Here is a 115,343-nt window from a genome sequence, read left to right as displayed (position 1 = left end):
GCAGGCCATGTCCTGACCGAAGACCTTTCCCGTCACCGCATAGCCCAATTGACGTCCTTTGAACTTCAGCTCCCCGGCGGGCAAGTGAACCGTGTAGTCCTCATCCCACAGCACATAGTGGGCGGTGCCGGTGGACTTGAACTTCACCTTGAAGTCGCTGTTGCCATATTTATAGCCAATCAGCCCGTCCAGTTCCACGCGGGGATTCTTGTCAAAACGGTAGCGCTTGATCGCCGCTGCGGTCTGTTCGTTGAAACAACTGGTCAGGGCCACGGGATCCAGGTCAGCGAGCACCCCGGTCAGTTGCACCGTCTTCGCCACATCGTCACAGCGCACTTCCCGGGCGGTGGCGCGGCCCTCTTTGCGCTCGATCTCCACGTTCGTGTAGTTGTGCCTGGGCCCGCTGAATTGGACGTCGGCACTCAGGCGCTCGAATTCCTGGCCGCGGTAGGCAAAGTTGTGCAGCTCCGCCCGGCCCACGTTGACGCACTTGGGAATCTCGGGGGAAGGCCCGGACCCCTCCACTTCGGCGAAGATGCTGGACTCATGCCGGAACTTGAAGCGCTTGATGATCTCCTGCGTCTGCGGAAGCTTCGCAAAGGGCAGGAAGACATGAGGATCCATCTGGAGCAGTGCCCGATACTTGAAGCCATCCCCCTGTCTCCACATGGCCTGCAGACCGAGGCTCCCTGTGGAGTGCCTCAAGCGCACATCGCGCACATACCACCCCTCAGGAGAGAGGCCAAAGCTGCCTGAAAGCCCCTCCAGCATCTCGCCACGGGTCGCAAACCGTCCTGCATCCACGCTCCCCACGCAGTTCACAGGCAGTCCGCCGCCTTCCGCCGTCGGCTGGTTGAGGTGATAGATGCCTTCTGCGCGCACACTCACGGGTTCATAGAAGACCACCTCGCGGAAGGCCTCCTTCTCAAAGACCGCTGCACACAGGCCGGGGAGATCCGCCGTGGAGCGGAAGTGAAAGTCCACGTCCTTGCCCCCCAACGTCCAGGCCGCCGCCAGTTCCAGCTGCCCCAGGCGATCCCGCACCCGCAGGTGCGACAGGTCCACGGTCTCGCCAGAGTAGCTGGCCAGCACATCTAGATCCTCACACACATAAGTGCCATGCCGGAGGTTGCTCGCCCGGAGGTGCATGGTCGCATTCATCTCCTCGGGCTTGGCAAGGTCCCCGGTGATCTCCACATCCAGATTGGGGGCCACCGCCGTCTCGAAGTGCTTGAGCACACGGGCCGTGTCCAGAATCAACCCCCGCCGGGCTTTGAGCAAGGCCATGCGCCGGCGTTTGCGCTCTTCCGCCGCTTCCGGATCCTCCCGCTGCCCGGTGAACTTGGGCTTCAGCACTGAGCCTCGAAGATGCAGGGCCAGGCCGAAGAGCTTGGCCTCCGCTTTTCTCACCTCAATGCGGTCCCCGATCATGTAGAGCCGGGCACTGATGTCCTCCAGCTTGATCACCTCAGAGTCCGTCTCGTCCGGATCCACCGCGAAGGACAAATTCGCCTCCCGCAAATCCACCCCTTCCAGGAAGAGCTCATTGCGCAGCATCTTTCCGTAGTCCAGATCCAGGTGCAGACGGTCCACCTCTGCGACCACGCTCTTGCGCTCTGCATCTTGAAACACGGTGATGCCCCGTGCCACCACGCCTTCAAACGGATCCAGCGTCAGCCGGTCGAGGGTCAAGTACACCCCGCGGTGCTTGAACTGCTCGATCACAAACTCACGCCATTTGCGGGAGAACCCGTCGCTCCGCACGTACCCTGCCGCAGAGATGCCGGAGCCCAGCAGCACCAGCAAGATCAGTCGGCGGATCCACACATACATTCCCGCCATGATAGCCTGCCCTTCCCACGGGTGCAAAGAATCTGCTCCAGACCTGAGAGAACTGACGAAAGTGCCGCGCTCGGTCGAAGCTCTTCCTCGAAGAGGATGTGACTACAAGCCCAACGTTGGCGAGCTTCCAGCGAGTCTACGTTGGGTCGGTGCGAGTATTGAATTTACTCCGAAGGAGTTTGGGCGGTCTGATTCGTGGCCGCCCTTGGGGTTCCTTGGCGGGCATTTCTGCTTTTCACCACGGCCATCTCCCGCTAAGCTCGGCCATGCTTTCCCTCACGGTGCTCGGCAGCGGCAGTTCAGGCAATTGTGCGGTGATTCGCACAGAGCGCACCTGCCTGCTCGTGGATGCCGGACTGAGCGCACGGCGCATCACGCAGCGGCTGGAGCAGGTGGGATTGAGCGTCGGCCAGCTCGACGGCATCCTGCTGACTCACGAACATGGCGACCACACCGCCGGTCTTGAGGTCCTCTGCCGGAAGCACGAGGTGCCTCTTTTCTGCACTCCGCTGACCCAGGAAACCCTCATGAGCGGCTTTGAGAAAGCCAAGCCCCGCTGGCGGCTCATGCAAACCGGCGCGGCCTTTCAGTTTCAAGATCTCCGCATTGAGTGCTTCCCGGTTCCTCATGATGCCGTGGATCCGGTGGGCTTCCTCATTCAGGATGAAGATTCCCGCCTGGGAGTGCTTAGCGACGTGGGCTTCATCACCAATCTCATCCGCGACCGGCTGAAGGGCGTGCACACCCTCTTCATGGAGGCCAACTACGATGGCCCGCTCCTGGAGGCCGATACCAAGCGCCCCTGGGCCACGAAACAACGCATCAGCGGCCGGCATGGCCACCTCTCCAACGAGCAGGCCGCCGAGCTCGTGCAACACCTCGCGCACGAGCATCTCCAGCACGTCATCCTGGGTCACCTCAGCGAAGACTGCAACTGCCCCAACGTGGCGAAACAAAAGATCACGGCCGCACTCCACTCCGCCGGGGTCACCTCTGCCCAGGTGCATTGCGCGAACCGCCATGAACCCCTTCCCTGGCTGGAAGTCGCCCGCCGGGCCAATGCGGCCCTGGCCGCAACCGTTGTCGTTCCGTCCCCAGAAGTCGCTCCGGCGGTGGAGGCACTGGAGCAAGCGCTGAGCCCAGCCCCCGCTCCGACACCCGTCCCCATCCCTTCACCACCCGTGCAAGTGCGTGAGGAAGAAGACTCGGGCTATCAGGTTATGGAACAGCTCGGCCTCTGGTCCTCCATGCGAGCGGCGGGTTGAACCGCCCGCTTGATCTCCGCGAGACCTTCGCACAGTATTCGATCATGTCGGCGTCTAAACGGATGGCAGAGATGGCCACGATTGAGCAACTCGGCGGATCACCGGATCAAGAAGCGTCCAACCGCGTTTCACCAGCTTGGCACGAAGAGGTCTTAGCTGTGCGAGCGAAGATTGCCGATTCGGAATCAGCGCAATGGTTGACCATTGATGAACTAGAGGAACGTCTCTCCTAAAACCCATGTACGGCATCCACGACTTTGGCCTCTATGTGGGCACCTGCATTCTGCTCAATCTGACCCCGGGGCAGGACACGTTCTACATCCTGGGTCGCAGCATGGCACAGGGCCGATCTGCGGGCATGGCATCGGTGCTGGGCATTTCCAGTGGAGCTCTGGTTCATAGTCTGGCGGCAGCTCTTGGGCTGTCTGCCGTAGTGGCGGCTTCAGCCACGGCCTTCACGGTCATCAAGTTCGCGGGCGCGGCTTATCTCATCTGGCTGGGCATCCGCATGCTGCTTTCTCCCAAGCAGGACAACGCTCTTGTTTCGAACGCACAGGCGCCGGCCTCGTTTGGGAAGGTTTACCGACAGGGGCTGCTCACCAACGTGCTCAACCCCAAGGTGGCGCTCTTCTTCCTCGCCTTTGTCCCCCAGTTTATCGCAAAGGACAGCGGCAACCCCTTCGCTGCCTTCATCCTGCTGGGTCTCACCTTCGTGACCACGGGTACGATCTGGTGTTTTTTCCTCGCCCTTTTCGCCGCCTCCCTCGGACGGCATTTGCGCGAGCGCCCCGGCTTCGGCACCTGGCTGAATCGCACGGCGGGCGCCTTGTTCGTGTTGCTCGGTTTGAGGCTGGCGACCAGCAAGTAAGCGGGGCGGACGAGCAACCGGTCCTGGCCCGGTCAGAACTCAATCGAAGTTCTTCTCGAAGAGGACGAGCCTACAGATCCCACGTTGGCGGAATTGCGCCAGCCAATCCCATCAGCATGCCTCAAGCAACATCAAGAACTCGCCCATAACACTGCTGGCATCTTTGATTCCCAGTGAATCACAAGCCCCCAACAAACAAACAACCCGCTTCAACCACCTGACGATGGCGAAGCGGGCTGCGTGAATCAAACTCAGGCCGATGTTATTTCATCGGATGCTGCTTCAGCAGCTCCTCAACCGTGTAGAACATCAAGCGTCCCGGATTGGCATCGCGGATGGCCTTCACGTCCTTCGTGGTCACCGGCTCGGCCTTGTTGCCGAAATGGTTGCGCACGAACGTGACGACTGCCGCCACTTCCTCGTCCTTCAGCATGCCGCCGAAGGGGGTCATGGGCACCTGGCCGTTGTACTGCTTGCCATCCACTTCAATCGGTCCGATCAGCCCGTAGAGCACCAGCTTGATCAGGCGGTCCTGATCGCCTGTGACCCAGGGGCTCTTCTGAAGCGAGGGGAAGGCAGGATCCAGACCACCGCCGTGGGGCTGGTGGCAGGTGGTGCAGTGGCCTTCACGGAAATAAACTTCCTGGCCCAGCATGAACTGCTTCTTCGCTTCGGGCGAGAGGTAGGCCGGAGCCGCGATCACCGGATGGTCCGGAGCGGCCACTTCCGCCACCCCGGCAAGCCGGTCGGCCGCCGTTTTTGCGGCGTTCTTGCTCCACTCATCCAGCGGCTGCTTGGAGCCGATTTCCACGATCTTCTTGGCCGCGGCCGCATTAGGCAGCCAGGAGGCCGCGACGATGGCTTCCAGCCGTACGCGACCATGTACATCAGCCGCCGCCTTTTCCAGCAGAGCCACATGATCCGCCACGCGATGAGTGTTATACCTCAGAACCCGCACCGCGCCTGCGCGGGCGTGGAAGTCCTTGGCATTGAGCATCTGGCGCAGCAGGGTTTCATCCGCGTCGTTCATGCCCCAGGTCACCCAGAGGGCTTCCAGCACGTTGTGCTCATACTGCGCGTCGTTCTTGTCCAGCGCTGCCACCCAGGTCTTCACCGCTGGCAGCACTTCACTGTTCGGATAGTTGCGCAGGGCGCGACGGGAACGATAGCGCGTGCGCAGCTCGGGCTCCTTGAGGTTGTTCAGCAGGGTCTCCACCGAGGCTCCGGCCACTTGCGCCGGCTTGACCAGCGGACGGGAGGGGTAGGTGATGCGGTAGATGCGGCCGTGCACGTGGTCGCGGAGCGGGTCACGCGCATTGTGCTGCATGTGGCCGATGAGGACGTTGTGCCAGTCCAGCACATACAGAGAACCGTCCGGAGCGAACTCCAGGTCCGCCGGGCGGAAGTTGCCGTCCGTGCTCTTCAGCAGGTCATGACGGAAGTCCGTCTTCCAGCCGGTGCCCTGGTCCTGGATCTGGTGCTGCTTGATGCCGAGGAAGCCGATGGCGTTGCAGAGGATGAGATCGCCCTGCACTTCATCCGGGAAGTGGCGTGAGGAAACAATCTCCAGACCGGTGGTGGGACGCACCGCCTGACCTTTGGGGATCAGGTCGGGAGTCGAGGGCGTCTTGCTGCCGAAGGTCGGCTTCACCGAGACGGGCAACATCCAGTTCATGCTCGGACCCGAGGTGTGCAGGAAGAAATCCTGACCCCACTTGTCGAACACCACGCCCCAGGGGTTGGGGATGGAAAGCTGCGCCGTGCGCTCCAGATGACCGCGCTGCGGGCTGTAGCGGAGGAAGCCGCCGTCCACACATCGCACCGGACCATAGGGCGTCTCAATGTTGGAATGCAGGAACACCCCTTCACAGAGGATGAAGGCCCCGCTGGGATCCGCCGTGTAGGCGCTGATCGCGTGGTGGGTGTCATGAGAATCAAACCCGCCCAGAATGATCTCGGAGCTGTCGGCCTTGTCGTCGCCGTTGGTGTCGCGCAGCAGGACGAGGTTGGGCTCCTGGGAAACATAGACGCCTTCTGGTGCGAACTCGAACCCAATGGGCAGGTGAAGGTGGTCGGCGAAGACCGTTTCCTTGTCCGCCTTGCCGTCGCCGTTGGTGTCCTCATAGATGAGGAGCTTGTCGTTCGGCAGCGCATCACCCGGACGATAGTGCGGATAGGTCGGCATCACGGCCACCCAGAGACGTCCCTTGTCGTCAAAGGAGAGCTGCATGGGGTTGGCGAGATTGGGGAACTCCTTCTCACTGGCGAAGAGCTCCACCTTGTAGCCTTCCGGCACGGACAGCGTCTTGAGAGCTTCATCGCCGTAGAGGTACTTCTCACTGCCGTTCTTGACACTCGGCTGGTAATTGGTGGGAACCGGAGGCAGCACGTGGGTCTTGGAGTCATCCACCGCGAGCTCGGTCTTCCGACCGCTGGCCAGATCGTGGATGAGCTGGTCGCGCAGCGCGGTCATCTCCCGGGACTTCTTCACCTCGTCCGGATAGTTCTGCGGCCCATAGGGGTTGTAGCGCTGGCCATGCGTATGCACGCCGTTGAGGATGTTGTAGTCCGTGTTCCAGAACCACTCCTTCTGCAGCACTGCCGCGTGAACCTTCTCAGGATCCGCCTTGGACACGCGGGACTGGTGCCCGTACAAGCCGGTGGCCAGCAACTCGGCGATGGTCTTGTAACCTTCGCTGGTGGGGATGAATCCGCCGGTGGTGAAGGCCGTGCCGCCCTTGGCGTAGATTTCCTTGGTGGGGGTGAAAAGGTCGATGTAAGTCAGCCCGTGCTTCTTGGCCACCTTCTCAATCGCGGAGGCGTAGAGGAGGAGGTTGGCGTTCTCTGAATGCCCGTCTGGCAGATCGCGCTTGGCACTCTGGTCTTCATAAGCGATCGGGGAAACCAGCACCACACGTGGCGCTTCCTTGCCGTTGTAGGCTTTGCTCAGAGTGTGCACCACCCAGGCATCGAGTTCTGCTTCAAAGTTGCCCACCTTGCTCGCGCCGTCGAAGGACTCGTTGTAGCCGAAGAACCCGACGATGGTGTCGGCCTTCAGATGCGTCAGCCACTGGTCAGGCGTGGGGAAGAACCCCTTGCCATTGTGCACCTTTTTGTCGGGATGGAACTTGTCCGCGCCGGGGAAAGCCCACTGGGAAACACGGGCAGGATGAGGACGGAATCCGGGGGTGTCACCCACATGGCCCATGTTGCGGTAAAACAATTCTTTGTCCGGGTAGCGGAGGCTCAACTCCGTTTCGATGCGACCATAGTACACGTCGCGCTCGGCCAGACCGTTGCCCACGAGCACAATGCGCTCGTCTTTCGCGGGGGCTGCGACCGCCTGACTGCGCTTGGCCGTGGCCGTGGCAGGTTCGGCATTGAACGCATGCGGAGGAACTTCATCCTTCTTTTCAGGAGCAGGATTGGTTGCGGGTTTCGCTGCCGGTTTGGCCGCGCCTTTGCCAGTCGCCGGACTCTTACCCAGAGCGTAGTCACCCGGCTTCCGGTTCAGCGTCTTGTAGTATTCGCTGCTGTTGTTGCCGTAGAAGGTCGGCTCAAAGCCATCCACATAGGCGACATCCGCCTTGTCCGGCACCTTAAGACCCAGCAAGGCATAAGATACGTTGACCGCGAGGCGGCGGAGATCTTCGTCCACGAAGTCCGAGGAGGCTCCCAAGGTCGTGCAGAAGGCGCGCCCTTTGGCCGTGCCGTTGGGGGCGGTGTACTCCCGCAACCAGGCCAGCGGCATCAGGGGATTGTTCTTGGGGCCTTCGATCGCTTTCGAGGCGGGATCGAGCGACTCCGTCACCGCTCCACGCAGGAGGATGGTGGCTACTTTCTGGTCCAGATTGGCAATGCCGTACACGTCCGTAGGCGCAAAGATTTCCCCCACGCCTCGCAGCGCCTCGTTGGAGGCATTGGCCTGCTCCACCACCGACTTGGTGCCCTGCTTGCCATGGGCCCCGTGGTGATTCACCCATTTTTCACCCAGAACCTTGAGACCGAACTCCGCCCACTTGAAGTCCCCGGTGGTGGCTCCACCCGTGAAGGCGTGCGTGGCGGTGCGGAAGCCAATCACCGGCTTGCCCGCATTCAGATACGCAGCAAAGGGTGCAAGTTGGTTGTCCGGCAATTGGCGGAACCGGGTGCCGATGATCAGCAGATCCGCCTTGTCCAGAGCCGCCGTGCCCGGGATGTTTTTCTGGAAGTTGGGGTCAATGTACCCGCCCTCAGGGTTGATCGCGAAAAGTACCGTGCAATCAAAGCCGTGCTTCTGACTGAGGATCTTCGCCAGCATGGGGAAGCTCTCCTCCGTGCGGTATTCTTCGTCTCCCGAGACAAGGACGACACGTTTGCCATTGCCCGCTCCCGCGCCGGATTTGGCGGGGAAGTGCAATGTCTCCTGGGCGACCGCAGTCGCCGCCAGAGCGACGAAAACGGTGAAGGGGATGAGTTTTCGGATCATGGAAGAATTAAGTTAGGGCGGCTTGGGTGGAGCAATGGCGGATGCTGACTGGGTTGAGACATCAAAAACAAGGATTTTTTCCTGCTCCTCCCCGGCCGCGGGGCGGGTTTGGGTCAAAAATCTCTCCCAGCGGCCGTTTGGTCCCTTCTCGCTTATGCCACGCCCTCTCTCGTCTCTGCTCACCTCTGTCCTAACCCTGGTTACCCTTTCTACGACGTCGCTTTCAGGCGTGGAGCCTGGGAAGGAATCCCCCACCGAGCTTGCCCCGCAAGCTGACAAGGCCTGGAACATCGCATGGCAGCGGTTTTTCAACACGAAGACCGAACTTTTCTACGACTACCTGAGCAGCTATGAACCCGGCAAGGAGCTCGCACACCTCCCGACTGAAGATGAAGTGAAGCGCCAGTACCCCAACCCCTGCGGCTACAGCACGGGCATGGAGGACTGCATGATCCTGGCGGGGGCCATGCTCAGCGTGCTGAGCGACCGCTATGAGGTCACCCGGGAAGATCCATTGAAGTCCGATGCGCGGCGCGTTTTCAACGGGCTAAAGGCCTGCCTCACCGTGCATGGCAAAGAAGGCTTCGTCGCCCGCGGCATCAGTCCGAACTACCTCGGCGGCGTGTACATCAACTCCTCCCGCGACCAGGTCACCCACTGTGCCCATGGCCTCTGGCGCTACTACCACAGCCCGCTCTGTGACGAGCCGACCAAGGTGGAGATCCGCAGCCTCATGACCGCCATCGCCAACCGGATGATCAAGAACATCACTCCGGAAAATGGCTACGACTTCCTGCGCGCCGACGATCAACCCTGCGGGCTGGGCATCTGCAAGATGTGGGAGGTGCAGGCGCATGAGGCCGCCCGGCTGCCCATGATCTATGCCGTGGCCTGGGATGTTACCGGCAACAAAGCGTACCTCGAACAGTACCGTCGCTACGTGGCACCCGCCGTGGAGCAGTCCGCCCACCCCGACGAGAAGAAACCCGCGTACGCCATGCTCCAGATGCAGTGCTCCCTGGAGGTGCTCTATCACCTGGAGACCGATGCCGCCCTCAAAGCCCGAATCCGCGAGACCATGGCGCATGTGGGTGATATCGCTATGAAGCGGACCGCCGAAACGGGTGCACGCCTCGCCCAGATGAGCCCGGAGATGCTAACCATGGTCGGCCCCGACTGGCGTCACGTCCCCGAATGGAAGAACCAGAAGGGTTACATGAACCCCCAGTGGGGCGAGTACCGCAAGGTCTGGCACAACATCCGCGAGGCAGGCGAGTCCGCACTGGTACCGATGATGGTGAACGATCCCAAAATCCCCGCCACCCAGCAGGAGTGGATGCGGAAGTTCCTGGTTCAGTCTGACTACGCCCACATGTCCAGCTGCGGGATCGTCTATCACATCGCCATGTATTGGAAGGCCCGCCGGGAAGGACTTCTCTGATCCGCACCTTCGTTTCAGTCCCGAGGATTTTTGTACTGTTCGGCCATGGTTTTCTGTATGGTCGGCGATTCTGGGACCTCACGCCCGATCACTGTCATCTCGTCACCATGCTCTCACCCTCCCTCTCTCAACGCGGATCCCTGGCGCTGCTGGCGCTGGCGGGCCTCCTGCCCACCCTCGCCCCGGCCGCCGTCAAGCTGCCGCATATCTTCACTGATCACATGGTGCTCCAGCGGGACGTGAAGATCCCGGTCTGGGGCTGGGCGGACCCGGGCGAAAAGATCTCGGTCAAACTGGGTCAAAACGCTCCTGTGGAAACCACAGCGGGCAAGGACGGCAAGTGGCGCGTGGAACTTCCCGCCCAGGCTGCCGGCGGCGCCCCCTTGGAACTGACCGTGACCGCGTCCAACACCGTCGCCGTGCGCGACATCCTGGTGGGTGAGGTGTGGCTCTGCTCCGGCCAGTCCAACATGGAGTGGGTGGTGCAGAACAGCCTGAACAGCGCGCAGGAAATCGCCTCGGCCAATGATCCCACCATCCGCCACATCAAAGTGCCGCTGGTGCCCAAGCCGGTGCCGCAAGATGATTTCAACGGCTCCTGGCAGACCGCCAGCCCCTCCACAGTGGGTGGGTTCACCGCCGCCGGTTATTTCATGGCCCGCGAGTTGCAGAAGCACCTGAAGGTGCCGGTGGGATTGATCAACGCCTCCTGGGGAGGCACCCGGATTGAACCCTGGGTTCCGGCCGCCGGCTTCGAAGGTCTGGAGCGGCTCCGCGACATCGCCACCCTGGTGAAACTCAAACAACCCGGGAATCCCCAGTACCGGGAACGCGTCTTGAAGCACGTGGCAGACATTGAAGCCTGGAGCAAGACCGTCCCCGCCGCCTTGGATTCGGGCAACGGCGTCTCCCCCAGCCCGGCCTTCCCTGGCGAGCTGACTCCCTTCGCCACCCATGGCGATCCCACCACACTCTACAATGCGATGGTGCACCCGTATGTGGGGTTCCCCATTCGGGGAGCCATCTGGTACCAGGGTGAATCCAACCACGGCGAAGGTACGCTCTACACCGAGAAAATGAAGGCCCTCGTCGGCGGCTGGCGCAAGGCCTGGGGCCAAGGGGACTTTCCCTTCTACTATGTGCAGATTGCCCCGTTTCAGTATGGCCAGGAACCGCCAGAGGTCCTGGCTTCCTTCTGGGAGGCCCAGTACGCGGCCCTCTCCATCCCCAACACCGGCATCGTGCCCACCACAGACATAGCCGAGCTGAACGACATCCATCCCAAGAACAAACAGGAGGTGGGACGCCGTCTGGCCCAACAGGCGCTCAAGCACACGTATGGCAAGAAGGACGTGGTTGCCTCCGGCCCCATCGTTAAATCTGTGCAGCCTGAAGAAGGCCGCCTGCGGGTGACCTTTGACCACGCCGATGGCGGACTCAAGTCCCGCAATGGCCAGCCGCTCGACTGGTTCGAGGTCATTGGCGAGGACACGGGCTACGTGAAGGCCCAGGCGACCGTTGAAGGCAATGCCGTGGTGCTCACTGCCCCCGGCGTGCCCAAGCCGACCGCAGTCCGCTTTGGCTGGAACAAGCTCGCTGAACCCAACCTCGTGAACGGGGCCGGCTGGCCTGCCTACCCCTTCCAGGGCGGCAAGGTATCCGTGTTTGATCTGCTGACGAAGAAGCTCCCCGAAACCGCCGGCTACCAGGTGCTCTATGACCTGGACCTGTCCAAGCTCAGCAACACCCCCGCCTACGAGGTCAACAACGCCGACACCCTGAAGGGCACCGTGGAGAAGGTGGCATGGCTCCTCGAACTCAAGGAGCCCTCCAGCCCTGCCAAGTATTGCTTTGTCTCCGTGGACGGCTTCACCAATGAACTGAAGAAGCTGGGCGTGCCCACCTCCGCCTCCGGTGCCAAGTTCCAGATCCCGGTGAAAAACGCCGTCATCCTGAGCAACGTTCCCGGCATCCCCAACGGCCCGGCAGGTGATGCCTTGAACCTCGAGTTCTGGCCCGACAACTACGGCCCCGCCAACACCGCCGCTGTGCCCGGTGCATCCGACACCGAATATGACACCGGCGACCAGATCAGCGAACTGGCCGACGGCTACGGTTCCATGCAGGTAAACCACCACGACGCCAAGACCACGCTGATCGCCATCAACCACTGGGTCACCGGCCCCCAGGCCGACATCGGCATCGGCCCCAGCCCCGGCCAGACCAAGGACTGGACCTTCACCCAGAACGCCTCGAGCTATCTCTACAAACGCCTGCGCGTGCTGGTGAAGATGAAATAACCTGACCCGACTAGGAGGCGCGCGACCACAAGAAAGGAGCAGGGGATTCCATCCCCGTTCAGTCGCGCGTCTCCTGACGAGGCAGAAAGAAATCACCAAAAGGAGGCAGGGACTTTCCAGACCCGGACCGGTGGCACGTCCCAGCGCACGGCCCTGTGAAGCAGGTGCTCCGAACCGCCAGGCCAAGAGCGGCATCATGGGACGCTTGCCTCGAACCGGGACAGGAATGCCCCTCACTCCCTTTACTGACCGCTTCGTTGGACGTCTTCGAAGATTCGCGCAGGCTGAAGCCTGGACTCCATACAGCTTCGGCCCCAACACCTTGACGCACTGCCCACTGACGCCCTGACGCACTGGCTCTGGTGCGCCAGCTCAGGTCTGATGTCTGGCGTCTGGCAGTCTGGAGTCTTCTCGAACCACCTCCAGCCACCGTCTTGCCGCCGGCGAAAGGTCCCCGCCCCGTCTCCAGATCAGGCCCAGACGCCAGCGCAAATCCTCATCACGCAGCGGCACCACGGCGCAGACGCGTTGTTCCCTAGAATCCACGATCAATCTCGGGAGCAGTGCCACGCCCAGTCCCGCCGCCACCAGGGCGATAATGAAGTCCACGTGCCCGCTCCGGGCCGCTTCCACGGGAGCAAAGCCCCGCTGACGGCAGGCATCGAGGATCACCGCATTCAGGGAAAAGCCGGGCTCGAAAAGGACAAACGGCGTGTCCTTCAGATCCGCCAGTTCCAAGCTGGGCTCGCACTCCAGCGGATGCCCGGCCGGCAAGAGCGCCACCAGGGGCTCATCACTCACCGGTTGCCAGTCGAACTCCTCTGGCACCGGCCCCAAGGACACCCCCACCTCAATCTCCCCGGCACGCACGCGCTCCTGGAGATGCAGGCTGCCCTGCTCGTGGAGCTCAATCTCGATCCCCGGATGCTGCCGTCGGAAGCTGGCCACATGAGGTGCAAACAACAAGCTGCTGCCCAAAGAGGGCAGCCCCAACCGAAGGTGCCCCCGCTCCAGTCCATGAATCCCCGCCAGCTCGTCCCGCAAGCGTTCGTGTTCCTTGAGGATGACTTGGGCGCGCTGGTACACCACTTCGCCCGCGGCGGTCAGGCTGAACTTCTTCCCCTGGCGGTCGAAGAGGAGACACCCGCAATCGTGCTCCAGTTGCTGCACCGCCTTGCTGATGGTGGGCTGGGTCAGCCCCAAGACCTTGCCCGCTGCAGAGAAACTCTTCTTCCGCACCACTTCTGCAAAGACGGCCAAAGCTCGTGATTCCATCGCCTCATATTCTAAACTGGAATCCAAAGTATTCCATGGATTCATTTCATCTATTCACGGAGTTGAAGGATGATCCGCGATGCGCCAATCCCTCGTCTTCCTGCAATGTCTGGTCCTCGTGGCCTTCTGGCTGGCTGGCGAGATGGTCGCCAAGGCACTGCACCTTCCGGTGCCAGGCAGCGTCCTGGGTTTCTTTGCCCTCCTGATCTGCCTGCTCTTCCGCTGGATTCCCGTTTCCTGGGTGCAACACGGCTCCACGGGCATGCTGAAGCACCTCTCACTGTTCTTCGTCCCTGCCATGCTCGCCGTGGTGAAGTACAAGGAACTGGTGAGCTTCGACGGCCTGAAACTGGTATTCGCGACCATCGCGGGCACGCTGACGGTAATGATCGGAACCGCCCTTGTGGTGGAGGCCAGCTTGAGATGGAGGTTGCGTCATGCCGATGGAAATTGACCTCTCTCCGGGCCTCTGGGCCGGGGTGACGCTGGGGCTCTACGCGGGTGGGCGTCAGCTCTACCAGCGTCTTCCCCGCTGGTGGACCTCCCCCATGGTGATCGCCTGGGTGGGCTGCGGAGCCATCTTGCTGCTCACTGGGATCCCTTATGGCGAGTACCTGCGCAGCACCTGGTGGCTGGGCAGCCTGCTCGGCCCCGCGACCGTGGCCTTTGCCGTGGTGGTGCATGAGCACCGGCAGTTGATCCGCAAGCACTGGGGCACCCTGGCAGTTGGGGTGGTTTTCGGTAGCCTGTTGGCACTCGGTAGCGCCTGGCTCCTGGCCAAGGTTCTCAACTTCTCTCCGGAATGGCAGGCCAGCCTCCTCCCCCACTCGGTGACCACCCCCTTTGCCCAGGCGGTTTCCCGCGAGATCGGCGGCATGCCAGAGCTCACCGCGTGCCTGGTGGCCGTAACCGGGCTGTTCGGCGCGGCGATGGGTGAGGCGCTCATCTCCTGGCTGCCCCTGCGCACGGCCTTTGCCCGCGGGGCCATGCTCGGCATGGGTGCCCATGGCGCGGGCACGGCCAAGGCCTACGAACTGGGCCGCGAAGAAGGGGCGGTGGCCGGGGTGATCATGATCATGGCGGGGCTGCTCAATGTGGTGGGAGTCACCGTGCTCCTGGCAATCTTCCCCCGTATCGCTTGATCGCAATCGTATTGGTTTCACTGCACCTTCTTTAGCCTGATGACTCCCCTCAAGATCTTCACCGACATAAATGCCCCAGCGGACGTGCTGGCCTGGTTCCAAGAGCAACTCAAACCGCACCAGCTTCTCCTCCCAACCCAGCCTGGTGCCTCAGTCCTGGCAGAGGCCCCGGTCGATCCCCTCATGGCTGAGGCTGACATCATCCTGGGACAACCACGCACGGAAGGCGTTCTGGCCTCTCCCAAGGCGTCCTGGCTCCAGGTCAGCTCGGCAGGATTCACCCGCTATGACACCCCTGAATTCCGCGCGGCGGCACAGGCCCGGGGCCTGGCAGTGACGAACAGCTCCAGCGTCTACGATCAGGCCTGTGCGGAGCATGTGTTCGCGTTCATGCTGGCCCAGGCCCGTCTCCTTCCGCAATCTCTGGGCTCCCACTTCCCCAATGGCCGGGCTGAGTGGATGGAGCTGCGCCACGGCTGCCGCAGCCTCCAGGGGCAATCTGTGCTCATTGCGGGGTACGGAGCCATCGCCGCCAAGCTCGTAAAGATGCTGGTCCCTTTCGACATGACCATCACCGCCATGCGGCGTAGTGCCCGAGGTGACGAAGGCATTCGCGTCATCCCTCCCGAGGCTCTGCTGTCGGAGCTGCCCGCGGCCGATCACGTCATCAACATCCTGCCGGAAAACGCCGAGTCCCGCGAACTCTTCGGCACCGCCCACTTCGCGGCGATGAAGGCGGGGGCCATCTTCTACAACATCGGGCGTGGCACGACCGTGAACCAGGACGCCCTCGCCAAGGCCCTGCAATCCGGCAAACCCGCCGCGGCCTGGCTGGATGTGACCGACCCCGAACCGCTTCCCGAGGGTCACCCACTCCGGGAGTCGCCCAACTGCTTCATCACCCCGCACATCGCCGGAGGGCATCAGGATGAGCTGCATACGGTGTTCCGGCACTTCCTGGACAACCTGGAGCGCTACCTTGCTGACAAACCCTTGAACAACAGGGTGATGTAGCCCTTTGAGATGACGCATTCCCTCCCTGGCCTGCGATTGGTTTTGCCATGCAGGCAGGGATCGTGTTGAAATGGGGTACCCCAAACCCCAATAAAAAAACCTATGCGTCTGATTATTCGTCTCGCCGTCGTTGTTGCTGTCCTCGTCCTGGGCTGGCTGGCTTGGCCCTATCTGCAATCCGCTGAAAAGCAGGCCAAGGCCCGCCATCTGGAACTCTTCAAGGTCGCCTCCAAACGCGACTGGAAGACCGCGGGCACCTTCCTCTCCCAAAACTATGAGGATCAATGGGGGAACCGCCCCGCTGAAGCTCTGGATCTCGCCCGTGATCTCATGGCAGGCTTTCTTATCCTGGAGATCAAGTGGGAGGATACGGACGTTTCCGCCAATGACACCATCGTCAAGGTCCGCGGTCATGCGCGGATGGAAGGAAATGGCATGGGTGCCAGCCAGATGGTCATGACGAAGGTCAACCAGATCCAGGAGCCCTGGGTCTTCACCTGGAAAAAGGAGGGATGGAAGCCTTCCGACTGGAAGTTGATGTCCGTGACCAACAAGGAGCTCGAAGGAGTGGGACTCCCGTCGGATCTGTAATTTCCACGAAATCCGGAAAAATCCGTCATAAAAGGGCCCTTTTTTGCCCGAAATTGCATGGTTTCGTGGCGAAAATTGGACAATTTTTGTCCACCGCTGGCTAGAAAATTGTTAATCATGCCACCATCGGCATATAAATTTCTTCCTAGAAATATAAGGGCTGGAGCGTCAAGCGAATTTATTTCATGCAGTTGGAACATCTGTAAGCAGCACGGATAAATTGCTTTTTTTATAATTTCTAAATAATTTATGGCGTGCTGCAAATAATCTAACGCCATGAAAATCCATCAACTCCACAATACCCGTCGTTTCAATCGCGCTGCTGGCTTCACTCTGATTGAAGTTAGCTTGGTTATCGCCCTTCTGCTGGGCCTCATCGCCGTGGTTTTCCTCGGTCTCGGTGCCTACCGCAAAGGAGCTGATCAGGCCAAGTGCAGAATGCAGCTCGCCACGATCCAGAAGGCAGTGCGTTCCTACGCCAACTACAACAACCTGGCCGTGGGTGACGCGGTGCCGGCCGCTGCTCCAGGAAGCTACATGGAGGCCCTTCCTCCTTGCCCCAGCGACGGCTCCCTTCCGACGGTGACCGGTACCGTTCCCGCAATCGGTTCGGCCTTCGCGACCTGCGCCGTGGTGGGCCCTCCCACCCACGCCTTGGTCGCTGGCACTATCGCCGACTGGTAAAAAGCCGCCTCTTGGAAGTCTCTCCCAGAGCTCTCCACCCCATTTGTCGTGGCTGCCACTACCATCTCGGACCCCTATGATCTCAAGCCTGCCGATGTCTATCGCCAGGCTCGGATGGTGGCGTCCAAGACGAGCCGGGCATCCGACAGCAACTGGTACAAAGAGCCTGGGGAGATTGCCTTTCAGTGGCATCTCTGGTTCGACGGGGGGAGGGAGGTGTGTTCCGCCACCTTCTCCCGTTCTGAAGGACGCTGGCGCCAGGGACCATCCCTGCCGCTGGCCAGCCTGACCACCGCCGAGAACATGCCCGAAATGCTCGGGAACCTGCTCTCGGCTGAGTACTTTGGGACACGCCCCAAGGCACTGGGGGTGATCCTCCATGTGGCCGATGACTTCTCCCTTGCAGAAGTGGCCCCCTTCACGGATTCCGCGGGGGACTCTGCCGACGAATTCGGACTGATCCGGTACAACCTGGTGGACTCTCCCAGGGAAACGCTCGCGGACCGGGAAGTTTCAGTGGATACCACTACCTGGAGACTCCTCCCCTTTTGGGGTGCGGCTGTAGGCCAGCAGCGATCCGCAGCCATGGCCCTGCCCCGGCAGCGTGAATCCTTTCTCAACCGGCTGGTAGAAAGCGGTGAGCAACTGCGCCTCCCGGTGCGCGTCTCTGTCACCAGCGCCCCAGCCGAAGCGTTTGCCGCCATGGCCGTGGCTCTGCCTGAGCTTTCCGGTGGCTGCCTGATCGTGCTGCCTTACTTGAAGTTCACCGCCGTTTTCGCGCTCAGCCCATCAGGTGAGCTGCGATCCGCCCGAAGCCTTTCCCATCGCGGCAACAACACGGTGCCCGCCAGCTTCGGCGACCTCCTTTGGAACATCGCCGTGGGCGCCGAGCTGGTCGCCTCCGGTGAGTCCGGCCCCGTTCCTCCCAAGATCATCATTGCTTCATCGAACCCCACCTCGCTTGAGGAAGGAATGCGGGATCTGGAAATCTACTCCCTTTCACGGCAGAAGCTCGACTGCCGGAAGGTGGAGCTGGGCAGCTTGCCCGCCACGGAGTCACTCCCCGGCCATCGGCCGGAATTTCTGCTTTACGACCCCAAGATGGTGCAAGCCGTGACCAGCGGTCAATCGCCGCTGTCCAAGACCGAGACGTTCAAGAACCTCTGGGACGGCTGGGCTTCGCAGAATTTCTTTCACACCGCAAAGCTGGACGCCCTCTACCCTTCCCTCGCGGACCTCCGCCTGCTGAAGCTTTCCACCTGGTTTGTTTACATCCTCGGGTTTCTTCTCATCGGCCTCGGAGGGTACACCACCTTCTCGCTGTTCGCCGCGATGAACCACCCCTCCTGGCACCTGACGCCGGAGCAGGTGAAGCTCACCGAGGCCAATCACGCCAAGCTGATCACCGAGGAGAGGCAGATCAATGTGACGGAGCGCCTGCTCCTGCCCCGCTCCAAGGGTTGGACGAATGTGGAGCTCCTCCTGCAGCTCTTCCCGGAGGAATCCGGGGTGAGGCTGGAGTCCTTCAGTTACTCATTAAACAGCGCCACGCCATCGGGCCCGCAGCAAGGCGGCGCGGCCGCCACGAAGGATGCGGTCGGCCTGGAGCGGGAATGGACCTTCAAGGGGTTGGCCAAGGCCAAGGGGCTGGACTTGCTCAACAACCTGAACAGCCAGCGCGGACTCACCGCCTTCTTCGCCAGCCTCGCCGAGGTCACGCAAGACACCAGCTTCGCCCCCAGCGCCGAGCGTCAGTTCCGGATCACCCTCACGCAGAACCGGAATGCCCGTTACACCGCCGCCGCCAGCGCTGCTGATGTGGCCCGCGATCCTTCGCTCTCCTTCTCCTACACCTTCGAGGCCACCATCGTCCAGACCCTCTCGGAAAAGGACCCCCTCGCTGTGCCGGTCGCCAAACCGTTCTAGACCATGAGCGCCTACACCAAGCCCATCATCCGCTTCGGTCTGGTCACCCCGGCCATCTTCAATTGCGTCCTGCTGGCTGGTGTCGCGGCCGGCACGGCCAAGCTCACCTCCGTCCGGGCGGAAAAGGAGATGCGCTACGATGAAGAGACCAAGCGCATCGCCGGCATGAAGGTGCTGGAAGCACGGATCGCCCCGCGCCGCAAAGCATTTGAAGACCAGAAGAAGATGCTCGGAGCGGATCCCGGCCAGCTCTACACCAAGATCCTCGACACCGCTCTGCCGCGGTACAAGGACATTGAGCTGGAACGGAGCAGCCTCATCTTCCCGCAGGACCGCGGCAAGGTCGCGAAAAGCGTGAAGTGCGACGTCATCCGGGTGAAGGCCAGCTATCAGGGTGGCATCGGCCCCATGCAGGAATCCCTCCTTCAGGTCGAAAGCTTGATGCCCCAAGCCATGCTCGAGGAACTCAAGATCACGCGGAAGTCCGACCTGCTCATGAAGCGGCCCGACTACCTTGTGATCGATACCACCCACGCGTGCTGGAAGGCAGGGGAGGCCCGCCCGTGAAGTTCTTTCGCTCCATCACCGCAGCGGCCCTTACCACGGCGGTCACCACCCTGGGTGCCCCCGCCCCGAAGGCTCCTGCCTCGAAGCCCGCAGAGAAAGCCAAGCCCCTCTTCTTCGGCATCGACACCGCCCTCTGGCTGCCCAAGGCCCCCAGCCTGCCCAAGGCTGGCGACGTGGAGGTCCTTGCCCAGCGCCTTGGCTCCCGCGTGAGGAACGTGGACCCCTTTGGCGTGCCGACCTTTCCCCGGGAAGACACCCTGCCCCTCATCGTGGAGGAGGACCCCGCCCGGCCAACCCCCAAACTTACCTTGAACCAGGCATTGCAGACGTTGAAGCTCAACGCCGTCAATCTGGACACCAAGGAGTTCATCATCGGCGCGCGCAGCGTGTTCGAAGGTGATGTCATCGAACTCTCCTTCCGCGGGGAAATCTTCCGCGCCCTGGTGGTGGAAGTGGGGGCCACCGCCGTGGTCTTCCGGGACATCGACAGGGCCGAAACCGGCCTGATGCCCCACTCCATGGTCCGCAACCTCCGGCTGGAACCGATGCAGGCGACCACCTCCCGCCTGGAACCCCATCTAGCCCCTCTCGAACCCCCGAGCCCCTCGAATCCATGACCGTCTGGAAGGCCATCATCACCCTTGCATCCCTGGCAGGTCCGGTCCTGCTTCTGGGTGATCCGTTGCATCTCAAGCCCGCCGCAGCCCCGGCCGCCCCGCAGATCCCCGCGCCCGCTCCTGCCCCTGCGGCCGCAACTGCCCCTGCTCCAGCGGTCACTCCCGCTGCGGCAGCCGTTCCTCCAGCGGTGCCGGCCCCAGCGGCATCACCCGCCCCCGTGCTGGACATTCCCGCGGCCGTGCTCGCGGCTCCGACGGCGAACCCCGCACCAGAAGTCGCGGTGGATCCAGCCCCCGCGGTTCTTGACGCCCAGCCCCTTCCGCATCCGGAAATCGCCACTCCGCTCCCCCAGGTGTCCAGCCCCTCCGCGGCAGGTATTTCCTCGCTTCCGTCCATGGACGCCACCGGGTACTGGGTGGACAATGCCCCCCTCAATGAGGTCTTCCAGTACCTCGCCCGCAAGGCCAGGCTGCAATACTTCTACAACACGGAGATCAACGGGCCACAGTTCATCCTCACCGGTCATCTGGAGCTGGACAACCCGCTCCGGCAGATGGAGGAGATCGCCGTGGCCTACGGGCTGAGCCTCTACCAGCAGGGCTCCACGGCCTATATGATGAACGAGATGCAGCTCGCCAGGCTGCCTGTGGAAATCATGAGCTACCAGCTCAAGTACCTGCGCGGCTCCCCACTGAGCCGCAGCGGTGCCAGTGCCGGCGGCGACGCCTCTGGATCAGGCGGAACCGACCAGCAGGACTTTGAAAAGCTCAAGTCCATCATGCGCCCCCTGCTCACGAAGAATGTGGGGCAGATCGAGTTCGAGGAAAAGACCAACACCCTCCTCATCACAGACAACACCGTGAAGCTCCGGCGCGTGCGGGAGCTCCTGGAAAAGCTCGACCGGCCCAAGCAGCAGATCGCCGTGAATGTGCGCGTGCTGCGCGTGACCAACACGCGGGGCAAAAAGCTGGGGGTGGACTGGAGAACCTCCCTGGGAGACGGCATCACCATCTCCGCCGAGCAGAGCCTGAACGCCATGTTCAACCTGCCGGACACCAGCACCCTGGCCAAAGCCAGCAGCGTGGCCCGGGAGGTGACCAACTCCTTTGAAAACATCACCACCGCAGCGGGGGTGGTCGGAGTTCCCGGGGCATCGAACTTTGACAACACGAGCACGTCCCAGGGATTCAAAACGACCTCCAGCAGCTCGGAACACAACAGCACCTATCAGGACGGCCCCGGCCTGGTCTTCGACGCGATGCAGGTGCAGGCCATTGTGCATGCCCTGGAGCAGAACGGCATCGTCTCCCAGGAGTCCTGCCCCACCATCATCACGGAGGACAATGAGCAGGGCATCATCTCCATCGTGGACCGCTTCCCCATCGTTACCACCAACGTCTCCCAGACCGACGCCGGACAGACGATTACGGACGAGGTTCGCTACAAGGTGGACAAGGACGACCCGGATGCCATGGAGGAGCCGGACAAGAGCCGCGAGATCGGCGTCACCCTCACGGTGACTCCCACCATGCTCCCGGATGGGACCGTCCGCATGAAACTGCGCCCTCGTGTGGCGAAGATCGTGGAACTGGTTCAGGGCAACAACGGCAACGTCTACCCCCGCGTCAGTGAATCCACGGCCGATGCCATCAGCCGCATTCCCGCGGGGCAGTCGCTCATTCTCGGCGGATTCTACGACTACAGCAATAGCAACAACAAGAACAAGGTGCCGGTGCTGGGCAACGTGCCCGTCCTCAAACACCTTTTCCGGTACAAGGAAAAAACCATGGAGAAGGTCAGCCTGGTGTTCATCATCACGCCGAATGCGTATGATGCCGGCAACGTGCAAAGCATCCAGCGCGTGAACGAGGAAGTCCGGGCATACTCCGGCATGGAGCGGCACCAGCTGGAACAGATGAGCCAGCGGCTGGAGCCCGCCTGGCTCGTGCCCATGGGCGGCGGACCGTCCGGGAAGTCCCCAGCCGGCCCCTCCTCCTCCCTTCCCAGCGAGGGAGGTGACATCTCCCCGCAACCCCAGGGAGCCCCGCAGTCCCAGCCCTGGCTGAAACGCATTTTCTCCCGCGAAGAACGGCGCCCCATCACAAGTTCCTCCCACCGGCCATGAACCCTGCAAGGATCACTGCCAACATCAGTGGCCTGGCCTTCCTCCCCCAAGAGGCCTCCAGGCAGCTGAGCGCGGGCATGGGTGCTCTGGAAAAGATCGCCTCCTGCACCGCCAGCCACCTCCAACAGGGCGGCTATATGACGGACGACGAGGCCCGGGAACTCCTGGCCAGCTATCGGGCTCATCTCAGTTCCGGCAGCGCTCAAGACTCCCCGACCATCACCGATTTCCTGGCCTTCGCCGCGCGCACCCAGTCAAAGATTCACGAGCTGACCGCCGAGGGCGAAGTGGCCCGCATGCAGAAGGTGCTGCGCCACCGCCTGCACGAACACGTGCACTACTGGAGCGTGGGTCCGCTGCCGGGGCGCCCCAAGTCCCTCTATGAGCACAGCCCCGCCCTCCGGATCGCCTGCTCCCTGCTCGGCTGCCCCTCCGTCCTCGCGGGTGAGACCAGCATCGTGCACATTGCTTCCTTGAACCCCATGTCCGCCGTGGTCGCTGCGGACTGGATCCGCCATGAGATGACCGCCGGCGGACAGGCCGACGCGCCCTTCATCTTTTCCTTCATCGTCGATCTTCCCCTCTGGGAAGGCCTGGTCCAACGCCACTTCGCCTCATGAACCTCAACCTCGGAGTCGAATTCAACGACACCATCCGGTCGCTGATCGTGGAACAGCTCCGGGAGAACAACTCGCAAGACGAGTTTCTCTCGGACGAGGCCATCGTGCGCAAGAGCTCGAAGGTACGAATTCTGGGCGCGGTGGGCAAGGCCTCCGGCCTGCCAGCCTTCCCTCAGGTGCGCGACCTCGCTGACTCTGAACTGGTAGGCTACTGTGATCCCTCCGCCCTTTCGCGCGGCCTTTTTGTTCCGCTGCGCCGCAGCAACGAGCAGATCCTTCTCGCCGTCGCCAATCCCTGGGACTACCGCGCGGATGACTACTGCGCCACCCGCTTTCCGGACGAGGAAATTCTGAAGGTCGTAACCCTCGCCTCCGAGGTGTCCACGGTGATTGAGGGCACTGCCGCGAGCTCCGGCCCGAGCCGCGCTGACCTGGAAGCTCTCGAGGTGGACGAGTTCAGCCTGGAGATCCCCGACTTTGACGTGACCCGGCAGTATGACGAGCCGATCGCCCAACTCGTGGCCAGCATGGTGTCGGATGCAATCAAGCTGCACGCCTCGGACATTCACATCAAAACGGAAAAGACCTCCATCGCCTACAGCTACCGTATCGATGGTGACCTCGGCTCCAAAGTGGAGATGCCGGTCAAACTTCGTGACCGTATCGATGCCTTCCTGCTGAACCTCATGCGTCTGCCGCCGGAGGAGCGCAACAAACGCCCGGGCATTTCCGGCCGGTTCACCGCCACGTACTATGGCCGCGCCGTCGGGGTGCGCTATGAGCGCCACCGCACCTACCGCGGCTACCACGTGACGATGCGGCTGCTGGACAAGACCCATCTGGAAGCCCGGCTGGGCATGGGCACGCTGGCCTTTGACGAAGAGACCCTCTTCGAGCTGGAGAAAGCGATGGCCGTGCCCACCGGCATCATCGTGATGTCGGGGCCGACGGGTTCCGGGAAATCAACCACGCTCAACGCCATGCTGCGGGAGCTCAACCGGCCTGAGGACAACATCCTCACTCTGGAAAACCCGGTGGAAGACGAGATCCCCGGCGTGACCCATTGCGATCTGCGCGACTCCTCGGAGTTCAAGCCCATGATCACCAGCTTCATGCGCTCGGACCCGGACATCATCCTCATGGGGGAAGTCCGGGATCGTGAGTCCGCCGAGCTGGCCATCGAGGCCGCCATCACCGGTCACAAAGTGCTGACCACCATCCACACTCCACGTGCTTCCCAGATCATCGAGCGATTTGAGCAGCTCGGCATGGAGCGGTGGAAGATTGCCCAGACGCTGAAGGCCGCCTGTGCCCAGCGCCTGGTGAAGCTGCTCTGCCCGGCCTGCCGCGAAAAACAGACGGGCCTGAGCGAGCGCGAAGTGCGGCTCTTCCAGCTGGATCCCGCCTGGCTCCAGCGCACGGTTTACACTCACCGCAAAGAAGGCTGCCCGGAATGCAAGGGGCGTGGCTACGCCGGACGCACCGCCATTCTGGAGATCCTGCCCATCAGTCCACGCATCGGCGATGCCCTCGCGAAGGGCCAGATCACGCCATTTGAGCTGGAGCAGGCCATCCGGAAAGAGAGCAACCTTCCTTCCCTGCGGGACAACGGCCTCAAGCTGCTGGAAGCCGGGCGCACGGACATGGATGCCCTCCGCAAAGTGCTGGACCTCACCTATGAATCCTAGCCAGCTATGAACGGTTTCCAAGTCACGCTCCGGAACATCAAGAAGCCTGAGGTCTCCAAGGTGATCGCTGTGGAGGCGCTCAACCGCGACCAGGCCTCGCTGCTCGCTGCTCGTGAAGGATTCCGGGTGGCGCTGGTGAAGCCCCTGCCCAGCTCGCATCAACGCACGCAGACGAACCGTCCTGTCTCCACGAAGGATGCGATCAAGCTCTTCCGCGGCCTGGCCTCCATGTTGAGGGCCAACATCAGCACCGCAGACGCGCTCCTTTACTACGCCCAGGGCCTGCCGGATCCCGCACTGCAGGGCTCGCTCATCAGCATCCGCAACCGGCTCGAAGCGGGTCTGCCCGTTCACATCGCCTTTGCCAAGGAACGGAAGTTTGATGCGACCATCATCACCATGATCGAGGCCGGTGCCGATGCCGGCCAGTTGCACGAGGCTTTCAGCTCCATGGCGCGCAAGCTGAAGGTGGAGATGATGTTCGCCAGCAAGCTGCGCAACGCGCTGATGGTGCCGTGCCTGGTCATCCTTTTCCAGATCGTCCTCTTCATCTGGTCCCAGGTGAGCGTCGTCAGCCAGGTGGAGGGCACCCTCAAAAGCATCCGCCAGGAGCCAGATCCGCTTTCCAAGGTGATCTTTTCCTTCAGCCATGTCGTCCAGATGACCTGGCCGTTCTTCATCATCGCTCTGACAGCCTTCATCGTCGGCCTGTTCCGCTCCAAGGAACTCCGGGCCCGGCTCCTGCACTTCTTCATGGGCCGGTGGCGGCTCCTCACCAAGCTGGTCATGGGCCTGCGGCAGACCGCATACGTGGGCACCCTCCAGATGCTTTACGCCAACGGCATCAACCTGGCGCGCGCCGCGACCCTGGCCGCCAAGGTGGTTCAGGAAACACCCATCTACACCCCGCTGCTCACCTCCGCCCAGATCTACGAGTCCTCCGGCCTCCCGTTCGCGGAGGCGCTCAAGAAGAACGCCGTACTGGACCCCCAGGTCATCCACATGATCGGCATCGGGGAAAAATCCGCCTCCCTCCCCGAGCAGCTCGAGATGCTCCGGGACATCTACGAGGAGGACACCGCCCAGACCATGTCGGACTTCACGCAGATCATCAACTTCATCACGCTGGCCATGGCCATGTGCCTCATCGCCCTCGTCTTCGCCGGTGCCATGCTGCCCATCTTCCTCATGGGCCCGCGCATGATGGCCTCTGGTGCCATGTAAGCACGCCCTCCACCATGAACCTCCGCCTTCCACTCCTCCAGATTCTCCTGCGCATGCTGACGCTGGCGGCGCTCGCAACCTCCGCGGGGATGGCCGCCGATCCGCCCCAGCCGGTGATCCTCGTCGAAAAACCGCGGCTCGCCCCCCGCCCCCTTCCAGGAACAGGCACGGCGGAGGACAAGGACAAGGGCAAGGCCGGGGAGACACCTGTTATTCCCTTTATCCCCATGCCGGAACTGGCTCCGTCCGCCGACGTCGCAGCGGTGGCACCGAGGCCCCTCGACATGGAGCGGGCCCGCATCCTGGTCGTTCGTCGTCGCGGCACATTCAAGGTACCACCCGCTGCCTCTCCGGAGGTGGCCGAACCGGCACCTGGGGACATGACTGGAGCTTCGGCCCCAATCGCCATCCAGGAACCGCTGGCCGAAGGCAAGTTCCGGGTCATTCCGCGAGCCTTGGTACCGCCCACCAGCCCGGCCCCGCCCACCAAACCCTGATCGCTATGAAAACCGTCCATGTCACTCCCCACCGCCAGGACCACCGCGCCGTGGCTGGCTTTACCCTGCTGGAGATCAGCCTCGTGATCTCTCTGATCCTCGGTCTCGGCATGCTCACAGGCTTCAGCATCAATGCCGTGCAAGACTGGAACAAAGCGAAGAGTGCCGCCATCTCTCTTCAGGCCGTGCATGCCGCCCAGAGAAGCTATCTCGCCGATCATCCCACCACCGACATCCAAAGCGTGACTGCCGCCGATCTGCTGCCCTACCTGCCTGAGGGCTGGGCGACCATCCCCACCGCCACCGGCCTCAAAGGGGAAAGCCTGACCGTCATCCACTCTGTCATGCCGCCCTATTTCACCGTCGGCACCACCCGCTACGACCCCTCCAAAACCCAGACAGACGGGCTCTGGGATGCGGGGCAGTAACTCCTTGAACCGAGACGTTTTGCCATGAACGCCCCCTCTTCCCCCAGCCTCAAGATCGCTCCCGGCACGCGCTTTGGCTACCAGTCCGGCCCGTTCTGGCGCCGCCAGGACCGCACGCTAGTCCAGAGTGAGGGTGCTGTCTCCGTCGGCCCCGGCCTCCATCTCTTCGTGGCCCCCAACGGGGTCGGCAAGACCACCCTGCTGCGCTCACTGGCCGGCTTGAGTCCCACCTTGGGTGGCAGCCTCCAGGTGGAGGGCCGGGTGCTCTATCTCTCTGATGAACTGAAGATGGATGAGGAGCTCAAGCCCGGTGCACTCTTCCGATCCCTCTTCAAAGGACGTGCCCTCCAGGAGGCGCAACGCCTGGCAGAGATCCTGAATCTCAACCTCTCCTGCCCCATCGGCAAGCTCTCTCGCGGCAACCGCCAGAAGGTCCTGCTCATCATCGCCGAAACGCGGCTGATCGAGACCGGCCACAGCGTGCTGCTCATGGATGAACCCCTCTCCGGCCTGGATGCAGAGACCCGTGAGGTGGTGACCGAGCTCTGGGCGGACGCGAGCACCACCGCCCTGCGCCTGGTCATTCTCCATGAGCTGGAGAGTGTGCGCCGCGCCGACTCTCTCTTCACCATCTGCTCCGGCCGTCTGCAACACACCGCCACCCGTCAGGGGCAATCCTGGTTCGACACCTATCACGCCCTTCACCAATGAGATCCGAACGCACCTGGCCGTTGTTTCATGTCTGCACCACCAGCTTCACCGTGCGGGGAAGCTGCTGGCTCCTGCTAGGCGGTGCCCTCCTGTTTGCCTGGCTGGCCCCACTCGTCACACCCTGGGAGGAGAAGCCGGTGATTCTGCAGCCCGCCCGGGCCCAGGCCGCCTGGCTCTATGTCTGGCTGGCCCTCTTCACCTGGCTGCCCTTTCAAGCTGCCGCCGTGGGCCACCGCCTGCGACGTGAGGGCATCCTGGAGCACCTGCACGCCGGCGGCTTGAAGCCCGGCCAGCTCTTCATGCAGATCAGTGCCTCACTGCTCATCTGGGCCGTGGCCCTGGCCGTCATCGCGGCAGGTGTATGCGTGCTGTTCTGCAGCCCGTCGAACCCCGCCGAAGCCGCGCGCTGGCTGGGACTGGTGGCCCAGTATGCCGTGCTCTATTGCGTGGTGGCCGTGCCGCTGCTCATGCTCGGCGTGGCCTTGGGTACCCGTACCTCGGAGGTGATCGCCTTCCTGGCCCCGGTGGCCCTGCTCTTCCTGGGACTCTTCGGCAGTGGTTGGCTCGAACCCATGTTCACCTCCAGTGACAATCCCGTGCTCAAGGCCCTCTGGATGATCATCCCCCACTATCATCTCGCGGATCTCACTCCAAGGCTGGTCTTCAAGATGGGTCCGCTGCCCATGGCCTCTTTCTTCCAAACCGTCGTCTGCCTGGGTCTTGAAGGCGTGGCGTTTTTCCTCCTCGGACTATGCGCATTTCGTACCCGCTCCTGATCGGTGCCGCAGTGGCTGTGTGGGTCGCAGGCCGGTTCGCCGCTCCGACGCCTTCATCCGGTCCACCCGCGCCGCCCGCCTTCGGCATTGCCGGCAGTGCCTACGGCAGCCTGGTCGCCCGGCTCATGCGCGACTCCCTCTATGCCTACTGGCATGGCGGGGAACAGACGCGCAATCACCAACCTGCTGCCCTCGCACCGGGCGCACCCAATCAAACGCCGCCACCGCCGCCCATGCCGGGCCGGCTGGCACGCCGTGGGCAGCCGCCCATGCCCCCGCCTTCCGTGACTCCTGCTCCGGCCGTCGAGACTCCAGAGGAAGCAGGTGGCTCCCTGCTGGATCGAGGAGTCAAACTCATCGCCCGCCTCGATACCGCCCGCACCCGCCGGGATGGCCCGCTGGCTCTTTCCGCAGCTCACAGCCGCTACATCAACGCCTCCGCCGACTGGCGCCTGCGTCTTGCCTGCCAGCTGGATCCCGGGGACGCCGTTCTCTATGAAATCCTTCACTTCCAGATTCAATCCAGAGCGGGGTCTCCCGATGCGGCCCAGAAGGCCTCTGAAGCACTGGCCCAGCGGGCCTTGAGACACGCGCTCTCAGAAGACAGCGGGCTGGCCGACTGCCTGACAGGGGCAGGAGCCGCGATCAATCTACTGAACGCCAGCCTCCAGCCCGGTCAGACCGATCTCGCCGCCGCCTCCCGGACCTGGCAGGATCTTGACACCTGTCTGGACCGCTACCGTCAGTTGCGCTCCCATGCCCAGAATGAAGGCTGGTGGGCCGCCATTCCAGAAGTGCGCCGGGCGGAGCTGGAAAACCACGTCCGGTTCCTGGAAACTTTGGCGGGGCGGATTCGTACGCAGCTCTCCCGAACCGGCGTTCTCAGCCAGGCCAAGGCAAGCCCACATTGAAGATAACTGACCCACCCTGTGTGATTCAACACGGCCCATGGGGCGGGCAGATTTCCCCCACGCGTTCCAAGCATGCCCCCCATGGAGCGGCGGTTTGTGCTTGCACAACCGCCGGGGGAAAACGGAGTGACTGATCACCAGATAGCAACCACCGCCTTGTGTGGTCTTGCCACTGTGTTGTTACTTGGGAGCTTGCTTGCTCTGGCAACCATCGGCGGTTGTGCAAGCACAAACCGCCGCTCCTTGGACCTGCTGGCGTCACAACCTTGAACCGGCGACAACACCCAGCATGCCCGTCCTCAGCCGAGCAGGTTCGCGTTGAAGATGTTCTCCGAGATAGCCCCGCCGCGATAGAGCTGCAGGAGGCTCTGGTCCCAGCGCAAATTGCCCTTGTAACGGAGGGCGTCTGCCAGGGAGGTGGCATTGCCATCATACGCCCGGATGCCGGCGGCCACTGACTCACTGGTGTTCTGAAGATACTCCGTCACGAGCACGCGGCCGTTGAAGCCCGTGAGCAAACCTTGGGAGAGCACGAAGGTGAGCGTCTCTCCCAGACGATGCAGAATGGCCGGCTGCTGCTCCTTGGGGAAGAACTCCAGAATACGGTCAATGGTCTTCACGGCACCGCGGGTGTGCAATGTGGAGAGCACAAAGTGGCCGGTCTGGGCGGCCTCGATGCAGGTCTCCATGGTTTCCCGATCACGAATTTCCCCGATTAGGATGATGTTGGGCGTCTTGCGCAGCACTTCCTTCAAACCTGACTGGTAGGAGTTCGTGTGCTTGCCCACCTCCTGCTGGGTCACCAGGGAAGGGCACGGAATCTGCACCCCTGGCTGGTTCGGGTCCTCCATGGTGGCGGAGTAGCGGTACTCAATGGGATCCTCGACCGTGACAATGTGTTTGGGGAAGTTCCGGCGCACCCAGTCCAGCACGGCTGCAAGGGTGGTTGATTTCCCTGAACCCGTGGGGCCCGTGATGAGGCCTAGACCGAAACGGCGCTGCATGAGCTCGCGCAAACTGTCGGAGATCATGGCGTCAAGCCCCAGCGTCTCGAGTTGGGAAATGGTCCCACGCAACCAGCGGGTGGTCAGACCCATGCCCCCCTCACTGAGGTGCAACTGCACACGCATGCGAACGGGGGCGCCCAGTGCTCCGGCGTCACAGCTGAAGTCGATGACCCGCCGGGTCTTGACGAGCTCCCACATCTTGTCCACCGAGCCAGCCGCACTCACGTCCGTCCAGATCTCCATGGTCTGGTTCAGATACAGGGCCTCAGCCACCTGGTGGACCATGGCATCGCTCTGAATGCCGAAGGATTCCGCGATTTCGATGCCACGGTTGGTGTGGACATAAATCAGGCCGTTGGACCGCAACTGCACGTCGGAGATCTCGCGACCCGGGTAGGCCTCTGCAAGTCGGCCAAGCAGGTTTTGCACGGGGGAGTCAGGGATGCCGGTCATGTTTGAGGAGGGAGAGGAGTGCAGGTTCCAGTTAGTTTTGCGGAATTTCTTCAATCACCACCAGCCAGTTCATCTGATAGACTGGGGGAAGTTCTGCCGGGCTGCGTAACGGTGAAAGGTCGGCCTGGAGACCCTCGCTATGCACCGCCTGATCGGTGCCGGACTTCATGTCAAGCGGCCGCCAGGTCGTGCTGGTCCCAGAAAGGAGCGATCCCATCTGCCCATGATGCTCAAACGGCCGGGTAAAGGCCGTGGTGCCCACCCGCATCTCGGCCGCAAAGATAGACATGGGCGGGTAATAGACAGAACCTGCTGGCAGACCGGAGCCCGCGGGAGGAGCCGCAGCGGGCACAGCATTGAGGTCATCGCCAATGTAAACTCGCAGCGGAGCCATGATCGAGAGGCCTTGGGTGAAAGGGGTGAGGTCTTTCCCTTTTCTCACAATCACACACATGTCCACGGCGGTGGGTGGGGACGAAAAAGGTCGCACCGTCAAGGGATCCGCTGTGGGGGCCGTGGAAAAATGGTAGCTGTTGTTCACGGCCACCGTCGCCCCTCCCTTGGACTGCAACCAGGCATCCACCAGCGCAGGATAGAAGGTCACACAGGAGCGGTTGCTGTTGGTGAGTTCGGTTTGAAACGGCATCGCGTCCCCTCCCGCCTCCAGCAGGGTCGGCCAGTTCTGCCCACGCCGGAGAATCACCTCAGTGACCGCACCGGAGGGGTTCTTGAAACGCACCCGGAGCGTCACCGGCGTCTGGTCATCAATGCTCACCATCGCCAGTGCCTCGACCGACACTTTGCAGTTCCCGCCCCCGCCCACGTAGGTGTCCCATGTGGTCGGGGTGCCAGCGGGCCGGGTCAGGAAAGCGGGACCGGTGGGGATGGGAAAAAAGACCACCCGCCCGGAGTTCGCGGAAAGTGCCACCGGCAGCGTGCTGGTCCCCAGCTCCGCCTGCATCCGCTCCCGCACACCGAGTTTGTCAAAGTCATCGGTCACCGCCGTGCCGCCGAGGCTGGTGTTGCCCTCGATATCAATGGACCTCCGCCCTGCGACGCGGCTGGCTCCATGGGCGCCATTCATCCGCAGACTGTCGGCATACACGCCCCCGTCAATGGTGATGCCTGCACCCCAGGTCGTGCCGTCTGCATGACTCCCGATGTCGGCAAACGTGGCTGCCTCGATGGGAAGCTGCGAAGGCACCTCGTACAGGGAAAGGATGTAATTCTTTTTCTGCCCGACCTTCTTGCCGTAGCGGATGGAGAAGGCCCACCAGTTCCGCTTAGCCACAAACGGCGCTCCGGGGCTGGCATAGCCGAAGCGGATGTTGGGATAAGGGATCAGGTTGAAGCGGGGATACTTGGTGACGTCTGCGAGCAACCCGGTCGACTGGGTGGTGTAGATCTTGTCCAGATGCACCACGGGCCGCAAAGCGTCCACGTCCGCAAGCGACGAGGGAGCCTCCAGAAGCGGAGGCACCTTGCCCGCGAACTGGGGCCCCTGGAACACTGAGGCATACGCCGTGGTTCCAGGAGTCACACTTCCCGCCACGCCCGTGAGGGAGGTGATCCACCCTGCGGCTTCGGTGGTGGTGTGGTCGCCCACGTCGCCACGCCGGACGTTGGCCAGCCCCATGGCGGTGACGGCGACGTCCGGCAGGGACTTCTCCACCACGGCAGTGCGCAGAGCTTCGTCAAAAATGGCGCGCCATGTGTGATTTTCTGAGGACGCATAACCCGCCTTCATGCAGGCGATGGCTTTCTTCGGAAACACCGCTATGAGGGAGCGCAGCACTGCTTCCTCCCGCTCCCGATAGTCCTGGCGCAACTGAGCCTTGGCAGCCTGGTCACGACGCAGCAGGCTGGTGCGAAACACCATCGTCACCCCCAGAAGCATCAGCAGGGAGAAGGTGGCGACCATGGGCATCGCCGCAAACCCGCGCTGGAATGAACTGCGACAACGCCTGGTCATTGGCTTCCTCCATAGTAACTTATTTCCTCGCCACCCGCCCCTTTGAGGGTCACCCCCAGCACGCCCTCATTGCAGTGGAAGGTGGCACCGGCCAGCCCGGTGCAGACATTCCAGGAAAACTCCGAGCCATCCGCCCGCCTCGACCGGCAGACCAGAGACGTGCTGCCGCCCGACGTCTCAGCCGTGATCCACTGCTCGCGGGTCTCCCCGTTGGCCGCTTCAAAATAAAGCCGGGCTGCCTTCCCGTTCACCAGCACTGGGGGAGCACCGGTCAGCCCTCCCGCACGGGTCTCATAGACGAAGTAGTGATCCGCCTTCGCAAACAACCGGCCCACCAGATTTCCCACCTGCGGCGCGTCCGTGGTCAGGAATCCCTGCTGCCGGGCCAGATTCATGAAAGCAATGTGCTGCTGAAGCATCACCAGCATCGCCACTGCCAGAGCGAGCAGGATGCTCATCGCGGCAGAGGTCTCCAGCAGGCTGAAGCCAGCGTTTGACCTCCTGCCCGGAGTTCTGGGAGGGAGGCAGTTCATTGAACGCGGAGTGTGGAGCTGGATTTCACGTATTCCTTCTGTCCTACACGGTAGCGGAGGACGGAATAGAGCCGCCAGAGGGAGAGGCCAGCCTCGGTGTCGTCAGTGGGCGTGGCACTCACGCGGAACCGGGTGATGGTACCCGGGAGCGCGTTGCCTCCAGTCATCTTGCCAATCACCACACTCTTCCCGGTCGAGGGAATGCCCGCCGCCGCGTCCGGCCACAAGGAGGTCGCCGAGGTCAGGTCCGCAAACGGCACCCGGCGGGCCAACGCCTCCTCCTTGGTCAGCGCCGCGTCCGTGAGGGACTGCACCGAGGCCCATTGGTTCCCGGAAATAGACAGAAGCGACGACTTCATCAGCAGCAGAGCCAGGATGGCCGCCGCCCCCATGGCAATGGAAGCCTCCAGCAGGAGGCTGCCGCGGCACTGGCGCTGGCGCTGCCCATGAATAACCGTCTTCATGGCCCGGTGGCCGCCCCCTCAGCCGTGCTCAACTTGCCGCGGGAGGAGATGATGCGGTCCACTTCAAAGGTGATGACTTTGAGCCGCTCCGGCGCCCGGTTGAAGAAGGGAGACTCCGTCAGCACCTCCAGCGTGTAGATGCCATCCGTGGCGGTGTAGTTGGAGAGGGCGTTGACCGTGATGGAGAGCGTCTGGGGCACATCGGCCGCCTCCAGCGTTGTGTCAGGGTTGTAGTACTTGCCAACGCGGCGCTCGGTGCCGCCCACGATCGTGCCTTTCTTCCCCAGCACCGCCGTCCCAGAGTAGATCTGGGCATAGGTGCGTGAATCGGGATAGAGGTCTTTGAAGTTGAAGATGACCGCCGGAATCTTGTCGATGAAGACCTGCCCGGCAACGACGTTCTCAACAGTGACAGAGGGCACGGGCCATACCTGGAGCTTGGGCTGGGCCAGCACTGTATCGGGCACGCCGTCCGCAGCATATCTCACAAATGTGAAGACCTGCTCCCCGCAGCCGGTGCTGCGCGTGGTGGAGTTAAGTTCATGATACAGCGGGTAAAGCGTGAGGTTCACGTTCCCGAGATTGCCCTCATGCAGCATGTACAGATCCTTCCCCAGGCCGGAGTAGCTCTGGGCGTCATAGTTCCGGCCCTGAAACGAGAAATACACGGAATTCTCAGCCGGGTTGTTGCTGCCCCATACCAGGCCGCTGGTCTTCATCTTCAGACGATAGGGCCGGTCAGCCCGGGTGCGCCTCACGTAATTGGCGCTGGAGGGATCCCCGCGCACGTAACCGTCCTCACTAATGATTTCAAAGCTGGCGGTGGGTGTGTACGCACGAATCAGCTTGGTATCGAGGAGATAAACATTGGTGTCCCAGGCCGTGCCGCGGGCGAAAAGCTCGAAGATGTTCCCGTCTTCCGAGATGGGCAGCGGAGGGATGAAATTACCTCCGGTGGCGGACAGCGGAATGTCATAGATCATTCCGTTGGCCAGATTGGTCTCCCGCACCCAGGCCTGCTGGGCCGGAGCGGTCATCGCCAGACCCGCGAGGATCAGGCCGGTCAGGCACGCCAGCTTTATCATGGTTTTGCCTCCTGGTTCACGTTGGGCGTCCCGGTGCCCGATTTGGCTTTGCTGCTGGGTTCAGGCACGGGTTCGAGGATCGTAATGGGCCCTCCGCGATACACCGCCACCAGCACCCGGGAATCCTTGACGGTGGAAGCCAGCACCTTCTTCGCAACCTCTGCATTCCCCTCTGCCATGCTCAGTGGCACTTCCCACGCTCCCAGCCAGGCGGCATTGCGCTCAAGGAATGCCGGCCAGAAGGTGAAGGTGCCCACGGGTTTCTCCACCACGCGGTTTCGATAGCCAGCAGGAAGTTGCAAGACCGAACCAATGGGCACCACCGTGTGCTGCGCCCCGTCATACAGAATGACGGACTTCCGGTACAATGAGCTCTCCATCGACGGCCGGGCCGCCACCGGGGCCTGGGTGGTGGCCTTGGCCAGCATGGAGGACAGCGTGTTCTCCGGCTGGGCCAGTTTCTTGAGCTCCTCCTCCGTCACCACATCCCGGGCTTGGGTGGCGCTCGGCGGAGGTGGGCTCCCCCCGGAAGCGGAAGGCAGGGCCGGTATCTGCCCCAATGCTGCGGCACCGGCGAGACCCGCCAGCAGGCACGCCAGTCGAGTACCGTGCCTGGCAGAAAATTTGCCCCCGATAACTTTTGTTTTGCGCGGCATCATGGATGAATGGGTGGTCCCGTATCCAAAAGTGACTGAGCGCCTTAATCGCGCGTGATCGTGGCTGTGCCAGGCGGCTGCGTGCCAGCGGCCGTCAGCAACATGTCGCCGACGGCGAACTCAAGTTTTCCGACGGGAACGGGGGGAGCCACTTGGTGTTCGCCCAGGATGTTGAAGAATCCGTTGGGCTTGTGCGCGTTGCCCTGCCCAGCCCATTCCATGCTCACTGAGATGGGAGATGTCGTGGCCTTGTACACGGCTTGGGTGATCAACAAGGTTTTCAGCGGACTGAGATTAAAGTCCTGAACATCGCGAAATTCGATCTTGCCCACTTTCTCACCACCCACTGAGGTGGAAACCGTCGCGCTCAAGTGGAACTGGCCGCCATTGCCGTTGGTGCCCGAGTTGCCCGGAGCTCCCAAGGTGTCACCACGGGCTTCAATGCCCCGGAACACAAACCGGTAAGAGTTCGGGAGATCGTAGCTAACCTTGAACGGCACCTTGGTCGCAACGACCACGCCGACCGGCACACCTGGTCCGCCGAGCTGAATGTCCGCCATCGCCGGTCCGCTGAAGAGCGCCACCGCCGCCAATGCAAGCCAAGGATATTTTTTAGTCATAGCAGCCCAAGGTGTTGAATTTCACGGACATTTAGCACCCACACGAGTATCTGTAAATTATATAATTCCTATTATGTAATAAATGCCTAATGGTGCATTAATTATGGTTAACAGCACTAGTTCGACTAAAAATTACTGGGTCGATGAGCATAAAAAAGCCCTTCCTGCCAGGAGGCAGAAAGGGCTGAAAACCAAGTGGGACTAAGGCCCGCGCTGCGTCTAGCCGAGCTTCACTTCGCTGCGCTTCGCCAGGACCTCGGTGATGCCGGACCAGCCGCCTTCGCGCTGCAGCTGGAAGAGATTGAGGTAGAGCGCCACTTCCTCGGCAGGGTGGTTCTTCAGCATGGCGTCCACTCCAGCCTCGGCCTGCTCAGCGGTCAGTTCTTCTGGAAGATCATCCACCTGACCTTTGCCATCGTGCTTGATACCGGTGGCATCCAGGAAGGCGGTGAGCATCTCAACCTTGCCCTTCAGCAGCCAGAGCTGGAGGAGCTGTTCGGCCACGCCGTCAAAGGTCTTGGTCTTGATCTGCTCGATCAACCAGGCACCCTGCTCCTCACGGGACTTGTTCTGGAAGTACTGGGGGCGAAGCTTCTTCTGCTGGCCCACCGAATACAGCGCCGTGCGGAAGGCTTCACGGGTCTCCTTCTGCAAATAGGAAGTGATGTCCTTCTTCAGAGCGGGGCTCAGGGCGGCAATGATTTGGTGGGATTTCATGGGAACGCGAAAACGAAAAGAAAAGGGGCGGTCAGCTAACATCGCTGCCGGGTGGGTGCAAACCTTTTTAGGACGGCGTGCGCACGGACCACACCTTGAAGGCCTCCCCCGCGCCGTCCAAGCCAGCCACAAACTGGTCGGCTCCGCTGGTTTTGAGACGTTTCTCCAGGTCCGGCACCCAGTTCTGGAGGTAGACAGCCTGGGACACCACCTGGCCATCCCGCCATCCCAGCGCCTCGCCCCAATGGAGGAGATCGGAGAAATTTACATCGGCAGTGATGTCCTGACGCCCCATGTTCTGGTAGAGGTCCGCACCAGAGAGCCGCTGATGCAGCAAGTAGGCACGGAGGGTGCCCTGAGCACGGCGGTGGTAGAGACCCGGGGAACAGATCCCCATAGTCCACTGTGAGCATGGCTCCCTGCTGCCAAAGCGGGGCCCAGTTCTGCAACCAGAACTGAAAGGAACGGTGCAGCTCCACCCTCTGCCGGCGTTGGGGTGGAGGGTTCAGAGCGTGCCACTGCGTGAGGACGGCAAAGGCTCCCCTTTGCCCCGGAGGCAGCGTGAGAGCACGCAGTTCCTCCCGCCATCCTGACCGCTCTGGTGCCACCCAAACCTCTTGCCAGATCCCTCGCGTGGCCTCCCACTCCAGGAGTGTCACCGGAAAGGCATCCACCAGTTCATTGTGAAAGATGATCGCCTGGCCCCCGCAGGCCTGGAGCGCGCTTTCCATCGTCTCATGCCAGTGCACCTGAGCCCCTTTTAGCCGCTCCTGCTGACGGGCTTTCAAAATGGGCGACGTCTCCACCATGTGCCACGCGAGTTTCCTGCGCTGCCACCAGCCGAGGGCGTTCCGGACGGCAACTGACAGGGAACCATCGCCACCACCCACCTCAATGACGGCGCGCACGTCCTTCAATCGTTGCAACTCGCTGCCGATCCAACGGGCGATCCCCTCGCCCAGCAGGTTCGAGACCGTGGCCGAGGTGGCAAAGTCCCCTCGACGGCCCACGGTACGAATGCGGGCAGAGTAATAGCCCGTGTCCGGTGCGAACAAAGCCTGCTCCATCCAGGTGGAGAAAGGGCGGGCGGGATCATCGGAGGGCATCTCCCAGCAAAGCCCCGACAGGCTTGAATGGCAAGATCGTCACTTGTTCGTCACGTAGGATTCGACCACGAGACGCGATGCCGCCCACGTCCCCATGGTCAAAGCTCCGCGCCTGGCACCTCCTGCTCGGGCTGCTGCTGCTTCGACTCCTGTTTCTTCCCTTTTTCTGCAGCCTTTATGATCTGGCTGGGGACGAGAGCTACTACTGGGAGTGGGGCCGCCGCCCGGACTGGGGCTACTACAGCAAGCCCCCGCTCATCGGCTGGCTCATGGGGGTGGTGGGCTGGGCGAGTGGCAACCAGGAATGGGGCGTGCGTCTGGCCGCGCTCATGGTGGGCACCGGATCACTGACCCTGCTCTACCAACTGGGGAAACGGATGTTCAATGCGGAGACCGGTCTCCTAGTGTTGGCCCTGGCAGCCCTGACCCCGGCCAATGTCGCGCTGAACCTCTTCTTCACCATCGACTCGCCACTGGTGCTCCTTTGGTCAGCCGCGCTACTCGCCTTCTGGGGTGCGGTGCAGGGTCCGGAACGCTGGACACGTTGGCTGGTCCTCAGCCTCGTGATGGGTGTCGGCACGCTGAGCAAGCAGATGATGCTCGTCTTTCCCGTGCTCATGGTTCTCTTTGCCGCCCTCACCAAAGACGTCCGCCCCCTGCTCAAGAGGCCTGGCTTCTGGCTCAGCGTCGTGGGAGCACTGCTTTTCATGCTGCCGGTGCTGTGGTGGAATCAGCAACACGGCTGGATCACTCTGGAGCACACGAAACACCACTTCAACACCAAGGCACAGGCCGACCTGCTGGATCACCTGGTGCAGTTCGTGGAGTTTCCCGCCACGCAAGCAGGCCTGTTTACGCCGCTCACTTGGTTCGGACTGCTCACGGTCTCAGCCGCCGCCCTCTGGCAGTGGCGTCGACTGGGGATGAAGGAACGTCTGCTCGCCACTTTTTCCGCCCCGGCGCTGGTGGTCTTTCATCTGCTGGCCCTGCGGCAGAGCGTGAACCCGAACTGGCCCGCGGTGTACTACCTGGCCGCCATGGTGCTACTGGCCGCCACCTGGACCCGCGCCTCCACGGGCTTGACCCTCTGGCCAGGGTTCATGAAATTGCGACGCCCGGCCGTGGTCGTGGCCGCGGTTCTCACCGCTCTGGCCTATCTAGTCCCGATGGGTTTGTGGGCGACCCGCCGTACCGGCGACGACAAACTGGACCCCATGGCCCGCATTCACGGCTGGTCACCGGCTGGCGAGGCCGCAGGACGTTTCCTCGCCGCCTGCCCGCGACCAGAGCAGACATTTCTCTTGGCTCTAGGCCACCGTGAGAATGCCAGCCAGTTTGCCTTTTACACCCCGCAACATCCCCGCGCCTACCGCTGGCAGCCGGATGGGGTCATCGCCTCCCAGTACGAACTGTGGCCAACTCCCGCTGAGAGCGTGGGGCGTGATGCCCTGATCGTCCAGCCCTCCGAGAAGCCCCTGCCACGAAAACTGGAACGGAACTTCACCAAGGTGGAGAAGCTCGGAGAGATTCACGTGCCTCTCGGCACGACCGGTTCAAGGAAATGGCAGGTGTTTCTGGGAAGCGGACTGAAGGAGTGGATCGCCACCCCTTGAGCCAGATCAAGCAGTCCGACGACGGCGACGCATCAACAGCGCTGCCAGCCCACCTGCCAGAAGCATCGCCCGCCCGGGCTCCGGAACGACCGTGATGGAGACGTAACCCGTGGTGTAGAGCTGGGAGTAGTCCCAGGCCAAGCCTTCAGCCAGCACCGGCACGTCGAAGGTGGTGAACGCCCCGGTGTACTTCTGACCGTTGACGATCACATTCGTCCAGTCGATGAGCTGCCAGGAAGAACCCAGCGTCAGCTCCGTTGCGAGGTCGGTGGAATCCACGATCTTGAGCGTGCCTCCCAACGCAATGGGCGAACTGCTGGTGAGCCCCAGCGAGTCATTGTTCCCAATCGGGTTGACCCCGCCGTTGTTGCCGAAGATATCGAACTCCACGGTGCCGGAGAGCGTGATCACACCCGCGGCGCTGGTCACGAGCTTGAGTTGCTGACCGCTGGTGTTTCCCAGTTGCCCCACAGAAAGCGTGCCGCCAGATTTCACCGTGATACTGGACGGCTTGGATGTGGTCCCTACCGTGCCATTACCGCCAAGGCGCGCACCGCTGAGCACCGTGACATCCCCCAAACCCGTTGCAGAGCCACTCGTGTTGTTGGCCAGAAACGTGCCCTCCTTGACCGTGGTGCCACCGCCATAGGTGTTGTTTCCCGTAACCTCAAGAATGCCCTGGCCAATCTTCTGCAGGCTGCCGGAAGCGCTGCTGATCACTCCACTGAGTTTGCCGCCCACACCGGCCGCATTGGTGCTTTGCACGTCGATCACCTGGTTGCCATTGTTCAGGTCAATGTTGTTACGAAAATCAACTTGGTGATCGGCATACTTTGATCCCAGAATCAACTTGGCACCCGTCACCAGGAACCCTCCCGAGCCCCACGTGATGTTGGCACTGGCACTGCCGACAGTGGCATCCACCTTGATATCCACGAACCGGTCCGCACCGAAGGCGCTGAACCCGCCGCCATCTCCGGCAAAGAATCCAAACTTGCCGCTGGCGGCCGTGCTGCTCAAGCCCCTGGTGAAGTCCGTGCCGGTCAGCTCCAGGATGCCGCCATTGGAGAGGTTCAGGTAACCGGAGCCGTTGCCCGTCGTCACCGTGTTGCTGAGGGTCATCGCCGCGGCATCGCTGACGCGCACCACCACCCCTTCAACATGCGTGTTGCCATTGATGTTGGCCGCAGCGTTCAAGTCGATCAATCCCCCCTCGCCAATGAAGGCGATGGAAGAACTGGCCCCCGTGGAAAGCTTGGCGTTCAGAGTCAGCTTGCCAGTGCCATAGTGGTAGATGAAGAGGGCTTTGTTACCGCTGGCCTCCCCTTCGATGAAGCCAGTCTTGGTGACACTGCTGTCGTTGATGGTGAAATCCTTGTCGCCATCATACAACAGCCCCAGATCATTCAGTGAGAGCCGGAACCCGGCAAGGTCAAGGGATCCTGCACTATCCGTGGCCTCGACCCGCAAGGTACTGATCGAGACGTTGCCTGTGAGGGTGGTCAATGTCGAACCGGTCGTCGGTTTGATGCGGTAAGCGGTCGTCGCGGAACCCCCAGTCGTCGGCAGCGCGTTCACCGCGTTGAGCCGGATGATCGCACCCGTGGCGGAGTCTCTCGCGGCAAAGTCATAGCGCCCGTTGGCATCTTTCACGGTAAACGCCGCGAATCCACCGCCCGCAATCATGCTGGCCTGGGTGGCCCCATCAATGCCCTTTGACTCCAAGGTCACACCCGTGCCAGCCGGCGTGGTGAAGAATGCTGCCGAACTCGCAGCCGAAAGGTCAATGAGCATCACGCTCGTGCTGCCACGGGCCCAGGTGGACCCCAGGGTGAGAGAAGTGGAAGCTCCCACGACGAGCTTGTTGTAGCCGCTGTTTCCCGCCAGCGAGATGTTCCCCAGGGTAACAGTCCCGCCTTTCACCTCAACGGTACCACCATTGAAGTTAAGCCCGCTGGTGGTTGGCAACACCACCGCGCCGGAACTGTAATCCAGCACAAGGCGCCCGCTGCTCGCTGTGATGGTGCCATTGACCACGTTGGTGCCTTTCAAGGTGACCGTGCCGATCCCATCTCTGGTCAGGTTGAGGACACCAGGTGTCACGGAGGTCTGCACAATGCCGTCCGCCACCACAATGTCTCCCGCCCCGCCAAAGATCAGGGTCCGCGTGGTCCCCGTAGTGGCACCGTCGGAGATGGCATTCCCGCTCGCAACGTCCAAGGTCAGGGTATCGAGGTCGGAATTGATGCGTGTCCCACCGGTAATAGTGATGGCACCAGTCCAAGTGTTGTTACCTGAAACGTTGCGCAGAGCACCACTGCTGCTGACGCCGGTACCGATGATGGACAACGTTTCACCAGCGATGGTCAGCCCTCCGCTGAGTTGAAGCGCCGCACCAGTGCTCACCGTGGTGCCAGCCGTGGAAGTTCCCAATGCGTTGTTGTGACGCAGATCCAGTACGCCATTGCTCACGGTGGTCACCCCGGAGTAGGTATTGGCATTGCTGAGCGCCAGTGTTCCGGCACCCACCTTGGTCAGCGCCCCAGTATTGGCACCTGTGGCGACTCCGTCGTTGCTGACCGTCCGGTTGGCAATCACACCCGCGACCGTAAAGGTATTCCCTGCGGTCACTTCAATCACACCCGTCACCGCCCCACCGGCGGATGAACCAATGCCAATGCCACGATTTGCATCCAGCGTAAAAGTGCTCTCGGCACGCAGCCTGCCCCCGGTCGCGAGAATGATGGAATCCACTACCGACCCTTGCAAGATGCCAAGATTCTGATCGCGCAACACCGAGAGGGTGCCATTGGTGACCAAGGTGCGGCCTGTGTAGGTGTTGTCGGCCGTCAGCCGCAAGATAGAAGTGGCACCGCCTCCGGTATAGAACAGCCCCGCTCCGTTCGGGCCCGCATCACCCGAGTTGCTGATGACTCCTGAGATCGTGGCCGTGTTGGCGAGCACATTGAAGTTGCGAGTCGAACCATTGAGATTCAGACCATTGACCAGTTCCAGCGTGTTGTTTGCGGTCGAGGCATTGAGCACGAAGGTGGATGGATTAAAAAAGGTGCTGCCCCACTGCAGCGTAGCCCCCGCACCGCCGATGTTCACGGTCAGCGCCGCGTCGCGGGCGCTGAATCCACTGACTCCCCCCGTGATCTGCACCTGATTCACTCCGGTGCCCAAAGCTCTGCTAAAGGTCCCCGAAGTCTCAAGCACGCCACCACCCAACACCAGGTTCCCATCACCCAGCCCAAGCCCTTCCGAGGCGCGAAGCACACCTTCAAGCAAGTAGGTTGATCCCGTGTACGAGTTGTCCGCTGTGAGCACCAGCAGGCCTGTTCCCACCTTGGTCAGCGAAGTGGCGGAACCGTTGTCCACAATAGTCGAAGAAATGGTGAGCGCGTTGCCGGTGTTGTTTTGACTGACCAGCAGATCCCCGCCCGCTGATCCCCTCAATGTGCCTCCGGAGATCAAAGTGGCGTTGTTGCCCACATCACTCGTCACCAGGATCATCCCGCTGGCAATGGTCTGAGTGCCCGTGAGCGAGATGGTCCGCGCGGCAGCCTCTGCAAATCGCAAACTGTTGATCCCGGCATCCGCTCCACCAGTGGTCACATCACCCGTGACGTTCATGTTCTTTCCCGCATCCCAGGCAGTGGTGCCGGTGGCGGTGTAAGTGGCGGCCGTGATCACCCCTGGCTGCGCGGTCACAAAGTCTTTACGAGCATTCATGGTGGCGCCAATGAGAATGGCATCACTTCCGGTGCCTGAAACCGATGCCCCTGTTGGCGTGGTGCTGAAATTCACCGTGAACCCCACCTGGTTGCCGAAGTCCACATACCCTCCCGCGTTGCGCGTGTAGGCCGCGCCAGCACTGCCACTGAAGGTTAAGGTGTTCGTACCCGTGGCGGCGTTCGCCGACACCGTATTGGCGCCGACACTGACCACCAATCCAGACAAAGTTTGCGAATGCGCATTGCCCGCCGCCGCTGCGGCAAGCACCAAAGCTCCCGTTCCTTCAGAGCCTCCGAGCGTGATCGACGCAGCAGTGTTGACACGGTCAACCACGCCGTTGTTGGAAGTAGCGGTGGGGCTGCCAATCTGAAAAGTGCCTCCCGATACAAACACTCCGGAGGTGCCCATGAGGCGACCGTCCGTGCCCGTAACCAGGAGGCTCCCTCCCTTAACTATCGTCGCACCGGTGTAGGTATTGCTGGCAAGCAGCGAAAGCTGGCCCGATCCGGCCTTTACCAGACTGCCTCCACTGCCGACCACCGAGATTCCGGTGATGCTCGTGGTGCCGGAGATGATATTGAAGGTACGGGTGGCGGATCCCAGGGAAAGCTCGCTGATGGCGCTGCCGCTCGAGGTACCGCTCAGGGCGATGGTGTTGGTCCCCGTGCCGGTGAAGTCGCCATTGAGCTCAATGCGAGATCCCTTGTTCGACCCTGTTGCAGAATTGAACTGGATCGTCTGCCCACTCATGGAAAGACCGCCGGCACCGATACTAAGCGTTGTCACCGCCGAGGCACTGGATCCGCCAATCAGGATGTTGCCCCCGTCCGCAGCATTGATGCCAATGTTGGTTCCGGTGAGGGCCAACGAACCCGCCGCGAAAGTGCCTCCGCTGTTCACTGTCAACTTTGCGGTGCCACCGATGGATACGCCATTGCTAACCGTGACGACGGAGGTCGCGCCACCCGAGTTGCCGGTGCTGAAGGTGCCGCCCGTCATGCTGATGCTTTTGATCGTCTCGGTCCTCCCTCCGAAGGTGACGGTGCCTGAGGAAATAACCAAATCCGAGTTGTCGGCGACCTGGTTGTTCGCCAGCAGAGTCAAGGTCCCGCCGTTGACCAGGATGTTGCCCGTGACAGCCGTCACACCAGCCGTTTTGTTGAGTGTCAGGGTCCCTGCGGAGACGGTCGTCACACCGGTGAAAGTATTGGCCGATCCACCTGCCAGGGTCAGCGTGCCTGCTCCACTTTTGTTCAGACCCGCCGTCCCATTCAGCACCGATTCGATGGTCGCGCTGGCATTGGCGACGATGTTGCCGGAGGTGAGGTCCAGGGTGCCGCCCGTCAGGGTATAGGCTCCGCTCCCCGGAGCATTAAAGGTGAGCGACACTGCGGAGATGCCGACGCCCAGGGTGATCACCCCTGCCGCACCGGTCGCGGAACCAATCACCGCGTCATTGCCTGAGGACCAGGTGACGTTGGCAGCCCCGTTCCACCAGCGGCTGGCGTCCAGCCAGTTCAGCCCCCCTCCGTCTTGTGCCCCTGTAGTACCCGTGTCGGCGTCCCAGGTCAGGGTCGCAGCACGGAGACTGGGTTGCCCCATGCCGAGCAGCATGGCTGAGCAAAGGAGGAGGAACTTGGAGGAAGTCATGGCAGGGATGGGACGGACGGTGGAAACACCGGGAGATGTAGATGATTGTCCTCAGACGCCGGATTCAGCACACAACCCGAAAACAAGTGCCCCCCATCGTTTCAGAGGCGGCCACGACATTCCGCCTAAAGAAATTGCTCACCTTGTTTCTTGAAAGCCCCACTCAGGCGACAATCCCGGCCGACTGGACGGTCAGGATGGGCTTTTTTTCCGCATAGGTGGGTGTCACAACATCTTCAAAAATAACATCAAAATAAGTTGACCGAGTTATCCACTCCACTTATTCTCCGCCGACTTCATCCACGATTATGAACTCCAACTGGAACAGCCTCTATGCAACGCCCGCAGCCTCGTGGCTGACGCGTTCCGGCATGTTCCAGGCCATTCCGGTCGTCCGACTTGTCGTGCTCACCTGCGACGGTAGCAAACAGGCGGCACACGAAGGAACCGGCAGGCAGATTCAGATCTGATGGATTGATCCATAGTTTTTCTGAACCCTGCCCGCCCTCATAAGGCCGGCAGGGTTTTTTGTTTTCCGCCCTGTCTTTCCCCAAGATTACCCCCCCAGAACCAAAACCAAACCACTCTCAACCAGATCGGAGGCCCGCCTTCTTCTAAAACACTTTCCCACTTCCTGACAGGGTAGCCATCGTCCTGCCGCCAGCTCCAACTGACGGCGGGGCAAAACCCCGGTCACCAGCTCTATCCAGTCTCTCGCCGAGATTCCCAATGCCAGTGCGGCCATCAGGGTCGCCCACAAGCAACGGCTGTCAATGTTATTGTCCTTGTAACTTGGACGATAACATCAGGGGTAAGTCTGTGTCCATCTCCCACCCTGTCTTTATGCGCTTCAAACTTAGCGCCTGCCTCACTCTCCCGGATGCTTCCGGCCCCCTTTCCCTCCTCTCAACCTCCCCTCCCATGACTTTGAAACCCTTCCCCTCCGCCCTCGATCCAGGAGTTGTCAGACGCGTGCAGAACACGCTGCAGGATCTCGAGTTCCGCCGCGGTGTGCGCGTGCTCTACGCCTGCGAAAGCGGCAGCCGCGCCTGGGGATTCGCCTCCCCGGACAGCGACTACGACGTTCGCTTCCTCTATGTCCACGAGCGCGACTGGTACCTTTCCGTTGATGAAAAGCGCGATGTGATCGAGCTGCCCATCAGCGAGGAGCTGGACGTGAGCGGTTGGGAGCTGCGCAAGGCCCTGCGCCTGCTGCGCAAGAGCAACCCCTCCCTCCTGGAGTGGCTGCGCTCGCCGATGGTGTACTGGAGCGATCCCGCGTTCCTCGACCAGTTCCGCGCCCTCTCGGAGGAGTTCTACTCGCCCAAGAAGTGCTTCGTGCACTACCTGCACATGGCTTTCGGCAACTACCGCGACTACCTGCGCGGCCGCGACATGGTGAGCTTGAAGAAGTATCTCTATGTGCTGCGTCCGCTGCTGGCCTGCCGCTGGATCGAGCGATTCCAGTCCCCGGTCCCCATGCTCTTCCAGGAGCTGGTGGATGCCGTGCTGGATGAAGCTGACGTCCGCGAGGCCGTGGCAGAACTGGTGGCCCGGAAGCAGAGCGCTGAAGAGCTCTCTGTGGCCCCGCCGGTGGAGGTCCTGTCGCAGTTCGTGCAGCTGGAGCTGGTGCGTCTGGATGCCCTGAATCATCCCACGGATGTTTCGGGGGATGTGGACGAGCTTGATGCCTTCTTCCGCCTGCACGCCCTGGCCGCCTAGCTGCCGCCCCTTCATTCCCCCAAAACCACCGTCCGCCCTCGCGCACCCCCACGCGGGGCGGACGGAAAACTCGTCTCCCCAATCCGCCCGGTTCAGCCGGGCTTTCTTGGTTCATGAAATCACGCGCTCATTCTCCGCCCCTTTCCCCCTTCCGATTATGTCTGACCTCCTGAACAAGAGCACCGTCCTGGTGCTGAACCGATGCTGGCAGGCCATCCACGTCAAGACTCCTGCCGAAGCCTTCTGCATGCTCTCCACCGGGGCCGCCACCGGTCTCGACGTCCAGGATGATCAGTCGATCGTCCCCGTGACCTGGGAACAGTGGCTCAAGCTGCCTGTCCGCGACAGCGACCAGTCCATCAAGACGATCCACGGCCCCGTCCGTGTGCCGACCGTGGTGGTGGCCGCCCGCTACGACAAGGTCCCGCTGCACCGCCCCAGCTTCACTGCCCGGGGCATCTGGGAACGGGATGGCGGCGTCTGCCAGTACACGGGTCGCAAGCTGGCCCGGAACGAAGGCAACATCGACCACGTCGTGCCCCGGTCCCGGGGTGGCGCTTCGTCCTGGGAAAACTGCGTGCTGGCCGACCGGAAAATCAATACCCGGAAGGCTGACCGGCTGCCCCAGGAAGCGGGATTGCGTTTGCAACGTCCGCCCGTGACCCCCAAGGCCGTACCCGTGACGCTGCTCATCCGCAACGTCCACGACGTGCGGGATTGGAATCACTTCCTTCGACAATGATGCCCGGCTGGAAGGCACCTATCACGGTCCTTCCAGCCGGGCTTGTCAGGAATTGAATCGCCCTTTGTTCAGTCTCACCCTCGGATGGCGGCCGCGACCATCTCCAAGACGCGTCGCAGGCCGTCATCTCCGCCCATGCTCCCCTCATGAAATCCCGTCCGGGGGATGGGCTGCCAGTTATCTCTCGAACCATCGTACTGGAACGGCTGCGGCAGCCGGGTCAGTGCGGGGTCGTACTGGCCGTCTTTGCCACCAAGCTTGTAGATCACCAGATCCAGTGAAGGCACCACAAAGATACCGAAACCGCCCGCCCCGGATTTATAGAAGGCGTCCCGAGGTGCTCCCACCACATGCCCGTCGGCATTGTGCTCGAACTGCAGCGAGAACGGCGTGTGCGGATTGTACGGCGACGCCTGTTGGCAGAGCTTGATGTACTCCGCCGGTACCAGTTGCTGATTGCCCCAGCGTCCTTCGCGCAGCAGGCAGTAGCCGAAGCGCAGGGCATCCGTGGCATGCACCGCAATGCTGCCCGCACCATTGGCATGCGGCATGTCATAGTCGCCCCTATGCAGACAGTACCCCCACGACTCCCAGCCCATGGGATCTCCCAGGCGCTTGCGAATATAGTCCTGAAGCTCCATCCCGGTCACATGCCGCAGCACGATCGAGGCAATGTGCGGAGCGGGTGAGGAATAGGAATAGCCAGCTCCCGGATCCGTCCAGAGCGGCACCTTCAGTGACGACTGGTCCAGGTCTTTGATGTTCTGGCCTGGCACAGGTTTGAGCGGCGTGGACTTGCCCATGACATAGCCCGAAGGAGCCTGCCCCTCCCCCCAGTACCCAGCGGTCATGCAAAGCAGTTGCCCCAGCTTGATGTCCGCCTTGCGCGGATCATTCAGAGGAAGGGCTTCAGGCAGATACTTCTCGGTGAAGACCTTGGTATCCAGGCCGTCCGGGATCTTGTCCTTGAACTCATTCAGCATGACCCCGCAGGCAATGCTGGTGTAAGCCTTGCCGGTGGAGGCCATGTCCGGGTTGGCGTTGCGATGAGCCCGGCCGAAGTACTTCTCAAAGACCAGGTAGCCCTTGCGCACCACGAGCAATCCACCGTTCTGACTGCACCGCTCCGTGAACGTATAGGCCTGTTCCAGCTTGGCGAGATCCATGCCGGCCTTGTCGCGAATCTCCTCGGTGGTCTTCAGAGTCCGCCAGCCGCCCTGACTGTCCGGGGGCGGGAAATAGTCCTCCGCAGCGAGAGCCAGGGGAGCAAAGACGAACGCACCAGTGCACAGCACCAGGCTTGAGATTGAGAGGCGATGGGAAAGCATGAGGAGGGCGAGGATACGCTCGACGGAAGCATTTATTCACTTGAGGTTCAGATAAAATTCTGCCCATCCTCGGGGCCATGCACGCCTCCCGACGCACTTTCCTCAAGCAACTGGGCTCCGGTCTCGCCGCCATTTCCTGGGCACCCAGCGCCGTCCTTTTCGCTGAATCCAAAGCGACCTTCACGGCACTGCCCCGCAGCACACCGGAGGCGCAGGGCGTATCGAGCGCCAGCATCCAGGCCTTCTTAGACGCCCTGGCGACGAGCAACCACGAGATGCACGGCATCGTGATGGTGCGGCGTGGCCATGTCATCGCCGAAGGCTGGTGGGATCCTTACGCCCCGGACCTGCGCCACACGCTGTACTCCATGAGCAAGAGCTTCACCTCCACGGCGGTCGGCTTTGCGGTGGCGGAAGGCCGGCTCAAGGTCACGGACAAGGTGGTTTCCTTTTTCCCCGATGATCTGCCCGCCACGGTGAGCGACAACCTGGCAGCCCTGACGGTGAAGGACCTGCTCACCATGTCCGTGGGCAATGAGAAAGAACCCACCCAGGCGGTGGTGAAATCCGACAACTGGGTGCGCACCTTCCTGGCCCAGCCCATCACCCATCAACCAGGCACCGTGTTCATGTACAACAGTGCCGCCACCTACATGTGCTCCGCCATTGTGCAGAAGCTGGTGGGGCAACCCATCCTGCAATACCTCACCCCGCGCCTCTTCGAACCTCTCGCCATCGCGGCACCCACCTGGGAAAGCTGCCCCAAAGGGATCAACACCGGCGGCTGGGGTCTGAGCCTGCCCACTGGTGCCCTCGCGAAGTTTGGCCAGCTCTTCCTTCAGAAAGGCCAGTGGCAGGGGAAACAGATCCTGCCCGCCTCATGGATCGAGGAGGCAACAAGCTTCAAGATCCAGCAGCCCGATCCCGCCAAGCCCTCCCGGCCGAAAGAACAGAACGACTGGCTCCAGGGCTACGCCTACCAGTTCTGGCGCAGTCAGCACGGCGCCTACCGCGGCGACGGAGCCTTTGGCCAATACACCATTGTGCTGCCGGAACAGGAGACGGTCATTGCCATCAACAGCGAAAGCCCCAGCATGCAGGGTCAGCTCGATCTCATCTGGGAACATCTGCTTCCTGCCCTGAAGAAGGACGCTACGCTCCCCGCCAATCCCGAGGCCGAGCAGCGCTTGAAGAGTACGTTGGGCGCGCTGGCCCTGCCTCCCCTGGTGAGCAAGAAGGCGTCTTCAGATCCGGCAGGGATCAGCGGCAAGAGTTATGCCCTGGAAACCAACAGCCTCGGCATTGAGAAGGTGCAGTTCAAACTCGAGGGCGGGCAGTGCGTTTTCACCGCCCAAGCGGGCGGGAAGGAACATGTCGTCACCTGTGGTGTCGGCTCCTGGGTGAAGGGTGAAACCGGTCTCCCCGGCACCCCGCCCCGCCTCATCTCCGGCGGCGCCTCCCCTACGGGCACGCCGTTCAAGATCGCCTCCAGCGCCGCCTGGAAGGACGAAAAGACTTTGGAGATGCAATGGCGGTACTATGAAACACCCCATCATGATTTCATCACCGCCACCTTTGAGAACGGTGTAGTGAAGATCGCATTTGTGAACAGCATGAACCGGATGAAACCCAATCCCACGGATGCGCGGGGTGTGTTGACTGGGAAGGTGGGGTGATGGGGCGACGGAGCCCCCCGCTCTGTTCTCGCCATTACTTCATTGAACCTGAAGTCAGCCCTCAAAGCGGCGCTTCACGCCGCACTCCACAGCGACTTCGTCGCCAGCTGCTGGCAACTTGGCGACCATTGAGAATGACTACAGCCTCCGACACCGGAGGCCGCTTGGCGCTCTTTCATCCAACCACTCACGCCACCTGGACGCGAAGCGTCTTTGGAGTGCGCGCGGGAACCGCCGCTTTGGCTACGCCTTGTGACGCCTAGAACCCTTCGCCATTCGTCGAAGCCCTTCAACACGCCCCATCCAACATCCCTTTGCACGCCTGCAAATGCTGCTGCACGGCCTGGCCTTCGCTGCCCATCATCACGAATCGCGCCCCCATACCGATCACTTCTCGCGCATCATCCGCACTTTTGGCGGGATGCCCCAACCATTTCCCCTGCCTCGCACAGGCCGCTGCCACCGTCTCCACAGCGTTACGCATTTTTGTTTCTTGAAGCGACGGCTTGCAGCCCAGTCGCAATGACAAGTCCCCCGGGCCAATGAACAACACATCTACACCCGGCAGGGCCGCGATTGCTTCCGCATTGGCCACGCCTTGAGGAGATTCGATCATCAGCACGACCAGGGTCTCCGCCAGGGCATGCGCCACATAGGCATCCTTGGCATGCGCGCCGAAATCCCCGTCCACCCACGAGCCATCCAGCCCCCGGTTGCCCAGCGGCGGGTGCTTGGCGGCAGCCACCACCGCGGCCGCCTGCTCCACAGTCTCCACCATCGGCACCATGACGCCCGTGGCTCCGTCCTCCAGCGCTCGTGACAGCGCCACCGGTTCCACCGATGGCGTCCTCCACAAGGTGTCCACATTCGCCAACTTCGCTTGGGCCAGCATCAACGAGACGTCCCCTGCATGCCAGGGACGATGTTCACCATCCAACACCACTGCATCAAACCCTGCCCTTTGCGCATGCTGAGGGAAAGATTGAATGGCCGCCCCGGTCGAGCAGACCCGGGCCACACCGCCAGTGCGGAGTTTGGCAAGGATGTTGGAAGTGCGCATGGCCACCACCATGCGGACATTTTACAGGGAGGCAATGGAGATGCCGCTTCTCACATCAAGCCGGCAGATTCTTCTCCAAGAACCGCAGGAAATTCCCGTGCATGATGTTGGCGACGTCCGTCTCGGAGTAGCCCCTGGCGGCCAGCATTGGGGGTACCTTTTGCAGATCCGCGATGGTTTCCAGGTCCATGGGGGCCTGCTCGCGACCAAAGCCGCCATCCAGATCCGTGCCCACGCCGGCATGCAGGGAGTTCCCCGCAAGCTGGCAGACGTGATCAATGTGATCCACCATGTGCTGCAGGTTCACCCCGGTATCCTCCGGCCGGGTTTTGAACTTGATCCAGCCCGGCACCATCATCCAGGCATCCAGAGCCGCACCGATCACGCCGCCACGGTCAAAGAGATGCTTGAGCTGCTCATCCGTGAACTGGCGCTGAGCCGGCACCAGGGCGCGGCAGTTCTGATGGCTGGCCCAGACGGGTCCTTGAAACAACTCGACCGCCTCCCAGAAAGCCTCGTCGGTCAGGTGCGTGGCATCCATGATGATGCCCAGGCGGTCCATCTCCTTCACCAGCTCCCGCCCTTTGGCGGTGAGCGGACCTTCCGCCTCGGTTCCAGGAGAATACGTCCCCACGCCATAGTGGGCAGGCCCCAGGGCCCGAAGACCATCGGCATAAGAGCGCTCCAGATGCCCCAGGGTGATCATGGAGTCCGCCCCTTCCAGGCTGAGGATGTAGCCAATCGGCGCATCAGCCGGCGGCTCTCCCAGCCAGAGATCCGCCATCGCTTTGAGCTCTCCGGCGGTGCGGATCTGCTTCATCTCCCCCTTCTCTTCCATCGCCCGATACCAGGCCAGCTGCGCCTGCGTCATCGCCCAGGCAATTTCGGGAGAATGCCAGCCGGGGAAGGGATTGGTCTCCTTCACATAACGAGCAATCTGCGTGGCCACACAAATCCCGATCCGTCCCCGTCGCATCTCCGGGAAGCACACCACCCCGTTGCCACGATCCTTCATGTCCGTCTTGCCCTGCTCCCGGCGACGAATCTCCTCAATGGGGCGGGTCAGATCACGGTTCCACTCCATGGCATTCATGGAGAGATCAAGATGGGCGTCGAAGATGAAATGTGGAGAAGAGCTCATGGAATGGAGTGAAACAAAGGAACTAAGATATCTGGCCGAAACCATCTCCGGCCTTCGACTCGATATTCTTTCTCAGGTGGGCAAAAAGCGCTTCATCAGTCGGCACGGCCTCGCTTTCCACTGCCTCGATCAACTGTCGCTCGAGCTCCGGAGACTCAAGCCCCTCGCTTGACAATACGTCCAAATGACGATGGCGCATCCAGTCCATCAATTCATAGAACTGCCCCGGAGGAAGGCTCAGGATGGCGTCTTCAATCTCTTTGATGGCACCCATGGCTAGCGAAAAAGCTGTTCCGACCTCGAGGTAGAGAGCAAATAACAGCGGTGGGTTGTAGTCACGGTAAACATCGTGCTAGCAGTTTTTCAGGTCAAGCAAACGGCGGAAGTTCACCAAAGTCACCTTCCTGCCAACCGTGATACCCCATGCACATCCCGTCTCCATCCAACAAATCTAGCGAATGAACTACCTCTGCGCTGTCCATTGCAGTAAGCTCCGCGATCATTCGCAAGCTAACTTTGGATGAATCGTTCTCAAGACCCCCAGTCACGCCGTCCAAGATCATCATCAATCCATACAAGGCATCATTCGCCGCCTTGATCGCGGCAGCCCTTGCCTCAGGTGATAGCGAAGGATCCAGTCGCTGCACCGCATAATCTCGCACATCCCGAAACAAGATGTGACCTGCGGCGTGCTGTAGCCAAAGCTCGCGACTACGGGAGTCCGCAGGAAAGTCCGTCAATTTGAGGTCGGGCAAGTCCATGGATTCAATCGCCGGGTGCATTCACGGCTGCTAAGTTAGGCAAACTCTGAGACTCCTTCGAGTCGAGTACGGGTGATGTTGATTTTGGAGTATGCGACAATGATACACACATTCCTGCAACGTCACACGGTGATCACCCGCTCCCGGCCGGCCACCTTCCAGGTGCCATCCGCGCGGCCATCCCGCACGACAAACGCATGGGAGTGCAGCGCCACGGTGGGACAGATGTGCCAGGGCACGCCGTACACGACGCTGCCCACGGGGAGTTCACCCGCCTGTGGCGTCTCCACGGCCAGGTGTTCCTCGCTGTGCATCACCGCTTTGGCATCCGGCAGGTTCAGGAGATAGACTCTGGGATGCGGATTCTCGGCGGCGATCGCCTTGTGCCCCAGGTCCAAAGTCAACCGCTCGGGAGCCGGTTTGCTGATCACCCGCGTCACCACCAGTGCGGCGTGCAGGAAGTCGAGATCTGGATGCTTGGTGCCATAGCCCCAGTCCCAGAGCACGCAGGTGCCGGGGCTGCATTCATAGGTGCCACGCCGGGCATGGATACCAAAGGTGGGCGTACCACTCACCACGTAGTGCGGCACGCTCTGACCGAGCGCCAGCAGGCGATCCCGCAAGGCTTCCACAGGCTGATACGCCGCTTCCACTGCCGCGGTACGAGCCGCCAGATCGTGATCGTGAATATGGCCGTCGTAGGCATGGATCCCAGCCACCTGCACGTTCGGCAGAGTGGCGAGTAATTGATAAAGCTGGATCGCTCCTTCACCGGGCGCAATGCCCGTACGAGCCATGCCGCAATTCACCTCTAGCATCACCTCCGCCGTCACACCTTCTTTCTCCGCCGCGGCGGAGAGAGCATGGGCTGCATCCGGATCGTCTGCCACCGCGCAGAACCGCGTTTGCGGATACTGCCGCTTCAACTTCAAGAAACGCGCGATGTTTGGCCCGACGAGCGGGTAGGCCAGCAAGACGTCCTTGGCCCCAGCTTCGGCCGTCATCTCTGCCTCAGCGATGGTGGCGCACTTGAACTTGGTGATGCCCAGAGCGAGGTGCTGCTTGATCACCTCCGGCATCTTGTGGGTCTTCATGTGCGGGCGCAGCCGTTGCACGCCTCCCACCAGGGCAATCATCCGCCGCAAGTTCTCCTCGATCCGATCCGGATAGACCAGCAGGGAGGGCGACGGAATTTCGTCGATGTTCTCAACAGCGTACCAAGGCAGGGCGGCAGACATGCGCCTCAACTTGAACAAGGTCCGCCGCCGCCTGCAAGGCCGGAGAATGATACAAACGTGACGGATCGACCAACTCCCGGCCGATCCACTTCAGTCCTCAATGGAACCCGAAGACATCCAGCAGCTTCAGCAGCCAGTAGCCGAGCATGCCGGTGACCGGAAGCGTCAGCACCCAGGCCCACACGATGCGGTGCACAATGCCCCACTTCACCGCGCTCAGGCGGCGGGTTGCCCCCACCCCCATGATGCTGGTGGAAATGACGTGCGTGGTGGAAAGCGGGATGCCCATGTGGCTGGCAGACTGGATGATCACTGCCGCCGTGGTCTCTGCGGCGAAACCGTGCACCGGCATCAGCTTCACCATCTTGTGGCCCATGGTCTTGATGATGCGCCAGCCTCCGCCCGCCGTGCCGGCGAACATGGTGATGGCACACACGATGACCACCCAAGGGGGGATCTCAAATTTCTCCGACTTCAGGAAGCCGAGCCAGCCGGGCAGTTCATTGAAGGCACCCGATTGCGTACCGGTGTACATGGCCAGGGCGATGATGCCCATCGTCTTCTGAGCATCGTTCGTGCCGTGGCTCAGCCCCATGAAGGCCGCACTGACAATCTGAAGGCGACCGAAGACTCGGTTGATCCATGAAGGCTGCGATTTGAAGAGCAGGAAATTCAGCAGCAGCATGATGATGGCCCCGAGGACGAAGCCGATCAACGGGGACAAGATCATGGGCTTGATCAGCTTGGGCCAGAGGCCCGTGCCCCAGAGCAACACGTCCCAGCCCTTGGGCGAGGAGGCAATGCCAGCTCCGCAGAGCCCACCCACCAGCGCGTGGCTGGAGCTGGACGGAATGCCGAACCACCAGGTGATCAGATTCCAGATGATGGCGCCCAGCAGGGCCGCCAGCACCGTGGCCATGGTCACCGCACTCACATCGACGAAGTCCTTGCCCACCGCCTTGGCGACGGCGGTGCCCATGAGCGCGCCGAACAAGTTGCAGACCGCGGCCAGCATGATGGCCTGACGCGGGGTCAGCACCTTGGTGGAGACCACGGTGGCGATGGCGTTCGCCGCATCGTGGAATCCGTTGATGTACTCGAAGGCCAGCGCTGCGATGAGTACGCAGAGGAAGAGCGTCAGCATGGGAAAAAGTGGCGGATCAGGAGTACTTCAGCACCACTTGGAAGACCACGTTCCCGGCGTCGCGGCAGCGGTCGATCGCCCGCTCCAAGAGTTCGTACAGGTCTTTGAGAATCAGCACCTCAATGGGGTCCGCCTTGCCGCTGTAGAGCTGGCGGAGCAGGTCCATGAGCATCTTGTCCCCATCGCCCTCGATGTGCTGGAGCCGGTCCTGCATGTCCTGAATGTGCTCCATACCTGCCTTCTTGCGCAGGGCACCCACCATGTTCACCACCTCCACCGTGCCGAGATCCAGCAGGTTGATCTGGCGGGAAACGATGTCGTTCGCGTACTGCACCGGGCAGAGGGTGAGACGCTCCGCGATCTTCTCCACCGTCTTCGGGATCTTGTGCAGCGCGCTGCTCAGGTGCTCGATGTCCTCGCGGTCCAGCGGAGTGATGAAGGTCTTGCAAAGACGCTCCGTCACCTCCTGCGTCAGGCGCTTGTGTTTGCGCCGGCTCTGGGCGATTGCATCCAACTGGGAGCTTGTATCAGCTCCTATGTGGGCCATTACATCTTTCAGCAGAATGGCGCAGTTCCGCGCTTCCGCGGCACTGGCCTCCAGCAAAGTGTAGAAAGTGTCGTCGCGTTTGAAGAGGCTGCTGAACATGCGGGAGAGGATAGGACCAGAAGGCGCGTCAAGTGACATTAGGTGACGTTGTTGGCAAGTTCGATTTGCCGGACCCACTGCTGAATCTGGACAAAGTCGTCCCCGCTAGCACAAAGAAGACGCCCGGATCCCCGACAAGCCGCCCCCATCGTTGACAGAAAAATCGGACCGGAGAGGATGGTCCCAGCCACCCGTCCACTTTTCCCCTTTCCACCCCAATACCCGCATGAGTGCCCTCATCCACGACCCCGCCGACCTGAAACCCTCCACGCCCTGGAGCGACACCGTCTGGGCCTGGACCAGCGAGGAAGAACTGGTGGACCACTCCACAAAGGCCCGCCTCTGCGTGGCCGCCTTGCTGCCCTTCAAGGACAAGGCCCCCGACTGGGATGGGTTTGTGCGCAGCATCGACTGGATGCGCCGCTGCGCAGCCCACTACGGGGTGGAGATCGTCTTCGTGCTAAATGCGGATACCGGATACATCTTTGATCTGACTCTGGAAGAGTATCGCGAAGTTCTGCAGCGCTTCCGCGCCGCCTTCCCTGACCAGCGCTTCATCGCGGGCGTTACCGGCAAGGACCTCGGCCACAACGACTTCAAGGCGGAGCGTTACTTCCCGATGATCGACGCCGTGCAGGAGCACGACAACTGCGAGGTCATGCTCATGACCTCCCGCACGCTCAACTCCCTGAACACCGAGGCCCGACGGGATGCCTATTATGAGCTGGCCGAGCACCTCATCCGCCCCGGCATTGTCCATGCGCTGGAGCCCTCCTTCGTGCCATGGGCGACTCCGTACGAGCCCTGGCTGCTCCATGAGCTGGCCAAGCACCCAAAGTTCGTCGGAGGCAAAATCTCCACCTTGGATGAGCCGCACTTCCTCTACTGGGCGGCCATGTGCAAATCCCTCAAACTCGACTTCGCCCCCCACAGTGGCGACGATTTCGGCATCTGCACCGCCATCCGGCTCGGTCTGCCCCTGCTCATCGGAGCTGGCGTCAGCGCTTGCCCGCTCATCTGCGCGGCCAAAGACATGTGGCTTCTCGACAGCGTGGCCGAAAAGCAGTTCAAGACCGCCACAGGCCGTTTCGACACCCGCGTGTACAAGGTCTTCGAAGCCATCCAGTCGTTTGAAGACCTCGTCTTCCGCCTCGACGACAAGATGAGCGCCTCTGCCTACAAGCACAGCACCGCCCATGTGCTCACCCTTCTGGGGCACCTCGCCGCTTCAGAAGCCCACCCCCGCTGTCAGGACCTCCGGGGCGATGACGAAGCCCGCCGGATGGCGGAAGCACTGCGCCGTCCGCTGCGCATGGCGGAGCGTATTGGATGTAAAGACCTGTTCCACCTGCCCAAGTAAAGGCAGGATGCAGGCGACTTAGACAACCGAAGAGGGCATTTCGTTTAATAGACAAATCATAGACGGAGCTAAAAAAATTGTAGACAAAAGCTCAACACGTGGAATGTTGTCATCGTGAAAACGATGATTGCAACGAACCGTCGCACTCGGAACACAACCCTTGCTGCTCCGGCTGCCCCTACTGCTGAGGAAGTTGATGCGGACATGGCCTTGCTTCAGCGCATCGGCCAACGCGATGTCGCCGCCTTCCAGTACTTCTACAAGAAGTTCAGTGGCCTCCTCTATTCCACCATCCACCGCGTCCTGAATGACCACCAGGACACTGAGGACATCATGCAGGAGGTGCTGGTCCAAATTTGGCAGAAAGCCCACCTTTATGAACCCACCAAGGGCAAACCCCTGACCTGGGTGACCACGATGGCCCGCAACCGCGCCATTGACCGTATCCGCGCCAAACAGCGCCGCAGCCGGCTCAATGACGACTTCGAATCGGAGTCCCGCACGGCCCAGCCGGAATTCGTGGATGACACCAGCGATGTCCTCATCGCCAAGGAAAGCGACGCTGCAGTACAGAGCGCCGTCCTGGAACTCACGCCTGAACAGCGCGAAGCCATCCAGATGGCCTACTTCGGCGGGCTGACCCAAAGCGAGATCGCAGAACGCCTCAACGAGCCACTCGGCACGGTGAAGGCCCGCATCCGCCGCGGGGTGCAAAGACTCGAGCAGGTGATCAAGCGTCGAATCTAACCAGGCCTGGTCCTGGCAACGATCTCAACCAATAAAAAAGGGAGGCTCCGGCCTCCCTTTTTTGTGATGAGATCCAACCCGTGATCAGTTCGCGGGAGCGGGGGCCGGGGCCTTCTCCTTGGGGGCAGCCTTCTTGCCCTCCGCCTTCGGTTGGGCTGCCTTGGCCTTTTCCTTCTCCTTCCGCTCCTTCTCAGCAGCAGCGGCCTTGGCCTGCATCTCTGGCGTCCAGTCCAGGATCTGGTGATCCTTCAGGAGGCGCTCACGCAGCTTGGCATAGGGAACCTTCTGCACGGTCAGGCCGTCATCGATGGCAATGGAAGCCGCCGTGGCCGCGGACTGACCCAGCAGCAGGAACACGGGCTCCATGCGGATGCTGCCGTAGGCAATATGGGAGCTGGAGACGCAGACGCCCACGAGGAGGTTGTTGCACTCGCTCTCCTTGGGCACCATCGCGCGATAGCTCACCGGATAGGGAGCGGGGGTGGGCTTCTCTACATTCCCTTCCGCTTTCACGAAACCGTCTACCACCACGCGGGAGGTGTGGTGGGAGTCCATGGTGTAGCTGGCCAGGCCCACACTGTCTTCCGGCACCACCTTGCCCGTGCAGTTGTGCTCGGTCATCACGTAGTCGGAGATCATGCGGCGCCCTTCGCGCACATAGAGCTCATGGGGCCAGCCTCCAGTTTCAGGAAACTGATCCTTGGGCAGGCCGAAGGTCTTCACGAAGTCACGGAGCCGTTGCGGCACCGCCTCGTCATTGGCGAGGAACCACATCATCCCCTGCTGGTAGGTCACGTGGGCCTGGAAGATCTTTTCGCGCTTGGCCTGATCGGCCTCGGGCCACTCGTTGCTGCCCCCGATGAAGTCGGTGGAGATGGGCCCGGCGTTGTTGCAGTCACCCAGGTTCAGCTTGATGGGGCCGTACTTGTACGTGAAGTCCCACGGGAAATCGGGCTGGGTCGTGATGTAGCGCAGCAGCAGCGCGTAGTCATCCCGGTTGTAGTTGGCAGGCTTGGGGTACGCGGTGCCCTGGTCGGCCTTGGTCAGCCACATGCGGAAGTTGTAGGCCTGAACCCACTTGTCACCCGAGCCAGCCGGACGCGGAGGTCCGGGCTGAATACCAGGCAGCAGGCCGCTCGTGGCATCGCCCGGCTTCACATAGGGGTCCACATCGAAGCGGAACTGGTGCTTGTCCGCCACGAAGTAGCCATTCACCGTCTCGCCGTACACCGAGTTGTCCTCGCGCCCCACATGGTAGGAGACGCCAGCATCGGCGAAGAGATCGCCTTCATAGGTGGCATCCACGAAGAACTTGGCCTCGATCCGGTTGCCGTTCTCAAACTCCAGCGCGGTGATGCGGTTGCCGTCCTTCACTACCTTGGACAGGCGGTGCTCATAGTACACAGGCACATCCGCCTCCTTGAGCATGGCGCGGAAGATGTTCTCCGCATCGCCAGACCGGAAGCCGCTCCACTTGCCGATCCGGTTCAGGAACTCGGCGGCCATGCCCCCGATGGACTCCTTTTTACCCAGATCCACGGCCGTCAGCCCTGCGGAGGTGAGACCACCCACGTGGCGGCGATGCACGGCGAGGGCGGACGTCTTGCCCAAGCGACGAGCCTGCACGGCCGCGCCAATACCAGCCGGGGTGCCGCCATACACGCAGAGATCCACCTTGATGACCTGGGCTGGGTCCGCCTTCGGCACCTCGTAGTGGTACTTCAGACCGGGATTCGGGGTGGTGGGACCGTCCGCAGCCACAGCCAGGCTAGTGGCCAGCGGAATTGCCAGCAGGGGGAGAAAGCATCGGTGCATCCGCAAGTTCTAGCTGGCTGACGGTCAAATTGCAAAGCGAGAAGGCGAAGTTGGCCGTCGAGCGGCGGACGGGTCCAAAAATCTGCCCACCCGTGCAAGAGATTGCCGAATGCGCCCGCAGAGTTACTCGTCTACTTTGTAGAATCCTGCGCACCCCCACCTGATCACCGAGATGATTTCCCCTCCATCCTCCCCTTCCAGCCCGGCCCAGCCCGGGGAAGGGGCATGGCGGGTCTCCGGTCGCTGGTTCCGGGAGGCAACGGGGGGCAAAGTGTACCTGCGCGGCGTGACCTACGGGCCCTTCAAGCCCAATGCCCAGGGTCTGCCCTGGCCCGAGGAACCGCGGTTGCAGGATGACTTTCGCAAGATGGCGGCACTGGGCTTCAACACGGTACGGGTCTATGAGCTCCCCACGGAGGCAGTGCTCCAGGCCGCACGCGATACGGGCCTGCGTCTGCTGGTGGGCGTCCCCTGGACCCAGCATGTAGACTTCCTGAGCGACCGCACTGTCCAGGCGGAAGCGATCACCCGGGTGCAGGATGCTGCCCGGCGTCTTGGCAGGGATCCGGTGGTGGCCGGGCTTCTCGTGGGCAATGAGATCGAAAAGACCCTCGTGCGCTGGATGCGCCCGGAGCCTGTCCGGCGCTTTCTGGAAAAGCTCATCACCACGGTCAAGACCGAGGCCCCGGAACTCCCGGTCGCCTACGCCAGCTATCCTTCGACCGAGTACCTCGTCCCACGAAATGCCGACTTCGTGGCCTTCAACGTCTTCCTGGAAGACGAGGATCGGTTTGAGGGCTACTTGAAGCGGCTGCAAATCCTGGCCGACGGCAAGCCGCTGGTGATTTCGGAGTTCGGACTCGACTCCAAAAAGCACGGTGAAGCCGCCCAGGCCCGGGCTCTGCAATGGCAGCAGGAGGCCGTACGGCGCTCGGCGGTGGCAGGGAACTTCTGGTTCTCCTTCACAGATGAGTGGCACCGCGGAGGCGAGGAAATCACGGGATGGGAGTTCGGGCTGGTCACCCGTGATCGTCGGCCCAAGCTGGCCTCGGAAGCGCTCGTGGCCTCGCCCGCTGAGACACCAACCTCGCTTCCCCGGATCTCCGTCATCGTCTGCACCCGCAATGGCTCCGCCACGCTGCGGAACTGCCTGGTCTCTCTGGGCACGCAGACGTATGCCAACTACGAAGTGCTGGTCATTGACGATGGCTCCACGGACCAGACCGCCGATATCGCCCGGGAATTCCCGTACGTAAAATACCACCACCAGCCTCCGGGCGGGCTCAGTGCCGCGCGGAACCACGGCATGCGTCTGGCCAGCGGGGAAATCCTGGCCTACACGGATGATGACTGCATTCCCGATGAAGACTGGTTGAAGTACTTGGCGCCAGCCTTCGACGAGCCCTCCTGGGTCGCTGCGGGTGGGCCCAACCTGCCTCCGCCACCCCGCAATCTCACCGAGGCCTGCGTGGCCGCCGCTCCCGGGGCTCCGGCTCATGTGTTGATGGGCAACGAAGAAGCGGAACACCTGCCCGGCTGCAACCTGGCCATCCGCAAAGCCGCGCTTGAAGCCATCGGCGGCTTCCGTGTGGAGTTCACCACGGCCGGCGATGACGTGGACGTCTGCTGGCGACTTCAGGAACAAGGCGGGAGGCTGCGTTTCGTTCCCGCGGCCGTGGTCTGGCATCACCGCCGTTTCACGGTCAGCGCCTACCTGCGTCAACAGACCGGATACGGCCTGGCCGAAGCGCTTTTGGTCGGCCATTTCCCGAAGCGCTTCGCCTGGTTGGGCGGAGCTCGCTGGCGGGGTGCCATCTATGGGGACGAGACCTATCATGGTGATCTGGAGCGGCAGCACATCCACTTTGGCTCCCATGGCCTGGCCCCCTTCCAGTGCATCTACAGCGGCAGCGGGGACACTCTTGCCCACTGGATGAGCGGCCTGCCCTGGCTCGCAGGTTGCGTTGCCGCGCTGGCCCTGGGTTTTCTGCATCTCGCCTGGCTGGTGGTTCCGGCAATCATGCTCGTGCTGACCATCCGGGTGGCCAGCAAACGGGCTGCAATGAATGACTTCATGCTCATCGCCCACACCTGGCGCCACCGGGCCCTGTTGTGGACGCTTTGTTTCATCCAACCCGTCGTGCGCGACTGGGCCCGGCTGCGGGGCATGCTGCGCTACCGCGCCCTGCCCAAGGGCAAACTGCAATGGCCGTGGAAAACAGCACCGTTGACCTTCGCGCCTGAGACACCCGAACGCACGGAGTTCGTCTTCTGGAGTGCTGACGGGGTGGGCCGTGAGGCCTGGCTGGAAGCCTTTGCCAAAGAGTTGCAGGAGACCCACGACCTGCGCTGCCACCCCGCAGGGGACTGGAGCCTGTGGGATGGCAGCTTCGCGGACTCCGGCACCCGGCTTCGCTACGTGACCGTGACCGAGTATCACGGGGGCGGCAAATGCCTCACTCGTGTGAAAGCTGCGACATGGAGCCCCGGCCTCCCTTGGATCTCCACCTTGTCTACCCTTTCTCTGATTCTCGTGCGCTACTTCAATTGGGGGGAGGGCTCCTCTTGCTTGCTGTGCTTGTACCTTTCCTCATTCTGATACTTGGCAGCTTTCTTGTCACACGACGGTTCAACGCTGCCGCTCTCCAGGCGGCCAAAGAGGTCGGTCTGATGCCCATCACCGCCAAGCAGGCCCCTCCTGCAGAGTCCCGCAATCTGCACCTTCCTACGACGGCGCTTGATTCGCGCTGAAATTTCTGTGAACTAGACGGCATGACGCGCCGCCTTCCCATCCTGCTCACCAGTCTCGTCGGCCTGGGTCTGGCCCTGGGGCTCCCTTCCTGCAGCAAGCCCAAAGAGCTGCCGTACAAGGATCTGAAGTACCTCAACAACTCCTTTGCCGACCCACAGACAGGCAAAGCCTTCACGGGCATCTCCAAAGATTACTACAAAGACGGCAAGCTGAAGGCCGAGTACCCGATCAAAAACGGCTTCTACGAGGGGACCGTGAAGGAGTGGCACCCCAACGGCAAGCCCCTGGCGGAAACGGAATTCGTCAAAGGCGAACGCGTCGGCAAGAACCGCGAGTGGACCGAAGCCGGCCTCCTCTACCGCGAGCGGGTCTATGATCACGACCGCATCGTTTCGGAGAAGAACTACGAGGCCGGGAAGTAGCACGGGATGCTATGGCCCCCCTCAAGGAGCGGCGGTTTGTGCTTGCACAACCGCCGGACGTGACCGGAGCACAAGCATCTCCAAGCCAACAAGCAGCGACGAGGCGGCATAAGACGATGGAACCTTGACGGTCTATCTGCCACTCCGCTTCCCCATCGGCGGTTGTGCAAGCACAAACCGCCGCTCCTTGGACGCATGGGTTGGCGCAATCCCTGGTCACTGGCACGAGGAAACCATCTTTGCTTTCATGAAATGTGCCGGAACCCTCACGCCAACGGCGTGATACAAAACAGCCCGGGGTCAGACTGCGAAGCAGTCGCCACCCCGGGTATCGATGAGATAGCGCTGGAACTCCAAGGGAGTTCAACAAACCGTCCAGATCACCATAAGGCAGCAAATCAGCGTGGCGCGGGGGCCTTCGCCTCGCCGCGGAGCAGGGGCTTGCTGGAAGTGCCTACTCGGGCCTGAAAGGCCCAAAGAACCCAGCCCAGGGGCGAAGGCCACGAAGTGGACGCAGACCCTGGGTAGGGGTGCGAGTTTTGCACGGCGGCCTGAGGGTCGCGAGAAAGGTGCGCGTGCTGCCGATGTGCAAACGAGCATGCCCTATGAGACAGCGGCCCACTCTTGTGCCCCTACAGGGCACACCGCTCCTATGACACCGATACCCAGGGTCTGCGCCCCTGGGCTGGGCTCTTTGGGCCTTTCAGGCTCCATTTGAAGTGGGCAAGTCAAAGCGATCAGACACCCCGACACTGGGCTGGACAGCCAAAACTGCCCGACAGCGAGTACGCGGAAACAAACTCCACGCACCGCAAAAAAGGCTGGATGCCTTGCGACATCCAGCCCTTGAAGTTGATTTCCAGATCAATCTGCGATCACGAATCAGTGACCGCCGCCCTTCTCGGCACCGAGGCCGGTGTGGGCGCGAACCTTGAGCTCGGCGAACTTGGCCTCAGCTTCGGGGTCCTGCTTGGTCAACACGGTACCCAGGAAGGCTGCCAGGAAGCCCAGCGGGATGCTGACAATGCCGGGGTTCTCCAGCGGGAAGATAGCTCCAGCTTTGCCGAAGAGGCCGTTGGGGCTGATCATGATCAGGAGGATCGAGGAGGCGAGACCACCCACCAGGCCGCTCACGGCACCGGCAGTGTTGAAGCGCTTCCAGAAGACGGAGAACAAGATCACCGGCAGGTTGGCCGAGGCCGCCACGGCGAACGCAAGCCCCACGAGGAACGCGGCATTCACCTCCGGTCCGAGAGCGATGGCAATCCCAATGCTGACCGCACCCACCACAAAGGCGGTGATGCGGGCCACGCGCACTTCCTCACCTGCGGTCTTCTCTTTTCCGTGATGGATCACGTTCGTGTAGAAGTCATGCGCAAAGGAGGTGGAGGCGCTCATGGTGAGACCGGCCACCACCGCAAGGATCGTGGCGAAAGCCACCGCACTGATGAAGGCGAAGAACAGGTTCCCACCAAGGGCCAGCGCCAGAATGGGGGCCACCATGTTGGTATCAGGCTTGCCTGCTGCCGTGGTGATGGTGGACTTCTCCAGGATGGTGGCGGCACCGAATCCGAAGAAGGTGGTGAGGATGTAGAACACCCCAATGATGGCCATGGCCCAGACCACGCTGGAGCGGGCTGTCTTCGCATCTGGCACAGTGTAGAAGCGCACGAGAATGTGCGGCAGACCCGCGGTGCCCAGCACCAGCCCCATGGCCAGCGAGACTAGATCGAGCGGCCCCCATGGACCTGCGGCAGCAACGCCGTACTTCAGCCCCGGTTCCAACAGGTTCTTCGGCGTCGCGACAGAGCCACCGTAGTCCGCGTGGGACACGTTTTCAAAGAACTTGGCCAGGCTGAAGTCGTGGTGCTGCAGCACGAGATAGCTAAGGAAGAAGGCACCCGCCATGAGGAGGATGGCCTTGATGATCTGAACCCACGTGGTGGCGAGCATGCCGCCAAAGACCACGTACACTAGCATGAGCACGCCCACGCCGATCACCGCTGGAGCGAAGCTCAGACCCAGCAGGCTCTTGATGATCACGCCGGCACCCACCATCTGGGCGATCATGTAGAAGGTGGAGACCGTGATGGTGCTCAGCGAGGCCATGGCCCGCACCGGGCGGGGGCTCAGGCGGTAGGCCAGAAGGTCAGCCATGGTGTACTTGCCCGCGTTGCGCAGTGGCTCCGCCACCAGAAAAAGCACGGTGAGATAGGCCACCAGGAAACCGACGGAATACATGAAACCGTCATAACCCAGGAAGCAGATCATGCCGGAGATGCCAAGGAAGCTGGCAGCGCTCATGTAGTCGCCAGCCACGGCCAAACCGTTCTGCCAGCCGGTGATGCTGCGGCCCGCCGCGAAGTAAGCGGCGGAGCCTGTGGCCTTGCGGGCGCTAAAGAACGTGATGACCAGCGTGAGAACCACGAAGACGAGGAACATGCCCAGGGCGGTGTAGTTCACACCTCCAGTAGTATGGGCTGCGGCAGGACTGGCGCTGGCACTGGCCGCCTGGGCCAGAAAGAGGGAGAGGGCGCTCATGTGTGAGGGATGGTCGTAAGGGAGAAGTGAGGTGAGGGAGGACCAAGGGCCGGGTTATTTCTCAAGATGCGCCTCGGCCAGAAGAGCGGCGTTCATCTTGTCCCACTTGCCCGCCTGACGGACATAGAGAGCAGCCAGGATCCAGGCCATAAAGAACTGCGACAACGCGAAGAGGTAGGCCAGGTTCACCTTGCCCAGGACCTCTTTCTTCATGAACTCCGGGAACCAGCCCACGGAGATGGGAAGGGCAAAAAAGTAGATCAGGAAAAACACCGTCATCTTCGTCAGGAACCGCGTCTTCACGCGAATTAGTTCCTGGAAGGCGGGGCGGGCGGCAATGCTGTCCCAGTCAGGGGCAGCCGTCTTATGGACATTTGGGTTCTCCGAAGGCATGGCGCAGAGGCTAGGGTATCCTCATACGCCGTGGCAAGCGCGGAATTGCGGCAATCTTCTGACACCTTCAGAGGGCGCAAGCGGGTGCGACTCAACGCACGACAACCTTCTTTTTCCCGAGAAGTTTCCACCCGTAGAAGGCCGCTCCAGCCAGCACCGCGATGCAGAAAAGGATGATCGCCCAAGGCTTGGGGTTGATGATGGTGGTCACTTGAGAGGGCTTCTGACTGATCACCTCAGTCAGCTTGTAGCGGAAGCGCACATCCTGCCCGTGGCTGTTGTAGAAACCGGAGTTGGTGCCGCCGATGGTGCCTTCAAAGTGGGTCTTGTACTGCACGTAGTTGAAGTCCCCCAGCTCTGCCTTCGGCTCCCCCTGGCCGAGCTTGCGCTCGATGGTGGTCTTGTCCCCCTCCTTTTTCACCGTGAAGACCCCGGCCACAATGGCGGCGGGCGCATTCTTGGCGATCGCTTCATTGAGCTTTTCGATCGACTTGAACTTCAGCTTCAGTTTGGCGACCGGCTTGCGATCCGCGCTCACCTCGTAGGATTCCAGCGTCACCCCGTCCAGATCCGCAAAGCGCTTCTGGATCTTTGCGGAGGAGAACTCCGCCTGGATCGGGTCATACTTGGACACCAAGGCGTCCGGCAGGCTGATGGTGACGACGGCCTCACCCGAAAGGTCCTTGTAGATCACCATGTCCTCTTCGTAATCCAGGCACGAGGACAGCATCATGGTGGCGGCGAGCGCCGCAATAACAGAGGAGAGGCGGTGAAGCATGCGCGATGGTGAGAGGAGAACTCGCCCTCCGTCAAGTGGAAGCATCGTTTGACACCACGGGAGTCGTTTATTAGGTGCGTGCCCTGTCGGCCTTTTTGCATGAACCCGTCCCACTTGGAGGAACTCGCCTCCCCCGAATCCGAGCAGCTTCAACGTGTGAAAGCCGTGCGGGCCGCCATGCCGGAGGGTGGCATGTTCCGGGACAAGGACTGGCAGGTATCCCCCTCTGCTCTGCCGCTCCCAGCCGATGTGGTGAAAAGGATTCACGCTCTGGGGCCAGCGACTGCTGCTTTCCAGGCAGCCTGCAATCGCCTCTATCAGGATGCGGTGGACGATCCCTCCCTTCACTGGGTGGCCCGCGTGCTCGATCAGGGCAAACCGGAGCGGATGGTCGCTCTGGGCCGTAACGCCCGCTGGAAGGACGCCCTGCCGCGAGTGATCCGCCCGGACTTGGTGTGGACGGAGACCGGCCTCAGCATCACTGAGCTGGACAACCTGCCCGGCGGTATCGGCCTCACGGGCTGGATGGGCCAGACCTATGCCGCGCTGGGTGAAGATGTGCTGGGCGGAGCCGCCGGCATGCTGGATGGCTTTGACCGCGTCTTCCCGAATCACGACATCCTCGTCTCCCGCGAAGCCGCTGACTACGAGCCGGAAATGGCCTGGCTGACCGGTCAGCTCAATGCCCGCGATGGCGGAGGACGCCGCGTGCTCAACCCCTGGTCCATCCAGCCACAGGATCTCCAAGGCAAGGATGTGTACCGCTTTTTCGAGCTCTGGGACACGGACAACGTGGAACATGCGGAGGCGCTGCTGAGCATGGCGGAGGCGGGCGAGTTGCGCTTCACGCCGCCGATGAAACCCTATTTGGAGGAGAAGCTCTGGCTGGCCCTCTTCTGGTCGCCCGCCCTGCGCCGATGGTGGGAAGCGGCGCTGAGAGCAGACCATCTTCAGCTTCTGAAGGAGTCAATTCCCTATGGTTGGACCCTCGATCCCACCGCCTTGCCCCTGCATGCCGAATGGCCGCGCCTGGGCATCCACGACTGGCAGGAGATGAAACGCTTCGGAAGTCGGGAGCGCGAACTGGTGGTGAAAATCAGCGGCTGGTCCGAGAAGAGCTGGGGTTCCCGCGGGGTGAAGATCGGCCACGATCTGCCCCAGGACGAGTGGGCGGAGGCCATCGATGAGGCGCTGCAATCCTACCCCGGCAATCCCTACCTGCTCCAGCGCTTTCACCGGGCGCGGGTGCTCACTCAACCCAGGCACGATCAGGCCAGCGGGCGCATCGTCCCCATGCAGTGCCGCGCCCGGCTCTGCCCCTACTACTTTGTCCACGAGGGTGAAGTCACCCTCGGCGGCGTGCTGGCCACCATCGTGCCCGCAGACAAGAAACTCCTGCACGGCATGCGGGACGGCGTCATGATCCCCTGCAAGGCAAAGTAGTCCCTTCAGGTTCCGGTGCTTGCTTCAGCCTGCGGCATCGGTTGGAGGTTCCGCCACTTTGACCCACAGTCCTTGGAACCGGGCCGTGCCTCCCGCGTCCGTGAAGGTCTGCAATCGCACCAGGATGTAGCCCTTTTTCAGCAGGCTCACGTCATTCTGCCGGTGAGCGGCCTCGGTCTCTGCCGTGCGACACCACACGCTCATCCCGGGGAGCTTTTTCTTGAAGATCTTCTGATACTGGTCGGCTCCGCTGTGCACGCGGCCCTCATTTCGCACCGGGGCGTAGCCGTCCTTCGTGTGTTTGGACCAGGCCTGGCTGTCGGAATTCAGGTCCGTCCACTCGTTCAGCACCGTCCCTTTGGTATCTTCGAAAAAGGCCAGCATTTCGCCCGGCGTCGGAGGCTTTTCCGTCTTGGCCGGCTCAGCACCCCATAGGGGCAGCGCTCCGCAAAGGCTGGCCAGGCCACCCACCACCAGCGCCATTTTGCACAGGAACAACGAACTCATGGTCCCGGATTGTTCCAGAGTATCAGAGGATGGACAAGCCTGAATCTGCGCTCCAGCTCTGTCTGCCGAGCTCCAACCTGTTCGCCCAAACAGTCCGTTTGGTTCATTCTGGACATTCACTCGTCGCTTGAGTGCCCTGCGGTCCGTGCTACGCTGAACGTCCCTATGGCCAAATTCCACATCCTCGTTGCTGATCCCATTTCGCAGACCGGCATTGATTTGCTCCAGGCAGAGCCGTCCTTCGAAGTCGTTGTCAATCTTGGCCTGAAAAAAGAGTCCGACTTCTGTGAGGCAGCGAAGGATGCAAACGCGATCGTGGTGCGCAGCGGCGTGAAGGTGACGGCCAAGGTCATGGAAGCCGCCCCGAACCTCAAAGTCATCGGGCGCGCCGGGGTGGGTGTGGACAACATCGACGTCCCCGCCGCCTCGAAGCGCGGCGTGGTGGTGATGAATACCCCTGGCGGCAATACCATCTCGACCGCGGAGCACGCCTTCGCGCTCATGACCTCCCTGGCCCGCAAGATCCCCCAGGCACATGCCAACGTGGCGGGTGGCAAGTTCGACCGCAAGACCTTCCAGGGCACCGAACTCAACAAGAAGACCCTTGCTGTGCTCGGCATGGGCCGCATCGGGGCTGAGTTCGCCAAGCGCGCTCAAGCCTTCGGCATGCGTGTGGTGGCTTATGATCCCTACCTCAGCGCCAACCGCGCCGAGATGCTCAAGGTGGAGCTGGCCGACAATCTGGATGACGCTGTGAAAGACGCGGACTTCATCACGATGCACATGCCGCTGACGCCGGAGACCAAGCACATGCTCAACGAAGAGCGCATGCGTAAGATCAAGAAGGGGGTCCGCATCGTCAACTGCGCCCGCGGCGGTCTGGTGGACGACAACGCCCTGGCCAAGCTTCTGGAAGAAGGTCACGTGGCCGGCGCTGCCCTGGACGTGTACGAAGTGGAGCCTCCTCCTGCTGACTACCCGCTCCTGAAGGCTCCCAACGTGGTCTTCACCCCCCACCTCGGCGCTTCCACGGATGAAGCCCAGGAATCGGTGGGCATCGAGATCGCCGAGCAGGTGAAAGCCAACCTTCTGGAAGGCACCGTGGTCAACGCGGTGAACATGCCCAATGTGGATCCCAAGACGCTGGCCGCCATCGGGCCGGCCCTCCGCTTCGGTGAAATCCTCGGCCGCCTCATTTCCCAGATCGCTCCTGCCCGCGCTGAAAAACTGCGCGTGAACTACAGCGGCAAGCTGGGTGAGATGGACACCACCCTCGTCTCCCGTGGCGTGCTGAAAGGCTTCCTTGAAAAGCCCATCGGTGCCGATCAGGTGAACCTCATCAACGCCATCGGCACGGCAGAGAACCTGGGCCTGCGCTTCACCGAGAGCCGCGTGCCCGGACCGACGGAGTTCACGGACCTCATCGAGGTCCAGGTGGGCACCGGCGACCAGACCGCCGTCATCGCCGGCACCTTCTTCGGCGGCGACCCGCGAATCGTGAAGATCAATGGCCGCCGTGTGGAAGCCAAGCCGGAAGGCACGCTCCTGCTGCTGGAAAACGATGACCGCCCCGGCATGATCGGTGCCTACGGCACGATCCTCGGCAAGCATCAGGTGAACATCGCGAACATGTCCCTGAGCCGCAACGAAGAGGGTGGCACCGCTTTGACCCTGCTCACGCTCGACTCCGCCCCGACGGCTGAGGTGATCAAGGATCTGGAAACCATCCCCGGCGTGAAAAGAGTGTATTGCATGGTGCTGGATTCGTAATCCTGCACAGTCCCTGCTCTCTTTTTAAGATCCCCTTTTGCCTGCCGGTTCATCCGGCTCCCCTCCCCATGTCCCATCCCTTCCTCGACGACTCGTTCCATGTTCGCTGGTCCACCCTCTCCCCGGAGGCGGTGGAGCCCGACATCACCAAGGCGCTCGAGGAAGCGGAGACCCGGCTCCAGGCCGTGATCGGGCAGCAACGGGGCGGCATCACCTTCAACAGTGTGATGCTGGGCTACGAAGAAGCCCTCCGTGACCTGAACGAGTCCTGGGGACTCGTGACCCACCTGGTCTCTGTGTGCGACTCCCCTGCTCTGCGGGAAGCGCACAACGCCATGCTGCCGAAGGTCAGCGCGTTCTTCGCCAAGATCCCCCTCAACAGCGAGCTCTGGGACCTCGTCCTCACGTACAGCAACACGGATGAAGCCCGTGGCCTGACCGGGCTGCGCCGCCGTACGCTGGATGAGACGCTCGCTTACTTCCGCCAGCACGGCGCAGAACTGCCCGCTGAGAAAAAGCAGCGGCTTGAGGAACTGGAGTCTGAGCTCTCCCAAGCCACTCAGAAGTACTCCGAGAACGTGCTGGACTCCACGAACGCCTGGGAATTGGTGTTCGACGACGCGGAGAAACTCAAAGGCCTGCCGGAAACCGCCCTCGCAGCCGCCAAAGCAGACGCCCTGGCCAAAGGGCTCGGCACAGAAGAATCACCCAAGTACCGCCTCACGCTCAAGGCGCCGTCCATCATCCCGGTGATGGAGCATCTGGAAGACGATGCCATCCGCAAGCAGGTGTGGACGGGCAGCTGCTCCATCGGCAACGGCGGCCAGTACGACAACACGGATCTCATCTGGACGATCCTGCGCCTGCGCCATGAGAAGGCCCAGCTGCTGGGCAAGGCGAACTTCGCGGACTACATCCTGGAGCGTCGCATGGCCAAGACCGGTGCTACGGCCCTCCAGTTCACCGAGCGCCTGCACACCCGCGTGAAGCAGGCCTTTGACCGCGAGGTCGTGGACCTTCAGGAGTACAAGGCGGACCAGGTCGGCTCCGACGTCAAGCTCCTCGAACCCTGGGAAATTGCCTTCTGGAGTGAAAAGCGCCGCCAGGAGCGCTATGAATTCGACTCCGAGGAGCTGCGCCCCTACTTCCCCGTGGTGGGCGTGCTGGACGGCATGTTCAAGCTGGCCGAGCGGTTGTTTGAAATCACGATCACCGAGCGCCCCTCCGTGTACTACTCCGTGGGCCAGACACCGGCGGACGCCGGAGCTGATGGTGCCGTGGAAGTGTGGCACCCCGAGGTGAAGCTCTACGAGGTACGCAACAAGGAAGGCGTGCAGACCGGCAGCTTCTACGCCGACTGGCACCCTCGTGACTCCAAGCGCGGCGGCGCCTGGATGAACTATCTCAAAGGGGGCTGGCCCGGGGACAGCACCCGCGAGCGTCGTCCCCACCTGGGATTGATGTGTGGCAACATGTCTCCGCTGGTGGAGGGCAAGCCCGGGCTGCTCACACATGATGAAGTTTGCACCGTGTTCCATGAGTTCGGCCACCTGCTGCACCAGCTCCTGGGCACCGTGGAGATCCCGAGCATGAACGGCGTGAACGTGGCCTGGGACTTTGTGGAACTCCCCTCTCAGCTCATGGAAAACTTCTGCTGGGAGCGCGAGAGCCTCGACTTCTTTGCCAAACATCACGAGACCGGAGAACGGATCCCGGACGTCCTCTTCAAGAAGATGTTCGCCGCACGCAACTACATGAGCGCCGTGGGCATGATGCGCCAGCTCTCCTTCGGCAAGTTGGACCTCGAACTCCACATGCACTACGCCACGGAGCAGGCCGCCGACCTCGACGCGCTCACCCGTCGCATCGTCAACGACTACACCTTCCCCACCGAGACGCGCCCGCCTACGATGGCCCGTCGTTTCGGCCACCTCTTCAGCAGCCCCGTCGGCTACGCCGCCAGCTACTACAGCTACAAGTGGGCCGAGGTGCTCGATGCCGATGCCTTCACCCGCTTCCAGCACGAAGGCGTGCTGAACCCCGTGGTGGGCCGCAGTCTCCGCGACTGCATCCTCAGCAAAGGCAACAGCGACGATCCCGCCAAGCTCTTCCGCGACTTCATGGGCCGTGATCCCGACCCAGATGCACTGCTCGTCCGCGCCGGGCTGGCGTGACCCGGGCCCGCTGCGCGGGAGACACAAGACTTCAAGACGAAAGACTCAAGACCTGACGCTTCGCGTGTGCCGCAAGCGTCAGGGTAATTGAGCCAGCTCCAAAGTTGATCTCTCATCGAGAAGTTGGGGCGTTGATTTTGACAATCTGATCGTGTTCCAGTCCGGGCTACCCGATGCCGGAGGCATCAAAGCCAATAGCCGGAGAGTGAGGGAGCGTAGCGACTGACACCTCCGGAAGATCAAGACGCGTATTGCATCCCGGAGTGGATGCCAGCGACGTCCCTTTGCCTGCGCAGGTTGCAGTCACCCCTCCAGAGTGAACGCAGATCCTCGCTCCAGAGGGCCTGAAGGGCCCTAATAGCCAAGCCCAGGGGCGGAGGGCACGAAGTGGACGCAGACCCTGGGTATCGTCGTCAATTAGAAACGGTGCCCTGTAGGGGCACGCGAGGTGCCCGCCAACCCAAAGTGATTGTTGGCCAAACCGCCACCAAAAGATGCCACGGCGAGCGAACCACTCTCGCGCCCCTTCAGGCCGCCACTCAATACGGACATACAATCCCAGGGTCTCCGTCCACTTCGTGGCCTCCGCCCCATGGGCTGGACTCTCTGGGCCTTTCAGGCCCGAACTCATCACGCCACATCAGAGGTTCACCACCGTCCAACCACCCCAGACCTCAAGTCTGACGTCTGGGGCCTAGTGTCTTCATCCTTCTTCCTCCCCATCGTTCCCGATCGACTCCGTCGGGCAGTGGTTCATGGCCTCGTTCACAATCTCCTTTTCCTCCGCGGTCTCCGGCTGCCGCATCACATAAGAAAGGCCCGTGTCTTCATCGAACCCGAAGTGCCGCGGAGCAATCTCCCGGCAGCCGCAGCAGTCAATGCAGTCGGTGTCCACGTAGTAGGGTCCCTCGTGGTTGGCAGGAGCTTTGGAATGGGGATTGGGCATGATCTCAGTCGGTTGAAGTTTGTCGTTTGAGTTTTGAAGTTTGACCTTCCGTCTCTCCCACTCTTCCCCATCCATCCAATTGCTAGAAATTCATTAATGTCATATACTCATGCTCATGAGGCATGAATACCTGGCCACGCGCCCTGTGGATCTGTATTCGATGCACTTGTTCGAACTGGTGGCGATCGAGGGCAGTTTCACTCGGGCGGCGGGAATCGCCGGCGTCTCCCAGAGCGCAGTGACCCGTCAGATTCAGGGTATGGAAAACCGCCTGGGAGTCACCCTGCTGGAACGAACCACCCGCAAGGTCACCTTGACGGATGCTGGCCACGCACTCCTAGCGGAAGCCCGTCAGCTGAACGGCTCCCTGGAAGCGAGCCTGCGGAGATTCAAAGAAGAGCACGTGGACGCGGCCAGGACGGTGCGGGTCGGTTTCTCCCGTTCTGTCGGTCTGGCCTCGCTGCCAGGGTTCCTTCTCCCGTTCCACCGGAAGTCACCGGAGGTCCGGTTGAAAATTTCCCACGATGCCGGGGTGGGCTTGCTCGTGGCGTTGCTGGATCACCGGCTGGACATCGCGATTCTCACCGCACCTGAGAAACTCAATTCCTCCCTCCAGGTCCAACACAGCTTCGCGGATGAGTTTGAACTCATCGTCGGTGCCCAGGCGCATCTGCCGTCGGCACCTGCTCCGTGGCCCGCGGCGACGCTTCATGAGTGGCTCGAACAGCAGACCTGGATGCACCTCGGCCAGCAGAGCCACACCGGACAAAAGCTCGCCAGTTGGCTGCAAGAGCAGGGCTTTCCCACCAAGCCGGCCATGGAACTGGACAACTTCGAGATCCTCATCCAGCTGGTCGCGATGGGGCTGGGAGCGAGCTGGGTCTCGAGACGCGCCCTGGCGGCCTATCCGAGGAAGAAGGCTATCCAACGGGTCCCCCTGCCCGTGCGGTTCGAGCGCCAGATCGTAATGGTCACGCGCCGCTCCCAAAACACATCCAGGACTTGATCGAAGGCGTGCTCTTTAGCTAGAATCGCCCTTCACCATGGACATGGACACCCTCCCCGACGCCTCAGACAGCGAATCCCCAGTCGAAGCCCCCGCACTCATCCCCCTCACTGCAGAGCAGGTCCGGGTGCTGGGCTGCTTGATTGAGAAGGAGGCCACCACTCCTGAGGCCTATCCTCTGACGCTCAATGCCCTGGTCAACGCCTGCAACCAGACCACGAACCGCGAACCCGTGGTGCGCTATGACGAAGACACCGTGCTGGAGGCGCTGGACGGCCTGAAGCGCCGTGGTTATGTCCTGCAACTCACCCTGGTGGGCGCGCGAGTGCAAAAATACAAGCACACGCTGGACTCCAAGTTTGGCTTCCTGACCAAGCCCACCATCGCCCTGCTGGCGGCCCTCATGCTGCGCGGGGTGCAAACCTCAGGCGAGCTGCGCCAGCGCACGGAGCGGCTTCACGTCTTTGCCGACATTCCCGCGGTCGAACATGAACTTCACAAGCTCATCGACTACCCAGGCCATCCGCTGGCGGTGCAGTTTGCCCCGGGAGGCGGGCGCAAGACGGTGACCTTTGCCCATTTGCTTTCGGGCTTGGTGGAACCCGGTGTGGCCAGTTCATCCTCACCCGCCGTGGCCGCCGTCAACGTGTCGCCGACGGCCGTGTACGATGCCGACTGGCGCGGGCGCATGGAGCAGGAACTGGCATCCCTCCGGGCCGAGGTCGCGGAGTTGCGCTCGCTCATTGCGCCGGGGTCCAGCCGGGCCACACAGGAGGAAGCGGACTCCGACCTGCCTGACACGGGCTCCCGTTACATTCCGTAGTGGTCTTGCTTTCGGCGAACTCAGAACGTCGTGGCCTTCGTGGCCATGACGTCCCCCATCCGGGCATACATCTCAATGCCCTTCCCGCTCTGCTCCAGCAGGTCGGGTGAGAACTTGATGCGGCCTGGTTCGAAAATGGTGATGACGCAGGAGCCTCCAAAGGTGAAGTACCCTTTTTCCTCGCCCTTGGCCACTTCAGCCCCCAGGCGGTAGGTCTGGTGGGTGGAGCCCACGCAGGTCGCGCCGATCTCAAGGCAAAGCACCTCACCGAAATCCTGGGTCTTTACCACGGTGATGTACCGCTTGTTCTCCCACAACAGCGTGGGTCGCTCCCGCAAGGCAATAGGGCTCACGGAGTACAGCGGCCCGTTGATCAGCCGGGCTTTCCCGGGAAGCCCGCCCACGGGAAAATGAAAGCGGTGATAGTCCACCGGGCAGAGCCGGGAGATGAGCAGGGAGCCTCGCAGGTACCTCTCTGCCAGCGCCGCATCCCCCAGAAGGGCCGAGAGATCAAACGACACCCCTTTTACAAAGATGCCGTCATTGGTGCCGATATCGGGAATCGCAAAATGCCGGCCATCCGCGGGAAACGCCACGTCCTCAGGCTCCGGGGTGATCGGGCGGGCTTCGGGCTTCAGCCGCCGGGCAAAAAAGGCGTTGAAGCTCGGGAACCGCTGCGGGTCACCGGCCATCTCCTCCACGGAAATGTGATACTTTTCAATGAAAGGCTGCACCCGCTGACGGCTCTTCCACTGGCTCATCCTGTGCCCGTACCATTTGGAAAAAAGAGAGCGCTTCACCAGCGCCCACACGGCCACCCTCCCCATTGGTTTTTCATAGGCCCAGCGCAGAAACCCCTCGCCATAAATGGTCTCGGTCTCTGTTTCCCGGGTGTAGCGGTTGTAGTAGGTGACTGGCTCTGACATGCAATGGGATCTAGTAGCTGGGAGCGGACTCTATGCCAAGTCTGCGCAACGCGGCCTCCCTCCGCGCCTCGTCCGGCTTCGCCTGGATCGCCTCGCCGCCCTTTTGCAACGTGAGGATCTGGAAGGCATGTCCGAGGTGCCCAGGATGGGTGAGAGTTTGAAACTGGCGCATCCAGGCGGGCTCAGGGGAAAACCCCGGCTGGCGGAGCAAGCCCGCCGCAACGTGCGTGAGAAAGCGGCCCTGCTCAATGAATTCCCTCACGGTCATGCCCAGCTCGATGCCCCGCTCGGCGAGGCGGGTGAAGTTCACATGGGCGGTGAGGTCCGCCTCGCCCAGATCCTCCAGCACCCGGTCATCCGTCCGGTGCTGGTAGTAGCGGCGGAGGGTGCCTCCATTGCGCTCCGGGATGTAGTACTCCCTCGCGGCATGACCGTAGTCGGCCAACAAAATCTCCCCGGTGAAGGCGCTCTGCGAGACCTCCTCCAGCCAGCTCAGCATGGCCACATTCAGCTCAGTGACGAAGCCCGCGGGGAAATCATCCCCGAGGCGCGCCAGTTCAGCCTCCAAGGCTGATGTGGAGGGAGGCCCCTGGATAAACTCGAACGCCCCATCCTCCCGGGCGGTCACATGCAGCTCCCTCCATCCGTCGGAGGTGAATTCAATCCGATGTACCGCGAAGGCATCCAGCAACTCATTGCAGATCAGAACACCCTGAATGACAGGCACTTCCGTCCACGCAGCAACGTGGGTCAGACGGGACGCGAACTCAGGCCCCACGCGCGACTGCTGGGCCTCCCGAAGCGCATCATCCGGGTCGATGATCACATAGGCCAGCACGGCCGCCAGGTCCGGATGGCGACGCTCCACTGCCTCCAGCAGATCCCTCGCCAAGGTGCCATCGTGAGCCCCCTGCTCCAGAATGCCAAACCCCGTCGGCTGCCCGGCCGCCGACCACACGCTGGCGACGTATTCAGCGAGCAAGTCACCATACAGGGAGCCGACGCTGACGCTGGTATAAAAATCACCGCCCCGGCCGATGCGGCGCACCCCCTGGCGATAGTACCCCACGAGCGGTTCATACAGAGCGAGTTGCATCACTTCCGCCCAAGGAACGGCCTTTCCCGGAGCACGGGTCAGTCGTTCTATAAGCACTTCGGGCACCCGAGGGATTGCATTCGCCATGTGAGATTTGGCCGCTATACTGCTTTCTCCCCTCAACGTAAACTGCCGAAATGTCCGATCAGGAAGTCAATCCCATTGCCCGCAGCTTGATGAAGAGCACGTCCCCCCGCCCTCCGGGCAAGGGGGGCAACGTCCGGCGGCGAGTGCCGATCTACAAACGCGGCTGGTTCGGCGCGCTGGTTGTGGTGACGTTAATCATCGGTGTGACCGCCTTCGGCATGATCATGGCCATTCTGGCCCCGCTCCAGGAGCAGGCTGAAGCGCTGGATATCGCAGATCTGCAGAAGATCGAAGTCGCCAGCCGGATCATGGATCGCAAGGGCGAGGAAGTGGGCAAAATCTACGTGCAGAACCGCACCCCCATCAAGGTGGACGACGTGCCGATGCACTTCATCCAGGCCCTCACCTCCGCAGAAGACTCCCGCTACTTCCAGCACAGCGGCGTGGATGTGATGGGCATCCTGCGCGCCATCTACCTGAACTACAAGGCTGGTGAAGAGAATCAGGGGGCGAGCACCATTACCCAGCAGCTCGCGCGCGGCGCCTTCGACCTGAAGAAGATGGAGACGACCGACAAGAACTCCCGCTATCAACGCAAGATCGTGGAGTGGTTCGCAGCGGAACGCATCGAGAAGAAGTACTCGAAGTCAGAGATCCTTGAGATGTACCTGAACCGCATTTACTTCGGAGCAGGCTTCTACGGCATCCAGGCCGCCTCCAAGGGCTACTTCGGCAAAGAAGTGCGGGACATCACCCTGCTGGAAAGCGCCACCCTGTGCGGTCTCATCAAGAGCCCGAACAATCTTCAGCCCCTGCGCCATCCCGAGCGCTCCAAGAAGTCCCGCAACCATGTGCTGGATCGCATGTATGAGGAGGGTTACATCTCCAAGGACGAGCGCGATACCTACTCCGCCCAGCCCGTGGTGACCTCCCCGCGTACGGCGGACATCCGCCTGACCTACATTTACGAGGAGATCCGCCAGCAGGCCATCGCCATCATCGGCGAAGAGGCGGCCCAGATTGGTGGGTTCAACATCTACACCTCCATCGATGGCAATCTCCAGCGGACCGCAGAGGCTTCCGTTAAGAAGCGCATGGAAGAGGTGGAAAGCACCCCGGGCTACAAGCACCAGACCTACTCGTACTACCGCGCCCTTCTGGACGAGTACAAGAAGAGGATCAATGCCAAGACCATTCCAGAAGACACTCCCAAACCCCAGCCGGAGTACCTGCAAACGGCGGTGCTGGCGATCGACAACCGCGATGGCGGCGTGCTGGCCATGGTGGGAGGACGTGACTTCGTGGACAGCATGTTCAACCGGGCCGTGCAATCCCGCCGCCCGGCAGGAACGGCCTTCCTCCCGTTTGTGTACGCCACTGCGTTCCAGAGCCCGGAATACTTCCCTCCGCAACGCCTCAAGGACGGCCCGCTGGACAACCGCTACGTGATGATCGGGGGCCTTCAGGGCATCCTGGGGGAATGGGGCACGGAGCAGGACGCCCGCCTGGTGTACGGCACGAGCATTTCCGCCCGCGAAGCCCTCAGTCAGAGCCGCACGGCCGCCACCGCCCGCCTCGGCCTGGAGCTGGGACTACCCGCGGTGAAGGACCTGGTGGCCAAGGCTGGCATCAAATCTCCCCTTCGCGATTACCCCAGTTCCTTCCTCGGCGCTAGTGAGGTGAAACTGGACGAGATGTGCCTGGCTTACAGCTCCTTCGCCAACAAGGGCAAACGACCCAAGCAGATCTCCATCATCCACCGCATCACGGATCATTCGGGCAAGGTAATCTTCCAGGTGAAGCAGGATGAAGAGGTGCTGACCGAGGCCATGGACGAAGTGGCAGCCTATCAGACCCACTCCTGCCTCGTGGATGCGCTCCGCCAAGGCACGGGCAAGAAGGCGTATGACGAGTATGGCCTCAAAGACTTCCCCGCCGCGGGCAAGACCGGCACGCACTATGAGTTCAAGGACTTGTGGTTCGTCGGCTATACCAGCGCCGTGACTTGCGGAGTGTGGTCCGGCTTTGACCAGCAAAAACAGATCTACGAAGGCGCTTTCAGCAACAAGGTGGTCCTGCCAATGTGGGCAGACGTGATGAACGCTTCGATCAAGGATTTCAAGCCAGAGGAGATCCAGCCCCCTCACGACATGCAGATGGTGGAAGTATGCCGCCGCAGCGGTCTGCGCGCTCTGGACACCTGCTACGACAAGATCCCCGACCCGGCCACCGGCAAGATCCGCGCCGTCCGCAACACCTACCGCGAGGCCCTGCGCCAGCGTTCCAACTTTGACGTCTTCTGCGACCTGCATCGCAGCGGCGAAAGAGGCGAGGAGTTTCCCGGACTAGGCTCCGCCTCGATCAAGGATCAACTCATCACTCAATCCCCGGAAGTGGCGAATGTCTCCCCCGTCCGCATGAAGGGACTCACCGTGCTGGGAGCAGACCCCTACAACACCGTGCAACCGGTGCTCCGGGCTGAGCCAGTGCTGGAAGACGGCTCCACGGTGCAGCGCGCGATCCCGGTGGAAGACCCCCAGGAAAAGACGACTCCCATCAAGCTGGCACCGCCCCCGCCGATGAAGCTGGACTGATGCATTTCGGAGGCAGGTTTGCCCCACCCTCTCCTGAGGAGACCTCCAAAGGCGACATAAAAGTATCGATTTCTCAAAAAGATTGTCAATCCAGGGCCGATTCAAGCCCCTGAGGAAAGAGAGGGTTCAGAGGGTCGTAGTTGAACGCATCGGGCCATGTGGCCCAAGGTGTTCATGACCCGGCCCATCCCCCTCCTTCATCGCCGCCAGTTCGTGGTGCTCGCCGCCACGGTCGCCTCTGCTCTGGCAGGATCGGCACTGCATGCGGCGGCCCCTGCCCCCCTTGCTCAACCAGCCCAGGGCCTGACCTATGAAAAGGATGTCCGGCCCGTTCTGAAGGCACATTGCTTCCACTGCCACGGCGAGGACGGGGAAGTCAAAGGCGGTCTGGACGTACGCTTGCGCCGGTCCCTCGCCCAAGGAGGCGATACTGGCCCCGCCATCGTGCCAGGGAAGGCTCACGACAGCCTTCTTCTGGAGATGCTGAAGTCGGGCGAAATGCCCAAGGGGGCAAAGAGGCTGAGTGACGCCGAGATCGCCATCGTGGAGCACTGGATCAATCAAGGTGCGAACACTGCCCGGCCGGAACCGGAAAAACTGGGGCCAGAGTACGCCTTCACCGATGAAGAGCGTGCCTGGTGGGCCTTCCAGCCCATCCAGTCCCCACGGGTGCCGGACATGGGCCCCGGGGTGGACAACCCCATCGACGCCTTCCTCCTTTATCGCCTGCGCCAGCAGGGCATGGAGTTGTCTCCCGAAACCAGCCCTGCCTCCCTTGTCCGCCGGGCGACCTTCGACCTGACCGGCCTGCCCCCCACACCAGAGGAGGTGGCTGCATTTGTCAGCGACACCCGTCCCGGTGCCTATGACCGCCTGGTCACCCGCCTGCTGGAATCCCCTCACTATGGCGAACGCTGGGGCCGTCACTGGCTGGATGTGGCAGGCTATTCCGACTCCGACGGCTACACGGACAAGGACACCGAGCGCCTGCACGCTTTCCGCTTCCGTGACTACGTGATCAAGTCGCTGAATCAGGACAAGCCCTTCGACCAGTTCGTCCGCGAACAGCTCGCCGGCGATGAGATGGTGGCCCAGCCCTACCGCAACCTCTCTGCCGATGCCGCCGACAAGCTGGCCGCCACCGGCTTCCTTCGCATGGCCGCAGACGGCACCGGCGTGATGGATGACAAAGCCTCCCGCAACGCGGTGCTGGCGGACACCATCAAGATCATGGGCAGCGCGCTGTACGGCATGACGATCGACTGCGCCCAGTGCCACGACCACCGGTACGATCCCATCAGCCACGCGGACTACCACCGCATTCGTGCTCTCCTAGAACCCGCGCTCGACTGGAAGAAGTGGAAGGCTCCCAATGCCCGACTCGTCTCCCTGATGAATGACGCGCAACGCGCCGAGGCCGCCGCCATCGAGGTGGAGGCCAAAAAGCTGGACGAAGCCCGGCTGGCGAAGCAGGCGGAGTTTATTGACGCCACGCTGGAAAAGGAACTGGCCAAACGCGAAGAAACCCTGCGGGAACCGCTGCGCGCCGCTTACAAGGCGGACGTTAAGAAACGCACGCCCGAACAGGTGAAGCTGCTGGCCAAGCACCCCAGCATCAACAAGCTTAGCGGGGGTTCGCTGTACCTGTACGACACCACCTACAAGACCAACCACGCTGCGGAACTCAAAAAGATGGCGGACGCTGCCGCCGCTGTGCGCGCCGGCAAACCCAAGGAGGAATTCGTGCAGGCCCTGACGGAGCCCGTGGGAGCCACCGTACCGGTGACCTACATCTTCCACCGGGGTGATCCCGACCAGCCCAAGAAGGCGGTGACTCCGGGCGATCTCACCGTGCTGGGTGGGCGACGCACCGTGGATGTCCCGGTCAAAAACAACAGCCTCCCCACCAGCGGGCGCCGCCTCGCCTTTGCCCAGTCGCTCACGGACGGCACCCATCCTCTGCTGGCTCGCGTGATGGTCAACCGCGTGTGGATGCACCACTTTGGTCGTGGCATCGTCACCAGCGCCGGAGATTTCGGCCATCTGGGACAGCTGCCCAGTCATCCTGAACTGCTGGACTGGCTGGCGGACCGCTTCATGAAGGAAGGGTGGAGCCTCAAGAAGCTGCATCGCCTCATCATGAGCAGCCACGCCTACCGCCAGGCTTCCACGCGGGATCCGAGGAAAGAACAACTCGATCCCGACAACGCCCTGGTGGGCCGGATGAATGTACGCCGCCTGGAGGCTGAGTCCCTGCGGGATGCCATGATCACGGTCACGGGCAAGCTCACTCCCAAGATGTTCGGCCCACCCGTACCGATCATGTACAATGAAGAAGGCCAGGTCGTGGTTGGCATCGACACCGCGGACACGGCGGGGCGGCAGACTGGCAAGATCATCCCGCTGAACGGCGAGGAGTACCGTCGCAGCATCTACATCCAGGCACGCCGCACCCGGCCCCTGGGCATGCTGGAGACCTTTGACGCCCCCAGCATGATGGAGCCGAACTGTTCCGAGCGTCCCCGCACCACGGTGAGCCCGCAGTCTCTGCTGCTCATGAACAACGGCTCCATGCGGGAGTACGCCCAGCACTTCGCCACCCGCTTGCAAAAGGAGCGCCCCACCGACATCACGGCTCAGGTGCACCGCGCCTATGAACTGGCCTATGCACGTCCCGCGTCACCGGAGGAGGCCACCCGCGCCGTGGGCTTTGTGACCGCCCAGATGGCCTTTTACAAAGAGCACCCGGCCCCGCTGGAATATGCCGTGGGCCCGCCTTCCAAGACCAATGCCGACCCGGCCCTACTCAGTCTGGCGGCCCTCTGCCACGCACTCATGAGTGCGAACGAGTTTCTCTACGTTGATTGACCTCACTCCCGTCCCGTCCCCGGAACCCCTGCCTTTCATTCCCCCGTCCCTCGCCTCCCGCCCCATGAACACTGGAGCCTGCAACCCCTTCTCCCGCCGCCACTTTCTTTCCTCGAACGCCTACGGCATCGGGTCCGTGGCGCTGGCCTGGCTGCTGAAGCAAGAAGGGCTGCTAGCCTCCAGCGAGCGGCTCAAGGCCCAGCACTTCGACCTCCTGGCCAAGCCTGCACACAAGCCCCCGCAGGCCAAGGCCATGATCTCCATGTTCATGCAGGGCGGCCCGAGCCACATCGACCTCTTTGACCCCAAGCCCGAACTCACCAAGCACGACGGCAAGAGCTACACCGGCGAGATCAAACAGGATGACGCCGCAGGCGCCAGCCTGGAGATGATGGGCAGCCCGTGGAAGTTCAAGAAACACGGCCAGAGCGGCATCGAGATGTCGGAACTCGTGCCGCACATGGGCAGCATCGCCGATGACATCACCCTCATCCGGTCCATGCACACCGGGGTGAACAATCACGGTCAGTCCATCTACGCCATGATGAACGGCCGCATCGTCGGCGGCCGCCCCACCCTGGGGAGCTGGGTGACCTACGGACTTGGCTCCGAGAACCAGGATCTTCCCGCCTATGTGGCTCTCACGGATCCCCGCGGCGTGCCCGTGCTGGGCGTGGACAACTGGTCCAACGGCTGGCTGCCCTCTCTCTACCAAGGCACCGTCATCCGCCCTCGCGAGCCCCGCATCCTGAACCTGGATGCGCCCATGTCCCTCCGGGGAGAAGCCCAGGACCGTTACCTCGGCTTCCTCGGCCAACTCAACCAGGAACACTTGGCCCGTCGTCCCGGTGAATTCGACCTTGAAGCCCGCATCCAGAGCTTTGAACTGGCCGCGCGCATGCAGACTGCCGCCAAGGAAGCCCTCGACATCAGCAAAGAGAGCGAGGGCACGAGGAAACTTTACGGCATTGATGACCCTGCGACCAAGGAGTTCGGCACCCGCTGCCTCATCGCCCGCCGTCTGGTGGAACGCGGTGTGCGTTTCGTCAGTCTCTTCACCGGCAATCAGACTTGGGACCACCATGCCTCCATCGGCACCGGCCTGCCCGCCGCCTGCAAGTACGTGGACAAGCCCGCCGCCGCCCTCGTCATCGATCTCAAGGACCGTGGCCTGCTGGACAGCACCGTCGTCCATTGGGGCGGAGAGATGGGCCGGTTGCCCGTGATCCAAAACCGTGCCGGCGGCAGCAGTGACCGTTCCAAGGTGGGCCGTGACCACAACACCTACGGCTTCAGCATGTGGGTCGCCGGCGGCGGCTTCAAAGGCGGCCATGTCCATGGTGCCACCGACGAGTTCGGCCACCACGCTGTGGAGAACGTCGTGAACCACTACGACTACCACGCCACCCTCCTCCACCTGTTTGGTCTCGATCCCAAAAAGCTCACCTACAAGCGCAACGGCACCGATCAAGTGCTCGTGGAAAACGCCGAGGCCAGAGTGGTGACGGAGCTGCTGGCGTAGGGGGGGCGGCTGACGATCAAACGTCGGTGGGCATGCGCACAGGCCCCAGCACGCCACATCAGCCTGCCTACGCTTCACTGGCTCTGCGACTTTTTCTTCTGCCCCAGCACCTCCAACACCGACCGTAGTTGACGACGTGAGGAGACACCAACTTCCCGGTATATGGCAATGCGGCCGAGCAAGCGATCAGGGAGCCAAGGTGTACGCTGGGATGCGCGTTGGGCAGGCATAGTCCACAGCGTGGGCAACGCCACAGAAGCTTCAGCTAGTGTCTGCCAAAGAAACCAGGTTGTGAAGCGTAGACTGACAGGACTCAAATGGCCTGTGCCGAGGAAGCTCGGGGAGCGCACGCATCCTGCGTGCTGTTTGCGGCATCTTGCCGCAAATGTCAGTCAGCGCGTGACGTCAGGCCCAACCGACGTGGGGGTGTTGATAGCGTTGGGCCGATAGCAGATGCTGTCGGACTTCCCTCCTGATCATTATCCACGGAGGCGCCCCAGGGTCTCCGTCCACTTCGTGGCCTTCGCCCCTGGGCTGGGCTCGGTGGGCCTTTCAGGCCCAAATCCTCTGAGGGGACTTACTCAGATGTTTTTATCCAAACAGGTTCTAAGCGAGTCAACCTTGGGTACCACCGCACGAGATGGTCAGGTGGGAAAGCCGACTGCATCCGCTCCCGTCCCCACCCTTAGGGCGCAGCCAAGTCGGCCTCGATCATCCGCTTCGTCTGCTTGAGATGAGGCAGTATGCTGCCCCCCTCCTTGAGCATGCGGTCACAATAGCTCAGCGCCTGCTCATACGATACATAGCGATAGTCCCGCTGTCCCGGGACCACTGGATAGCGCTGTTTCACCGCCTCCAGCGGCAGGCCACGGTACACCACCACGCTAATCTCGCTCAATGCTGAAGGATCGTCGGATCCCTGCGTCTCCCACTGAGGCCACTCGTAACCGAGCAGTTCGTAGGCAGCCGCCTGCGGACCGAAGTCCTTGTACTTGAGCACCAGCGTCCTCCCCGCATGCGCCGCTCTTTCCGGTCCGGCGCACGCGGAAATCAGCAGCAAACTGAGCGTTACGGCATAGCGGAGCGTGAAACGAAGGGACTTCATACGCAAGAAAGTCTGCCCCCTACCATCACTTGTCCTGCTGGTCAAAACTTCGGAAAGAGCCGACCGGCCTCTTTCTGCGAAGGCGAGACCCGGGGCCGTTTTCTTGTTTCCTGAACTCCGTGCACCACGCGTCTTTTCCCGGAACTGATGCGACCTGAGGGAGCGCCAGCCCTTTCTCCACCCGGCCGCATAGGATCAAAAAGGGCATTTACTACAGGGTTTCAGCCTATTCCTGCGAAGGGAGATCAGGGAGAATAAAGGGCTTCCCCTTCCGCAGTGTCCCCAAGAATGTAGCGAAAACTCGTTACGTTTGTGCCGTCAGGAACATTCGTTGCAGTGATAGTTCGAACGCCCAGGCCCCTTACTAGCTACTTTCTTCAGCGCGCATGAGCCCCGTCCCAAATGCCACCCTCCGCTGTCTGATTCCCCTGGCCATCCTGGGAACCCCAGTCCTCACCCTGGCCGAGGAGAATCCCCACGGCGATGTCTTCAAGAACCTGCCGGTGCCGGCGGTGGTGGACTTCAACAAGGACGTCCGGCCGATCATCTCTGCCAAGTGCTACCATTGCCATGGGGCGGACGAAGGCTCCCGCAAGGCCAAGCTGCGTCTGGATCTGCGGGCTGAGGCCGTGAAGGAACGGGACGGGGTGTACGCCATCAAACCAGGCGACGCCGGGGCCAGCGACATCATGGCGCGCATCCTGACGACCGATCCCGACGAAGTCATGCCTCCACCGAAGGAAGGGCACGCCCTGACCTCCCGCGAGATCGAGGTGATGAAAAAGTGGATCACTCAGGGGGCTCCCTACGCGGAGCACTGGGCGTTCCAAAAACCGGCAAAGCCCACTCCACCCAATGCGTCGGTGGCTCCCATTGACGCCTTCGTGCAGAAGCACCTCCAGGCGCAAGGCCTGACCCCAGCCCCGGAAGCAGACCGGCACACGCTCATCCGTCGTGTCGCGCTGGACCTCACCGGTCTGCCGCCATCTCCCGCTGAGGTGAAGAGTTTTGTGGAAGACCAGCGTCCCGATGCCTATGAGCGCCTGGTCGACCACTACCTGGCCCAGCCTGCCTACGGGGAACGCTGGGCCCGCGTCTGGCTGGATCTGGCCCGCTATGCCGACTCTGCTGGCTACGGCAGTGACCCCTTGCGCCTGAACATCTGGCCGTACCGCGACTGGGTCATCAATGCCTTCAATCGCAACCAGCCCTACGATGAATTCACCCGCGACCAGCTGGCCGGGGATCTTATCAAGAATCCCACACCGGAACAGTTGATCGCCACTGCGTTCCATCGCAACACGATGACCAATACGGAAGGCGGGACCGATGACGAGGAGTTCCGCGTGGCCGCCGTGAAGGACCGCATCGGCACCACCCTGCAGGTGTGGATGGGGCTCACTCTGGGCTGCGCGCAGTGTCACACGCACAAGTTCGACCCCATCACCCAGCAGGAGTACTACGAGTTTTTCGCCATCTTCAACCAGACGGCGGACAACGACCGGGCGGACGAAACGCCCACCCTGCCCGTGCCGGATCCCGCCCAACGCGAGCGCATGGAGAAGCTGCAGAAGGAGATCCTCGCGCTGGAAACCCAGCTCCAGGCACCCGCCCCCGCCGCGCTCGTGGAAGAGCTCGCCGCGTGGGAGGCCACGATCAAACAACCCGCCCGTTGGCAGGCCGTGGAAATCACCACCGCCCGCACTGAGAAAGGCGCTCCCTTGGAGAAGCAGCCTGACCATTCCCTTCTGGGCGGAGCTGCCGAGGCGGACACCCACCTGCTGGAGGCCGTGGTACCGGGGGGCATCACCGGCATTCGCGTGGAGGCCCTGCCAGATGACCGCTTGCCCGGAAAAGGGCCCGGACGCTCGGGAGGCGGTAACTTCGTGCTCAGCGAGTTCAAGGTGAGCGCTGAGTCCGCAACTCCAGAAAAAAACCGCCCCAAGGCCCGCTTCGTCCGGGTCACGCTACCGGGGAAATCCCGCATCCTGCATCTCGCGGAAGTGCAGGTGTATTCCGGGGGCAAGAATCTCGCTCCCACAGGTCTCGCCACCCAATCCTCCACCGGCTTCGACGGACCGGCGAAGCTGGCGGCAGATGGCAACACCGACGGCGACTATGCGAAGAAATCCGTCAGCCACTGCTCCCAGCAGGATGATCCCTGGTGGGAGGTGGACCTCAAGCAGGAAGTGCCCATCGACTCCATCGTGGTATGGAACCGCACCGATGGCAACACCGGCTCCCGCACCGCGGGCTTCCAGGTCGCGGCCCTGGACACAGAGCGAAAAGAGATCTTCCATCGTGATGAGACCTCCGCACCGCAACCCAGCACCACCCTGACGGTGGGCGGGCCGCAGGACGTCCGGTTTAAGGAAGCAACAACGGACTTTGAGCAGAACGGCTTCACCGTGGCCCACGCCATCGACGGCAAACCGGACACCGGCTGGGCGGTGAGCCCACAACTGGGCCGGGCGCACACGGCGCAGTTCGTGCCCGCAGCTCCCCTGGGTGCCGCCGGCAGCTCCGTGCGTCTGCGGATCAGCCTGGCCCAGCTCTATGGCTCCCAGCATGTTCTGGGGCGGTATCGGATCGTCGTCACTTCCGACCCCAATCCCCAGCCCGTCATGCCAGCGCGTATTCAGGATCTGCTGGCCATACCCGCAGGGAAACGCGACGCGAAGAGCCAGACCGAACTGCTCGCATGGTACAAGGACCGCTCCAGCGTGTACACGAAGGTGCGTGCCGATCTCGCCGCCCGGCAGAAGGAGCTGCAGACGGCGTTCAAGCCTGTCGCCCTGCCTGTGATGAAGGAGCTGGAGCAGAACAAGCAGCGCCAGTCCCACTTCCTGGTGAAAGGCAATTTCCTGAACCCCGGCGACCCGGTGCAACCGGCGCTCCTCAAGAGCTTCAATCCCGCACCGGCCTCCAGCGGCATCGACCGCCTCGCGGTGGCCGACTGGCTCATGAGCCGGGACAATCCGCTGACTGCCCGCGTGACGGTGAACCGCTTCTGGGCCCAGCTCTTCGGCCGCGGCATCGTGGAGACGGAGGAGGACTTTGGCACCCAGGGAACACTTCCCTCGAACCCGGAACTGCTGGACTGGCTGGCCGTGGAGTTCATGGATCTGAACTGGGATGTGAAGGCCCTGCTCAAGACCATGGTCATGAGCCGCACCTACCGGCAGTCGTCGAAGCCGTCTGAACTGGCCCGCGCCAAGGACCCGCGCAATGTCCTGCTTTCCCACTATCCCCGTCGCCGTCTCGATGCCGAACAGGTGCGTGACCAGGCGCTGATGCTCTCCGGCCTTCTCAGTCACAAGCTGGGTGGTCCCAGTGTCTTCCCCGTGCAGCCCGATGGCTTGTGGCGGGCCGCCTTCAACGGCCAGCGCACCTGGGAGACAAGCAAGGGCGAGGACCGCTACCGCCGCGGGCTCTACACCTTCTGGCGGCGCACCGTGCCGTACCCCAGCATGGCCACCTTCGATGCGCCCAGCCGGGAAAACGCCACCCTGCGCCGCCTGCCCACCAACACCCCCCTGCAGGCCTTTGTCACGCTGAACGACCCGGCCTACTTCGAGATGGCCCAGGCCCTGGGGCAGCGTCTCGTCCGGGAGGGCGGCTCCACCCCGGAGGCGCGCATCCGTTATGGGCTTGAACTCACCCTCGTGCGCACTGCGGGAGCGGAGCAGGTGGCCGCGCTCCTCGACTTCCACTGGGATGAACTGGCCCATTTGAAATCGGTTCCGGCTGATGCCGCACGCCTCGCCGGCAATGTCCCGGCCGGCACTGATCCTGCAGAGGTGGCCGTCTGGACAATGATGGCCAACGTGCTGCTGAACCTGGACGGTGTCCTCACCAAAGGCTGATCTCTATTTCCATGAACCCCTACCATCTCGCCTGCGCCCGCCACGCCACCCGGCGCACCTTCCTCGGGCAGACCGGTCTCGGCCTTGGTGCCATGGCCCTGCAGGGCATGCTGCCCGGTCTCGCATCTGCCGCGCCAACTCCCGGCGGCATGTCGCTGCCGGAGAATCCCCTGATTCCCCATCAGGCTCCGCTCCCGGCCAAGGCCCGCTCGGTGATCTACCTCCACATGTCCGGAGCGCCTCCGACACTGGACCTCTTTGACTACAAGCCGAAGCTCAATGAGCTGCATATGCAGGACTGCCCGGACTCCCTGTTTGCTGGCAAACGCTTTGCCTTCATCAAGGGCCGTCCGAAGATGCTGGGTTCCCCTTACAAGTTCAAGCAGTACGGTCAGAGCGGTGCGTGGGTGAGTGACATGTTCCCTCACTTCACCAAGATCGTGGACGAGGTCGCGCTGGTGAAGTCCATGAACACGGACCAGTTCAATCACGCGCCAGCAGAGCTCTTTGTTCACACAGGCGACATGCGTGCGGGAGGGGCCTCCATCGGCTCCTGGGTGACTTATGGACTGGGCAGTGAGAATCTGGATCTCCCTGGCTTCGTTGTGCTGCTCTCTGGAGGCACGGACCCCACCGGGGGCAAAAGCCTGTGGAACAGTGGTTTCCTCCCCTCCGTCTATCAGGGCGTGCAATGCCGCACCACGGGTGAGCCCATCCTGTTTTCCAAGAATCCGGACGGCATGGCCCGCGACTCCCGCCGCCGCAGTCTGGATGCACTGGGTCGGCTGAACCAACTGGAGGCCGCAGAACTGGGTGATCCCGAAACGCTCACGCGCATCTCGCAGTACGAACTGGCCTACCGCATGCAAACCGCCGTGCCGGAGGTGTTCGACATCCAGAAGGAGCCGGAATCCGTGCGCAATCTCTACGGCGCGAAGCCGGGTGAAGGCTCGTTCGCCAACAACTGCCTGCTGGCCCGTCGTCTGGTAGAGAACGGCGTGCGTTATGTGCAGCTCTTCGACTGGGGCTGGGACATCCACGGCACGGGCAAGGGCGATGACCTCGTGAACAAGTTCCCGGAGAAATGCCGGGATGTGGACCAGGCCTGTGCCGCACTAATCACCGACCTCAAACAACGCGGGCTGCTGGAGAGCACGCTCGTGGTGTGGGGAGGTGAATTCGGACGCACGCCCATGAACGAGGCGCGCGGAGGCAGCACCTATCTGGGGCGCGATCACCACCCCAACTGCTTCACCATGTGGATGGCCGGCGGCGGGATCAAGGGCGGCATCGTCCACGGAGCGACCGATGAACTGGGCTACGACGTGGTGGAGGGGAAATACACCATCCGCGATCTGCAGACGACTCTGCTCCACCAGCTGGGTTTTGATGCGCACAAGTTCAGCTACCGCTACCAAGGGCTGAACCAGCGCCTCATCGGGCCCACCGGTGATGGTCGATTGATGAAGGAAATCCTGGCCTGACCCAGGGCCGGGATGTCTTTTATTCGCAAAGTCGGGTCTTTTTCACAGGGATAGCTCCCGAAACGAACTTTTTTACCGGTCCCCCGGTCACAAGGGCGCGCAAATTGACATGCAAAGGCGGCAGTGTGTCGGCTCGACAGCGCCTGCCCACTGTTTATGCTGCAGCCGTCCGCCATGACCCTCGACCAGTTTCTAGACAACAAATACCAAGTTACCGCCCGGCTGCCCTCCATATCGGCCACTCATCAGCGGTACGTGGTGCAGGGTACCAGCGGCACGCCGGAGCAGTTTATCCTCAGTTTTTGCGACTATGCCAGCCCGGTGGGTCGGGCCACTCTGGAGCGTCAGCGTCGTGTGGTGGAGGCCATGAGCCGCCCGCCCGTGGCACTGCTGTGCCGGACGCTGAACTTCCGGCTGGAGCAGGAATTCCAGTGGATGGTCTCGGAGTTCCCCGGTGAATTCAGCCTCAAGGAGTTGCTCCAACAGCGCCAGGCATTGTCCATGGAGGAGGTCGAGGCATTCCTCCGCCTGATCACGGAGGCTTGTGAAGCCGCCACCACGCTGGGCTGGCCCCGTCTGGCGCTCGATGCCGCGAACCTCTTTGTGGACCCACGTTTGGGACTGCCCCGCATTCCGGCACCGGATGTACCGTCCTTTGAGGCAACCGGCTCGGACATGCCGGCCTTTGACCCCATGGCCACCATGCAATTCAACGTGGCCGACTTCAAAGCCTCCGCCATAGATCCCATTCCGAAAGACACGCACGACTATGTGCTGCCCCTGGCCGCCCTCTGCTGCGACCTGCTGGGCCAGCCACAGTCCATGCGGGGAGGCAACGCCCGCTATCAGCCCGTCCCCCAGCTCACCTCCCAGCAGAACGTGCTGCTCCGTCGCGCCCTCACCAGCGAGGGTCGGGCGGGCTTTGTCAGTGCGAAGTCCTTCATGGACGACTTTTTCGGCATCTCCATGAGCCCGAGCATCGCTGCTCACACAGAGCGCCTGCGCACCATGACGGTGACGGCAACCCGCACGCAGCCGGAGGAGATCAATCCAGTGAACCCGCTGGCCGTCACCATCCGAGTGGCCCAGCCGCCGCCGTTGCCGACCAAGCCACCCGAGCCGCCCGCCCCAGCCTGCCCTCCAGTGGCGGTGAAGCCGACGGAAAAAGAAGCCGCCCTGGTGATGCGCCCCACGCTCCGTCTCCGCCTGGTGCCAGATCATGAGGATGCGCCCATCTTTGCCCTGGTGGCAGATGACAGCCTCACTCTGGGGCGCTCTGCAGCAGACGCCGACTTTGTGGCCCAGTTCCGCCCGCGATCCAATGTGAACGACGGCCGCTCGCGTCGCATCAGCCGGACCCAGACCAAGATCCGCCAGGCAGGGGAAAAGCTCCGGCTCCAGGAAAGCAGCGCCGTGAACCCCAGCGTGGTGAATGACGCCACGGTGGTGCAGGTGGCTGAAGCCGTCACCCCGCTGAACTTCCTCCTCGCGGGAGAGTACCCGGTCGAAGTACGCGGCATGCCCTCGGACTACCCGGAAAAGCGCGAGGTGCTGGAGTGGCCGCAGGAAAACGAATCCCCGCTGGGCGGGGCACTGATCGTCCGCGCAGGCGGCAGCGGAGTCCTGCTCTGTGAGGCCGCCATGGTCCACAGTGACGTGGGCCTCCATTTCTCAAAATCCGGGCGCCCCTGGTTCCGCGCTGAGGCCGGTGCCGTCCCGGCGGCCCGTGTTCACCGGCTGGCGGGGCAGTTCTGGCTGGAACCCATCGCCGCCAGTGTCTTTTCCCGGGCCGGAAACGTGGACACCCCCACCCTGCCCCACGAGCTGCTCCTGCTGCGAGACGGGGACAAGCTCCGCTTTGGTCCCTACGGGTACCGGGTACTGGGCTACTCGCTAACCGGCAACGATACCCCAACCTCCGCCGGCTGAGCTGCTCCGCCCCATAGCCGGATGGAAGCCCCCTCCTTCGAAATGACGGAGGGAGGAAGTCCACCCACCCCGGCTGGGAGTTTTCTCTTCACCGCCATGTGTTCACCTTTTCTCATCTTCCAAAAGAGCGGCACATCCACGTGCGCGTTTGATTCGAATCGAACCGGAGTATTTGCGGTAGCTCCCGTAACACTTTAGGATGACATGGAAACCAAAGAAGGTTAGTCTTTCTGGCTGTAACCTTCTCACGAAGGAATCATGAACCCCCACGAAGACACGCTCAATCTCGGTGCCACGATTCCCCGGACGCCCACGGAAGTGGCTGCCGAGGCACCGTCCGCCGAACTGGAGCTCCTGAACACCATCAAGATTCCAGGAAGTGGGACGCTTGTTTTCAACCGCTATCGCCTGCAACGCGTGCTGGGCCGTGGCGGCATGGGCGTGGTCTGGCTGGCGGATGACACCAAGCTGGACCGCCATGTGGCGCTGAAGTTCCTGCCCGATGTGATCGGTGCCGACCCTGTGGCGCTGAAGGAGCTCAAGGACGAGACCCGCCGCGGGCTCGATCTGGCGCACCCTAACATCGTGCGCATCTACGACTTCGTGGATGACGACGAGGCGGCAGCCATCAGCATGGAGTATGTGAATGGAAAGAGCCTGTCTGAGATGCGGCTCTCCCAGCACCAGCACGTCTTTTCCGTGGACGATCTGGCCCCATGGCTGGCCCAGATGTGTGATGCCCTGGACTACGCCCACCTGCAGCGGCGGCTGGTCCATCGCGACCTGAAACCCGCGAACTTGATGGTGAACATCGAGTCCCAGGTGAAGATCACGGACTTTGGCATCGCCCGGAGTGTCTCCGACACCATGAGCCGCCTGAGCATGATGCGGGCGAACACAAGTGGCACCCTCCTTTACATGAGCCCTCAGCAGGCCATGGGAGACCGTCCCAAGCCTACGGATGACATCTATTCCGTGGGCGCGACCCTTTATGAGCTGCTTTCCGGGAAACCGCCCTTCTACAGCGGCGACATCTCGATGCAGATCACGGCGAAGAACGCCCCCTCTGTCAGACAGCGCCGTGAAGAACTGGAGATCCAGGCTACGGAAGACATCCCCCGCGAATGGGAAGACGCCATCGCCGCCTGCCTGAACAAAGACCCGGCCAAACGCCCGCAATCTGCAGGCGAACTGGCGCGCCGTCTGGGTCTGCCTGCGCGGACTGACGCCGTGATGACAGGCGTGCGTGTGAAAACAGACGGACCGCGATCCATTCAAGTCCGTCAAGACCGCCTTCCCGCCGCGACCAATTCTGAACTGACCACCCAGCGACGCTCTTGGGTACCTCTGGCTTCCACCTTGGTCCTCCTGCTCGGCGCCTCCGGTGCGGCGGGTGCTTGGTGGTGGATGAATCGCCCTGGCCAACTCACGCTGGAGTCTGATCCTGCTGGAGCCATCGTCTCCATAGACGGACAAACTCAGAAGACGCCCGCTGTCTTCGCTGAACTCAAGCCTGGCCACTACACCGCCAAGATCGCGGCACCGGGCTTCGATCCTAAGGAAGTGGAGGTGGATCTCTCACCAGGCCAAAAGAAGAGCTCGGGGCTGGTGAAACTGAATCAGGCCAGCGGCACCTTGCTTCTGTCGAGCGATCCTGATGGCGTCCGGTATGAGGTGCAGGTCGCCGACAATGAGTCGGCCCCCAAGTTGCAGGGTGAGACCCCAATGTCCCTGACCCTCCCGGTCGGACGTTACAATGTCACCATGGATCATGCTGGCGGGAAGCGGATCAAGACCCTGGAGGTCTTCCACAACCAGAAAATCCAGCAGTCTTTTAGCTTTGAGAAGGACGACGCGCAGGCGCCAGTGGTGATCGCCAATGTTCCCGATTTCACGCAGAATCAGGCGGCCCGACCGAACCATCCGCCGCCAGTTTCGCGACCAGACACACCGTCCGTAGGGACCACCCCCACCGCAGCGGCCCCCTCGCACCAGTCGGCAGCCACGCCCAATGTGGCTTCCCAGCCGCCTGCCGCCCGGCCCTCCGTTGATCCCGCCGATCACCCGCCTGGGGCAACGCATTCCAGCCCTTCAGGCGGAACGACCAATCCCGGAACCACGGCTCCTGTAGTCTCTGCGCCCGCAACTGCAGCCCCGGCCTCACCCGCACCGGGTGCGACAGCTTCGACTGCGACACCGCCGCCGCTCCAAGATTTGACGTCTTCAGGCTCCGTCGCCCCCCAGGCCCCAGGCTCGGTGGCAGCTCCCGGCTCAGGCACCGCCATGCCGACCCCGGTGCTCTCCAGCCCGCTCGCGCACGGGACGCAGCCCGCTTCGCCGCTGGCAACCACTCCGCCGCCAGACGGCTACTGGAATATTGACCAGATCTTCACTGGTTCTTCATTCAACGCCTACTCCAAGAATGGTCGCGCCTACCTGCTCTTTGAAGCACAGGCCGCCCTCAAACAGAAGAGTCATTACAAGGCTCCCGTGGATGGCAAGGTGGGTCAGGGAACTCACAAGGCCATTGTGAGCTTCCAGTCTGCCAACGGTCTCCAGCCCACCGGCCAGCTCGACAGCCCGACGGTGGCTGCCCTTGGCTTGAGCGGCATGGAGGACAACTCCGACTGGTCCGCTCCCGCTCGCAAACGGTCCTCCCGCAGCAGCAGCGGAGGCCAGAGCAGCGATGGCGACGATGACGAGCCCAACTGGTGGCGCACCAACGTGGCCGACCCCTTCAAGCGCGCATTCCGCCGGTAAGTCGGGTGCGCCGGGTTGAGTGGGGCAGCCGAAAGGGGGCGTTTGCGCATGGCAGGTCGCCGCACGTCCGATGCCCCTGGTAAAGCCACCCTCGCGGTCTCGCGAATTCTCAAAACGACCTGTGCCGGAGAAGCCAGGAGAGCGCACGCATCTTGCGCGCTGTTTCCGGCATCTTGCCGGGAACGTCAGTCAGCATGGAGCCCTCTCGAGGGCGTAACCAAACATTCGAACCCCATCGCATCCGATCAACATGGAGGCGTTGAAGCCAGTGGGCAGAAAGCGGATGCTGTCGGCCTTCCCACCTGAGTCTCATCGTAGGACGGTACCCAACGTAGACTCGCTGGAAGCTCGTCAACGTTGGGCTTGTAGCCCCATCCTCTTCGAGGAAGAACTTCGACTGAGTGCGTGGGAGCTGTTGGCACCTTGGCCCGTCATCAGGCGGAAGGCATCCTCAAATACCTCGATGGCTCACGCCTCAACTCCCATCCGGCGCCCCTGTAGTTGTCGACGTGAGGAGAACAGACCAATCGCGCGCGTTTGGGATAGGCGCCAAGGAACCGACTCTGGCTCAGCCCTCAGTAAGTCCCCTCAGAGGATTTGGGCCTGAAAGGCCCACAGAGCCCAGCCCAGGGGCATAGGCCACGAAGTGGACGAAGACCCTGGGTACCTCCTAACAGGATGATCAGGTGGGAAGGCCGACAGCATCCGCTATCGGCCCATCGCGATCAACACCTCCACACCGGTTGGACCTGATGTCTTGTGCTGACTGACGTTCGCGGCAAGTTGCCGCAAACTACACGCAGGATGCGTGCGCTCCCCAAGCTTCCCAATCACAGGCCATTCTACAGGACGCTTGCGCCGTCCCTCTGCTCAGGCCAGCAGCAGCTTGATCTGCGCTGCGGTCAGTTCCCGCCACTGCCCGGGCTCAAGCTCCAGTTTGATCAGTTCCAACCTGCCCATGGCGGCGCGGATGAGCCGCAAGGTGGGATACCCCACCGCTGCCGTCATTCGGCGCACCTGGCGATTCTTTCCCTCCACCAACTTCATGGCGACCCAAGAAGTCGGGATGGATTTGCGCTCCCGAATAGGCGGCACTCGAGGTGGATAGACGGGTGCGGGCTCCAATAACTGCACCTTGCATGGCAGGGTGTGGAAGTCCGGCAGCTGTACGCCCCGAGTCAGGCGGGTGATCGCCTCTGGCGCTGGGATACCCTCTACCTGAACGTGATAGGTCCGCTCATGCCCCCTGGTAGGATGAAGCAGTTGCTGATTCCACCGGGCCTCGTCGCTGAGCAGGAGCAGCCCCTCCGAATCGGAATCCAACCGACCGATGGGATACACCCCAGCCGGCAGTCCAAACTCTGCCAGCGTCCGATGAGAGGGGTGCTCCTTTGTGAACTGGGAAAGCACCCCATAAGGTTTGTTGATCGCGATCAGCATGACTCTGCCGCAGGCAGGGATTTGCCAGAATCCACGGTGCGAGGGCCGAAGCGCCGCCGCCCCCAGTCTCCTGCCACCCAGACCCAGAACACCGGGTTTACAAACAGCACCAGGAGGAGCTGCTTGTGATAGAGGAAGCCCAAATTCATGACCTCCGTGACCGTCTGGTGGAAGGTGATGAGCGCCAGGCCGTACAGGAGTGCCATGCGTCGGTTGAGCAAAGCGAAGAAAGCGAACAGCTCCAGCGGGAGCCCGGCCCCGAGCGCGATCTGAGCCACTAGCGGATGATCCACGAAATACTGCGCCAGCCAGACGGCATTGTCCGCCGGGACGAGGTGGGTGTAGTACGCCATGTCCGTGGACTTGGCGATCTGCAGCCCGAAGTAGGGCGTGTCCGCCATCCAGTTGCCGCCGCTCTCATACACCTTGGTGAGGGCGGAGGCCACGTAGGTGGCCATGACGGACTGGCGGGCCCAGTCCAGCTCCATCTGGTCCTGCCGCAGGCCGTGGGGCCGCCGCCAGCCAAAGGCCTGGCACAGATGCCCCCACACTGCCGCCAGCCAGATGGCCAGGAGGGTCACGGAAACAATCTGCGTGGTATGGCCGATGGCTCCCTGGGAGTTTCCCAGAACCCCATGAGCCACGCTCGCCACCAGGGCGGGGACAATAGTGATGACGGGGAACACGCCGAGAGCGTACAACACCAGGGACAGCGCCCAGAAGGTGAGCATGGTGACATCCCAGGCAGGCAGGCCCGGCAAGTCGAGGGTGAAGAGCGTCCCCTTGATCAGCTTTTCACTCCCGATCCATGTAAAGTCCATGCCTGGGAGCATGCGGGTGAGGAAACTGCCACCGTCTGCCGCGGCAAAGTTCCACCCGGGCGCAGCCATGCCATGGGGCACCGGCTGGCTGGTGAAACGGGAGGTGCCCCCGATGGTGGGCCAGACAATGAGCGCCACACCCACCCTCATGAGGAAGGTCTCCCACCAGTGGTGCCGCATGGGCTCGTACCCAAACCAATAACGGCGCAACCGCTGCCAGAAGCTGGTGCTCGCCGGGGCTGTATTCAGTCTCGCTTCCATGCCATTCAGTTCTGCCCCACGAGGCTGGTTTCCTTCACAATCTTTCCGTGGTCATCCAGCGTGATGTCCACCTTGTAGAGCCGGAAGCCCGCGTACTTCTTCACTTCCTCCGGGTAGCGGCCAGTCTCCTTGAGTTGTTTCAAGGTGGCGTCCCCGGCCGGGCGGGTTTCCTCGGCCGTGAGTTTCTTGGAGGGCTTCTTCAGCGCCTTGGCCTCCGCCTTGAAGTAGTTGTCGAAGATCTTCTTCACCCCGGACGTCCAGTTCCCAAACGTGGGATACAGGGCCACGGGCCGGTCTTCCAGATCCGTGACGTACACATAGTACGCCTGCTTCTCAAAGGAGGAGTACATCGGAAAGTTGGAGAACGGATACCATTCCCCGGGCTTGGCGGCATCCCGGGTCAGCCAGGGGATGAGCAGCGCCGTCAGGAGCACAAAAAACCAGTGAACCTTGTGGGGTAACCACAGGATCCACTGGTGAACTTTTTTGATCATGGGGAGGAATACACGCGCCATGCGTCTCTTCCAACCCTTCATCGTGAGCAATTCTTGCCGGACAAAGGATGCCGCAGCTTACTGCTCTGCACCGATCTTCAGGAGCTCCACTTCAAAGATGAGTGTGGAGTTTGGCCCAATGGCGCGGGGGGAACCCTGCTCACCGTAAGCCAGCTTGGAGGGAACGAAGAGCTTGTACTTGGAACCCACGGTCATGAGTTGCAGACCTTCCGTCCAGCCAGCGATCACCTGATTGAGGGGGAAGTTCGCCGGCTCACCACGCTTGACGGAGCTGTCGAACTCGGTGCCGTTGATGAGCGTGCCCACATAGTGCACGGTCACCACGTCTTCAGCCTTGGGCTTGGCACCTTCAGACTTCTTGATCACTTCATACTGCAGGCCGCTGGCGGTGGTCGTCACACCGGGGCGCTTGCCGTTCTCGGCGAGGAATTTTTCACCTTCCTGGCTGTTCTTGGAGGCGGCCTCGCCCATTTCCTTCTGAATCTTGGCGTTCATGGCCTGCTCGAACTGGCCCATGGTGGCCATGAGCTCTTCGCGGGAGTACTTGGGCTCCTTCTTGTCGATGGCGTCTTTCACACCAGCGGCCAGGGAGTCCACGTTGATCTGCACACCCATTTCTTGGAACTGGCCACCCATCTGGGTGCCATAGAAATAGCTGACTTTTTCGAGGAGGGCGGCGTCAATCACAGGTGCTGGTGCGGCGGCAGTTTCGGCAGGTTTGGCTTCGGCGGATTTCGTTTCCTGAGCCCGAAGCGGAGCGGCCAAGGAAAGAGTGAGGAGAGGCAACAGGAGGGAAACCTTCATAAGAGCGGAGAGCCTACGCTGAGCTGGGCCGGGGCGTCAAAGAGAAAGGCCACCGGGCGTGCAAATGTTTCGCGCGTCGGCCGCCATTTGAGCCCCTCTGTGGGCGTTTTTGGTCGATTTTCTCGCCAGTCCCGGCACCCCATACCGCGATTTCCTGCCAAAAGCCCCTATTTTCAGATCTGCCTTTCCGTTTGACGCCCCGCCTACCATGCCGCAGACTACGCGCCCTTCTAATCCAAAACCACGAACATCATGGCAGCTAAAATCTACACGGAATCCGACGCCAGTCTTGAGCCTCTCCAGGGCAAGACCTGCGCCGTCATCGGCTTCGGCTCCCAAGGCCACGCCCACGCTCTCAACCTCAAGGAAAGCGGCGTCAATGTCATCGTGGGCCTCTATCCTGGCTCCAAGTCCCGCGCCGTGGCGGAACAGCGTGGTTTCAAGGTGGTGGACACCGCAGAAGCCGTGAAGGAAGCGGATGTCATCATGATCGCCGTGCCGGACACCGTGATCCCGAAGGTGTACAACGCCGACGTGGCTCCGAACCTGACCGAAGGCAAAACGCTGCTTTTCAGCCACGGTTTCGCCGTTCATTTCAAGACCATCACTCCCCCTGAGAACGTGAACGTGATCATGGTGGCTCCCAAGGGCCCTGGTCACCTCGTGCGCCGTCAGTACACCGAAGGCAAAGGCGTTCCTACGCTGATCGCCATCTATCAGGACAAGTCCGGCAACGCCACGGACATCGCACTCGCCTGGGCCAAGGGCATCGGCGGCACCCGCGGTGGTGTGTTCGAGACGACCTTCAAGGAAGAAACCGAAACCGACCTCTTCGGTGAGCAGGTTGTGCTTTGCGGCGGTACCACCGCCCTGGTGAAGGCTGGCTTCGAAACGCTGGTGGAAGCCGGGTATCAGCCAGAAATGGCCTACTTCGAGTGCTTGCACGAGCTGAAGCTCATCGTGGACCTCATGTTCGAGTCCGGCATTGCTGGCATGCGCTTCTCCATCTCCGAGACCGCCGAGTACGGCGACGTGTCCGTGGGTCCGAAGATCATCGACGACCACGTGAAGGAAAACATGCGCGCCCAGCTCAAGCGCATCCAGAGCGGCGAGTTCGCCAAGGAGTGGACCGACGAGTACAACGCTGGCCAGCCCAACTTCAACCGTCTGCGTAAAGAAGGCGAAGCCCACCAGATCGAAGAAGTCGGTGGCCGCCTCCGCAGCCTGATGAGCTGGGTGAAGAAGCGCGAAATCGGCGGTTCCCAGGCCAGCTACGAGTAAGAAGCAGGATCGGGCCCGCCCGGTCGCTCCTCTCAAGGCTCTCATTCATTGATCAGCGCGAATCCGGAAACGGGTTCGCTCTTTTTTGATCCTGCAGCCCACCCGGTGGAGCTCACTCTCCCATTTCACTGGAGGCCGCAGAGGTCACTCCGAGCTCTGCCTCGATCACCCGCACTTTCTGAAAATCCACCACCAGCATGTCCCGATTGCCATCCCAGATAATGGCCTCTTCCTGGACACAGGCGCGCAGGAAATTCAGGTAGGAGACCAGGCTGGGATAGAACTGGGCCCCGTTCCAACCTCTCTCTGAAGAAGCCACTACGGCCCCGTAGAGGGGGCTGGCCGGATCGCACTCCACACTCACTGTAGCCACCAACCCCGAGACAGGGACAAGCTGACTGCCCTCAAACCCAGGAGCCCCGAAGTGGTCCACCGAGGACTGCTGCGTCAGATCCCTTACCCCGGCGCGAGACAGAAACGAGGCTCCTGGAGGAAACTCCAGCGGACGACGGACCTTCGTCGGAAGGCCGAGGCCGTCCATCCAGACAAACCAGCTGTGCACGGAAGGATGCACGGACCGTTGCAACAGAGCCTCGATCGCTCCTTCCTGTGGCGTGCTGACCAAGGCATCCCGCAACGGGATACCCGCCGCGTCACAGGATTCCAGCAGGGCGGTCGCCGAGTCGGCCACATCCCCAGGGGCAGGCCGGGAGATGTGATACCGATGAGGCCCACCGGACCCAGAGCCCGCTCCAGACGAATCCCGGCATCCCACTCCGCATGCAGACAGCATGGTCAGGGTGAGGATGCGGAGCAGAAACTTCATTTTATCCAGGGGCTTCCCCCCACGCTGTGACTCGCACCCCGTCTCGTCAATCCTACATTGGCTGGAGAAATTTCTTTGCCAATGAAACAATTGGTTCGACGGGGCTGCGAATCGAACGCCGAGAAGGGTCAGGCATCTTCCATTCGGCGGCGTGAAAGGCCCTTGTTGGCCGGTTTCGAAGCCAGAGACGGGGCACGAAACACGAGCACGAGGGCCACCAATATGGCCGCAAGTCCAGCCACGGCACGCATCGGCATGCGGTTGCCCAGGATCAAGAAGTCCAACAGCGCCGTCATGGCGGGCACAAGATAGAAAAGGCTGGTGACATTGACCAGACTGCCTCGCTGAATCAGCCGGAACAGCAGCAACTGGGCCCCGATGGAGATGACCAGCGACAGCCAGAGAAGCGCCACCCACAGCTGCGGCGTGAACTCCACACGGACGGGCTGGAAAGGCAGCACCGCGGCACAGAGCACCAGGCTACAGCCATATTGCAGCGGAAGCACCTCTAGCGGAGCCTGTTGAATCCCCTTCTGGAGGATCGAGCCTGCCGTGATGCTCACCAGGGCACCGAGAGCATAGAGCAGCCCGGTACGCGACAGGCTGGCTGCATGCCAGCCCTGAGACACCACCAAAGTCAGCCCGGCAAAGGCCAGGAGCAGACCAATCACCCGCATCCCGGAGAAACCCGTCCTCTCCAGGAGGATCAAGGTCAGAAGTGGCTGCACCCCCAGCACGGTGGCCAGCACACCCGGGGTCACGCCGTGAGCCAGGGCAAGCAGATAGCAGGCTGCGTAACCTCCGATCATGAGGAGCCCGGCAGCACCTGCCCGTCGCCGCGTCCCCGGCTGCGGCAACCAGCGCCCGCGGCAGGCGCTGACGATCAGCAAGACGCCCAGCGCCAAGGCGAAGCGCAGGAGGAGAAACACGAAGGGGGAGGCATGCTCAAGCCCCAGTCGTGAAAAGATGGCACCGCTGCTCCAAAGCAGCACAAAGAGGGAGGTCGAGCCGAAGGCGGCCCATGCTTGTCTGTCGAAATTCATGGTTATGATTCATCTGTCTAGGAAATAATCTTTTTCCCGCAGGCAGGAGTCGGGCACAACTTGGCCCTGAACCCTGCTGAGGGAGTGGGTCTGACCGGGCAGGCCGTCGAGTGAGGGACATGAATCCGACGGACACGCCGTCAGACTCCCCAACTCAGGCCCGCACTGCGGCCACTGGAGGCGAAATGCCCACCACCGGGACAACCGGAGGCGGCGCGACAGATGCGATCACTGCCACCATGACGACGGCATCCTCACTCCACCCCGTCCGCCAATGCGGTCGAGGTCGAGAAGGAAGATGTGCAGCCGATGACATGAATGGTAATCAATACGTTCAGGAAACGCGGGTAGATAAGAGCTGGATGCAGCAAGGTCAAGATGCGACCAGAGCATCCATTCCCAAGATCCATCAGCAGCGCTGCTTGCATCTTGCCTTAAATCGACGATAAACCCCATCGCCTACCGACTTCGATGAAGCGCCTCTGCACAGCCTGGCTCATGCCGCATCCGACCCGTTCGGAGCTGGCGCGCCATGCCCATGTGCCCGCGGCCGCGGTCGCCCCGGCCCCTCGTCATGGCCACGTCCATGCCGGGCCCGTCGCCATCAACGCCTGACCGGCGGATGTTCGGGGCTTGAGCCCCACCCCATCCTCCCAAGCGTTCCGAGGCTGACCACCGCCCTTCCCAGATTTCCGCCGAGGGCTCATCATGCCCCCGTGCGGCCATCCCCAACAAAAAAACACCGTGCCAATTGCTCCATTCATGAACACGCCCACCCCCGCACTTGAATCCACCGCGCCATACACCTTTGCTCCGTTGTCCCCGGCTGACCGGGAGCCGGTGCTGGCCATCTTCAACCACTACATCACCAACAGCATGGCAGCCTATGCTGAACAACCGCTCCCTCCCGAGGCTTTCGACGGCGTCTTGAAGATGTGCGCGGGCTATCCGGCCGTCACCGCCCGGGATGCTGCGGGACAGGTGGCCGGCTTTGCCATGCTGCGGGCCTTTCATCCCCTGCCAACGTTTTCCGGCACGGCGGAGATCACCTATTTCCTCCAACCCGAGGCCACCGGACAGGGTCTGGGCAGGTTGCTGCTGGATCAAATGATCCAGGGCGCCCGGGAGAAAGGCCTGCGCACCCTGCTCGCGAGCATCTCCTCCGTGAACGAGGGCAGTATCCGCTTCCACCTGCGCAACGGGTTCGAGGAATGTGGACGCCTGCGCCGGGTCGGCGTCAAACAAGGCCGTGAATTCGACATCATCTACTGCCAGCTCCTGCTCACCCCCTGACTCCTTCATCCCATGCCCCAGCTCCCTTCCGGGCTCCGCTTCGCCCTCGACCCCACACCTCTCTCCGCTCTCATCCGGGCTGCCGATGGCACAGCCATGGTCCATCCCGTCATGGCCATCGAGCATGTCGAAGACCTGTGCGAACACATCCAGGTTCTCTATTTCCGCCCGCCCGGTGGCCCTGGCACCCTGCGTGAGTTCGACGAGAACTCCGTGGATGCGCCGAACGACCTTGAGCCTTACGACAGCGGTCTCACCTTCCTGGCCTTCCTCCAGCAGACCGACCGTCTGAGTGATGAGGACCAGGATGCGATGGCCGCCTTCCTGGAAGAACCCAGGACGGCCGCGTTTCTGGACGGGCAGCTAGATCTGGTCAAACAGGCCCAGCAAGTGCTCCTGACTCATCCACACCCGCAAACCCGCATGTTTGCCACCATGTGGCGGGCGCGTTGTCACCCCCTCCAGGAAGGCGGCACCTCCGGGTGAACCAGACACGCGGATGAGTTCGATGCACTAACGCTGTGCTCAAAATCTCCCCAGGGGCCGTCCCACGGCCGTCCGGGTGAAATTTTGTTGGAGGCTGGAGCGTATTTTCCTGCGCTCCCGCCTCTCCTGTCGCCGCTTCACCATGCACCCTCCGCGCCTTGCCCGCCGTTCCGGTCTCTCCCGCCGCGCTTTCTTGCGCGGGGCAGGATTCACCCTCTCCCTGCCGTTTCTGGAGGCTATGCAACCGGCCTTCGCCCGCTCGGCAGAATCCGGCGCCCCCCGGCGCATGGTCTGCGTCCAGACGAACATGGGGATCATGCCCCAGTTCTTTTTCCCCAGCGAAGCGGGTACCAGCTACACGGCCACGCCCTATCTGGAAACGCTGGCGGCGCACCGTCCGCAGATGACGGTGTTTTCGGGGGTCAGCCATCCCGGCGTAACCGGGGGCCATGCCGCGGAGAAGTGTTTCCTGACGGGCACTCCGCACCCAGAACGCGGCGGATTCCGCAACTGGATCTCGCTGGATCAACTCGCAGCAGAGCAAGTGGGCAACCAGACCCGCTACCCATCTCTGACCCTGGCCATGAGCGGCGAGGGCAACGCCACGCTCTCCTACACGCGCAGCGGAGCCCCCATTCCCTCGGACAAGAGCCCAAAGAAACTGTTCCAGAAACTCTTCGTGCAGGGGCGGCCGGAGGAAGTGGCCGCCAGCGTGGAAGCCCTGCGCCAGGGACAGAGCACGCTGGACTTCCTGGGGGCGCAGAGCCGTCGTCTGAACCGGTTGCTACCCAAGGCGGATCAGGATCGGATGGACCAGTACTTTACCTCTGTGCGGGAGCTGGAACAGCGCCTGCACAGCTCTGAGGCCTGGGAGCAGAAACCCAAGCCAGCTGTGGACGCCAAGGCACCCGAGGACATCGATGACCAACGGGAATTCGTCGCGCGGACCAAACTGATGTTCGAGGTCATGAAGCTCGCCCTGGAGACCGACTCCACCCGCATCATCTCCTTCTTCATCGACACGACTGTCATTCACAACATCACCCACCATGGCCATCGGCCGGAGGTGATTGCCGAACTGCAGGCCAAGGAGACGGCACAGTTCGAGGCGCTCAACGGATTCCTCACCGTCCTGGCCGGCACGAAGGAGCAGGGATCCTCGTTGTTGGATCAAACCATGGTGCTCTATGGCACACCCATGGGGAGTGCCAATTCCCACTCCAATGTGAACCTGCCTGTGCTGCTTGCGGGTGGCGGTTTCAAGCATGGCCAGCACCTGGCGTTCGACCAGCAGAACAACTACCCACTCACCAACCTCTACCGCACCATGCTGCACCGCCTGGGCATTGCGGACGAGTCCTTCTCCACCTCCAACGGAACTCTGCGCGGACTGGAGATGGCATGAGGTCGAATCTGCCCCTCTGCCTGCTGGCAGGCATCATCCTGCCAGCCTCTTTGCCCGCCGCAGCGCCTGCGCCGCTCGGTGCTTTCCTCGAATCCCACTGCCACGAGTGCCACGATGCGGATGTGCGCAAGGGGGATCTGGATCTGACGGCCCTTGCCATGGATTTCAACCACCCCGAGACCTTTGCCCGCTGGGTGAAGGTCTTTGATCGCGTGCAGTCCGGCGAGATGCCACCGGCCAAAAAGGCGCGGCCACCGCAACAGGAAATGGAAGGAGCCCAGCATTGGCTGCGGGAGCAGCTTCTCACCGCCGACAGGACCCGACTGCAGAATCTCTCCCGCACCGGCGTGCGCCGTCTCACCCGTTCTGAATATGAGAACACTGTGCGGGATCTTTTCGACATGCCAGGCATCGCCCTCGCCGGTGAACTCCCCGCCGACGGTTCTGCGCATGGGTTCGACAAGAACAGCGATGCATTGGACATCTCCCATGTGAACCTGGCCAAATACCTGGAGGCTGCCGACCACACCCTGGATCTCGCCATCGCCACGCGGCCGGAGCCGCCCACTGTGCAGAAGCGTCGCATCTCCCTGGCCAATCGCGGAGGGTTTGTCGCCCACATCATCATGAACGGTGACGGGGTGTTGCTGAAGGACAAGAAGCCGGACCCGGACTTCCCACCCGCCGGGGAGCAGGCCCATCTTGACCAGGGCGCGCATGAACGGATGGGCTCCTTCACCAACGGATCCAGTGTGGGTCTGTTCCGGCATGAAGATGAATCGGTGAGCCCCTACTTCATGGAGCACGTCACCATCTACCCGGGGCTCTACCGGCTACGCACCTCTCTGTGGAGTTTCCAATGGGACAAAGGGGTGGTGTTGCCCGCACCCGGCACTGGGGCCGCCCGGCTCTCTGTCGTGCAGCTCACGGGGGATGGCCGTGGAGGTCAGCACCCCAGCTACGTGCTCGGCTACTATGATGCGCCCTCCATGGACTCCCAGGTTCATGAGCTAACCACGTGGTTGAACCACAACGAGATCATCGGCTTCAACCCGGCCTCCCTCGCCCCGGTGGCCATCTACAGCCGCAAAGGCCGCGCCATGGCCTTCACCGGCCCCGGTATTGCTGTGGACTGGCTGGAGGTGGAAGGGCCGATCCACTCTCAGTGGCCACCCGCAGCCCACCAGGTGCTCTTTGACAACCTGCCGCTCACGGAGTGGCTCCCCGCTGAGCACGATGGGCAGCGCGCTCCGGCGCGGAAAAAGATCCGGCAAATTGGTGCCGGCATGAACCGCCCGGACGCCGACAAGGGCCTCTGGACCGTCAGCAGCAAGAACCCGCTCCGGGATGCCGACCGCCTCCTGGCCCGCTTTCTCCCCAAAGCCTTCCGCCGCCCGGTGGAGCCGGAGGTGTGCCAGGAATACCTCGCCCGGGTGGAGGCCCGTCTCCAGGCGGGAGATTCCTTTGAGGCGGCCATGCGCTACGCTTACCAGGCCGCCCTGTGCTCGCCGGACTTTGTGTATCTCCTTGAACCACCTGGACCGCTTGATGATTTTGCGATTGCCTCGCGGCTCTCCTACTTCCTGTGGAACTCCCGGCCGGATGAACGCCTGCAGGAGCTCGCCAGCAAGGGTCAGCTGCGCCGGCCGGAAGTCCTGCGGGAGGAGGTGGAGCGCCTCATCCAGAGTCCCCGGTTCCAACGCTTCGTCGAGGACTTCACCGGTCAGTGGCTGAAGCTGAGGTCCATTGCCGCGAACGATCCCGACAAGAAGCTGTATCCGGAGTTCAGCACCTACCTGCAGGACAGCATGGTCGGGGAAACACGGTCCTATTTCCATGAACTCATCAAAAGCAACCTGGATGCGGGGCACCTGGTGAAGTCGGACTTTGCCATGCTGAACCAGAAGCTGGCCACGCACTACGGCATCCCGGGAGTGACAGGCACCCAGATGCGCAAGGTGCCGCTGCCGGCGGACTGCCCGCGCGGCGGCTTCCTCACCCAGGCGGCCATCCTGAAGATCACCGCAAACGGTACCACCACCTCTCCGGTGCCAAGGGGTGCCTTTGTCATGGCCCGCCTGATGGGCCAGCCACCTGATCCCCCGCCGCCCAATACGCCGGCTGTGGAGCCGGACGTACGCGGAGCCAGCACCATCCGCGAGCAACTGGACAAGCATCGTCACGACTCCTCCTGCGCCTCCTGTCACGCGCGCATCGATCCTCCTGGCTTCGCCCTGGAGGCCTTCGACGTGATCGGTGGGTTCCGATCCCGCTACCGCTCCATTGTTGAGGGTGACAACGCACCACGCGGGGGCATCGATCCCCTCATCGGCATCTCCTTCAAACTCGGCCCTGCGGTAGATGCCTCCGGTCAGCTGCCCGATGGCCGCAAGTTTCAGGACATCCGCGAGTTCCAATCGCTGCTGGCCAGCCAGAAGGAACTGCTGCTGCGCAATCTGGCCCAGCAGCTGGCCATCTACGCCACGGGTCGTGACGTCGCCTTCAGCGATCGTCCTGCGCTGGAGCAGATCGTCCAGCGCACCCAGAATCAAGGCGGAGGCCTGCGCACGCTGCTGCATGAACTGGTGCAAAGCCCCCTGTTTCAAATTCGATGAAAGCCTTTGTTCACCTTCTGGTTTGTGCCCTGACCACCACGCTGATGCTGAGCGGCGGCCCGTTGCGGGCCGACGAAGCCACCCCAACCTTCAAGCATCGCGTCACAGGTCTATTCTCGCCGGATCGCGAACAGGATCTGCGAAGCGTGCTGGAGCAACTGCCCGGCATCACCTTGCAGAGTCTGGACTACGCCCACGCAGAAGCCGTGTTTCAGTATGATCCGGCCGTCGTGTTCAAGGGCACGAAGCCGGAGGACATTGTGAAGCGGTTCGATGAAAAGATTCGCACCGCCTCCAGCAGCACCTTCGGCATCCAGTCTCTGTATCCGGCTCCACATGACAAGCTGCAACCCGTGGAGATCGCCGTGGTAGGACTGGACTGCAAGGCCTGCTCCCTGGCCGCCTATGAAGCGGTGGCCAAGATCGAGGGTGTGGCCCAGGCCACTGCCAGCTTCAGGGAGGGCAAAGTCACCGCGTTGATCGATCCAGCCAGGACGAATCAGGCGGCGCTGGAAGAGGCGCTGAAGAAGAAGCAGGTATCCCTCCCATCCACCTCTAAGCCTTGAGCAAGAAATTCAGCCCGGTAGGTTGTGTCTTCAAGCTGGCCGTCGGGATCCTGTTCGTCGGCTTGCTCATGGGGCTCTCGCTGTATGCCACCAGCAGATTCCTGCCTGTCTCCTGGCAGTTGCCGTGGGTCATAGGAATCGTTGGCTGCGCCGCCCTGGTCCTCGGAGTGGAACTGGCCACCGTGATCCTCAGCCCAGGAAACAGCACCCCCTTTGGAATACTTGGCCTGAAAGCAAAGGACCTTGATCTGCCCGTCTTGAAGTCCCGCGGACTGCTGGCTTCCACCCACCACCGCGCCCGGCGCGCCTTTGAAGTGAGCGAATGGGGAGATGAAGGCCCGGGGTACTTCATCGAACTCGGGGACGGTCACGTGCTCTTCTTGCAGGGACAGTACCTGTATGACTATGGTCCGATCGAAGACGAGGAAGAACCAGAGTCCAGCCAGGAGCGGCAGTTTCCCTGCACCGAGTTCATCCTGCATCATCACAAGAAATACCGCACCTTGCTCGTTATCGAGTGCAAAGGGACGGCGCTGGAACCAGAGTGCCTCGTGCCGCCCTTTTCAAACGAAAATCGGAAGGAAGGTCTCGTCCCGGACGACGAAGACATCATCACCGATCGGAGCTACGACGAGATCAAGGAGAGGTTGCAGCGGGAAGGGTGAACCAGATCGCGGAGCGAATCTCCCCCGGATCACCGGAAACCAAACTCTGGCACCTTCAGCTCCTCTTGACCGACTTATCGTCCTTCCTCCTGCCGAACTTGCTCCGGGCTCCACTCCACCACAACACCACCGGCATCCAAATCAGCAGCCCACCTACGAGATAGACGCAGGACAACAACATCTGCTGCGAGTTCTCAGCGACAATGAGCTGGGAGAAGAAGATGTGCCCGAATCGCGCGGCAATCAGATAGAAGAACAACCAGCCAAAATACCACATCCAGGCTGGCCGGCGCATCAGCCCATAGCACAACACAAAGGCGACCAGGGAAAAGCCAAGCAAGTAAGGGGTGAAGACCATGCCGCGAATGTGATCGAGATGCCGACTCCTGCAATCGGCATTGCCTGCCGAAAATGGCCCCATTGCCTTCAAGCTGCAGCCTTAAACTAGGAGCTGGAGTTTGTGCTTGGACAACCTCCGAGGGTAAGCGACGTTGTAGGCCTTCAAATCCCAATCGCCACATAGGTCGCCCCATTGCAGCCAGCCAGCATGATGGAGCAAGTCCTCAGGTCACCTTCGGTGGGAGCCCCAGTCCACTATTCGACCGCCTCAATTGCCGAGGCGGGCGACTCGCGTTGGGCCTCCTTTTTCGACCCATATAGGTGCGGTTGAGGGGCTCTTTTATGCTTGTTTGCGATTGTGCGTCGCCTAAGCTGTGGGCGTGGACTTCAAGCTCTATACTGTAGACCGAAACAAGAGAACTGCGCTGGTCGACTACATATCCGAAGCGCTTAGAGCTTGCGGTTGTAGGCTTCTGTTTTCCCCAGATCCGGGGACCGCTCCATACAGATTTACATTCGAGTTGCCAGATGGCGAGCGCATGGGGATCGTCGCCTACGCATTCTTCGCAAATAGGAAAGAAACCATCAACAGACCTCAAAACGAACATCGTTTCCAAGTCAAGTATGGAACCGATGACAAACTTGAGCACGAAATTTGGCAAGATCCGTACGGGCTCTACACAACACTTTTTCTTGGAATTGACCCTGAAAGAGGCACTTTTGTAGGAGCAGACCCTAATCTACACAACCCAACTCGCTTCTTTAAGTCGATTGAATACAAGGACCGCCATTCGAGTGAAATTCTAACGACTGGTTGGCATGCATGGGAGCGGGACAGGAGAAATGATTCCTCCGCTCCGGTAGAAATATTAGTGGGAGGAACGTCCATGTCCTTCTTGAACTATGTAAAGTTCGAACGAGAGGCAAAGGGCGAAGCTCAAGGTCACCGTCAACTTCTGGCAGAAAAACCCCAACTTTGGACAACCCTATCGTCAAACTTCGATACTCAAAATATCAGCTCGCCAGACCCAGCCAGACTTCACCAGTTGTCTGAAGAGTTTCAGCTTTCAGAGACGGAGGTTCTGGATCTGATTGCGAGTGCGCGGAGACTCAAAATGGCTGTCCGGGGTTGGGTCGCTGAGGAACACCTGGTCCGTCGTCTGAATCGGGTGGACGGCGTTAGTTCATGTCAACGAATTGATGCAGAGGGTCAACCCGATGTTCGTCTTCTATATCGCGGCGTTCCTCTGGTGGTTGAATGCAAGAACGTTCTTCGAAAAACGACGGCTGAAGGTCTGGCTCGGATGGATTTTCAAAGAACCCGTGCTTCAAAAAGCGATCCTTGCTCCCGTTACTATTCCATCTGCGAATTTGACATTGTGGCTGCCTGTCTTCATGCAGTTGAGGAGCAATGGACATTCCGCTTTGCAATTCCAATGAACCTTGACATTCACCCAAAATGTCCCACCAAGCTCTCCAACAATGTTAAAATAGATGACCGATGGCTAGATCAGGCCACACAAGCACTTGACCAAGCCGCACGGCTGAAGAACTGAATGTCTTGCAATGGCCCTAAAGCTGATCAGCCTCTACTCAGGATGCGGTGGGATGGATTACGGATTCGAAGCCGCTGGTTTCGAAACGGTTGCCGCGCTCGAGTTTGACAAGGATTGCTGCAGGACTCTTCGGTCGAATCGGCCGTGGCCTGTCATAGAGGAAGACATTCTCCAGGTCCCAACCGCAGGAATCCTTGCCGTTGCCAACCTCAAGCCTCGAGAGGCGGACCTGCTGATTGGCGGACCTCCATGTCAACCTTTTTCCAAAGCTGGATATTGGGCCACTGGCGACTCGTTACGCCTGAAGGACCCAAGAGCAGCGACCCTTGAAGCTTATATGAGGGTGGTTGATGAGGCCCTACCAAAGGCATTTGTCCTCGAAAATGTGGGGGGGATGATATTCTCTGGCAAGTCAGAAGGCTTGGTTCTCCTAGAGAAGATGATCGCCGATATCAATCGACGCAGAGGAACCAAGTACACACCCAAATACAAAGTTCTCAAAGCGGTAGAGTTTGGTGTACCTCAGATTCGTGAGCGTTTTTTTCTAGTTGCTCATAGAGAAGGACAACTATTCAAATTCCCTGATTCCACACATCGCCTCGCTGAACCAGAGTCACCGCTTTTTCCTGCTGACTCGTTGGAGCCGGCCATGACTGCTTGGGATGCACTCGGCGATTTGCCAGATGATCCACCAGATCTAGAGAATCTCTCTGTAAAGGGAAAGTGGGCGCCGCTTTTGGCTTCAATTCCTGAAGGAAATAACTATTTGCATCACACCGAGAGGGGTGATGGAATTCCTCTGTTTGGATGGAGGAGACGCTACTGGACCTTCCTTCTGAAATTGGCGAAAAATCGACCTTCATGGACTCTTCAAGCACAACCCGGTCCAGCTGTTGGACCATTTCATTGGAGAAATCGCAGGCTGAACGCTCGTGAACTCTGTCGTCTACAGACGTTTCCTGATACAGTAACCTTACAGGGAAGCTTGTCTTCAATCCAACGTCAGGCTGGCAACGCTGTACCAGCCTTGCTCGCAGAAGTAGTCGGGCGAGACATCGGTCAACAATGGTTTGAGCACGTCCCCGCAACTTCTAAACCCGTTTTGCTTCAATCCCGGCGGACTGCACCGCCTCCCCCGGAGACGCTTGGGAAAGTGCCCAGAAGTTACTATCCGTTGCTATGCAGGGAAACTCCGCATCCTGGTACAGGGAAGGGCTATCGAGCCGCAGCCAGAGGGTTGCCGACGAAGGTGAGCTAGCTCCACCAAAGTACCTCCTGCGAATACCATGCCTCTGGTGACCCAAGGCATAGTGCCCCGCACAAAGCTTCCATCGCTAGGTCACTAGAGGTGAGCAGAAGACTCGGCATTCGAAGCTTCTGCTCAAAACGACAGCCATCTACACATCGGGCTTCCCATTTATCTAGGATGATGCTTGGACCTCCTCTCTATCGTTGAACGAATCCAACGTAGAAAGGACATTCTGCCTTCAACAGGCACAGAGATGGAACAATTTAGTTTCAATTTGAGTTCACGCAGTTCCCTCACCACCACCTCCCGCTTCCGTTTGGTTTCCTCCCAGCCCGCCTTGAGCCTCGCGGTTTCCCGCCGGTTCTCTGCCAGGGCTGCGGCCGCAGTCTTCAACGCGGCATGAAGCGCCTCTTGATCCCGCCCCGGATCTGATGCTGGAAGAGGCTCAGCCACGACCTCCCGATACAGGGTCTCCAGCCGATCCAGGGCCACGTTCAGAGAGTGCTCGTGGCAGACCCGCCCGGTCAGGCCCGTATTCGCACCCTCCGGTTCCGCTGAGGCGACTGCCTGCAAGGCGCCCACTACCGCCGCCTCATAGAGTTCGCCGTGCTCCGGCACGCTCGCAAAGTTCACGGCCAGGGCGGCATCGAAGGTTTCTGGAGTCAACACCGGCGAAAGGCGACCCTCCCCCACGATCACGACCCGGCATCCACAAGCCAGGGCCTCCAGAGCAGAACGTCCCGAGGTGAAGACCAGCTCATACTGGGGCAGCAACCGTTCCGGCGCATCCGTAACGCCACCAAACGCCGCGCCCACCGCCTCAAAACTCCAGCCCGCCTCCCGGCACCCTTGCTGAAGGATCTCGACCTCCGGCCCGCGACGCAGATTGGTGTGATAGAGCAGGGCCCTCCGCCGGCCGGGCTCGCGGTCGCCCGGGGGCTGGAACTTTTCTGCGTCCACAAAGTTGGGAGCGAGGACAAACTGTTCCGGGGCGATGCCGAAGTCCTTGGCAAACCAGTCGCGAAATCTTGGCGAGGGTGCCAGCCAGCGTCGCACGTGCGAGTGCACAGGCGGACGCTCTTCCAGCGGACCGTAGCCGTGGCAGTAGTACACCACCGGCACGGCGGGGAAGGCCAGCAGCGCCAGGGTGGTGGGGAGCAGATGCTGCCCGTGAATGACATCCGGCACCCAGGGAGCCTCCTCCGGCTTCGCCACCACTGGAATGCCCAGTTCCGCCTGGAGCCGCTCCCCCACGGATCCGATCTCAGGGGTATACACCGCCACGGCGTGCCCGCGCCCCTGCAGGCCCCTGGCCAGATCCACGGTCACGCACTCTGACCCCGTCCGCTCTGCGAGCCGGAAGTTCGTGAGCAGGATCTTGAGCGGGCGTTCCACAGGCGGGAGTGTGCTTGTGTCAAAACGCCTCTGCAAGCCCTGCCAGGTGGCACCGATGAAATTTGCAGCCCCGCTCTGCACCTTTTGTTGACCGATGTGGTGGCACGGAGAAACTGCACGGGATTGAGTGACTTGTGCTTGTCATCAGGCAGGCATGAAGTCACCCTGCCATCGGTCCGCCCTCAGGTCTGAATTTTCGCCATGACTGAAACCCTCGAAACCGTGAAGGCAGCGCTCTCTGATGCGCGTGCCGAGATCGCCAAAGTCATTATTGGCCAGCAGAACGTCATTGATCACGCCCTGATCGCCATCTTCACCGGGCACCATGTGCTGGTGGAAGGGGTGCCGGGAGTGGGCAAGACGCTCCTGGTGCGCACCCTGGCCCGCGTGCTGGGGGGCGAGTTCGCCCGTATCCAGTTCACCCCGGACCTGATGCCCGCAGACATCACGGGCACGAGCGTCTTCAACCTCAAGGACAACGCTTTCGTCCTCGTCAAAGGCCCGGTCTTCACCAGCTTCCTCCTCGCGGATGAGATCAACCGCGCCCCGGCCAAGACCCAATCCGCCCTGCTGCAGGCCATGCAGGAGCGCTTGGTGACGATCGACAACGAGACGCACACCCTCCCCTCCAGCTTCACGGTGTTTGCCACCCAGAACCCGGTAGAATACGAAGGCACCTACCCGCTGCCCGAGGCGCAGAAGGACCGCTTCATGTTCAAGGTGCAGGTGACCTACCCCACCCGCAACGAGGAGCTGGATCTGGCCACCCGCATGCTGGGGAATGAGTCTCCCGAATCCGTGCTGGAGAGTGGCGCCGTGCGCCAGGTGCTCACAGCGGATCGCATCGCCACCCTGCGCGCCGCGCTGCATCACATCGTGGTGAAGGATGATCTGGTGGCTTACATTGTGGACCTAGTCCGCGCCACCCGCGACCACGAGGCGGTGCTGGTGGGAGCCGGCCCCCGCGCCACGCAGTCCCTTCTGCTGGCCAGCCGGGCTCGCGCCGCTCTGGACAT

Annotated in this window: 91 protein-coding genes (1 of these 91 running past the window's edge); 53 read left to right on the top strand and 38 right to left on the bottom strand. The window is 61.8% G+C overall.

Going from position 1 to position 115,343, the window contains the following annotated elements; all coding sequences use genetic code 11:
- Window positions 1–1,833: the 5' portion of a hypothetical protein gene (locus BV106_RS08020; RefSeq protein WP_038163083.1), read on the bottom strand. It extends 873 nt beyond the left edge of the window; only the first 1,833 of its 2,706 coding nucleotides appear in the window; it begins with the start codon at window positions 1,831–1,833; the stop codon falls past the left edge of the window.
- A gap of 275 nt (window positions 1,834–2,108) precedes the next feature.
- Here BV106_RS08020 and BV106_RS08015 point away from each other — a divergent pair, with 275 nt between their 5' ends.
- Genes BV106_RS08015 through BV106_RS08005 form a run of 3 tightly spaced genes read left to right on the top strand, consistent with a single transcriptional unit; the run spans window position 2,109 to window position 3,975 of the window.
- Window positions 2,109–3,107 (top strand): MBL fold metallo-hydrolase, encoded by a 999-nt coding sequence (locus tag BV106_RS08015; protein WP_051945390.1) that lies wholly within the window; start codon window positions 2,109–2,111, stop codon window positions 3,105–3,107.
- Window positions 3,104–3,340: a hypothetical protein gene (locus BV106_RS08010; RefSeq protein WP_038163078.1), complete on the top strand. Its 237-nt coding sequence runs from the start codon at window positions 3,104–3,106 to the stop codon at window positions 3,338–3,340. The genes BV106_RS08015 and BV106_RS08010 overlap by 4 nt, the downstream gene beginning before the upstream one ends.
- 5 nt (window positions 3,341–3,345) lie before the next feature.
- The gene (locus BV106_RS08005) at window positions 3,346–3,975 is read left to right on the top strand and encodes a LysE family translocator (protein WP_038163075.1); all 630 of its coding nucleotides are present in this window, start codon (window positions 3,346–3,348) and stop codon (window positions 3,973–3,975) included.
- A 262-nt stretch (window positions 3,976–4,237) separates the two neighbouring features.
- Here the strand turns inward: BV106_RS08005 and BV106_RS08000 are convergent, their stop codons facing one another.
- Window positions 4,238–8,443 carry a PVC-type heme-binding CxxCH protein gene (locus tag BV106_RS08000; RefSeq protein WP_038163073.1) on the bottom strand — a complete coding sequence of 1,402 codons (4,206 nt, stop codon included), beginning with the start codon at window positions 8,441–8,443 and terminating at the stop codon, window positions 4,238–4,240.
- A gap of 154 nt (window positions 8,444–8,597) precedes the next feature.
- Between BV106_RS08000 and BV106_RS07995 the strand changes: the two genes are divergently transcribed.
- Window positions 8,598–9,884 carry a hypothetical protein gene (locus BV106_RS07995; RefSeq protein WP_038163070.1) on the top strand — a complete coding sequence of 429 codons (1,287 nt, stop codon included), beginning with the start codon at window positions 8,598–8,600 and terminating at the stop codon, window positions 9,882–9,884.
- A 107-nt stretch (window positions 9,885–9,991) separates the two neighbouring features.
- Window positions 9,992–12,184, top strand: a complete 2,193-nt coding sequence (locus BV106_RS07990) for a sialate O-acetylesterase (RefSeq protein WP_038163061.1) — start codon at window positions 9,992–9,994, stop codon at window positions 12,182–12,184.
- Window positions 12,185–12,556: 372 nt separating this feature from the next.
- On the opposite strand, the gene BV106_RS07985 is transcribed toward BV106_RS07990, so the two are convergent.
- Window positions 12,557–13,459 carry a LysR family transcriptional regulator gene (locus tag BV106_RS07985; protein ID WP_038163058.1) on the bottom strand — a complete coding sequence of 301 codons (903 nt, stop codon included), beginning with the start codon at window positions 13,457–13,459 and terminating at the stop codon, window positions 12,557–12,559.
- A gap of 79 nt (window positions 13,460–13,538) precedes the next feature.
- Between BV106_RS07985 and BV106_RS07980 the strand changes: the two genes are divergently transcribed.
- From BV106_RS07980 to BV106_RS07900, 17 genes are all read left to right on the top strand, one after another.
- The gene (locus tag BV106_RS07980; RefSeq protein ID WP_038163055.1) at window positions 13,539–13,913 is read left to right on the top strand and encodes a CidA/LrgA family protein; all 375 of its coding nucleotides are present in this window, start codon (window positions 13,539–13,541) and stop codon (window positions 13,911–13,913) included.
- Window positions 13,897–14,601: an LrgB family protein gene (locus BV106_RS07975; RefSeq protein ID WP_265595438.1), complete on the top strand. Its 705-nt coding sequence runs from the start codon at window positions 13,897–13,899 to the stop codon at window positions 14,599–14,601. Before BV106_RS07980 ends, BV106_RS07975 begins: the two co-directional genes overlap by 17 nt.
- Window positions 14,602–14,640: 39 nt before the next feature.
- Window positions 14,641–15,615 carry a D-2-hydroxyacid dehydrogenase gene (locus BV106_RS07970; RefSeq protein WP_038163049.1) on the top strand — a complete coding sequence of 325 codons (975 nt, stop codon included), beginning with the start codon at window positions 14,641–14,643 and terminating at the stop codon, window positions 15,613–15,615.
- Window positions 15,616–15,717: 102 nt separating this feature from the next.
- The gene (locus BV106_RS07965) at window positions 15,718–16,206 is read left to right on the top strand and encodes a hypothetical protein (RefSeq protein ID WP_038163045.1); all 489 of its coding nucleotides are present in this window, start codon (window positions 15,718–15,720) and stop codon (window positions 16,204–16,206) included.
- A gap of 276 nt (window positions 16,207–16,482) precedes the next feature.
- Window positions 16,483–16,890 carry a type II secretion system protein gene (locus BV106_RS07960; RefSeq protein ID WP_038163042.1) on the top strand — a complete coding sequence of 136 codons (408 nt, stop codon included), beginning with the start codon at window positions 16,483–16,485 and terminating at the stop codon, window positions 16,888–16,890.
- A 48-nt stretch (window positions 16,891–16,938) separates the two neighbouring features.
- Window positions 16,939–18,816: a hypothetical protein gene (locus BV106_RS07955; RefSeq protein WP_038163039.1), complete on the top strand. Its 1,878-nt coding sequence runs from the start codon at window positions 16,939–16,941 to the stop codon at window positions 18,814–18,816.
- Window positions 18,817–18,819: 3 nt separating this feature from the next.
- Window positions 18,820–19,383, top strand: a complete 564-nt coding sequence (locus BV106_RS07950; RefSeq protein ID WP_038163036.1) for a hypothetical protein — start codon at window positions 18,820–18,822, stop codon at window positions 19,381–19,383.
- Window positions 19,380–20,000, top strand: a complete 621-nt coding sequence (locus BV106_RS07945) for a hypothetical protein (RefSeq protein ID WP_265595437.1) — start codon at window positions 19,380–19,382, stop codon at window positions 19,998–20,000. Before BV106_RS07950 ends, BV106_RS07945 begins: the two co-directional genes overlap by 4 nt.
- A complete protein-coding gene (locus BV106_RS07940; RefSeq protein WP_038163030.1) occupies window positions 19,997–22,126 on the top strand; it encodes a secretin N-terminal domain-containing protein in 2,130 nt (709 codons plus the stop codon). Before BV106_RS07945 ends, BV106_RS07940 begins: the two co-directional genes overlap by 4 nt.
- The gene (locus BV106_RS07935; protein WP_038163015.1) at window positions 22,123–22,746 is read left to right on the top strand and encodes a hypothetical protein; all 624 of its coding nucleotides are present in this window, start codon (window positions 22,123–22,125) and stop codon (window positions 22,744–22,746) included. Before BV106_RS07940 ends, BV106_RS07935 begins: the two co-directional genes overlap by 4 nt.
- On the top strand, window positions 22,743–24,434 hold the full coding sequence (locus BV106_RS07930) for an ATPase, T2SS/T4P/T4SS family (RefSeq protein ID WP_038163013.1): 1,692 nt from the start codon (window positions 22,743–22,745) through the stop codon (window positions 24,432–24,434). The genes BV106_RS07935 and BV106_RS07930 overlap by 4 nt, the downstream gene beginning before the upstream one ends.
- A gap of 6 nt (window positions 24,435–24,440) precedes the next feature.
- Window positions 24,441–25,658, top strand: coding sequence for a type II secretion system F family protein (locus BV106_RS07925; protein ID WP_038163011.1), 1,218 nt, complete (start codon window positions 24,441–24,443; stop codon window positions 25,656–25,658).
- 14 nt (window positions 25,659–25,672) lie between these two features.
- The gene (locus BV106_RS07920) at window positions 25,673–26,155 is read left to right on the top strand and encodes a hypothetical protein (protein WP_038163009.1); all 483 of its coding nucleotides are present in this window, start codon (window positions 25,673–25,675) and stop codon (window positions 26,153–26,155) included.
- A gap of 5 nt (window positions 26,156–26,160) precedes the next feature.
- On the top strand, window positions 26,161–26,583 hold the full coding sequence (locus BV106_RS07915; protein ID WP_038163007.1) for a type II secretion system protein: 423 nt from the start codon (window positions 26,161–26,163) through the stop codon (window positions 26,581–26,583).
- 24 nt (window positions 26,584–26,607) lie between these two features.
- A complete protein-coding gene (locus BV106_RS07910) occupies window positions 26,608–27,294 on the top strand; it encodes an ATP-binding cassette domain-containing protein (RefSeq protein WP_038163005.1) in 687 nt (228 codons plus the stop codon).
- On the top strand, window positions 27,291–28,070 hold the full coding sequence (locus tag BV106_RS07905; RefSeq protein WP_038163002.1) for an ABC transporter permease: 780 nt from the start codon (window positions 27,291–27,293) through the stop codon (window positions 28,068–28,070). Before BV106_RS07910 ends, BV106_RS07905 begins: the two co-directional genes overlap by 4 nt.
- On the top strand, window positions 28,046–28,981 hold the full coding sequence (locus tag BV106_RS07900) for a hypothetical protein (protein ID WP_038163000.1): 936 nt from the start codon (window positions 28,046–28,048) through the stop codon (window positions 28,979–28,981). Before BV106_RS07905 ends, BV106_RS07900 begins: the two co-directional genes overlap by 25 nt.
- A gap of 299 nt (window positions 28,982–29,280) precedes the next feature.
- Here the strand turns inward: BV106_RS07900 and BV106_RS07895 are convergent, their stop codons facing one another.
- The 9 genes from BV106_RS07895 to BV106_RS38180 form a co-directional block, all read right to left on the bottom strand.
- Entirely contained in the window at window positions 29,281–30,441 is a 1,161-nt protein-coding gene (locus BV106_RS07895) for an ATPase, T2SS/T4P/T4SS family (RefSeq protein ID WP_051945388.1), read from the bottom strand.
- Between the two features lie 31 nt (window positions 30,442–30,472).
- Window positions 30,473–32,368, bottom strand: coding sequence for a hypothetical protein (locus BV106_RS07890; protein ID WP_038162997.1), 1,896 nt, complete (start codon window positions 32,366–32,368; stop codon window positions 30,473–30,475).
- Between the two features lie 41 nt (window positions 32,369–32,409).
- Window positions 32,410–32,946 carry a hypothetical protein gene (locus BV106_RS07885; RefSeq protein ID WP_265595436.1) on the bottom strand — a complete coding sequence of 179 codons (537 nt, stop codon included), beginning with the start codon at window positions 32,944–32,946 and terminating at the stop codon, window positions 32,410–32,412.
- Window positions 32,943–33,410: a hypothetical protein gene (locus BV106_RS07880; protein ID WP_038162990.1), complete on the bottom strand. Its 468-nt coding sequence runs from the start codon at window positions 33,408–33,410 to the stop codon at window positions 32,943–32,945. The genes BV106_RS07885 and BV106_RS07880 overlap by 4 nt, the downstream gene beginning before the upstream one ends.
- Window positions 33,407–34,495: a hypothetical protein gene (locus BV106_RS07875; RefSeq protein ID WP_038162988.1), complete on the bottom strand. Its 1,089-nt coding sequence runs from the start codon at window positions 34,493–34,495 to the stop codon at window positions 33,407–33,409. Before BV106_RS07875 ends, BV106_RS07880 begins: the two co-directional genes overlap by 4 nt.
- The gene (locus tag BV106_RS07870; protein WP_265595435.1) at window positions 34,492–35,154 is read right to left on the bottom strand and encodes a hypothetical protein; all 663 of its coding nucleotides are present in this window, start codon (window positions 35,152–35,154) and stop codon (window positions 34,492–34,494) included. The genes BV106_RS07875 and BV106_RS07870 overlap by 4 nt, the downstream gene beginning before the upstream one ends.
- Before the next feature lie 41 nt (window positions 35,155–35,195).
- On the bottom strand, window positions 35,196–35,771 hold the full coding sequence (locus tag BV106_RS07865; RefSeq protein WP_038162979.1) for a hypothetical protein: 576 nt from the start codon (window positions 35,769–35,771) through the stop codon (window positions 35,196–35,198).
- A gap of 219 nt (window positions 35,772–35,990) precedes the next feature.
- Entirely contained in the window at window positions 35,991–36,488 is a 498-nt protein-coding gene (locus BV106_RS07860) for a hypothetical protein (RefSeq protein WP_038162972.1), read from the bottom strand.
- A gap of 67 nt (window positions 36,489–36,555) precedes the next feature.
- Window positions 36,556–36,885, bottom strand: a complete 330-nt coding sequence (locus BV106_RS38180; protein ID WP_038162968.1) for an SAM-dependent methyltransferase — start codon at window positions 36,883–36,885, stop codon at window positions 36,556–36,558.
- A gap of 786 nt (window positions 36,886–37,671) precedes the next feature.
- Here BV106_RS38180 and BV106_RS07850 point away from each other — a divergent pair.
- A complete protein-coding gene (locus BV106_RS07850) occupies window positions 37,672–39,207 on the top strand; it encodes a glycosyltransferase family 39 protein (RefSeq protein ID WP_038162961.1) in 1,536 nt (511 codons plus the stop codon).
- A 6-nt stretch (window positions 39,208–39,213) separates the two neighbouring features.
- Here the strand turns inward: BV106_RS07850 and BV106_RS07845 are convergent, their stop codons facing one another.
- Window positions 39,214–44,595: an autotransporter-associated beta strand repeat-containing protein gene (locus BV106_RS07845; RefSeq protein ID WP_038162958.1), complete on the bottom strand. Its 5,382-nt coding sequence runs from the start codon at window positions 44,593–44,595 to the stop codon at window positions 39,214–39,216.
- Between the two features lie 308 nt (window positions 44,596–44,903).
- On the opposite strand from BV106_RS07845, the gene BV106_RS38175 reads away from it, so the two are divergent.
- The 3 genes from BV106_RS38175 (at window position 44,904) to BV106_RS07835 (ending at window position 47,059) form a co-directional block, all read left to right on the top strand.
- Window positions 44,904–45,065 carry a hypothetical protein gene (locus tag BV106_RS38175; RefSeq protein WP_265595434.1) on the top strand — a complete coding sequence of 54 codons (162 nt, stop codon included), beginning with the start codon at window positions 44,904–44,906 and terminating at the stop codon, window positions 45,063–45,065.
- A gap of 451 nt (window positions 45,066–45,516) precedes the next feature.
- Window positions 45,517–46,317 carry a nucleotidyltransferase domain-containing protein gene (locus BV106_RS07840; RefSeq protein WP_051945386.1) on the top strand — a complete coding sequence of 267 codons (801 nt, stop codon included), beginning with the start codon at window positions 45,517–45,519 and terminating at the stop codon, window positions 46,315–46,317.
- Between the two features lie 157 nt (window positions 46,318–46,474).
- Entirely contained in the window at window positions 46,475–47,059 is a 585-nt protein-coding gene (locus BV106_RS07835; protein WP_038162955.1) for an HNH endonuclease, read from the top strand.
- 74 nt (window positions 47,060–47,133) lie between these two features.
- Here BV106_RS07835 and BV106_RS07830 read toward each other — a convergent pair whose 3' ends face one another.
- A complete protein-coding gene (locus BV106_RS07830; protein WP_038162952.1) occupies window positions 47,134–48,387 on the bottom strand; it encodes a serine hydrolase in 1,254 nt (417 codons plus the stop codon).
- 77 nt (window positions 48,388–48,464) lie between these two features.
- On the opposite strand from BV106_RS07830, the gene BV106_RS07825 reads away from it, so the two are divergent.
- Window positions 48,465–50,063, top strand: a complete 1,599-nt coding sequence (locus BV106_RS07825; RefSeq protein ID WP_038162949.1) for a serine hydrolase — start codon at window positions 48,465–48,467, stop codon at window positions 50,061–50,063.
- A gap of 289 nt (window positions 50,064–50,352) precedes the next feature.
- Here the strand turns inward: BV106_RS07825 and BV106_RS07820 are convergent, their stop codons facing one another.
- The 7 genes from BV106_RS07820 to BV106_RS07790 all read right to left on the bottom strand — a co-directional run bounded on the left by BV106_RS07820 (window position 50,353) and on the right by BV106_RS07790 (window position 56,053).
- The gene (locus tag BV106_RS07820; RefSeq protein WP_038163166.1) at window positions 50,353–51,123 is read right to left on the bottom strand and encodes an aldolase/citrate lyase family protein; all 771 of its coding nucleotides are present in this window, start codon (window positions 51,121–51,123) and stop codon (window positions 50,353–50,355) included.
- Window positions 51,124–51,178: 55 nt separating this feature from the next.
- Window positions 51,179–52,264 carry a membrane dipeptidase gene (locus BV106_RS07815; protein WP_038162945.1) on the bottom strand — a complete coding sequence of 362 codons (1,086 nt, stop codon included), beginning with the start codon at window positions 52,262–52,264 and terminating at the stop codon, window positions 51,179–51,181.
- 22 nt (window positions 52,265–52,286) lie between these two features.
- Entirely contained in the window at window positions 52,287–52,538 is a 252-nt protein-coding gene (locus BV106_RS07810; protein WP_038162942.1) for a hypothetical protein, read from the bottom strand.
- A 94-nt stretch (window positions 52,539–52,632) separates the two neighbouring features.
- The gene (locus tag BV106_RS07805) at window positions 52,633–53,025 is read right to left on the bottom strand and encodes a hypothetical protein (RefSeq protein WP_038163164.1); all 393 of its coding nucleotides are present in this window, start codon (window positions 53,023–53,025) and stop codon (window positions 52,633–52,635) included.
- Between the two features lie 122 nt (window positions 53,026–53,147).
- Complete coding sequence (locus BV106_RS07800; RefSeq protein ID WP_038162939.1) at window positions 53,148–54,263, bottom strand: D-TA family PLP-dependent enzyme; 1,116 nt, start codon at window positions 54,261–54,263, stop codon at window positions 53,148–53,150.
- A gap of 97 nt (window positions 54,264–54,360) precedes the next feature.
- On the bottom strand, window positions 54,361–55,407 hold the full coding sequence (locus tag BV106_RS07795) for an inorganic phosphate transporter (protein ID WP_038162936.1): 1,047 nt from the start codon (window positions 55,405–55,407) through the stop codon (window positions 54,361–54,363).
- Window positions 55,408–55,423: 16 nt separating this feature from the next.
- Entirely contained in the window at window positions 55,424–56,053 is a 630-nt protein-coding gene (locus BV106_RS07790; protein WP_038162933.1) for a DUF47 family protein, read from the bottom strand.
- 226 nt (window positions 56,054–56,279) lie between these two features.
- On the opposite strand from BV106_RS07790, the gene BV106_RS07785 reads away from it, so the two are divergent.
- Together BV106_RS07785 and BV106_RS07780 are read left to right on the top strand one after the other, a co-directional pair.
- Window positions 56,280–57,413 (top strand): hypothetical protein, encoded by a 1,134-nt coding sequence (locus BV106_RS07785; RefSeq protein WP_038162929.1) that lies wholly within the window; start codon window positions 56,280–56,282, stop codon window positions 57,411–57,413.
- A 123-nt stretch (window positions 57,414–57,536) separates the two neighbouring features.
- A complete protein-coding gene (locus tag BV106_RS07780; RefSeq protein ID WP_081891592.1) occupies window positions 57,537–58,160 on the top strand; it encodes a sigma-70 family RNA polymerase sigma factor in 624 nt (207 codons plus the stop codon).
- An 84-nt stretch (window positions 58,161–58,244) separates the two neighbouring features.
- Here the strand turns inward: BV106_RS07780 and BV106_RS07775 are convergent, their stop codons facing one another.
- Complete coding sequence (locus BV106_RS07775) at window positions 58,245–59,975, bottom strand: FAD-dependent oxidoreductase (RefSeq protein WP_265595433.1); 1,731 nt, start codon at window positions 59,973–59,975, stop codon at window positions 58,245–58,247.
- A gap of 172 nt (window positions 59,976–60,147) precedes the next feature.
- Between BV106_RS07775 and BV106_RS07770 the strand changes: the two genes are divergently transcribed.
- Both BV106_RS07770 and BV106_RS07765 read left to right on the top strand, forming a co-directional pair.
- A complete protein-coding gene (locus BV106_RS07770; protein WP_051945381.1) occupies window positions 60,148–62,574 on the top strand; it encodes a glycosyltransferase in 2,427 nt (808 codons plus the stop codon).
- A 173-nt stretch (window positions 62,575–62,747) separates the two neighbouring features.
- On the top strand, window positions 62,748–63,149 hold the full coding sequence (locus BV106_RS07765; protein WP_038162920.1) for a hypothetical protein: 402 nt from the start codon (window positions 62,748–62,750) through the stop codon (window positions 63,147–63,149).
- 882 nt (window positions 63,150–64,031) lie between these two features.
- Here BV106_RS07765 and BV106_RS07760 read toward each other — a convergent pair.
- The 3 genes from BV106_RS07760 to BV106_RS07750 all read right to left on the bottom strand — a co-directional run bounded on the left by BV106_RS07760 (window position 64,032) and on the right by BV106_RS07750 (window position 66,861).
- Complete coding sequence (locus BV106_RS07760) at window positions 64,032–65,612, bottom strand: sodium/solute symporter (protein WP_038163158.1); 1,581 nt, start codon at window positions 65,610–65,612, stop codon at window positions 64,032–64,034.
- A 132-nt stretch (window positions 65,613–65,744) separates the two neighbouring features.
- Window positions 65,745–66,083, bottom strand: coding sequence for a DUF485 domain-containing protein (locus tag BV106_RS07755; protein ID WP_051945379.1), 339 nt, complete (start codon window positions 66,081–66,083; stop codon window positions 65,745–65,747).
- Between the two features lie 91 nt (window positions 66,084–66,174).
- Window positions 66,175–66,861, bottom strand: coding sequence for a hypothetical protein (locus BV106_RS07750; RefSeq protein ID WP_038162917.1), 687 nt, complete (start codon window positions 66,859–66,861; stop codon window positions 66,175–66,177).
- Between the two features lie 99 nt (window positions 66,862–66,960).
- Between BV106_RS07750 and BV106_RS07745 the strand changes: the two genes are divergently transcribed.
- A complete protein-coding gene (locus tag BV106_RS07745) occupies window positions 66,961–68,304 on the top strand; it encodes a hypothetical protein (protein WP_051945377.1) in 1,344 nt (447 codons plus the stop codon).
- Between the two features lie 24 nt (window positions 68,305–68,328).
- Here BV106_RS07745 and BV106_RS07740 read toward each other — a convergent pair whose 3' ends face one another.
- Window positions 68,329–68,811, bottom strand: a complete 483-nt coding sequence (locus BV106_RS07740) for a hypothetical protein (protein WP_265595432.1) — start codon at window positions 68,809–68,811, stop codon at window positions 68,329–68,331.
- A 165-nt stretch (window positions 68,812–68,976) separates the two neighbouring features.
- Here BV106_RS07740 and serA point away from each other — a divergent pair, with 165 nt between their 5' ends.
- Together serA and BV106_RS07730 are read left to right on the top strand one after the other, a co-directional pair.
- Window positions 68,977–70,581 carry a phosphoglycerate dehydrogenase gene (gene serA, locus BV106_RS07735; protein ID WP_038162912.1) on the top strand — a complete coding sequence of 535 codons (1,605 nt, stop codon included), beginning with the start codon at window positions 68,977–68,979 and terminating at the stop codon, window positions 70,579–70,581.
- Between the two features lie 68 nt (window positions 70,582–70,649).
- Window positions 70,650–72,755 (top strand): M3 family metallopeptidase, encoded by a 2,106-nt coding sequence (locus tag BV106_RS07730; protein WP_038162909.1) that lies wholly within the window; start codon window positions 70,650–70,652, stop codon window positions 72,753–72,755.
- A gap of 703 nt (window positions 72,756–73,458) precedes the next feature.
- Here BV106_RS07730 and BV106_RS07725 read toward each other — a convergent pair.
- A complete protein-coding gene (locus tag BV106_RS07725) occupies window positions 73,459–73,701 on the bottom strand; it encodes a ferredoxin (protein ID WP_038163149.1) in 243 nt (80 codons plus the stop codon).
- A gap of 115 nt (window positions 73,702–73,816) precedes the next feature.
- Here BV106_RS07725 and BV106_RS07720 point away from each other — a divergent pair, with 115 nt between their 5' ends.
- Complete coding sequence (locus BV106_RS07720; protein ID WP_265595431.1) at window positions 73,817–74,707, top strand: LysR family transcriptional regulator; 891 nt, start codon at window positions 73,817–73,819, stop codon at window positions 74,705–74,707.
- A 37-nt stretch (window positions 74,708–74,744) separates the two neighbouring features.
- Entirely contained in the window at window positions 74,745–75,530 is a 786-nt protein-coding gene (locus tag BV106_RS07715) for a YceH family protein (protein ID WP_051945375.1), read from the top strand.
- Window positions 75,531–75,550: 20 nt separating this feature from the next.
- Here the strand turns inward: BV106_RS07715 and BV106_RS07710 are convergent, their stop codons facing one another.
- Both BV106_RS07710 and BV106_RS07705 read right to left on the bottom strand, forming a co-directional pair.
- Window positions 75,551–76,456, bottom strand: coding sequence for a phosphatidylserine decarboxylase (locus BV106_RS07710; protein WP_038162903.1), 906 nt, complete (start codon window positions 76,454–76,456; stop codon window positions 75,551–75,553).
- A gap of 10 nt (window positions 76,457–76,466) precedes the next feature.
- A complete protein-coding gene (locus tag BV106_RS07705; RefSeq protein ID WP_081891590.1) occupies window positions 76,467–77,639 on the bottom strand; it encodes an SAM-dependent methyltransferase in 1,173 nt (390 codons plus the stop codon).
- A gap of 50 nt (window positions 77,640–77,689) precedes the next feature.
- Between BV106_RS07705 and BV106_RS07700 the strand changes: the two genes are divergently transcribed.
- From BV106_RS07700 to BV106_RS07690, 3 genes are all read left to right on the top strand, one after another.
- Window positions 77,690–80,233: a transglycosylase domain-containing protein gene (locus tag BV106_RS07700; RefSeq protein ID WP_038162901.1), complete on the top strand. Its 2,544-nt coding sequence runs from the start codon at window positions 77,690–77,692 to the stop codon at window positions 80,231–80,233.
- A gap of 174 nt (window positions 80,234–80,407) precedes the next feature.
- Window positions 80,408–83,101: a PSD1 and planctomycete cytochrome C domain-containing protein gene (locus tag BV106_RS07695; RefSeq protein WP_265595430.1), complete on the top strand. Its 2,694-nt coding sequence runs from the start codon at window positions 80,408–80,410 to the stop codon at window positions 83,099–83,101.
- A gap of 64 nt (window positions 83,102–83,165) precedes the next feature.
- Window positions 83,166–84,623: a DUF1501 domain-containing protein gene (locus tag BV106_RS07690; protein WP_038162898.1), complete on the top strand. Its 1,458-nt coding sequence runs from the start codon at window positions 83,166–83,168 to the stop codon at window positions 84,621–84,623.
- 685 nt (window positions 84,624–85,308) lie between these two features.
- On the opposite strand, the gene BV106_RS07685 is transcribed toward BV106_RS07690, so the two are convergent.
- Complete coding sequence (locus BV106_RS07685) at window positions 85,309–85,728, bottom strand: hypothetical protein (protein ID WP_038162895.1); 420 nt, start codon at window positions 85,726–85,728, stop codon at window positions 85,309–85,311.
- Window positions 85,729–86,114: 386 nt separating this feature from the next.
- Between BV106_RS07685 and BV106_RS07680 the strand changes: the two genes are divergently transcribed.
- From BV106_RS07680 to BV106_RS35235, 4 genes are all read left to right on the top strand, one after another.
- Window positions 86,115–89,594, top strand: coding sequence for a DUF1553 domain-containing protein (locus tag BV106_RS07680; RefSeq protein WP_038162893.1), 3,480 nt, complete (start codon window positions 86,115–86,117; stop codon window positions 89,592–89,594).
- 11 nt (window positions 89,595–89,605) lie between these two features.
- Window positions 89,606–91,078 carry a DUF1501 domain-containing protein gene (locus BV106_RS07675; protein WP_038162890.1) on the top strand — a complete coding sequence of 491 codons (1,473 nt, stop codon included), beginning with the start codon at window positions 89,606–89,608 and terminating at the stop codon, window positions 91,076–91,078.
- Window positions 91,079–91,234: 156 nt separating this feature from the next.
- Complete coding sequence (locus BV106_RS07670; RefSeq protein ID WP_038162887.1) at window positions 91,235–93,007, top strand: hypothetical protein; 1,773 nt, start codon at window positions 91,235–91,237, stop codon at window positions 93,005–93,007.
- A 258-nt stretch (window positions 93,008–93,265) separates the two neighbouring features.
- The gene (locus tag BV106_RS35235; RefSeq protein WP_051945369.1) at window positions 93,266–95,767 is read left to right on the top strand and encodes a protein kinase; all 2,502 of its coding nucleotides are present in this window, start codon (window positions 93,266–93,268) and stop codon (window positions 95,765–95,767) included.
- Window positions 95,768–96,637: 870 nt separating this feature from the next.
- On the opposite strand, the gene BV106_RS07660 is transcribed toward BV106_RS35235, so the two are convergent.
- The 4 genes from BV106_RS07660 to BV106_RS07645 all read right to left on the bottom strand — a co-directional run bounded on the left by BV106_RS07660 (window position 96,638) and on the right by BV106_RS07645 (window position 99,608).
- Window positions 96,638–97,207, bottom strand: coding sequence for a pseudouridine synthase (locus BV106_RS07660; protein WP_038162884.1), 570 nt, complete (start codon window positions 97,205–97,207; stop codon window positions 96,638–96,640).
- Window positions 97,201–98,289 carry a hypothetical protein gene (locus BV106_RS07655; RefSeq protein WP_038162881.1) on the bottom strand — a complete coding sequence of 363 codons (1,089 nt, stop codon included), beginning with the start codon at window positions 98,287–98,289 and terminating at the stop codon, window positions 97,201–97,203. The genes BV106_RS07660 and BV106_RS07655 overlap by 7 nt, the downstream gene beginning before the upstream one ends.
- A gap of 5 nt (window positions 98,290–98,294) precedes the next feature.
- Window positions 98,295–98,783, bottom strand: coding sequence for a hypothetical protein (locus BV106_RS07650; RefSeq protein ID WP_038162877.1), 489 nt, complete (start codon window positions 98,781–98,783; stop codon window positions 98,295–98,297).
- A gap of 78 nt (window positions 98,784–98,861) precedes the next feature.
- Window positions 98,862–99,608, bottom strand: a complete 747-nt coding sequence (locus BV106_RS07645) for an FKBP-type peptidyl-prolyl cis-trans isomerase (RefSeq protein WP_038162875.1) — start codon at window positions 99,606–99,608, stop codon at window positions 98,862–98,864.
- A gap of 252 nt (window positions 99,609–99,860) precedes the next feature.
- Here BV106_RS07645 and ilvC point away from each other — a divergent pair, with 252 nt between their 5' ends.
- On the top strand, window positions 99,861–100,889 hold the full coding sequence (ilvC, locus tag BV106_RS07640; protein ID WP_038162872.1) for a ketol-acid reductoisomerase: 1,029 nt from the start codon (window positions 99,861–99,863) through the stop codon (window positions 100,887–100,889).
- Window positions 100,890–101,001: 112 nt separating this feature from the next.
- On the opposite strand, the gene BV106_RS07635 is transcribed toward ilvC, so the two are convergent.
- Window positions 101,002–101,715, bottom strand: a complete 714-nt coding sequence (locus BV106_RS07635) for a hypothetical protein (protein ID WP_038162868.1) — start codon at window positions 101,713–101,715, stop codon at window positions 101,002–101,004.
- A 128-nt stretch (window positions 101,716–101,843) separates the two neighbouring features.
- Window positions 101,844–102,758, bottom strand: a complete 915-nt coding sequence (locus tag BV106_RS07630; RefSeq protein WP_038162865.1) for a DMT family transporter — start codon at window positions 102,756–102,758, stop codon at window positions 101,844–101,846.
- A gap of 762 nt (window positions 102,759–103,520) precedes the next feature.
- Between BV106_RS07630 and BV106_RS07625 the strand changes: the two genes are divergently transcribed.
- The 6 genes from BV106_RS07625 (at window position 103,521) to BV106_RS07600 (ending at window position 109,788) form a co-directional block, all read left to right on the top strand.
- On the top strand, window positions 103,521–104,051 hold the full coding sequence (locus BV106_RS07625) for a GNAT family N-acetyltransferase (protein WP_051945367.1): 531 nt from the start codon (window positions 103,521–103,523) through the stop codon (window positions 104,049–104,051).
- A gap of 12 nt (window positions 104,052–104,063) precedes the next feature.
- Complete coding sequence (locus tag BV106_RS07620) at window positions 104,064–104,537, top strand: hypothetical protein (protein WP_038162862.1); 474 nt, start codon at window positions 104,064–104,066, stop codon at window positions 104,535–104,537.
- Window positions 104,538–104,679: 142 nt separating this feature from the next.
- On the top strand, window positions 104,680–105,942 hold the full coding sequence (locus BV106_RS07615; RefSeq protein WP_038162859.1) for a DUF1552 domain-containing protein: 1,263 nt from the start codon (window positions 104,680–104,682) through the stop codon (window positions 105,940–105,942).
- Window positions 105,939–108,557, top strand: a complete 2,619-nt coding sequence (locus BV106_RS07610; protein ID WP_038162855.1) for a DUF1592 domain-containing protein — start codon at window positions 105,939–105,941, stop codon at window positions 108,555–108,557. Before BV106_RS07615 ends, BV106_RS07610 begins: the two co-directional genes overlap by 4 nt.
- On the top strand, window positions 108,554–109,123 hold the full coding sequence (locus BV106_RS07605) for a heavy metal-associated domain-containing protein (RefSeq protein ID WP_038162852.1): 570 nt from the start codon (window positions 108,554–108,556) through the stop codon (window positions 109,121–109,123). The genes BV106_RS07610 and BV106_RS07605 overlap by 4 nt, the downstream gene beginning before the upstream one ends.
- Entirely contained in the window at window positions 109,120–109,788 is a 669-nt protein-coding gene (locus BV106_RS07600; RefSeq protein WP_051945365.1) for a hypothetical protein, read from the top strand. Before BV106_RS07605 ends, BV106_RS07600 begins: the two co-directional genes overlap by 4 nt.
- Window positions 109,789–109,843: 55 nt before the next feature.
- Here the strand turns inward: BV106_RS07600 and BV106_RS07595 are convergent, their stop codons facing one another.
- Complete coding sequence (locus tag BV106_RS07595) at window positions 109,844–110,146, bottom strand: hypothetical protein (RefSeq protein WP_038162849.1); 303 nt, start codon at window positions 110,144–110,146, stop codon at window positions 109,844–109,846.
- Window positions 110,147–110,507: 361 nt separating this feature from the next.
- On the opposite strand from BV106_RS07595, the gene BV106_RS38170 reads away from it, so the two are divergent.
- Together BV106_RS38170 and BV106_RS37135 are read left to right on the top strand one after the other, a co-directional pair.
- Window positions 110,508–111,683 (top strand): hypothetical protein, encoded by a 1,176-nt coding sequence (locus BV106_RS38170; RefSeq protein WP_265595429.1) that lies wholly within the window; start codon window positions 110,508–110,510, stop codon window positions 111,681–111,683.
- A gap of 10 nt (window positions 111,684–111,693) precedes the next feature.
- A complete protein-coding gene (locus BV106_RS37135; RefSeq protein ID WP_081891589.1) occupies window positions 111,694–112,941 on the top strand; it encodes a DNA cytosine methyltransferase in 1,248 nt (415 codons plus the stop codon).
- A gap of 159 nt (window positions 112,942–113,100) precedes the next feature.
- On the opposite strand, the gene BV106_RS07585 is transcribed toward BV106_RS37135, so the two are convergent.
- Window positions 113,101–114,327 carry a glycosyltransferase gene (locus BV106_RS07585; RefSeq protein ID WP_265595428.1) on the bottom strand — a complete coding sequence of 409 codons (1,227 nt, stop codon included), beginning with the start codon at window positions 114,325–114,327 and terminating at the stop codon, window positions 113,101–113,103.
- Between the two features lie 201 nt (window positions 114,328–114,528).
- Here BV106_RS07585 and BV106_RS07580 point away from each other — a divergent pair.
- On the top strand, window positions 114,529–115,343 hold an 815-nt coding region (locus BV106_RS07580; RefSeq protein WP_038162840.1), incomplete at its 3' end, for an AAA family ATPase.

Source organism: Verrucomicrobium sp. BvORR106 (assembly GCF_000739655.1).
Lineage (GTDB): Bacteria > Verrucomicrobiota > Verrucomicrobiia > Verrucomicrobiales > Verrucomicrobiaceae > Verrucomicrobium.
This window is presented reverse-complemented; position numbering and strand designations above follow the sequence as displayed.

What these genes read in the sequence shown, in the direction of transcription:
- BV106_RS07750 (WP_038162917.1), bottom strand. Translation starts at nt 66,861, where the DNA reads ATGCTTCACCGCCTCTCCTCTGTTATTGCGGCGCTCGCCGCCACCATG.
- BV106_RS07725 (WP_038163149.1), bottom strand. Translation starts at nt 73,701, where the DNA reads ATGCCCAATCCCCATTCCAAAGCTCCTGCCAACCACGAGGGACCCTAC.
- BV106_RS37135 (WP_081891589.1), top strand. Translation starts at nt 111,694, where the DNA reads ATGGCCCTAAAGCTGATCAGCCTCTACTCAGGATGCGGTGGGATGGAT.
- BV106_RS07875 (WP_038162988.1), bottom strand. Translation starts at nt 34,495, where the DNA reads ATGATAAAGCTGGCGTGCCTGACCGGCCTGATCCTCGCGGGTCTGGCG.
- BV106_RS07895 (WP_051945388.1), bottom strand. Translation starts at nt 30,441, where the DNA reads ATGACCGGCATCCCTGACTCCCCCGTGCAAAACCTGCTTGGCCGACTT.
- BV106_RS07795 (WP_038162936.1), bottom strand. Translation starts at nt 55,407, where the DNA reads ATGCTGACGCTCTTCCTCTGCGTACTCATCGCAGCGCTGGCCTTCGAG.
- BV106_RS07790 (WP_038162933.1), bottom strand. Translation starts at nt 56,053, where the DNA reads ATGTTCAGCAGCCTCTTCAAACGCGACGACACTTTCTACACTTTGCTG.
- BV106_RS08000 (WP_038163073.1), bottom strand. Translation starts at nt 8,443, where the DNA reads ATGATCCGAAAACTCATCCCCTTCACCGTTTTCGTCGCTCTGGCGGCG.
- BV106_RS35235 (WP_051945369.1), top strand. Translation starts at nt 93,266, where the DNA reads ATGAACCCCCACGAAGACACGCTCAATCTCGGTGCCACGATTCCCCGG.
- BV106_RS07995 (WP_038163070.1), top strand. Translation starts at nt 8,598, where the DNA reads ATGCCACGCCCTCTCTCGTCTCTGCTCACCTCTGTCCTAACCCTGGTT.
- BV106_RS07925 (WP_038163011.1), top strand. Translation starts at nt 24,441, where the DNA reads ATGAACGGTTTCCAAGTCACGCTCCGGAACATCAAGAAGCCTGAGGTC.
- BV106_RS07975 (WP_265595438.1), top strand. Translation starts at nt 13,897, where the DNA reads ATGCCGATGGAAATTGACCTCTCTCCGGGCCTCTGGGCCGGGGTGACG.
- BV106_RS07900 (WP_038163000.1), top strand. Translation starts at nt 28,046, where the DNA reads ATGCGCATTTCGTACCCGCTCCTGATCGGTGCCGCAGTGGCTGTGTGG.
- BV106_RS07910 (WP_038163005.1), top strand. Translation starts at nt 26,608, where the DNA reads ATGAACGCCCCCTCTTCCCCCAGCCTCAAGATCGCTCCCGGCACGCGC.
- BV106_RS07800 (WP_038162939.1), bottom strand. Translation starts at nt 54,263, where the DNA reads ATGTCTGCCGCCCTGCCTTGGTACGCTGTTGAGAACATCGACGAAATT.
- BV106_RS07920 (WP_038163009.1), top strand. Translation starts at nt 25,673, where the DNA reads ATGAACCTCCGCCTTCCACTCCTCCAGATTCTCCTGCGCATGCTGACG.
- BV106_RS07970 (WP_038163049.1), top strand. Translation starts at nt 14,641, where the DNA reads ATGACTCCCCTCAAGATCTTCACCGACATAAATGCCCCAGCGGACGTG.
- BV106_RS38175 (WP_265595434.1), top strand. Translation starts at nt 44,904, where the DNA reads ATGAACTCCAACTGGAACAGCCTCTATGCAACGCCCGCAGCCTCGTGG.
- BV106_RS07680 (WP_038162893.1), top strand. Translation starts at nt 86,115, where the DNA reads ATGAGCCCCGTCCCAAATGCCACCCTCCGCTGTCTGATTCCCCTGGCC.
- BV106_RS07810 (WP_038162942.1), bottom strand. Translation starts at nt 52,538, where the DNA reads ATGGGTGCCATCAAAGAGATTGAAGACGCCATCCTGAGCCTTCCTCCG.
- BV106_RS08005 (WP_038163075.1), top strand. Translation starts at nt 3,346, where the DNA reads ATGTACGGCATCCACGACTTTGGCCTCTATGTGGGCACCTGCATTCTG.
- BV106_RS07755 (WP_051945379.1), bottom strand. Translation starts at nt 66,083, where the DNA reads ATGCCTTCGGAGAACCCAAATGTCCATAAGACGGCTGCCCCTGACTGG.
- BV106_RS07905 (WP_038163002.1), top strand. Translation starts at nt 27,291, where the DNA reads ATGAGATCCGAACGCACCTGGCCGTTGTTTCATGTCTGCACCACCAGC.
- BV106_RS07885 (WP_265595436.1), bottom strand. Translation starts at nt 32,946, where the DNA reads ATGAACTGCCTCCCTCCCAGAACTCCGGGCAGGAGGTCAAACGCTGGC.
- BV106_RS07845 (WP_038162958.1), bottom strand. Translation starts at nt 44,595, where the DNA reads ATGACTTCCTCCAAGTTCCTCCTCCTTTGCTCAGCCATGCTGCTCGGC.
- ilvC (WP_038162872.1), top strand. Translation starts at nt 99,861, where the DNA reads ATGGCAGCTAAAATCTACACGGAATCCGACGCCAGTCTTGAGCCTCTC.
- BV106_RS07775 (WP_265595433.1), bottom strand. Translation starts at nt 59,975, where the DNA reads ATGCACCGATGCTTTCTCCCCCTGCTGGCAATTCCGCTGGCCACTAGC.
- BV106_RS07815 (WP_038162945.1), bottom strand. Translation starts at nt 52,264, where the DNA reads ATGAGCTCTTCTCCACATTTCATCTTCGACGCCCATCTTGATCTCTCC.
- BV106_RS07715 (WP_051945375.1), top strand. Translation starts at nt 74,745, where the DNA reads ATGGACATGGACACCCTCCCCGACGCCTCAGACAGCGAATCCCCAGTC.
- BV106_RS07915 (WP_038163007.1), top strand. Translation starts at nt 26,161, where the DNA reads ATGAAAACCGTCCATGTCACTCCCCACCGCCAGGACCACCGCGCCGTG.
- BV106_RS07940 (WP_038163030.1), top strand. Translation starts at nt 19,997, where the DNA reads ATGACCGTCTGGAAGGCCATCATCACCCTTGCATCCCTGGCAGGTCCG.
- BV106_RS07745 (WP_051945377.1), top strand. Translation starts at nt 66,961, where the DNA reads ATGAACCCGTCCCACTTGGAGGAACTCGCCTCCCCCGAATCCGAGCAG.
- BV106_RS07935 (WP_038163015.1), top strand. Translation starts at nt 22,123, where the DNA reads ATGAACCCTGCAAGGATCACTGCCAACATCAGTGGCCTGGCCTTCCTC.
- BV106_RS07630 (WP_038162865.1), bottom strand. Translation starts at nt 102,758, where the DNA reads ATGAATTTCGACAGACAAGCATGGGCCGCCTTCGGCTCGACCTCCCTC.
- BV106_RS07740 (WP_265595432.1), bottom strand. Translation starts at nt 68,811, where the DNA reads ATGAGTTCGTTGTTCCTGTGCAAAATGGCGCTGGTGGTGGGTGGCCTG.
- BV106_RS07720 (WP_265595431.1), top strand. Translation starts at nt 73,817, where the DNA reads ATGAGGCATGAATACCTGGCCACGCGCCCTGTGGATCTGTATTCGATG.
- BV106_RS07595 (WP_038162849.1), bottom strand. Translation starts at nt 110,146, where the DNA reads ATGGTCTTCACCCCTTACTTGCTTGGCTTTTCCCTGGTCGCCTTTGTG.
- BV106_RS07950 (WP_038163036.1), top strand. Translation starts at nt 18,820, where the DNA reads ATGAGCGCCTACACCAAGCCCATCATCCGCTTCGGTCTGGTCACCCCG.
- BV106_RS07655 (WP_038162881.1), bottom strand. Translation starts at nt 98,289, where the DNA reads ATGGAAGCGAGACTGAATACAGCCCCGGCGAGCACCAGCTTCTGGCAG.
- BV106_RS07605 (WP_038162852.1), top strand. Translation starts at nt 108,554, where the DNA reads ATGAAAGCCTTTGTTCACCTTCTGGTTTGTGCCCTGACCACCACGCTG.
- BV106_RS07870 (WP_265595435.1), bottom strand. Translation starts at nt 35,154, where the DNA reads ATGATGCCGCGCAAAACAAAAGTTATCGGGGGCAAATTTTCTGCCAGG.
- BV106_RS07780 (WP_081891592.1), top strand. Translation starts at nt 57,537, where the DNA reads ATGATTGCAACGAACCGTCGCACTCGGAACACAACCCTTGCTGCTCCG.
- BV106_RS07830 (WP_038162952.1), bottom strand. Translation starts at nt 48,387, where the DNA reads ATGCTTTCCCATCGCCTCTCAATCTCAAGCCTGGTGCTGTGCACTGGT.
- BV106_RS07965 (WP_038163045.1), top strand. Translation starts at nt 15,718, where the DNA reads ATGCGTCTGATTATTCGTCTCGCCGTCGTTGTTGCTGTCCTCGTCCTG.
- BV106_RS07645 (WP_038162875.1), bottom strand. Translation starts at nt 99,608, where the DNA reads ATGAAGGTTTCCCTCCTGTTGCCTCTCCTCACTCTTTCCTTGGCCGCT.
- BV106_RS07785 (WP_038162929.1), top strand. Translation starts at nt 56,280, where the DNA reads ATGAGTGCCCTCATCCACGACCCCGCCGACCTGAAACCCTCCACGCCC.
- BV106_RS07615 (WP_038162859.1), top strand. Translation starts at nt 104,680, where the DNA reads ATGCACCCTCCGCGCCTTGCCCGCCGTTCCGGTCTCTCCCGCCGCGCT.
- BV106_RS07990 (WP_038163061.1), top strand. Translation starts at nt 9,992, where the DNA reads ATGCTCTCACCCTCCCTCTCTCAACGCGGATCCCTGGCGCTGCTGGCG.
- BV106_RS07660 (WP_038162884.1), bottom strand. Translation starts at nt 97,207, where the DNA reads ATGCTGATCGCGATCAACAAACCTTATGGGGTGCTTTCCCAGTTCACA.
- serA (WP_038162912.1), top strand. Translation starts at nt 68,977, where the DNA reads ATGGCCAAATTCCACATCCTCGTTGCTGATCCCATTTCGCAGACCGGC.
- BV106_RS07610 (WP_038162855.1), top strand. Translation starts at nt 105,939, where the DNA reads ATGAGGTCGAATCTGCCCCTCTGCCTGCTGGCAGGCATCATCCTGCCA.
- BV106_RS07840 (WP_051945386.1), top strand. Translation starts at nt 45,517, where the DNA reads ATGACTTTGAAACCCTTCCCCTCCGCCCTCGATCCAGGAGTTGTCAGA.
- BV106_RS07670 (WP_038162887.1), top strand. Translation starts at nt 91,235, where the DNA reads ATGCTGCAGCCGTCCGCCATGACCCTCGACCAGTTTCTAGACAACAAA.
- BV106_RS07860 (WP_038162972.1), bottom strand. Translation starts at nt 36,488, where the DNA reads ATGAAATCCCACCAAATCATTGCCGCCCTGAGCCCCGCTCTGAAGAAG.
- BV106_RS07695 (WP_265595430.1), top strand. Translation starts at nt 80,408, where the DNA reads ATGACCCGGCCCATCCCCCTCCTTCATCGCCGCCAGTTCGTGGTGCTC.
- BV106_RS07805 (WP_038163164.1), bottom strand. Translation starts at nt 53,025, where the DNA reads ATGGACTTGCCCGACCTCAAATTGACGGACTTTCCTGCGGACTCCCGT.
- BV106_RS07930 (WP_038163013.1), top strand. Translation starts at nt 22,743, where the DNA reads ATGAACCTCAACCTCGGAGTCGAATTCAACGACACCATCCGGTCGCTG.
- BV106_RS07825 (WP_038162949.1), top strand. Translation starts at nt 48,465, where the DNA reads ATGCACGCCTCCCGACGCACTTTCCTCAAGCAACTGGGCTCCGGTCTC.
- BV106_RS07890 (WP_038162997.1), bottom strand. Translation starts at nt 32,368, where the DNA reads ATGCCCATGGTCGCCACCTTCTCCCTGCTGATGCTTCTGGGGGTGACG.
- BV106_RS07650 (WP_038162877.1), bottom strand. Translation starts at nt 98,783, where the DNA reads ATGATCAAAAAAGTTCACCAGTGGATCCTGTGGTTACCCCACAAGGTT.
- BV106_RS07985 (WP_038163058.1), bottom strand. Translation starts at nt 13,459, where the DNA reads ATGGAATCACGAGCTTTGGCCGTCTTTGCAGAAGTGGTGCGGAAGAAG.
- BV106_RS07690 (WP_038162898.1), top strand. Translation starts at nt 83,166, where the DNA reads ATGAACACTGGAGCCTGCAACCCCTTCTCCCGCCGCCACTTTCTTTCC.
- BV106_RS07675 (WP_038162890.1), top strand. Translation starts at nt 89,606, where the DNA reads ATGAACCCCTACCATCTCGCCTGCGCCCGCCACGCCACCCGGCGCACC.
- BV106_RS07980 (WP_038163055.1), top strand. Translation starts at nt 13,539, where the DNA reads ATGCGCCAATCCCTCGTCTTCCTGCAATGTCTGGTCCTCGTGGCCTTC.
- BV106_RS08015 (WP_051945390.1), top strand. Translation starts at nt 2,109, where the DNA reads ATGCTTTCCCTCACGGTGCTCGGCAGCGGCAGTTCAGGCAATTGTGCG.
- BV106_RS07765 (WP_038162920.1), top strand. Translation starts at nt 62,748, where the DNA reads ATGACGCGCCGCCTTCCCATCCTGCTCACCAGTCTCGTCGGCCTGGGT.
- BV106_RS07730 (WP_038162909.1), top strand. Translation starts at nt 70,650, where the DNA reads ATGTCCCATCCCTTCCTCGACGACTCGTTCCATGTTCGCTGGTCCACC.
- BV106_RS07685 (WP_038162895.1), bottom strand. Translation starts at nt 85,728, where the DNA reads ATGAAGTCCCTTCGTTTCACGCTCCGCTATGCCGTAACGCTCAGTTTG.
- BV106_RS07880 (WP_038162990.1), bottom strand. Translation starts at nt 33,410, where the DNA reads ATGAAGACGGTTATTCATGGGCAGCGCCAGCGCCAGTGCCGCGGCAGC.
- BV106_RS07700 (WP_038162901.1), top strand. Translation starts at nt 77,690, where the DNA reads ATGTCCGATCAGGAAGTCAATCCCATTGCCCGCAGCTTGATGAAGAGC.
- BV106_RS07835 (WP_038162955.1), top strand. Translation starts at nt 46,475, where the DNA reads ATGTCTGACCTCCTGAACAAGAGCACCGTCCTGGTGCTGAACCGATGC.
- BV106_RS07705 (WP_081891590.1), bottom strand. Translation starts at nt 77,639, where the DNA reads ATGGCGAATGCAATCCCTCGGGTGCCCGAAGTGCTTATAGAACGACTG.
- BV106_RS07770 (WP_051945381.1), top strand. Translation starts at nt 60,148, where the DNA reads ATGATTTCCCCTCCATCCTCCCCTTCCAGCCCGGCCCAGCCCGGGGAA.
- BV106_RS07865 (WP_038162979.1), bottom strand. Translation starts at nt 35,771, where the DNA reads ATGACTAAAAAATATCCTTGGCTTGCATTGGCGGCGGTGGCGCTCTTC.
- BV106_RS07960 (WP_038163042.1), top strand. Translation starts at nt 16,483, where the DNA reads ATGAAAATCCATCAACTCCACAATACCCGTCGTTTCAATCGCGCTGCT.
- BV106_RS07850 (WP_038162961.1), top strand. Translation starts at nt 37,672, where the DNA reads ATGCCGCCCACGTCCCCATGGTCAAAGCTCCGCGCCTGGCACCTCCTG.
- BV106_RS07710 (WP_038162903.1), bottom strand. Translation starts at nt 76,456, where the DNA reads ATGTCAGAGCCAGTCACCTACTACAACCGCTACACCCGGGAAACAGAG.
- BV106_RS07820 (WP_038163166.1), bottom strand. Translation starts at nt 51,123, where the DNA reads ATGCGCACTTCCAACATCCTTGCCAAACTCCGCACTGGCGGTGTGGCC.
- BV106_RS07620 (WP_038162862.1), top strand. Translation starts at nt 104,064, where the DNA reads ATGCCCCAGCTCCCTTCCGGGCTCCGCTTCGCCCTCGACCCCACACCT.
- BV106_RS07635 (WP_038162868.1), bottom strand. Translation starts at nt 101,715, where the DNA reads ATGAAGTTTCTGCTCCGCATCCTCACCCTGACCATGCTGTCTGCATGC.
- BV106_RS07625 (WP_051945367.1), top strand. Translation starts at nt 103,521, where the DNA reads ATGAACACGCCCACCCCCGCACTTGAATCCACCGCGCCATACACCTTT.
- BV106_RS38180 (WP_038162968.1), bottom strand. Translation starts at nt 36,885, where the DNA reads ATGGGGATCTGTTCCCCGGGTCTCTACCACCGCCGTGCTCAGGGCACC.